General features: G+C 58.1%; 126 protein-coding genes, 1 tRNA gene and 2 pseudogenes. 69 read left to right on the top strand and 60 right to left on the bottom strand.

What is annotated here, in order from left to right:
- The first annotated feature begins 134 nt into the window (after positions 1-134).
- The 12 genes from rpsJ to ABWQ00_RS06575 all read left to right on the top strand — a co-directional run bounded on the left by rpsJ (position 135) and on the right by ABWQ00_RS06575 (position 6105).
- On the top strand, positions 135-449 hold the full coding sequence (gene rpsJ, locus ABWQ00_RS06630; protein ID WP_019426908.1) for a 30S ribosomal protein S10: 315 nt from the start codon (positions 135-137) through the stop codon (positions 447-449).
- Positions 450-632: 183 nt separating this feature from the next.
- Positions 633-1298, top strand: coding sequence for a 50S ribosomal protein L3 (gene rplC, locus ABWQ00_RS06625; RefSeq protein ID WP_353237883.1), 666 nt, complete (start codon positions 633-635; stop codon positions 1296-1298).
- Positions 1298-1918: a 50S ribosomal protein L4 gene (gene rplD, locus ABWQ00_RS06620; protein ID WP_019426906.1), complete on the top strand. Its 621-nt coding sequence runs from the start codon at positions 1298-1300 to the stop codon at positions 1916-1918. Before rplC ends, rplD begins: the two co-directional genes overlap by 1 nt.
- Positions 1915-2229 carry a 50S ribosomal protein L23 gene (gene rplW, locus ABWQ00_RS06615; RefSeq protein WP_019426905.1) on the top strand — a complete coding sequence of 105 codons (315 nt, stop codon included), beginning with the start codon at positions 1915-1917 and terminating at the stop codon, positions 2227-2229. Before rplD ends, rplW begins: the two co-directional genes overlap by 4 nt.
- A gap of 2 nt (positions 2230-2231) precedes the next feature.
- Positions 2232-3056 carry a 50S ribosomal protein L2 gene (rplB, locus tag ABWQ00_RS06610; RefSeq protein WP_019426904.1) on the top strand — a complete coding sequence of 275 codons (825 nt, stop codon included), beginning with the start codon at positions 2232-2234 and terminating at the stop codon, positions 3054-3056.
- Positions 3057-3066: 10 nt separating this feature from the next.
- Positions 3067-3345: a 30S ribosomal protein S19 gene (gene rpsS, locus ABWQ00_RS06605; protein ID WP_007847809.1), complete on the top strand. Its 279-nt coding sequence runs from the start codon at positions 3067-3069 to the stop codon at positions 3343-3345.
- Between the two features lie 9 nt (positions 3346-3354).
- Positions 3355-3684, top strand: a complete 330-nt coding sequence (rplV, locus tag ABWQ00_RS06600; protein WP_019426902.1) for a 50S ribosomal protein L22 — start codon at positions 3355-3357, stop codon at positions 3682-3684.
- A 14-nt stretch (positions 3685-3698) separates the two neighbouring features.
- The gene (gene rpsC / locus ABWQ00_RS06595) at positions 3699-4577 is read left to right on the top strand and encodes a 30S ribosomal protein S3 (RefSeq protein ID WP_353237882.1); all 879 of its coding nucleotides are present in this window, start codon (positions 3699-3701) and stop codon (positions 4575-4577) included.
- 11 nt (positions 4578-4588) lie between these two features.
- Entirely contained in the window at positions 4589-5005 is a 417-nt protein-coding gene (gene rplP / locus ABWQ00_RS06590) for a 50S ribosomal protein L16 (protein ID WP_019426900.1), read from the top strand.
- Positions 5006-5022: 17 nt separating this feature from the next.
- On the top strand, positions 5023-5217 hold the full coding sequence (gene rpmC, locus ABWQ00_RS06585; RefSeq protein WP_353237881.1) for a 50S ribosomal protein L29: 195 nt from the start codon (positions 5023-5025) through the stop codon (positions 5215-5217).
- A 9-nt stretch (positions 5218-5226) separates the two neighbouring features.
- Positions 5227-5496 carry a 30S ribosomal protein S17 gene (gene rpsQ, locus ABWQ00_RS06580; protein WP_019426898.1) on the top strand — a complete coding sequence of 90 codons (270 nt, stop codon included), beginning with the start codon at positions 5227-5229 and terminating at the stop codon, positions 5494-5496.
- Between the two features lie 102 nt (positions 5497-5598).
- On the top strand, positions 5599-6105 hold the full coding sequence (locus ABWQ00_RS06575; RefSeq protein WP_353237880.1) for a peroxiredoxin: 507 nt from the start codon (positions 5599-5601) through the stop codon (positions 6103-6105).
- An 87-nt stretch (positions 6106-6192) separates the two neighbouring features.
- Here the strand turns inward: ABWQ00_RS06575 and ABWQ00_RS06570 are convergent, their stop codons facing one another.
- A complete protein-coding gene (locus ABWQ00_RS06570; protein ID WP_353237879.1) occupies positions 6193-6699 on the bottom strand; it encodes a GNAT family N-acetyltransferase in 507 nt (168 codons plus the stop codon).
- 32 nt (positions 6700-6731) lie between these two features.
- A complete protein-coding gene (locus ABWQ00_RS06565; RefSeq protein ID WP_353237878.1) occupies positions 6732-7391 on the bottom strand; it encodes a cytochrome b/b6 domain-containing protein in 660 nt (219 codons plus the stop codon).
- A 91-nt stretch (positions 7392-7482) separates the two neighbouring features.
- Between ABWQ00_RS06565 and ABWQ00_RS06560 the strand changes: the two genes are divergently transcribed.
- The gene (locus tag ABWQ00_RS06560; RefSeq protein WP_353237877.1) at positions 7483-7935 is read left to right on the top strand and encodes a c-type cytochrome; all 453 of its coding nucleotides are present in this window, start codon (positions 7483-7485) and stop codon (positions 7933-7935) included.
- 90 nt (positions 7936-8025) lie between these two features.
- Here the strand turns inward: ABWQ00_RS06560 and ABWQ00_RS06555 are convergent, their stop codons facing one another.
- From ABWQ00_RS06555 to ABWQ00_RS06545, 3 genes are read right to left on the bottom strand one after another with little or no spacing between them, the layout of a single operon-like run.
- Complete coding sequence (locus ABWQ00_RS06555; RefSeq protein WP_353237876.1) at positions 8026-8553, bottom strand: TlpA disulfide reductase family protein; 528 nt, start codon at positions 8551-8553, stop codon at positions 8026-8028.
- A 31-nt stretch (positions 8554-8584) separates the two neighbouring features.
- Complete coding sequence (locus ABWQ00_RS06550) at positions 8585-9313, bottom strand: alpha/beta hydrolase (RefSeq protein ID WP_353237875.1); 729 nt, start codon at positions 9311-9313, stop codon at positions 8585-8587.
- Positions 9313-10557 (bottom strand): CaiB/BaiF CoA transferase family protein, encoded by a 1245-nt coding sequence (locus ABWQ00_RS06545; RefSeq protein ID WP_353237874.1) that lies wholly within the window; start codon positions 10555-10557, stop codon positions 9313-9315. The genes ABWQ00_RS06550 and ABWQ00_RS06545 overlap by 1 nt, the downstream gene beginning before the upstream one ends.
- A gap of 53 nt (positions 10558-10610) precedes the next feature.
- On the opposite strand from ABWQ00_RS06545, the gene ABWQ00_RS06540 reads away from it, so the two are divergent.
- From ABWQ00_RS06540 to ptsP, 5 genes are read left to right on the top strand one after another with little or no spacing between them, the layout of a single operon-like run.
- Positions 10611-11159, top strand: coding sequence for a hypothetical protein (locus ABWQ00_RS06540; protein WP_353237873.1), 549 nt, complete (start codon positions 10611-10613; stop codon positions 11157-11159).
- Positions 11156-12451, top strand: a complete 1296-nt coding sequence (locus ABWQ00_RS06535) for an MFS transporter (protein WP_353237872.1) — start codon at positions 11156-11158, stop codon at positions 12449-12451. Before ABWQ00_RS06540 ends, ABWQ00_RS06535 begins: the two co-directional genes overlap by 4 nt.
- A complete protein-coding gene (locus ABWQ00_RS06530; protein ID WP_353237871.1) occupies positions 12448-12891 on the top strand; it encodes a PTS sugar transporter subunit IIA in 444 nt (147 codons plus the stop codon). The genes ABWQ00_RS06535 and ABWQ00_RS06530 overlap by 4 nt, the downstream gene beginning before the upstream one ends.
- Positions 12860-13129 carry an HPr family phosphocarrier protein gene (locus ABWQ00_RS06525; protein WP_353237870.1) on the top strand — a complete coding sequence of 90 codons (270 nt, stop codon included), beginning with the start codon at positions 12860-12862 and terminating at the stop codon, positions 13127-13129. The genes ABWQ00_RS06530 and ABWQ00_RS06525 overlap by 32 nt, the downstream gene beginning before the upstream one ends.
- A gap of 3 nt (positions 13130-13132) precedes the next feature.
- Complete coding sequence (gene ptsP / locus ABWQ00_RS06520; RefSeq protein ID WP_353237869.1) at positions 13133-14881, top strand: phosphoenolpyruvate--protein phosphotransferase; 1749 nt, start codon at positions 13133-13135, stop codon at positions 14879-14881.
- A gap of 44 nt (positions 14882-14925) precedes the next feature.
- Here ptsP and yghU read toward each other — a convergent pair whose 3' ends face one another.
- From yghU to ABWQ00_RS06495, 5 genes are read right to left on the bottom strand one after another with little or no spacing between them, the layout of a single operon-like run.
- The gene (yghU, locus tag ABWQ00_RS06515; protein ID WP_353237868.1) at positions 14926-15798 is read right to left on the bottom strand and encodes a glutathione-dependent disulfide-bond oxidoreductase; all 873 of its coding nucleotides are present in this window, start codon (positions 15796-15798) and stop codon (positions 14926-14928) included.
- A 32-nt stretch (positions 15799-15830) separates the two neighbouring features.
- Positions 15831-16844 carry a lipoyl synthase gene (gene lipA, locus ABWQ00_RS06510; protein ID WP_353237867.1) on the bottom strand — a complete coding sequence of 338 codons (1014 nt, stop codon included), beginning with the start codon at positions 16842-16844 and terminating at the stop codon, positions 15831-15833.
- 46 nt (positions 16845-16890) lie between these two features.
- Positions 16891-17553, bottom strand: coding sequence for a lipoyl(octanoyl) transferase LipB (lipB, locus tag ABWQ00_RS06505; protein WP_353237866.1), 663 nt, complete (start codon positions 17551-17553; stop codon positions 16891-16893).
- Positions 17554-17555: 2 nt separating this feature from the next.
- Positions 17556-17855: a DUF493 family protein gene (locus ABWQ00_RS06500; protein WP_353237865.1), complete on the bottom strand. Its 300-nt coding sequence runs from the start codon at positions 17853-17855 to the stop codon at positions 17556-17558.
- Positions 17856-17881: 26 nt separating this feature from the next.
- Positions 17882-18169 (bottom strand): CopD family protein, encoded by a 288-nt coding sequence (locus ABWQ00_RS06495; protein WP_353237864.1) that lies wholly within the window; start codon positions 18167-18169, stop codon positions 17882-17884.
- On the opposite strand from ABWQ00_RS06495, the gene ABWQ00_RS06490 reads away from it, so the two are divergent.
- From ABWQ00_RS06490 to ABWQ00_RS06435, 12 genes are all read left to right on the top strand, one after another.
- Positions 18114-19049, top strand: coding sequence for an ATP synthase subunit I (locus ABWQ00_RS06490; RefSeq protein WP_353237863.1), 936 nt, complete (start codon positions 18114-18116; stop codon positions 19047-19049). The genes ABWQ00_RS06495 and ABWQ00_RS06490 overlap by 56 nt on opposite strands.
- A gap of 3 nt (positions 19050-19052) precedes the next feature.
- A complete protein-coding gene (atpB, locus tag ABWQ00_RS06485; RefSeq protein WP_353237862.1) occupies positions 19053-19931 on the top strand; it encodes a F0F1 ATP synthase subunit A in 879 nt (292 codons plus the stop codon).
- 56 nt (positions 19932-19987) lie between these two features.
- Positions 19988-20233 carry a F0F1 ATP synthase subunit C gene (gene atpE / locus ABWQ00_RS06480; protein WP_353237861.1) on the top strand — a complete coding sequence of 82 codons (246 nt, stop codon included), beginning with the start codon at positions 19988-19990 and terminating at the stop codon, positions 20231-20233.
- A 36-nt stretch (positions 20234-20269) separates the two neighbouring features.
- A complete protein-coding gene (locus ABWQ00_RS06475) occupies positions 20270-20740 on the top strand; it encodes a F0F1 ATP synthase subunit B (protein ID WP_300559375.1) in 471 nt (156 codons plus the stop codon).
- A gap of 22 nt (positions 20741-20762) precedes the next feature.
- Positions 20763-21293, top strand: a complete 531-nt coding sequence (locus ABWQ00_RS06470) for a F0F1 ATP synthase subunit delta (RefSeq protein WP_353237860.1) — start codon at positions 20763-20765, stop codon at positions 21291-21293.
- A 44-nt stretch (positions 21294-21337) separates the two neighbouring features.
- Positions 21338-22891 (top strand): F0F1 ATP synthase subunit alpha, encoded by a 1554-nt coding sequence (atpA, locus tag ABWQ00_RS06465; protein WP_353237859.1) that lies wholly within the window; start codon positions 21338-21340, stop codon positions 22889-22891.
- A gap of 27 nt (positions 22892-22918) precedes the next feature.
- The gene (atpG, locus tag ABWQ00_RS06460) at positions 22919-23803 is read left to right on the top strand and encodes a F0F1 ATP synthase subunit gamma (RefSeq protein WP_353237858.1); all 885 of its coding nucleotides are present in this window, start codon (positions 22919-22921) and stop codon (positions 23801-23803) included.
- A 38-nt stretch (positions 23804-23841) separates the two neighbouring features.
- Positions 23842-25245: a F0F1 ATP synthase subunit beta gene (gene atpD, locus ABWQ00_RS06455; RefSeq protein WP_353237857.1), complete on the top strand. Its 1404-nt coding sequence runs from the start codon at positions 23842-23844 to the stop codon at positions 25243-25245.
- 67 nt (positions 25246-25312) lie between these two features.
- On the top strand, positions 25313-25726 hold the full coding sequence (locus ABWQ00_RS06450) for a F0F1 ATP synthase subunit epsilon (protein ID WP_353237856.1): 414 nt from the start codon (positions 25313-25315) through the stop codon (positions 25724-25726).
- Positions 25727-25842: 116 nt separating this feature from the next.
- Positions 25843-26292, top strand: a complete 450-nt coding sequence (locus ABWQ00_RS06445) for a YybH family protein (RefSeq protein WP_353237855.1) — start codon at positions 25843-25845, stop codon at positions 26290-26292.
- A gap of 4 nt (positions 26293-26296) precedes the next feature.
- The gene (locus ABWQ00_RS06440; RefSeq protein ID WP_353237854.1) at positions 26297-27310 is read left to right on the top strand and encodes a YheT family hydrolase; all 1014 of its coding nucleotides are present in this window, start codon (positions 26297-26299) and stop codon (positions 27308-27310) included.
- Positions 27311-27316: 6 nt separating this feature from the next.
- Positions 27317-27871 (top strand): DUF2946 family protein, encoded by a 555-nt coding sequence (locus tag ABWQ00_RS06435; protein WP_353237853.1) that lies wholly within the window; start codon positions 27317-27319, stop codon positions 27869-27871.
- Positions 27872-27913: 42 nt separating this feature from the next.
- Here the strand turns inward: ABWQ00_RS06435 and ABWQ00_RS06430 are convergent, their stop codons facing one another.
- Positions 27914-28435, bottom strand: a complete 522-nt coding sequence (locus ABWQ00_RS06430) for a c-type cytochrome (RefSeq protein ID WP_353237852.1) — start codon at positions 28433-28435, stop codon at positions 27914-27916.
- Between the two features lie 140 nt (positions 28436-28575).
- Between ABWQ00_RS06430 and ABWQ00_RS06425 the strand changes: the two genes are divergently transcribed.
- Positions 28576-28651 (top strand) — tRNA-Arg (locus ABWQ00_RS06425).
- A gap of 125 nt (positions 28652-28776) precedes the next feature.
- Here ABWQ00_RS06425 and pyrE read toward each other — a convergent pair.
- The gene (gene pyrE / locus ABWQ00_RS06420) at positions 28777-29481 is read right to left on the bottom strand and encodes an orotate phosphoribosyltransferase (protein ID WP_353237851.1); all 705 of its coding nucleotides are present in this window, start codon (positions 29479-29481) and stop codon (positions 28777-28779) included.
- Between pyrE and ABWQ00_RS06415 the strand changes: the two genes are divergently transcribed.
- Positions 29480-30283 carry an exodeoxyribonuclease III gene (locus tag ABWQ00_RS06415; protein WP_353237850.1) on the top strand — a complete coding sequence of 268 codons (804 nt, stop codon included), beginning with the start codon at positions 29480-29482 and terminating at the stop codon, positions 30281-30283. The two genes, pyrE and ABWQ00_RS06415, sit on opposite strands and share 2 nt — an antisense overlap.
- 15 nt (positions 30284-30298) lie before the next feature.
- On the opposite strand, the gene ABWQ00_RS06410 is transcribed toward ABWQ00_RS06415, so the two are convergent.
- Positions 30299-31015, bottom strand: a complete 717-nt coding sequence (locus ABWQ00_RS06410; protein WP_353237849.1) for a class I SAM-dependent methyltransferase — start codon at positions 31013-31015, stop codon at positions 30299-30301.
- Between the two features lie 118 nt (positions 31016-31133).
- On the bottom strand, positions 31134-31448 hold the full coding sequence (locus tag ABWQ00_RS06405) for a BON domain-containing protein (RefSeq protein WP_353237848.1): 315 nt from the start codon (positions 31446-31448) through the stop codon (positions 31134-31136).
- 303 nt (positions 31449-31751) lie between these two features.
- Between ABWQ00_RS06405 and ABWQ00_RS06400 the strand changes: the two genes are divergently transcribed.
- Genes ABWQ00_RS06400 through ABWQ00_RS06390 form a run of 3 tightly spaced genes read left to right on the top strand, consistent with a single transcriptional unit; the run spans position 31752 to position 32532 of the window.
- Entirely contained in the window at positions 31752-32027 is a 276-nt protein-coding gene (locus ABWQ00_RS06400) for a hypothetical protein (protein ID WP_353237847.1), read from the top strand.
- Entirely contained in the window at positions 32027-32410 is a 384-nt protein-coding gene (locus ABWQ00_RS06395; RefSeq protein WP_353237846.1) for a hypothetical protein, read from the top strand. Before ABWQ00_RS06400 ends, ABWQ00_RS06395 begins: the two co-directional genes overlap by 1 nt.
- Positions 32407-32532 (top strand): hypothetical protein, encoded by a 126-nt coding sequence (locus ABWQ00_RS06390; protein ID WP_353237845.1) that lies wholly within the window; start codon positions 32407-32409, stop codon positions 32530-32532. Before ABWQ00_RS06395 ends, ABWQ00_RS06390 begins: the two co-directional genes overlap by 4 nt.
- A gap of 90 nt (positions 32533-32622) precedes the next feature.
- Here the strand turns inward: ABWQ00_RS06390 and ABWQ00_RS06385 are convergent, their stop codons facing one another.
- Positions 32623-32856 (bottom strand): YMGG-like glycine zipper-containing protein, encoded by a 234-nt coding sequence (locus tag ABWQ00_RS06385; RefSeq protein WP_353237844.1) that lies wholly within the window; start codon positions 32854-32856, stop codon positions 32623-32625.
- A 168-nt stretch (positions 32857-33024) separates the two neighbouring features.
- Between ABWQ00_RS06385 and ABWQ00_RS06380 the strand changes: the two genes are divergently transcribed.
- Complete coding sequence (locus ABWQ00_RS06380; RefSeq protein ID WP_353237843.1) at positions 33025-33666, top strand: MBL fold metallo-hydrolase; 642 nt, start codon at positions 33025-33027, stop codon at positions 33664-33666.
- A gap of 15 nt (positions 33667-33681) precedes the next feature.
- Here the strand turns inward: ABWQ00_RS06380 and ABWQ00_RS06375 are convergent, their stop codons facing one another.
- Positions 33682-34554, bottom strand: coding sequence for a M48 family metallopeptidase (locus ABWQ00_RS06375; protein WP_353237888.1), 873 nt, complete (start codon positions 34552-34554; stop codon positions 33682-33684).
- Between the two features lie 85 nt (positions 34555-34639).
- Here ABWQ00_RS06375 and ABWQ00_RS06370 point away from each other — a divergent pair, with 85 nt between their 5' ends.
- From ABWQ00_RS06370 to ABWQ00_RS06355, 4 genes and pseudogenes are all read left to right on the top strand, one after another.
- Positions 34640-36010, top strand: a complete 1371-nt coding sequence (locus tag ABWQ00_RS06370; protein WP_353237842.1) for an AmpG family muropeptide MFS transporter — start codon at positions 34640-34642, stop codon at positions 36008-36010.
- Between the two features lie 185 nt (positions 36011-36195).
- Positions 36196-36841 (top strand): annotated as a pseudogene (locus ABWQ00_RS06365) (sensor histidine kinase); the annotation flags it as partial.
- A 119-nt stretch (positions 36842-36960) separates the two neighbouring features.
- The gene (locus ABWQ00_RS06360) at positions 36961-37572 is read left to right on the top strand and encodes a class I SAM-dependent methyltransferase (RefSeq protein WP_353237841.1); all 612 of its coding nucleotides are present in this window, start codon (positions 36961-36963) and stop codon (positions 37570-37572) included.
- An 8-nt stretch (positions 37573-37580) separates the two neighbouring features.
- Positions 37581-38666, top strand: coding sequence for a hypothetical protein (locus ABWQ00_RS06355; protein ID WP_353237840.1), 1086 nt, complete (start codon positions 37581-37583; stop codon positions 38664-38666).
- On the opposite strand, the gene ABWQ00_RS06350 is transcribed toward ABWQ00_RS06355, so the two are convergent.
- From ABWQ00_RS06350 to ABWQ00_RS06315, 8 genes are all read right to left on the bottom strand, one after another.
- On the bottom strand, positions 38661-39389 hold the full coding sequence (locus ABWQ00_RS06350) for a hypothetical protein (protein WP_353237839.1): 729 nt from the start codon (positions 39387-39389) through the stop codon (positions 38661-38663). The two genes, ABWQ00_RS06355 and ABWQ00_RS06350, sit on opposite strands and share 6 nt — an antisense overlap.
- A 505-nt stretch (positions 39390-39894) precedes the next feature.
- Positions 39895-40680: a glycosyltransferase family 2 protein gene (locus ABWQ00_RS06345; RefSeq protein ID WP_353237838.1), complete on the bottom strand. Its 786-nt coding sequence runs from the start codon at positions 40678-40680 to the stop codon at positions 39895-39897.
- On the bottom strand, positions 40677-41561 hold the full coding sequence (locus ABWQ00_RS06340) for a glycosyltransferase family 2 protein (RefSeq protein ID WP_353237837.1): 885 nt from the start codon (positions 41559-41561) through the stop codon (positions 40677-40679). Before ABWQ00_RS06340 ends, ABWQ00_RS06345 begins: the two co-directional genes overlap by 4 nt.
- 6 nt (positions 41562-41567) lie before the next feature.
- Positions 41568-41774, bottom strand: a complete 207-nt coding sequence (locus ABWQ00_RS06335) for a zinc-finger domain-containing protein (protein WP_353237836.1) — start codon at positions 41772-41774, stop codon at positions 41568-41570.
- Between the two features lie 3 nt (positions 41775-41777).
- Complete coding sequence (locus tag ABWQ00_RS06330; RefSeq protein ID WP_353237835.1) at positions 41778-42728, bottom strand: branched-chain amino acid transaminase; 951 nt, start codon at positions 42726-42728, stop codon at positions 41778-41780.
- A gap of 46 nt (positions 42729-42774) precedes the next feature.
- Positions 42775-43176 carry a glycerate kinase gene (locus ABWQ00_RS06325; RefSeq protein ID WP_353237834.1) on the bottom strand — a complete coding sequence of 134 codons (402 nt, stop codon included), beginning with the start codon at positions 43174-43176 and terminating at the stop codon, positions 42775-42777.
- 45 nt (positions 43177-43221) lie between these two features.
- On the bottom strand, positions 43222-44607 hold the full coding sequence (gene radA, locus ABWQ00_RS06320; protein ID WP_353237833.1) for a DNA repair protein RadA: 1386 nt from the start codon (positions 44605-44607) through the stop codon (positions 43222-43224).
- A gap of 30 nt (positions 44608-44637) precedes the next feature.
- Positions 44638-45681: an NAD(P)H-dependent flavin oxidoreductase gene (locus ABWQ00_RS06315; RefSeq protein WP_353237832.1), complete on the bottom strand. Its 1044-nt coding sequence runs from the start codon at positions 45679-45681 to the stop codon at positions 44638-44640.
- 148 nt (positions 45682-45829) lie between these two features.
- Here ABWQ00_RS06315 and hpaR point away from each other — a divergent pair, with 148 nt between their 5' ends.
- From hpaR to ABWQ00_RS06250, 13 genes are all read left to right on the top strand, one after another.
- Positions 45830-46321, top strand: a complete 492-nt coding sequence (gene hpaR / locus ABWQ00_RS06310) for a homoprotocatechuate degradation operon regulator HpaR (RefSeq protein WP_353237831.1) — start codon at positions 45830-45832, stop codon at positions 46319-46321.
- A gap of 3 nt (positions 46322-46324) precedes the next feature.
- A complete protein-coding gene (locus tag ABWQ00_RS06305) occupies positions 46325-46987 on the top strand; it encodes a fumarylacetoacetate hydrolase family protein (protein WP_353237830.1) in 663 nt (220 codons plus the stop codon).
- Entirely contained in the window at positions 46984-47763 is a 780-nt protein-coding gene (locus tag ABWQ00_RS06300; protein WP_353237829.1) for a fumarylacetoacetate hydrolase family protein, read from the top strand. The genes ABWQ00_RS06305 and ABWQ00_RS06300 overlap by 4 nt, the downstream gene beginning before the upstream one ends.
- 52 nt (positions 47764-47815) lie before the next feature.
- Positions 47816-49285 (top strand): 5-carboxymethyl-2-hydroxymuconate semialdehyde dehydrogenase, encoded by a 1470-nt coding sequence (hpaE, locus tag ABWQ00_RS06295; protein ID WP_353237828.1) that lies wholly within the window; start codon positions 47816-47818, stop codon positions 49283-49285.
- 69 nt (positions 49286-49354) lie between these two features.
- Positions 49355-49630: a YlcI/YnfO family protein gene (locus ABWQ00_RS06290; RefSeq protein ID WP_353237827.1), complete on the top strand. Its 276-nt coding sequence runs from the start codon at positions 49355-49357 to the stop codon at positions 49628-49630.
- Positions 49627-50022 carry a type II toxin-antitoxin system VapC family toxin gene (locus ABWQ00_RS06285; RefSeq protein ID WP_353237826.1) on the top strand — a complete coding sequence of 132 codons (396 nt, stop codon included), beginning with the start codon at positions 49627-49629 and terminating at the stop codon, positions 50020-50022. Before ABWQ00_RS06290 ends, ABWQ00_RS06285 begins: the two co-directional genes overlap by 4 nt.
- 20 nt (positions 50023-50042) lie before the next feature.
- The gene (hpaD, locus tag ABWQ00_RS06280; protein ID WP_353237825.1) at positions 50043-50969 is read left to right on the top strand and encodes a 3,4-dihydroxyphenylacetate 2,3-dioxygenase; all 927 of its coding nucleotides are present in this window, start codon (positions 50043-50045) and stop codon (positions 50967-50969) included.
- Between the two features lie 2 nt (positions 50970-50971).
- Positions 50972-51403: a 5-carboxymethyl-2-hydroxymuconate isomerase gene (locus ABWQ00_RS06275; protein ID WP_353237824.1), complete on the top strand. Its 432-nt coding sequence runs from the start codon at positions 50972-50974 to the stop codon at positions 51401-51403.
- Positions 51404-51406: 3 nt separating this feature from the next.
- On the top strand, positions 51407-52228 hold the full coding sequence (gene hpaH, locus ABWQ00_RS06270; RefSeq protein WP_502908089.1) for a 2-oxo-hept-4-ene-1,7-dioate hydratase: 822 nt from the start codon (positions 51407-51409) through the stop codon (positions 52226-52228).
- Positions 52229-52371: 143 nt separating this feature from the next.
- Entirely contained in the window at positions 52372-53187 is an 816-nt protein-coding gene (locus ABWQ00_RS06265; protein ID WP_353237823.1) for an aldolase/citrate lyase family protein, read from the top strand.
- 44 nt (positions 53188-53231) lie between these two features.
- Positions 53232-54020, top strand: a complete 789-nt coding sequence (locus ABWQ00_RS06260; RefSeq protein WP_353237822.1) for a class II aldolase/adducin family protein — start codon at positions 53232-53234, stop codon at positions 54018-54020.
- Entirely contained in the window at positions 54017-55000 is a 984-nt protein-coding gene (locus ABWQ00_RS06255) for a 2-dehydropantoate 2-reductase (protein WP_353237821.1), read from the top strand. The genes ABWQ00_RS06260 and ABWQ00_RS06255 overlap by 4 nt, the downstream gene beginning before the upstream one ends.
- Before the next feature lie 33 nt (positions 55001-55033).
- Complete coding sequence (locus ABWQ00_RS06250; RefSeq protein WP_353237820.1) at positions 55034-55948, top strand: DMT family transporter; 915 nt, start codon at positions 55034-55036, stop codon at positions 55946-55948.
- Positions 55949-55973: 25 nt separating this feature from the next.
- Here ABWQ00_RS06250 and ABWQ00_RS06245 read toward each other — a convergent pair whose 3' ends face one another.
- A complete protein-coding gene (locus tag ABWQ00_RS06245) occupies positions 55974-56747 on the bottom strand; it encodes a FadR/GntR family transcriptional regulator (protein ID WP_353237819.1) in 774 nt (257 codons plus the stop codon).
- 189 nt (positions 56748-56936) lie between these two features.
- On the opposite strand from ABWQ00_RS06245, the gene ABWQ00_RS06240 reads away from it, so the two are divergent.
- The 3 genes from ABWQ00_RS06240 to ABWQ00_RS06230 are packed head-to-tail and all read left to right on the top strand — an operon-like array spanning position 56937 to position 59438.
- Positions 56937-58622: an FAD-dependent oxidoreductase gene (locus ABWQ00_RS06240; protein WP_353237818.1), complete on the top strand. Its 1686-nt coding sequence runs from the start codon at positions 56937-56939 to the stop codon at positions 58620-58622.
- A 30-nt stretch (positions 58623-58652) separates the two neighbouring features.
- Entirely contained in the window at positions 58653-58883 is a 231-nt protein-coding gene (locus tag ABWQ00_RS06235) for a DUF2783 domain-containing protein (RefSeq protein WP_353237817.1), read from the top strand.
- 18 nt (positions 58884-58901) lie between these two features.
- Entirely contained in the window at positions 58902-59438 is a 537-nt protein-coding gene (locus ABWQ00_RS06230) for a VOC family protein (protein ID WP_353237816.1), read from the top strand.
- Positions 59439-59450: 12 nt separating this feature from the next.
- Here ABWQ00_RS06230 and ABWQ00_RS06225 read toward each other — a convergent pair whose 3' ends face one another.
- Positions 59451-60353 (bottom strand): LysR family transcriptional regulator, encoded by a 903-nt coding sequence (locus tag ABWQ00_RS06225; protein WP_353237815.1) that lies wholly within the window; start codon positions 60351-60353, stop codon positions 59451-59453.
- 103 nt (positions 60354-60456) lie between these two features.
- Here ABWQ00_RS06225 and ABWQ00_RS06220 point away from each other — a divergent pair, with 103 nt between their 5' ends.
- Positions 60457-61623, top strand: coding sequence for a mandelate racemase/muconate lactonizing enzyme family protein (locus ABWQ00_RS06220; protein WP_353237814.1), 1167 nt, complete (start codon positions 60457-60459; stop codon positions 61621-61623).
- A gap of 30 nt (positions 61624-61653) precedes the next feature.
- Here ABWQ00_RS06220 and ABWQ00_RS06215 read toward each other — a convergent pair whose 3' ends face one another.
- From ABWQ00_RS06215 to metX, 3 genes are read right to left on the bottom strand one after another with little or no spacing between them, the layout of a single operon-like run.
- Entirely contained in the window at positions 61654-62853 is a 1200-nt protein-coding gene (locus ABWQ00_RS06215; protein WP_353237813.1) for a Bcr/CflA family efflux MFS transporter, read from the bottom strand.
- Between the two features lies 1 nt (position 62854).
- Complete coding sequence (gene metW / locus ABWQ00_RS06210) at positions 62855-63439, bottom strand: methionine biosynthesis protein MetW (RefSeq protein ID WP_353237812.1); 585 nt, start codon at positions 63437-63439, stop codon at positions 62855-62857.
- Positions 63436-64590 carry a homoserine O-succinyltransferase MetX gene (gene metX / locus ABWQ00_RS06205; protein WP_353237811.1) on the bottom strand — a complete coding sequence of 385 codons (1155 nt, stop codon included), beginning with the start codon at positions 64588-64590 and terminating at the stop codon, positions 63436-63438. The genes metW and metX overlap by 4 nt, the downstream gene beginning before the upstream one ends.
- Positions 64591-64781: 191 nt before the next feature.
- Between metX and ABWQ00_RS06200 the strand changes: the two genes are divergently transcribed.
- A complete protein-coding gene (locus ABWQ00_RS06200; RefSeq protein ID WP_353237810.1) occupies positions 64782-65597 on the top strand; it encodes a formate/nitrite transporter family protein in 816 nt (271 codons plus the stop codon).
- A 99-nt stretch (positions 65598-65696) separates the two neighbouring features.
- On the opposite strand, the gene ABWQ00_RS06195 is transcribed toward ABWQ00_RS06200, so the two are convergent.
- Positions 65697-66263, bottom strand: a complete 567-nt coding sequence (locus ABWQ00_RS06195) for a TMEM165/GDT1 family protein (protein ID WP_353237809.1) — start codon at positions 66261-66263, stop codon at positions 65697-65699.
- Between the two features lie 176 nt (positions 66264-66439).
- Here ABWQ00_RS06195 and ABWQ00_RS06190 point away from each other — a divergent pair, with 176 nt between their 5' ends.
- Both ABWQ00_RS06190 and rbp read left to right on the top strand, forming a co-directional pair.
- Positions 66440-67642, top strand: a complete 1203-nt coding sequence (locus ABWQ00_RS06190) for an ammonium transporter (protein WP_353237808.1) — start codon at positions 66440-66442, stop codon at positions 67640-67642.
- A gap of 229 nt (positions 67643-67871) precedes the next feature.
- On the top strand, positions 67872-68456 hold the full coding sequence (gene rbp / locus ABWQ00_RS06185; RefSeq protein WP_353237807.1) for an RNA-binding regulator: 585 nt from the start codon (positions 67872-67874) through the stop codon (positions 68454-68456).
- Positions 68457-68523: 67 nt separating this feature from the next.
- On the opposite strand, the gene lptC is transcribed toward rbp, so the two are convergent.
- The 3 genes from lptC to ABWQ00_RS06170 are packed head-to-tail and all read right to left on the bottom strand — an operon-like array spanning position 68524 to position 70695.
- Positions 68524-69132 carry an LPS export ABC transporter periplasmic protein LptC gene (lptC, locus tag ABWQ00_RS06180; RefSeq protein WP_353237806.1) on the bottom strand — a complete coding sequence of 203 codons (609 nt, stop codon included), beginning with the start codon at positions 69130-69132 and terminating at the stop codon, positions 68524-68526.
- The gene (locus ABWQ00_RS06175; RefSeq protein WP_353237805.1) at positions 69129-69707 is read right to left on the bottom strand and encodes a KdsC family phosphatase; all 579 of its coding nucleotides are present in this window, start codon (positions 69705-69707) and stop codon (positions 69129-69131) included. Before ABWQ00_RS06175 ends, lptC begins: the two co-directional genes overlap by 4 nt.
- A 1-nt stretch (position 69708) precedes the next feature.
- On the bottom strand, positions 69709-70695 hold the full coding sequence (locus tag ABWQ00_RS06170; protein WP_353237804.1) for a KpsF/GutQ family sugar-phosphate isomerase: 987 nt from the start codon (positions 70693-70695) through the stop codon (positions 69709-69711).
- A 117-nt stretch (positions 70696-70812) separates the two neighbouring features.
- On the opposite strand from ABWQ00_RS06170, the gene ABWQ00_RS06165 reads away from it, so the two are divergent.
- Both ABWQ00_RS06165 and ABWQ00_RS06160 read left to right on the top strand, forming a co-directional pair.
- Positions 70813-71367 (top strand): adenine phosphoribosyltransferase, encoded by a 555-nt coding sequence (locus tag ABWQ00_RS06165; protein WP_353237803.1) that lies wholly within the window; start codon positions 70813-70815, stop codon positions 71365-71367.
- 114 nt (positions 71368-71481) lie between these two features.
- A complete protein-coding gene (locus ABWQ00_RS06160; protein WP_353237802.1) occupies positions 71482-72018 on the top strand; it encodes a 2,4'-dihydroxyacetophenone dioxygenase family protein in 537 nt (178 codons plus the stop codon).
- A gap of 78 nt (positions 72019-72096) precedes the next feature.
- Here the strand turns inward: ABWQ00_RS06160 and ABWQ00_RS06155 are convergent, their stop codons facing one another.
- The 13 genes and pseudogenes from ABWQ00_RS06155 to ABWQ00_RS06095 form a co-directional block, all read right to left on the bottom strand.
- Positions 72097-73056, bottom strand: a complete 960-nt coding sequence (locus ABWQ00_RS06155; RefSeq protein ID WP_353237801.1) for a branched-chain amino acid ABC transporter permease — start codon at positions 73054-73056, stop codon at positions 72097-72099.
- 4 nt (positions 73057-73060) lie between these two features.
- Positions 73061-73945 (bottom strand): branched-chain amino acid ABC transporter permease, encoded by an 885-nt coding sequence (locus tag ABWQ00_RS06150; protein WP_353237800.1) that lies wholly within the window; start codon positions 73943-73945, stop codon positions 73061-73063.
- Between the two features lie 33 nt (positions 73946-73978).
- Positions 73979-75193 (bottom strand): ABC transporter substrate-binding protein, encoded by a 1215-nt coding sequence (locus tag ABWQ00_RS06145; RefSeq protein ID WP_353237799.1) that lies wholly within the window; start codon positions 75191-75193, stop codon positions 73979-73981.
- A 30-nt stretch (positions 75194-75223) separates the two neighbouring features.
- Positions 75224-75934: an ABC transporter ATP-binding protein gene (locus tag ABWQ00_RS06140; protein ID WP_353237798.1), complete on the bottom strand. Its 711-nt coding sequence runs from the start codon at positions 75932-75934 to the stop codon at positions 75224-75226.
- Positions 75927-76703, bottom strand: coding sequence for an ABC transporter ATP-binding protein (locus ABWQ00_RS06135; protein ID WP_353237797.1), 777 nt, complete (start codon positions 76701-76703; stop codon positions 75927-75929). The genes ABWQ00_RS06140 and ABWQ00_RS06135 overlap by 8 nt, the downstream gene beginning before the upstream one ends.
- A 155-nt stretch (positions 76704-76858) precedes the next feature.
- A complete protein-coding gene (locus tag ABWQ00_RS06130; protein WP_353237796.1) occupies positions 76859-77842 on the bottom strand; it encodes a fatty acid desaturase family protein in 984 nt (327 codons plus the stop codon).
- Positions 77829-78407: an amino acid synthesis family protein gene (locus tag ABWQ00_RS06125; RefSeq protein ID WP_353237795.1), complete on the bottom strand. Its 579-nt coding sequence runs from the start codon at positions 78405-78407 to the stop codon at positions 77829-77831. Before ABWQ00_RS06125 ends, ABWQ00_RS06130 begins: the two co-directional genes overlap by 14 nt.
- Before the next feature lie 93 nt (positions 78408-78500).
- Positions 78501-79370, bottom strand: a pseudogene (locus ABWQ00_RS06120) (tripartite tricarboxylate transporter substrate-binding protein).
- Positions 79371-79525: 155 nt separating this feature from the next.
- Positions 79526-80521 (bottom strand): zinc-dependent alcohol dehydrogenase family protein, encoded by a 996-nt coding sequence (locus ABWQ00_RS06115; RefSeq protein ID WP_353237794.1) that lies wholly within the window; start codon positions 80519-80521, stop codon positions 79526-79528.
- 14 nt (positions 80522-80535) lie between these two features.
- On the bottom strand, positions 80536-81402 hold the full coding sequence (locus ABWQ00_RS06110; RefSeq protein ID WP_353237793.1) for a fumarylacetoacetate hydrolase family protein: 867 nt from the start codon (positions 81400-81402) through the stop codon (positions 80536-80538).
- 24 nt (positions 81403-81426) lie between these two features.
- Positions 81427-81966, bottom strand: coding sequence for a VOC family protein (locus ABWQ00_RS06105; protein ID WP_353237792.1), 540 nt, complete (start codon positions 81964-81966; stop codon positions 81427-81429).
- A 30-nt stretch (positions 81967-81996) separates the two neighbouring features.
- Entirely contained in the window at positions 81997-82686 is a 690-nt protein-coding gene (locus ABWQ00_RS06100; protein ID WP_353237791.1) for a GntR family transcriptional regulator, read from the bottom strand.
- A gap of 250 nt (positions 82687-82936) precedes the next feature.
- Positions 82937-83740 carry a metallophosphoesterase gene (locus ABWQ00_RS06095; protein ID WP_353237790.1) on the bottom strand — a complete coding sequence of 268 codons (804 nt, stop codon included), beginning with the start codon at positions 83738-83740 and terminating at the stop codon, positions 82937-82939.
- 132 nt (positions 83741-83872) lie between these two features.
- On the opposite strand from ABWQ00_RS06095, the gene ABWQ00_RS06090 reads away from it, so the two are divergent.
- Both ABWQ00_RS06090 and ABWQ00_RS06085 read left to right on the top strand, forming a co-directional pair.
- Entirely contained in the window at positions 83873-84121 is a 249-nt protein-coding gene (locus ABWQ00_RS06090) for a hypothetical protein (RefSeq protein WP_353237789.1), read from the top strand.
- Positions 84122-84220: 99 nt separating this feature from the next.
- Positions 84221-85144 (top strand): PALP domain-containing protein, encoded by a 924-nt coding sequence (locus tag ABWQ00_RS06085; RefSeq protein ID WP_353237788.1) that lies wholly within the window; start codon positions 84221-84223, stop codon positions 85142-85144.
- A 4-nt stretch (positions 85145-85148) separates the two neighbouring features.
- On the opposite strand, the gene ABWQ00_RS06080 is transcribed toward ABWQ00_RS06085, so the two are convergent.
- The 12 genes from ABWQ00_RS06080 to rpmH all read right to left on the bottom strand — a co-directional run bounded on the left by ABWQ00_RS06080 (position 85149) and on the right by rpmH (position 96450).
- A complete protein-coding gene (locus ABWQ00_RS06080) occupies positions 85149-85400 on the bottom strand; it encodes a helix-turn-helix domain-containing protein (protein WP_502908087.1) in 252 nt (83 codons plus the stop codon).
- A gap of 1161 nt (positions 85401-86561) precedes the next feature.
- Positions 86562-86891 (bottom strand): hypothetical protein, encoded by a 330-nt coding sequence (locus tag ABWQ00_RS06075; protein WP_353237787.1) that lies wholly within the window; start codon positions 86889-86891, stop codon positions 86562-86564.
- Between the two features lie 221 nt (positions 86892-87112).
- Complete coding sequence (locus ABWQ00_RS06070; protein WP_353237786.1) at positions 87113-89536, bottom strand: DUF3987 domain-containing protein; 2424 nt, start codon at positions 89534-89536, stop codon at positions 87113-87115.
- Positions 89529-89849, bottom strand: coding sequence for a hypothetical protein (locus ABWQ00_RS06065; protein ID WP_353237785.1), 321 nt, complete (start codon positions 89847-89849; stop codon positions 89529-89531). The genes ABWQ00_RS06070 and ABWQ00_RS06065 overlap by 8 nt, the downstream gene beginning before the upstream one ends.
- Positions 89827-90063: a helix-turn-helix transcriptional regulator gene (locus ABWQ00_RS06060; protein WP_353237784.1), complete on the bottom strand. Its 237-nt coding sequence runs from the start codon at positions 90061-90063 to the stop codon at positions 89827-89829. Before ABWQ00_RS06060 ends, ABWQ00_RS06065 begins: the two co-directional genes overlap by 23 nt.
- 99 nt (positions 90064-90162) lie before the next feature.
- Entirely contained in the window at positions 90163-90666 is a 504-nt protein-coding gene (locus ABWQ00_RS06055; RefSeq protein ID WP_353237783.1) for a hypothetical protein, read from the bottom strand.
- A 33-nt stretch (positions 90667-90699) separates the two neighbouring features.
- Positions 90700-92028 carry a tyrosine-type recombinase/integrase gene (locus ABWQ00_RS06050; protein WP_353237782.1) on the bottom strand — a complete coding sequence of 443 codons (1329 nt, stop codon included), beginning with the start codon at positions 92026-92028 and terminating at the stop codon, positions 90700-90702.
- A gap of 322 nt (positions 92029-92350) precedes the next feature.
- Positions 92351-93763: a tRNA uridine-5-carboxymethylaminomethyl(34) synthesis GTPase MnmE gene (mnmE, locus tag ABWQ00_RS06045; protein WP_353237781.1), complete on the bottom strand. Its 1413-nt coding sequence runs from the start codon at positions 93761-93763 to the stop codon at positions 92351-92353.
- 63 nt (positions 93764-93826) lie between these two features.
- A complete protein-coding gene (yidC, locus tag ABWQ00_RS06040; RefSeq protein WP_353237780.1) occupies positions 93827-95530 on the bottom strand; it encodes a membrane protein insertase YidC in 1704 nt (567 codons plus the stop codon).
- On the bottom strand, positions 95527-95802 hold the full coding sequence (gene yidD, locus ABWQ00_RS06035; protein ID WP_502908086.1) for a membrane protein insertion efficiency factor YidD: 276 nt from the start codon (positions 95800-95802) through the stop codon (positions 95527-95529). Before yidD ends, yidC begins: the two co-directional genes overlap by 4 nt.
- On the bottom strand, positions 95799-96248 hold the full coding sequence (locus tag ABWQ00_RS06030; RefSeq protein WP_353237884.1) for a ribonuclease P protein component: 450 nt from the start codon (positions 96246-96248) through the stop codon (positions 95799-95801). The genes yidD and ABWQ00_RS06030 overlap by 4 nt, the downstream gene beginning before the upstream one ends.
- 67 nt (positions 96249-96315) lie before the next feature.
- A complete protein-coding gene (rpmH, locus tag ABWQ00_RS06025; protein WP_005798102.1) occupies positions 96316-96450 on the bottom strand; it encodes a 50S ribosomal protein L34 in 135 nt (44 codons plus the stop codon).
- Positions 96451-96702: 252 nt separating this feature from the next.
- On the opposite strand from rpmH, the gene dnaA reads away from it, so the two are divergent.
- The 3 genes from dnaA (at position 96703) to gyrB (ending at position 102041) form a co-directional block, all read left to right on the top strand.
- Complete coding sequence (gene dnaA / locus ABWQ00_RS06020) at positions 96703-98091, top strand: chromosomal replication initiator protein DnaA (RefSeq protein WP_502908085.1); 1389 nt, start codon at positions 96703-96705, stop codon at positions 98089-98091.
- A 151-nt stretch (positions 98092-98242) separates the two neighbouring features.
- Complete coding sequence (gene dnaN / locus ABWQ00_RS06015; protein WP_353237778.1) at positions 98243-99352, top strand: DNA polymerase III subunit beta; 1110 nt, start codon at positions 98243-98245, stop codon at positions 99350-99352.
- Between the two features lie 85 nt (positions 99353-99437).
- Positions 99438-102041: a DNA topoisomerase (ATP-hydrolyzing) subunit B gene (gene gyrB / locus ABWQ00_RS06010; protein WP_353237777.1), complete on the top strand. Its 2604-nt coding sequence runs from the start codon at positions 99438-99440 to the stop codon at positions 102039-102041.
- A 3-nt stretch (positions 102042-102044) separates the two neighbouring features.
- Here gyrB and glpK read toward each other — a convergent pair whose 3' ends face one another.
- Positions 102045-103559, bottom strand: a complete 1515-nt coding sequence (gene glpK / locus ABWQ00_RS06005) for a glycerol kinase GlpK (protein WP_353237776.1) — start codon at positions 103557-103559, stop codon at positions 102045-102047.
- 44 nt (positions 103560-103603) lie between these two features.
- Here glpK and ABWQ00_RS06000 point away from each other — a divergent pair, with 44 nt between their 5' ends.
- Both ABWQ00_RS06000 and fic read left to right on the top strand, forming a co-directional pair.
- Complete coding sequence (locus ABWQ00_RS06000; RefSeq protein ID WP_353237775.1) at positions 103604-105199, top strand: glycerol-3-phosphate dehydrogenase/oxidase; 1596 nt, start codon at positions 103604-103606, stop codon at positions 105197-105199.
- 273 nt (positions 105200-105472) lie between these two features.
- On the top strand, positions 105473-106588 hold the full coding sequence (fic, locus tag ABWQ00_RS05995; RefSeq protein WP_353237774.1) for a protein adenylyltransferase Fic: 1116 nt from the start codon (positions 105473-105475) through the stop codon (positions 106586-106588).
- A gap of 156 nt (positions 106589-106744) precedes the next feature.
- On the opposite strand, the gene ABWQ00_RS05990 is transcribed toward fic, so the two are convergent.
- Positions 106745-108043, bottom strand: a 1299-nt coding sequence (locus ABWQ00_RS05990; protein ID WP_353237773.1) for an IS1182 family transposase, incomplete at its 5' end; no start/stop codon positions are given.

Below are 108043 nucleotides of genomic sequence, written 5' to 3'. Positions count from 1 at the left end.
CCATCCGCGAAGGTGGCCGCACCGTCGGCGCGGGCGTTGTTGCCAAGATCATCGCTTAATTCTTTTGTGGCGCAACAGTGTAGCGGCTTGGCCATTGCACTGCGGCAAGCAGAAAATCACCACAAGGAATTGACATGTCATCCAAGCAAAAAATCCGCATCCGCCTGAAGGCGTTTGACTACAAACTGATCGACCAGTCCGCTGCCGAGATCGTTGACACCGCCAAGCGCACCGGCGCGATTGTCAAGGGCCCCGTGCCCTTGCCAACACGCATGAAGCGTTTTGACATCCTGCGTTCACCGCACGTCAACAAGACCAGCCGTGACCAGCTCGAAATCCGCACGCACCAGCGTTTGATGGACATCGTGGACCCCACAGACAAAACTGTGGACGCCCTGATGAAACTCGATCTTCCCGCTGGCGTGGACGTCGAAATCAAGCTGCAGTAATGCGGTTTGGGGTGGCCGAAAAGCCATCCAAACACTTGAAACAAGGCCTGATTTGCCAGAAATGGCAAGTCGGGCTATAATTTCAGGCTCACCTCATTTTGGGGTGAGATTTATTAACAGTCTTTCACACACCAAACGTGGCTGCCAATTGAAGTGGACACGGTGAAAGTTTTGGAGAAAACAATGAGTCTGAGCAACTCCCTCGGGTTGCTGGGTCGCAAGGTGGGCATGATGCGTCTGTTCACTGATGATGGGGATTCCGTTCCTGTCACAGTGTTGGATGTGTCGAACAACCGTGTATCCCAGGTCAAAACCCAAGAGAACGATGGCTATGTCGCTTTGCAAGTGACATTTGGTGCCCGCAAGGCATCGCGCGTGACCAAGCCGATCGCTGGTCACCTGGCCAAGGCCGGTGTTGAAGCCGGTGAGATCATTCAAGAATTCCGTGTGACCGCCGACACGGCTGCCCAGTACGCCGCTGGTGCTGCTGTACCCGTGGCTTCCGTATTCGCCGTTGGCCAGAAAGTGGACGTGCAAGGCACTTCCATCGGTAAAGGCTTCACCGGTACGATCAAGCGTCACAACTTCAAATCGCAGCGCGCATCGCACGGTAATAGCCGTTCGCACAATGTGCCAGGTTCGATTTCGATGGCCCAGGATCCGGGCCGCGTGTTCCCAGGCAAAAAAATGTCGGGCCACCGCGGTGATGTGACCTGCACTACGCAGAACCTTGCCGTGATCCGCGTTGACGAAGCCCGTGGCCTGTTGATGGTCAAAGGTGCCATTCCTGGCTCAAAGGGTGGCTTTGTGACTGTGCGTCCCGCCATCAAAGTCAAAGGAGCGAACTGATGCAGCTCGAACTCCTGAACGACCAAGGTCAAGCCGCCTCCAAAGTGGATGCGCCCGAGACTGTCTTCGGTCGTGAATACAACGAAGCCCTCATCCACCAAATTGTGGTGGCTTATCAGGCCAATGCCCGTCAAGGCACCCGCGCTCAAAAGGACCGTGAACAAGTTCACCACTCCACCAAGAAACCTTTCAAACAAAAAGGTACTGGTCGCGCACGTGCTGGTATGACTTCTTCGCCTTTGTGGCGTGGCGGTGGTCGGATTTTCCCGAACATGCCCGACGAAAACTTCACACAGAAGATCAACAAGAAGATGTACCGCGCTGGTATGGCTTCGATCTTCTCCCAGTTGGCCCGCGAAGGCCGTTTGGCTGTGGTGGATTCCTTTAAGGTTGAGACCCCCAAGACCAAGCAGCTCGCTGCCAAGTTCAAGGCCATGAGTCTCGACAATGTGCTGGTGATCGCCGACGAAGTCGACGAAAACCTGTACTTGGCATCGCGCAACCTGATCAACATCCTGATTGTTGAGCCACGTTATGCCGATCCCGTGTCTTTGGTGAACTTCAAGAAAGTCCTCGTGACCAAAGGCGCCATGGACAAACTCAAGGAGATGTTTGCATGAGCGCCGTGAAGTTCGACGAAGGTCGTCTGATGTCCGTGTTGGTGGCTCCCATCGTGTCCGAAAAGGCCACCATGGTGGCTGAAAAGTCCAATGCCGTGACATTCAAAGTGCTGCAAGACGCGACCAAGCCTGAAATCAAAGCCGCAGTGGAATTGATGTTCAAGGTTGAGGTCAAAGGCGTCTCTGTAGTGAATACCAAGGGCAAGACCAAGCGTTTTGGCAAAAACATTGGCCGTCGCGACAACATTCGCAAGGCTTATGTCACGCTGCAACCAGGTCAAGAGCTGAACCTGTCTGGGGAGGCCGCGTAATCATGGCTGTCATCAAGATCAAACCGACATCCCCAGGCCGTCGTGGCGTGGTGAAGGTCACGCGTGACCACCTGCACAAAGGTGAAGGCTACGCGCCCTTGCTGGAACCCCAGCACCAAAAATCTGGCCGTAACAACAACGGTCACATCACAACACGCCACAAAGGCGGTGGTCACAAGCACCACTACCGCGTGGTCGACTTCAAGCGCAACAAAGATGCAATCCCGGCAAAAGTCGAGCGCATCGAGTACGACCCCAACCGTACCGCGCACATTGCTTTGCTGTGCTACGCCGATGGCGAGCGCCGTTACATCATTGCCCCCCGTGGCATTGAAGCCGGTGCAACCCTGATGTCGGGTGCAGAAGCGCCGATCCGCGCTGGCAACACTTTGCCCATCCGCAACATCCCCGTGGGTTCGACCATCCATTGCATCGAGCTCAAGCCCGGTGCGGGTGCCCAGATCGCTCGCTCGGCAGGTGCTTCGGCGACCTTGCTGGCTCGCGAAGGCATCTACGCTCAAGTGCGTATGCGCTCCGGTGAAGTTCGCAAGATCCACATCGAGTGCCGTGCAACGATTGGTGAAGTCGCCAACGAAGAGCATAGCCTGCGCCAATTGGGCAAGGCCGGTGTCAAGCGCTGGATGGGTATCCGCCCAACCGTGCGTGGCGTGGCCATGAACCCAGTGGATCACCCGCACGGTGGTGGCGAAGGCCGTACCGGCGAAGGCCGTCATGCAGTAGACCCGTGGGGCAACCTCACCAAGGGCTACCGTACCCGTAACAACAAGCGCACACAGGTCATGATCGTGTCGCGTCGCAAGAAGTAAGGGTTAGACAATGACACGCTCTCTCAAAAAGGGTCCATTCGTTGACCACCACTTGTTGGCCAAGGTTGAAAAAGCCGTTGCCACCAAAGATAAAAAGCCCGTCAAGACATGGTCGCGTCGCTCCATGGTTCTGCCCGACTTCATCGGTCTGACCATCGCCGTTCACAACGGCAAGCAACACGTTCCTGTTTATGTGACCGATCAAATGGTTGGCCACAAATTGGGCGAATTCGCACTGACCCGGACATTCAAGGGTCACCCTGCGGACAAAAAAGTCCAAAAGAAATAAGGAAAGACCATGGAAACACGTGCAGTCCTCCGGGGCGTCCGTTTGTCGGTCGATAAAGGCCGCCTGGTCGCCGATTTGATTCGCGGTAAAAAAGTGGATCAAGCTCTGAACATCTTGACATTCACGCAGAAAAAAGCTGCAGGCATCGTCAAGAAGGTTCTCGAGTCCGCCATCGCCAACGCTGAGCACAACGACGGTGCAGACATCGACGAGTTGAAGGTGAAAACCATCTACGTCGAACAAGGCACCACGCTCAAGCGTTTCACAGCCCGCGCCAAAGGCCGCGGCAACCGTATCAGCAAACCCACATGCCATGTGTATGTGACGGTCGGCAACTAAGCCAGGGAAGAAACATGGGACAAAAAATCCATCCTACCGGCTTCCGTTTGGCCGTCAGCCGTAACTGGTCCAGCCGTTGGTACGCCAGCAACAAAGACTTCGCCGGCATGCTGGCCGAAGACATCAAGGTGCGTGAGTACCTCAAGGCCAAGCTCAAGAACGCAGCGGTTTCCCGCGTCTTGATCGAGCGTCCAGCCAAGAGCGCCCGCATCACCATCTTCTCGGCCCGTCCAGGTGTGGTGATCGGCAAGAAAGGCGAAGACATCGAGTTGCTCAAGAAAGAACTCGCTTCTCGCATGGGCGTGCCTGTTGCGGTCAACATCGAAGAAGTGCGCAAGCCTGAAATCGATGCTCAACTGATCGCTGACAGCATCACTCAACAGCTCGAAAAGCGGATCATGTTCCGCCGTGCCATGAAGCGCGCCATGCAAAACGCCATGCGTCTGGGTGCCCAAGGCATCAAAATCATGTCGGCTGGCCGCTTGAACGGCATCGAAATTGCGCGTACCGAGTGGTACCGTGAAGGGCGTGTGCCATTGCACACCCTGCGTGCTGACATCGACTACGCCACTTCCGAAGCCAAGACCACTTATGGCGTCATCGGCGTCAAGGTCTGGGTCTACAAGGGCGACACTTTGGGCCGCAACGATGCGCCAGCTTTGGCTGAGCCTCGTGCCGAAGAAGAGCGCCGCCCACGTGGCCCACGTCGTGATGCCCGTCCCGGTGAGCGCCCCGCAGGCGATCGTCGTGGTGGTCCACGCCGCCCCGCAGGCACCAACACAGCACCCACCGACGGCAGCGATAAGCCAGCCGGCGCGGGTGGTGATGCCAAACCCGCCGTTAAGCGCGTACGCACAGTCGCCGCGCCAGCTGCAGCAGCTGACGGTCAATAAGGAGTAATTACATGCTGCAACCTGCTCGCAGAAAGTTCCGCAAGGAACAGAAAGGCCGCAACACCGGCGTCGCTACCCGTGGCAACACGGTGGCGTTCGGTGACTTCGGCCTGAAGTCCACAGACCGTGGCCGTTTGACGGCCCGCCAGATCGAAGCCGCACGTCGTGCGATTTCCCGTCATGTCAAGCGTGGCGGCCGCATCTGGATTCGTGTGTTCCCCGACAAGCCGATTTCTACCAAGCCTGCTGAAGTGCGTATGGGTAACGGTAAAGGTAACCCCGAGTACTACGTGGCTGAGATCCAACCCGGCAAGGTGCTCTACGAAATCGTAGGTGTGCCCGAAGAGTTGGCCCGTGAAGCCTTCAAATTGGCTGCTGCCAAGTTGCCCTTGCGCACCACATTTGTGGCCCGCATGATTGGCCAATAATTCAGGAGAAATAAGAAATGAACGCTGCTGAATTGCGCCAAAAAGACGTTGCTGGTGTCAAAGAAGAAATCAAAGCGCTGCAAAAAGCCCACTTTGGCCTTCGTATGCAAAAAGCCACGCAACAACTCGGCAACACTGGAACGATAGGCCAGACTCGCCGTGCCATCGCCCGTGCCAAAACCATTCTTGCCCAAAAGCAAGCCGCCAAGTAAGGAGTGACCATGACGGAAGCTAAAACATCCCTCAAGCGCACCTTGATTGGCAAGGTGGTCAGCGACAAGCGCGCCAAAACCGTGACCGTGCTGGTCGAGCGTCGTGTGAAACACGCGCTCTACGGCAAGATCGTGGCCAAGTCGAGCAAGTACCACGCACACGACGAGACTGGAGAATTCCACCTAGGTGACACCATCGAAATCACGGAAAGCCGTCCAATTTCGAAGACCAAAAACTGGGTAGCGACTCGCCTGGTTCAGAAGGCTGCTGCTGTCTAAGCCCAAAAGCCAGACCTCAGCAAACTTTTAGAAAACGACCCACAATAGTGGGTCGTTTTTTTTACTCGGCCATTTGGCCCATACACCCCTCAGGAGAATCAAATGATCAAAGTTGGAGACAAATTGCCCGCCGTGACGTTGACGGAATTTGTAGAAGTTGAAGGCAATGGTTGCAGCATTGGCCCCAACCCGGTGGACGTGGCCAAAGCTGCTGCCGGCAAAACCATAGCCATTTTTGCCTTGCCTGGCGCATTCACCCCCACTTGCTCTGCCAAGCACGTGCCCGGCTATGTCGAACACCATGATGCATTGAAGGCTGCTGGTGTCAACGAGATCTGGTGCGTCAGCGTGAACGATGCTTTTGTGATGGGTGCTTGGGCTCGCGATCAAAAGACCGGCACCAAGGTGCGCATGTTGGGCGACGGCAGTGCTGATTTCACCAAAGCCACAGGGCTGACCTTGGACCTGACCGCACGCGGCATGGGTTTACGCAGCAACCGCTACTCGATGTTGGTCAAAGACGGAGCCGTCTCCGTGTTGAATGTGGAAGGTCCTGGTAAATTTGAAGTCAGCGACGCAGCCACTTTGTTGGCACAAGCCAAAGGCTGATCGGCCTTGAAACAAAAAAAGGGACCTCGGGTCCCTTTTTTGATGGATGCAAAGAAGCATCAAAATATTGCAGTTTTCAGTGCCCTGTCACTCGATCTCAACTTTGAGGTAATGCGCACCCGCATAGGGGTTGTGATAGTAGGGTGGGATCTCTTGAAATCCAAGGTCTTCATACAGCGCACGGGCTGACTCCATGTCGTCCAAAGTGTCCAACAAAACGCAGCTGTAGTCGGCATGCCGCGCGGCATCCAAAATGGCTTCGGTCAGCAAGCGCCCGAGACCTTGACCTCGAAAAGCAGGGCGAACATACAAGCGTTTCATCTCGGCCGCATTGGCGTAGTCAGAGCTGTCGAGGGGGCGCAACGCACAACAACCCGCCGGCTCACCATCGACAAAAGCCAAAACCAAGGCACCGCGCGGTGCTGTGTACTCGCCAGGCAGTTCAGCCAGTTCTTTCTCAAAATCTTGAAAAGCCAAATCCACTTGGAGAGAGGCGGCATAGTCCATAAAAAGTGCACGGGTCTGTACCCAATCCTGTTGGGACGATGGCGCGCGCAGCAAAATGGAAGGCAAAGCAGAAGGCAAGGGCTTCATCCAAAGTCAAAAATGACAGTGTAAAGCCGAATTCAAGGCCGGATAGTGACCAGAAAATAGACAGCCAAAGCAGACAGCAACAACACAATAAAGGCCAAGAGCCATTGCGCAGCATGGTCTTTCGATGCTGTGACGTGTTCAGGGAGCGACTTGTCACCGTGCAGCATGGCGGGCACCAAGGAGACCTTCTTTTTAAAGCGGTACCACACCAGTGCCGACAGGTGCAAAATCACCAGCGTCATCACCAACGATTGGCCCCAGTCCTTGTGCCAAGAAGTGGCCCATGACACCCAGCGACCAGATGCCAAAAAAGACAATGGCCCGACATTGGCGATTTCATCATCGCTGATCAAACCGGTGGCCACTTGCAAGGCCAGAGCCAGCAACAAAACCACAACGGACCAAGAGCCCAATGGGTTGTGCCCGGCCCAACGCAGCAAAGAACGCCCTTGCACATAAGCCACGACGGACGATGGGCGAAGAGGAAACTGAGCCCAGCGAGACCAATGGCCACCGACCAAGCCCCAAGCCAATCTGAAAAGTAAAAGCGTCAGAACAGCAAAGCCAAAGCGGAAGTGCCAAACCATGGCATTACCGCCCAACTCGGCCGAAACAAACAAACCCAACACACAAAGGGCCAGAGCCCCATGGAAAAGGCGGGTGGGCAAATCCCAAATGCGGACAGTGACCATGGACACTTTCAAAGGTGCAAAGAGGAAAGAATTATGCGAGACTGCATCAGCATAAACCTTATGCAGCCGTTTCAACTGATCGGAGTCAAACATGAAACACACATTGAGCATCATCGGCACATTGCTGGCCATCACCATGGCCGTTCCAGCACAGGCACAGTTCGCCAAGCCTGAAGACGCCATCAAATACCGCAAAGCCAGCTTCAACGTCATGGCGGCACACTTCGGTCGGGTGGGCGCCATGGCCAATGGCAGGATGCCCTACGATGCCAAGCTGGCTCAAGAGAATGCAGAAATCGCGGCTGCGATGGCCAAATTGCCATGGGCGGCATTTGGTGAAGGTACAGACAAAGGCGATACACGCGCCAAGCCTGAAATCTGGAAAGAAGCGGCCAAATACAAAGAGGCCTCAGACAAGATGCAAGCTGAAATGATGAAACTCAATACTGCTGCCAAAGCGGGCAACATCGACGCGCTCAAAGTGGCATTTGGACCAGCAGCTGCATCGTGCAAGGCCTGTCACGACGTATTCCGCAAGGACTGACGGCACTTCAAGGTACGGGTGGGTCTCAAAAAGGCTGAATGAAGTTGCCTTTGCCCCTGAAAGGGGAGACAGAGCCCCTCAAGAACTGCATCAAGATTCGGCCAATAATTTGTCGATGAGCTGATGCAGCTCGACAAAATCGGGTGTTCCGACAAAACGCTTGACGATCTGGCCACGCTTGTTCACCAAAAAGGTGGTCGGCGTGAGCTTCACATCCCCCCATGCGCGCGCAACAGCCCCAGTGTTGTCAATCGCCACTTTGAAGGGCAATTGCCGCGATTGCGCAAAGTTCACCACATAGCTCGGTGGGTCGTAGCTCATGGCCACAGCCACCGTGTCGAAACCTCGGTCTTTGAATTTTTGGTGGGTCGCCATCAGATCAGGCATTTCGGCCACACATGAGGTGCAGCTGGTGGCCCAAAAGTTGATCAAGGCCACTTGACCCTTCAACTGCTGCGAGCTGAGGGTGGAGCCATCGAGTAACACGAAAGAAGACTCAGGGGCTTGTTCTGCGGCACACCCCCAAAGGAGCCAGCTCAGACCCAGTGCACCCACCCCATTGAGCAAGCGATGCCACAAGGTCCGCAGATTCACAAAGGGCAAGCAGTTCGTTTTCATGGCTGAAAGTTTAAACCGTTCGATGGGCGCATCAAACCACCGACAACAGGTGTGCCAAAAGGCCTTCCGGGTCGCTGACCATGGGGTCGTGACCGGTGGCCATGTTCACCACACGTGAGCCCGGCAGCCAGGCACCGTCCCAGAACTTGGGATCAACCATGCGTTGACGGCTGACATCGATGGTCCCTAAAGTGGGTGATGTGCAGTTGATGAAGGTGCGCGGCACGCTGGCCACACGTTGTGGATCAAATTCAAGCACCTGGGTGTAAGGGCCGCCCGGGTGAGGTGTTTGACGTCTTTGCACCCAAGCATGGTCTGCATCGCTCAGGCCAAACACTGAAGGGTCTGGGGCTGGGAATGCGTGCAAAGGATCGACCTGAGCGGCCGCTATGCGGGCATTGCGTGTGGCGCTGGCGTGGGTGCTGCTCCAGCTTTCGCCGGGTTTGGGCAACACCGCATCCAGGTACACCAGATGGCGCAAACGATCAGGCCTGCGATCGGCCACCGCGGTGCCCAACATGCCCGCATAGGAATGCACCACCAAAACCACATCATTCAGCTCTTCGGCGTCCATGGCCGCCATCACGTCTGTGATGTGGGTTTCCAAGTCGATATGGGGGTGCAACAGGTGTGCCCGCTCACCCACTCCGGTCAGGGTGACCGCATGGGCGCGGTGCCCAGCAGCCATCAGGCCGGGCAAGACACGTTGCCAACACCAAGCCCCGTGCCAAGCGCCATGCACCAACAAAAAATGCGCCATCAAATCACCCCTTTGCCGCGCAGCGCACCTTGTCGTTCAGCGTCCCAGCCCAAAACTTCACTCAGCACTTCTGCGGTGTGCTGCCCCAGCATGGGCGGGGGCAAGTCTTGGCGTACAGGGGTCAGGCTCATCTTGATGGGGCTGGCCACCAACTGCAGGTCGGCCTTGACGGGGTGTTGCCATGTTTGCACCATGCCACGCGCCTGGATTTGCGGATCAACAAATACCTCGCCCAAGGTGTTGATGGCACCACAGGGCACTTTGGCCGCTTCCAAAGCGGCCAGCCAATCGGCTTTGGTGCGGGTTTTCATGATGCCCTCAAGCAAGGGCACCAAAACGTGGCGGTTTCGCACACGCTCGGTGTTGAGGGCATAGAGCGGGTCTTTGGCCACATCTGGAACGCCCGCCACCGCGCAAAACTTGGCGAACTGCCCGTCGTTGCCCACCGCCAAGATCAGGTGGTCCCGGGTATCCGGCGCAGCATCGACGGGCGGCATCACTTCAAAAACTTGGTAGGGCACGATGTTTTGGTGTGCATTGCCAGCCCGGCCTGGCACTTTGCCGCTGACCAAGTAGTTAGAACCCAAATTGGCCAACATGGCCACCTGGGTGTCCAGCAAGGCCATGTCCACATATTGGCCTTGGCCTGTGCGCTCGACATGGCGAAGCGCTGCCAAGATGGCCACGGTGGCATACATGCCGGTGAACAAATCGGCCACCGCAACCCCCACCTTTTGGGGACCGCCGCCCAGATCGTCGCGCTCACCCGTGACGCTCATCAAGCCACCGATGCCTTGCACCGCATAGTCGTAACCTGCCCGTTCACTGTAAGGGCCGGTTTGGCCAAACCCGGTCACACTGCAATACACCAGCTTGGGGTTCAGGGCGCTCATGCTGTCATAGTCCAAGCCATACCGGGCCATGTCGCCCACCTTGAAGTTTTCTACAAACACATCGCAATGGCGTACCAGTTCGCGGATCAGCGCTTGGCCTTCGGGCTGGGCGATGTCGCAGGTCACCGAACGCTTGTTGCGGTTGGCGCCCAGGTAATAAGCTGCTTCGGCCGTGTTCTGGCCTTGGGCATCTTTCAAAAATGGAGGGCCCCAGGTGCGGGTGTCGTCGCCCGAGCCGGGTCGCTCGATCTTGATCACATCGGCCCCTAAGTCGGCCAAAGTTTGGGTGCACCAAGGGCCCGCGAGGACGCGGGACAGGTCGAGAACGCGGATGCCATCGAGTGAATTCATGGCTCACATTGTCGCTAAAAGCCGATGCCGACGCTGATCAGGATAATCACCCCATGCGAAAACATTCATCGGCCTGCGCGGCCTCCTTGGTATTGACCTGGATATTGAGCGCCTGCACGCCTGCGCAGAATTGGCGGGACATCGCTTTCGAGGGCAGTGCCCTGAAGGCGCAGCTGCCTTGCAAGCCCGACCGCACGACACGTTCGGTGCCTCTGGGGGGCGTGTCGGTTGACCTGCAAGTTGCCGGCTGCGAAAGCGAGTCCGCCATGGTGGCCGTCATGACCGCTTCCTTACCTACTGGCTCCGATGCCACCGCCGTGTTGTCAGGCTGGCAAAAGGCCACTCTGGACAACGCCCGCGTGCCTTCAACAGGCACAGGCCCCCAGCCACAATCCTGGCACCGCCCGGGTCATTTGCCCCTCGCATCCTCACAACGCGTCCAAGCCATGGGACTCAAAAGCAATGGCGAGCCCGTGGCCATGGATGCCGTGTGGGGCGCTGTGACCGAGGGCGACCGGGTCCGTGTGGTCCACGCCGTGGTGTATGACCGCAAAATCCAGCCCGAGATGGCCAACACCTTGTTTGAAAGCATCAAGCCATGAGCGCTGCCACTTTGACAACACCCCTCATCACCCACCCTGACCATTTGCCTCGCCGTATGGCGGTGGTGGTATTTCTGGCTTTTGCCCTGGCTTACTTTTTTTCGGCCTTGGTGCGGGCCATCACCGCCACCTTGTCGCCCACCCTGACCGCCGAGTTCAGTTTGAGTGCGCAAGACTTGGGCCTGTTGGCGGGTGGTTACTTTCTGGGGTTTTCGTTGACCCAGCTGCCCTTGGGGCGCTGGTTGGACCGGCATGGCCCCAAAAAAGTCATCTTGGCTTTCTTGAGTTTTGCGGTGCTGGGCTGCCTGGCTTTTTCTTGGGCCGACAGCTTTCATGGCTTGTTGGCTGCGCGCGTTTTGTGCGGCATGGGCGTGAGTGCCTGTCTGATGGCGCCATTGACGGGTTACCGTCGCTGGTTTGACGCCAATACCCAGCTGCGTACCAACTCCTGGATGCTGATGACCGGCTCTTTGGGCATGTTGGCCGCCACTTTGCCGGTGCAATGGCTCATGCCCATCTGGGGCTGGCGTGCGCTGTTTGTCATGCTGGGCGTGATGATCGCCATCGCCATGCTGCTGATTGCCCTGCTGGTGCCGGTTTGGCAAAAAGCCACCCCCACGGCCGACATCCCTAAAGCCCCTGCCGATGACGATGGCAGCTACCGCGAAATTTGGCGCAGCGCCTATTTTTGGCGCATGGCGCCCATCGGCTTCTTCAGCTATGGCGGCATGGTGGCCATTCAAACCCTGTGGGCGGGTCCGTGGATGACCCAGGTGGCAGGTTGGAGCGCGAACCAGGCGGCTTCGGGCTTGTTCCTGATCAACTTGGCCATGTTGGTGACTTTTTGGTTATGGGGCCTGATCACGCCGGGCTTGGCACGCCGGGGCATACCGGTTGAACGCTTGATTGCTTGGGGCTTGCCGCTCAGTTTTGTAGTGATTGGCACGCTGGTCTGGATGGGGACCTCCATTGGCGCTGCCGCTGCCGTGGGCATGGCTTTGCTGTGCGTCAGCAGCACCTTTGTGGCCCTGGCGCAGCCAGCGGTGGGCATGGCCTTTCCTTCTCACTTGGCGGGGCGGGCCTTGTCGGCCTACAACCTGGTGATCTTTGCCGGCATCTTTGTGGTGCAGTGGGGCATTGGTTTGTTGGTGGACGCCGGGCGTGCCCTGGGACTGCCCAACGTGCAGGCTTACCAAATGGCCTTGGGCTGCTTTGGCCTCACCTCGATCGCATCCTGGGTGTTTTTCATCCTCAAAAATCCGTCCAAGGTCGATAATCTGTCTCCACCATGATTGGCATCCTCATCATCGCCCACGCCCCGTTGGCCAGCGCTTTGCGCGAATGCGCGCTGCACGTCTTTCCCGATTGTGTGGACGGCGTGCAGGCTCTGGACATCGGTCCCCAAGATCCACCCGAGGACAGTTTGCTGCGCGCCCATGCCGCCATGGCTACATTGGGCACCCCAGAAGTCCTGTTGCTCAGTGACGTCTTTGGCGCTACACCCTGCAATGTGGCCCAACAACTGGGCGATGGCCTAGACACCCGCTTGGTGGCGGGCGTCAATTTGCCCATGCTGCTGCGCAGTGTGTGTTACCGACACGAAAGCCTTGAATCGCTGGCTGCACGCGCGCAAGCGGGTGGCACCCAGGGCGTGATGCCTGTGGGCAGCACCGCACCCCAAAATCAAACTGGACCCAGACATGCCCCAAGCCACCGTGACCATCAGCAATAAATTGGGCTTGCATGCCCGCGCGTCCGCCAAACTCACCAAATTGGCAGGCAGTTTTCCATGCGAGGTTTGGCTCAGCAAAGGCGAGCGCCGCATCAATGCCAAAAGCATCATGGGCGTCATGATGCTGGCTGCCGGCTTGGGCAGCGAGGTGGTGATCGAGACGGTTGGTGAACAAGCTGACGATGCCTTGACCGCCTTGATGGTCTTGATCAACGATAAATTCGGCGAAGGCGAATAAGCCATGACCTTCAGCATCCATGGCTTGGCGGTGGCGCGCGGCATCGCCATTGGCCGCGCGGTTCTGGTGGCCTCTAGCCGGGTCGATGTGGCGCACTATTTTGTGAGCCCCGAGCAAGTGGGTGCAGAAATCATGCGCTTGCGTGTGGCCCGTGATGCGGTGGTCGATGAGCTGCAGCGACTGCAAAAAGGCATGCCCAAAGACGCACCGCACGAACTCGTGGCGCTGCTCGATGTGCATCTGATGCTGCTGCAAGACGAAGAATTGACCTCGGGCGTGGTGCAGTGGATCAAGACGCGCTTCTACAACGCCGAATGGGCGCTGACCAGTCAACTGGAAATCATCGTTCGCCAGTTCGAGGAAATGGAAGACCCCTATCTGCGTGAACGCAAAGCCGACATGGAGCAAGTGGGCGAGCGGGTGCTGCATTGCCTCAAAGGCACAGGCTCCATGGTGGCGCAAGCCAAGCGGCCACAGCGTCCGCAACAAGAACTTCAGTTGGACGACACCGACGTGCCCCTGGTGTTGGTGGCGCATGACCTCTCGCCCGCCGACATGCTCCAGTTCAAGCAAAGTGTCTTCACCGGTTTTGTGACCGATGTGGGTGGCAAAACCTCGCACACCGCCATCGTGGCCCGCAGCTTGGACATCCCAGCGGTGGTGGGTGCGCGCACCGCCAGTCAGCTGGTCAAGCAAGACGATTGGGTCATCATCGATGGGGATGCAGGCGTGGTCATCGTGGACCCCTCCCCCATCATCTTGGCCGATTACGGCTTCAAGCAACGCCAGGGCGATCTGGAGCGCGAGCGCTTGGCGCGCTTGCGACACACCCCCTCGGTCACCTTGGATGGTCAAAAAATCGAGCTCTTGGCCAACATCGAAATGCCCGAAGACACCCAGGCGGCCATCACGGCCGGGGCTGTGGGGGTGGGCTTGTTTCGCAGCGAATTCTTGTTCATGGGGCGACAAGGACGCCTGCCAGACGAGGATGAACAATATTTGGCCTACCGCCGTGCAGTTGATGGCATGAACGGTTTGCCGGTGACCATCCGCACGGTGGATGTCGGTGCCGACAAGCCACTCGATGAGACCCGCCATGATGCGGCGCACCTGAACCCTGCGCTGGGCTTGCGCGCCATCCGCTGGAGTCTGGCCGATCCGGCCATGTTCCTCACCCAGTTGCGCGCCATCTTGCGTGCTGCAGCGCACGGGCAGGTGCACTTGCTGATTCCCATGCTGGCGCATGGCAGCGAGATCCGTCAGACCTTGGCCCTGATCGACCAAGCCCGGCACGAGTTGGACCGTCGTGGCGTAGCCCATGGCCCGGTCAAACTGGGCGCGATGATCGAGATCCCAGCCGCCGCATTGTCCTTGCGCTTGTTCCTCAAATATTTTGACTTTTTGTCCATTGGCACCAACGACCTGATCCAGTACACCCTGGCCATCGATCGGGCTGATGAGTCGGTGGCGCACCTGTATGACCCGCTGCACCCGGCGGTGTTGCGTTTGATCGCAGACACCATCGCCGAATGCCACCGACAAGGCAAAAGCGTGTCGGTGTGCGGTGAGATGGCGGGCGACGTGGCCATGACAAGGCTGCTGCTGGGGCTGGGTCTGCGCAGTTTTTCCATGCACCCCTCCCAGATCCTGTCTGTCAAACAACAGGTGTTGCGCTCGGACGCCACCAAGCTGGCGCTGTGGGCTGAGCAGGTGTTGGACAGCGACGATCCCGCTGTTCACATGAGCGCTTAGCGCAAAAAGAACACCCAGCGAACCGGTCTTGACCTGAGCCGGCCTCAGGTCTGCTTGAGTTTGTCCTGCGTCCGGGTGTCGAAATCACTGGCGTCGTGGCGCTCGTGCAGCTGCGATTCGGGCGCCCCCATGACGCGGTTGACCATGCGGCCGCGTTGCACCGCAGGGCGTTGCGCCAGTTCTTCGGCCCAGCGCTGCACATGGCTGTATTCATTCACCTGTAAAAACTCACCCGCTTCGTAGAGCAGGCCCTTGGCCAGTGCGCCGTACCAAGGCCAGATGGCGATGTCGGCGATGGTGTAGTCATTGCCTGCAATGAAGCGGCTTTGTTCCAAGCGCTGGTTGAGCACGTCCATTTCACGTTTGACTTCCATGGCAAAGCGGTCAATCGCGTATTCGATCTTGATGGGGGCGTACGCATAAAAATGTCCAAAGCCGCCGCCCAGATAAGGCGCGCTGCCCATTTGCCAGAACAGCCATGACAGGCATTCGGCACGTTGGGCTGGCTCAGTGGGCACCAAGGCCGCAAACTTTTCGGCCAGGTACAGCAAGATGGCGCCCGACTCAAAAACGCGCACGGGCTGCTCGCCACTGCAGTCCAGCAAGGCCGGAATTTTGGAGTTGGGGTTGACTTCCACAAAGCCGCTGCCGAACTGCTGCCCTTCGTTGATGCGGATCAGCCAGGCATCGTATTCGGCACCGGTGTGGCCCAATGCCAGCAGCTCTTCGAGCATCACGGTGACTTTGACTCCGTTGGGTGTGCCCAGCGAATACAGCTGCAGCGGGTGTTGGCCGCGTGGCAGTTCCTGCTCGTGCGTGGCCCCCGCTACGGGGCGGTTGATGTTGGCAAAACGCCCGCCGTTGGCTTTGTTCCAGGTCCAGATTTTGGGCGGTGTGTATGGGCTGGAATCGGTCATGTTGGGTTCGTGGTGGGTAGGATGTCAATGCTTTAAGCGCGGCTGTCCGCCAAGTTTTGGCTCGCCGAATGCGCCTGCTGATCAGCGTGGTAGCTTGAGCGCACCATGGCGCCGACAGCCGCGTGCGAAAAGCCCATCTCGTAGGCCTTGGCCTCGAACATCTTGAAGGTGTCGGGATGCACGTAGCGGCGCACTGGCAGGTGGCTGTTGCTGGGGGCCAGGTACTGGCCAATGGTCAGCATCTCGATGTTGTGCGCGCGCATGTCGCGCATGACCTCCAGAATCTCTTCGTCGGTCTCGCCCAAACCGACCATCAGGCCGCTCTTGGTGGGCACGTTGGGGAACAGCGTCTTGAATTTTTTCAGCAGGTTCAACGAGAACTGGTAGTCCGAGCCGGGGCGTGCTTCTTTGTAAAGGCGTGGCACGGTTTCCATGTTGTGGTTCATCACATCCGGAGGTGCGGCCTTCAGGATCTCGAGGGCGCGGTCATCTCGGCCACGGAAGTCGGGCACCAGAACTTCGATTTGGGTGTTGGGCGAGAGTTCGCGTGTTTTGCGGATGCATTCCACAAAGTGGCCCGCGCCGCCGTCACGCAAATCATCGCGGTCCACGCTGGTGATGACCACGTATTGCAGCTTGAGCTGGGCGATGGTCTGGGCCAAGTTGTCGGGCTCGTTCACATCCAGCGGGTCGGGGCGGCCGTGGCCCACGTCGCAAAACGGGCAGCGGCGGGTGCATTTGTCGCCCATGATCATGAAGGTGGCCGTGCCCTTGCCAAAGCATTCGCCGATGTTGGGGCAGCTGGCTTCTTCGCACACCGTGACCAGTTTGTTGCTGCGCAAAATGTCTTTGATTTCGTAAAAGCGGGTGGTGGGCGAGCCGGCCTTGACGCGGATCCAGTCGGGCTTTTTCAGCACTTCGGCTTGTTCGACCTTGACCGGGATGCGCGAGAGTTTGGCGGCGGCTTTTTGCTTGGCCATGGGGTCATAGTTTTCAACGCTTTGCGCTTCGCGAACCACGTTGCGTTCGGTGGGGGTGTTGCTCATTCGGGTCTTTCAGTCGCTGCCGCTGGGTGGGTGCGCAGGCAGGGTTTCATAAACGGGTGGCCAATTGGTGAGCCAGCACGCGCGCAGCTTCGTCCCAGGTGGTTTCTACACCGATTGTAGAAAGGTCCACGGTTTTCAGGCCCGCATAACCACATGGGTTGATGCGTTCAAAGGGTTGAAGGTCCATGGCCACGTTCAGCGCTGCGCCATGGTAGGTGCAGTGGCGGCTGACTTTGATGCCCAAAGCACTGATCTTGCCCAATCCCTTGAATGTCTCGCCCGCCGGGGCCGGGCCGACCAGGGTCGCGTGGCTGAAGGGGTCGTCCAAGCGCACATAAATGCCCGGGGCACCCGCCACCCGGTGCCCTGTCACGCCAAAGTGCGCCAGGGTGCGAATGACGGACTCTTCCAGTTTGAAGACGTATTCTTTGACGTAGTAACCGGCACGCTGCAAGTTGACCAAGGGGTAGGCCATGACTTGGCCGGGACCATGAAAGGTGACTTGGCCGCCCCGGTTGGTCTGCACCACCGGAATGTCGCCGGGCGTCAAGAGGTGCGAGGCCTGGCCCGCCAGCCCTTGGGTAAATACTGGCGGGTGCTCGCAAACCCAGAGTTCATTGGGTGTGTCGGGGGTGCGCTCGGCGGTAAATGCCTGCATCGCTTCGTAGGTGGGCAGGTAGTCCACACGCCCGAGCAGCCGGATGTTCATGCTCAAAGCACGATTTTGACCATCGGGTGCGAGGTCAAGGCGCGGTAAAGGTCGTCCAGTTGCTCACGGCTGGTGGCAGTGATGCTGAGTGTGACGCCCAGGTAGTTGCCCCCTTTGCTGGGGCGCAGTTCGATGGTTCGAGCATCAAAACCGGGGTCAAATTGCAGGGCCACTTGGCACATGGCTTCGGCGAAGCCCTCCACCATGGCGCCCATGACCTTGATGGGAAAGACCGAGGGGTATTCGATCAGGCTGTCTTTGCGGGGGTCGGTGCCAGCGGGTGGTGTGATGGAGGCGCTCATGGGAATATTCCGGTTGAACGCCAAGCTTAACGCCAGACCACCACGGCCAGAACCGCCAGCCAGCCCAAGGTAAAGTTGGTGAGCACCAAGGGGTGAATTTGCCCCAGGGCTTTGCCTGCCGTGGGCCAATCAGAGGCATGCACAGCGGCTTTGAGTTGGCGAAATGGTGCAAACCAGATGTGCGCAAAGATCAGGCACATCAAGAGTCCCAAGCCCGACATGGCGTGCCAGCCCTTGGGGGCCAGTTGCATATCGGTCATGAACAACATCCAAAATCCTGACGCCAAAATCAGGACAATGGACGCCCAGACCATGGCAAAAAAGCGGCTCAAAACAGCCGACATCAAGGCCAAGCGCTCTGGGGGGGCCATCTGGACAATGACCACGGGGCGCAGCGCCAAAATCACCAAGGCCATACCGCCAAGCCAGACGATGCCTGCGCTTAAATGCAAAAATTTAATCCATTCATACATAGGTTTGAACTCAGGGTGGAGTGATGGAGAGATTAGAAAATCCAGAAAATGTGTGAGGGCATCAGAGAATGCACTCAAAACGTACAAATTGCGTGGATTAGAGTCAAAAAGTGGAGGGGCACGGGTTTTTACGTATAGAATCTGGGGCTTTGCAAAGCTTGATGCATGTTTAAACTGGGCGCCAATTGAGATGACTGACATCGCCTCAAATTCGCAAGCGGTCCCAGACAAACTGAAAGCAAGTGCTGTAGATGATGTCACGGAACCTGAATTCAAGCCCCTGACAGCCGATGAGGCGCAAGTTTGGCGGCTGAGAAATCCTGCATTGATGCCTTGGCGCATCGTTGGTTTGCAGGCTGGTGTGGGGAGCTTGATGGTTTTGCTGACATGGCTGTTGACGGACGATCGGCGATTGGCTGCTTCTGTGGCTTGGGGGGTATTGGCGGTGGTGATTCCTGCCATGGTGTTTGTCAGGGCTTTGAGCCGACAAATGCGAGTTGCCCAGCCAAAAGTTGCGCTGGCGGGTTTGTTTGCTTGGGAGCTGGTCAAAATAGTCTTGACCGTGGCGTTGCTTTTGGTGGCGCCTAAAGTGATATCTGATTTGAGCTGGCTTGCCTTGGTGGCAAGCTTCGTGGTGACGATCAAGGTGTACTGGCTGGCTTTGGCGCTGGGCTGGGTGCAAGGAAAATCGAAGCCGACTTTTTGTCGAACTGATTGGTGATTTATGTCTGCTGAAAACGCTGGCGCGCATGCCCCAACGGCTGGAGAGTACATCCAGCACCACCTGCAACACTTGCAAATGAACTTTTCATTCGAAGGTGTGAAGCAAACAAGCATTGTCGACTTCAGTCTGTTCAATCTGGACTCGGTCTTTTTTTCCTTGGTTTTGGGTGTGCTTGGCAGTTTCTTTTTGTGGTCTGCTGCCCGCAAGGCGACTTCAGGTGTTCCTGGTCGCTTCCAGGCAGCGGTCGAGATCTTGTCCGAAATGGTGGAAAACCAGGCCAAGGGCGTGATCCACAACGCCAAGAGTCGCAAATTGATCTCTCCTTTGGCATTGACCGTCTTCGTCTGGATTTTCTTGATGAACGCGATGGACATGTTGCCTGTGGATCTGCTGCCTGCGGCTTGGCACGCCGCTGGCCCAGCATTGGGTTTTAAGGATTACATGCGCGTTGTGCCCACCGCTGATTTGTCCACGACACTGGGCCTTTCGTGCTCCGTCCTGCTCATCTGTCTCTTCTACAACATCAAGATCAAGGGCTTGGGTGGGTGGTCCCATGAATTGGTTGCTGCACCCTTTGGTGATCATTGGATTCTTTATCCGATCAACTTTTTGATGCAGATGATTGAATATCTGGCCAAGACTGTTTCGCATGGCATGCGATTGTTTGGCAACATGTTTGCAGGTGAGTTGGTGTTCATGTTGATCGCCCTGATGGGTGGCGGCTGGGCGTTGTCAACAACGGGTGTGGGCTTGGCCATTGGCCATGTCATCGCCGGTACTGTGTGGACACTGTTCCACATCTTGGTCATCACCTTGCAAGCCTTCATCTTTATGATGTTGACCTTGGTCTACACAGGCCAAGCGCACGATGCACATTGATGACATTTTTTCTCTTTTCCTGTTTCTTTTTTTCCACTAACTTTTAGGAGCTTCTCATGGATAACATTCTCGGCCTAGTGGCATTGGCTTGCGGTTTGATCGTTGGTTTGGGCGCTTTGGGTGCCTCTATTGGCATCGGTATGATGGGTGGCAAATTCCTCGAATCCGGCGCACGTCAGCCTGAATTGATGAACGAGTTGCAGACCAAAATGTTTTTGTTGGCTGGTTTGATCGACGCGGCTTTCTTGATCGGTGTGGCCATTGCTTTGCTCTTCGCCTTCGCCAACCCCTTCGTATCCTGATCCACGTACCTCTTCCAACAGAAGAAGGATTGAACCGTGAACATTAACGCTACTCTGTTCATTCAGATGATCGTTTTTGCGATTCTGGTGTGGTTCACGATGAAATTCGTGTGGCCCCCGATCACAAAAGCGCTCGACGAACGGGCACAGAAAATCGCTGACGGCCTCGCTGCCGCCGACAAAGCCAAAGCCGAGCTCAGCAATGCCAATGCGCGTGTTGAAGCCGAATTGGCCCAGTCGCGTACCGAGACGGCTTCGCGTTTGGCAGATGCCGAGCGCCGTGCAAATGGCATCGTTGACGACGCCAAAGCACGTGCAACCGAAGAAGGCAACAAGATCATCGCCGCTGCAAAAGCTGAAGCCGAGCAGGAAGCTGTCAAAGCTCGTGAAGCTCTGCGTGAGCAGGTTGCAGCTTTGGCCGTGAAAGGCGCCGAGCAGATTCTCCGCAAGGAAGTCAATGCCGGCGTGCACGCTGATCTGCTGAGCCGCCTCAAGACCGAGCTGTAAAAAGCTCCAGCCAGAGAAGACCATGGCAGAACTTGCTACCATCGCCCGCCCTTATGCCGAAGCGCTTTTCAAAGCGCAGGCATCCGATCTTGCTGGCACGGCCGCTTGGCTGGATGAACTGGCCGCTGTTGCGGAAAACGCGCAATTGCAACAGTTTGTCGACAGCCCCAAAGTGTCCGATGAGCAGGCATTCGAGCTGATCTCTGGCGTGCTTAGAACAGCACTGCCTGAGGCTGGTAAGAACTTCCTGCAACTGATGATCGAAAACCGCCGTCTCAGTGCACTGCCTGTCGTCGCGCAGCAGTATCGGGCACTGATGAATGCGCAAGGAGGCACTGCTGATGCAGTTGTTTACAGCGCATTTCCCATCGACGCTTCGGCTTTGGCTGATTTGTCGTCCACGCTCGAAAAACGCTTTGCGCGAAAGCTCAATGTGAGCGTCGAGCTCGATGCTGCCCTGATCGGTGGCATTCGTGTGGTGGTGGGTGACGAGGTGCTTGACACCTCTGTCAAAGCCCGACTGGAACAAATGAAATCGGCCCTCACCGCTTGATGCGGATGGAGACCGGACATATTTAAAGAAAGAAGGAAAGAGTCATGCAACTCAATCCCGCAGAAATTTCTGAACTGATCAAGAGCCGCATTGAAGGGCTGTCCGCCAACGCCGATATCCGCAACCAAGGCACCGTGGTGTCTGTGACCGACGGTATCGTTCGTGTGCACGGTCTGTCCGATGTGATGCAGGGCGAAATGCTCGAATTCCCATCTACGGCCGAAGGTGCAGCCACTTACGGTTTGGCCCTGAACCTCGAGCGTGACTCGGTGGGCGCCGTGATCTTGGGCGAGTACGAGCACATCTCCGAAGGCGACACGGTCAAGTGCACCGGCCGAATCTTGGAAGTGCCCGTTGGTCCCGAACTGATTGGCCGCGTGGTGAACGCCTTGGGTCAGCCGATTGACGGCAAAGGCCCCATCAACGCCAAGATGACCGACGTGATCGAAAAAGTCGCCCCTGGTGTGATCGCACGTAAATCGGTTGACCAACCCATGCAAACCGGCCTGAAGTCCATCGACTCCATGGTGCCCGTGGGTCGTGGCCAGCGCGAACTGATCATTGGTGACCGTCAGACCGGCAAAACTGCCGTCGCGATCGACGCCATCATCAACCAAAAAGGTCAGAACATGACCTGCGTGTATGTCGCGATTGGTCAAAAAGCCTCGTCGATCAAAAACGTGGTGCGCGCTCTGGAACAAGCTGGCGCGATGGAATACACCATTGTCGTGGCTGCTTCCGCCTCTGAATCCGCTGCCATGCAGTATGTGTCGGCTTACTCTGGCTGCACCATGGGCGAATACTTCCGTGACCGTGGCGAAGACGCTTTGATCGTTTATGACGATCTCTCCAAGCAAGCGGTGGCTTACCGTCAAGTTTCTTTGCTTTTGCGCCGCCCACCAGGCCGCGAAGCCTACCCGGGCGATGTGTTTTATCTGCACAGCCGTTTGCTCGAGCGCGCAGCCCGTGTGAATGCCGATTACGTCGAAGCCTTCACCAAAGGCGCCGTCACAGGCAAAACAGGTTCCTTGACTGCATTGCCCATCATCGAAACCCAAGCTGGTGACGTGTCTGCTTTCGTGCCCACCAACGTGATTTCGATCACCGACGGTCAGATCTTCTTGGAAACCTCCTTGTTCAACGCGGGTATCCGTCCTGCGATCAACGCCGGTGTATCGGTGTCTCGCGTGGGTAGCTCGGCTCAAACGAAGATCATCAAAGGACAGTCCGGCGGTATCCGTACCGACCTGGCCCAGTACCGTGAATTGGCGGCTTTCGCTCAGTTCGCTTCCGATCTGGACGAAGCAACACGCAAGCAGCTTGACCGTGGTGCCCGCGTGACCGAATTGCTCAAGCAAGCCCAGTACAGCCCGCTGTCCATCAGCCTGATGGGTGCCAGCTTGTTCGCGGTCAACAAAGGTTATATGGACGACATCGATGTCAAGAAAGTCCTGGCTTTCGAGCACGGTTTGCATGCTTACCTGAAGGACTCGTGCGCCGCATTGCTGGCCAAGATCGAAAGCTCCAAAGCTTTGGACAAAGAGGCCGAAGCCGAATTGACCACTGCTGTTGCAGCGTTCAAGAAGAGCTTTGCTTAACTTCCACCTGATCAAAAGGAGCCTCTGATGGCATCGGGCAAGGAATTACGCACCAAGATCAAATCGGTGGAAAACACCAAGAAGATCACCAAGGCCATGGAGATGATTTCTGTCTCCAAAATGCGCAAAGCGCAGGAGCGTATGCGCACGGCCCGGCCTTACAGCGAGAAGATTCGCAACATTGCGACCCATCTCGGCCAGGCCAACCCTGAGTACGTGCACCCCTTCATGCGGCGCAACGATGGCAAGTCTGTGGGTTTCATTGTGGTCACCACAGACAAGGGTTTGTGTGGCGGTTTGAACACCAACTTGTTGCGTGCAGTGACTGTTCAATTGCGCGAAACGCAGGCGCAGTGCAAAACGCCTGTGGCTGTGGCCATCGGCGGCAAAGGACTTGGTTTTCTGAATCGGGTCAACGCCAAAGTGGTTTCTCACGTGACCCAATTGGGCGATAAACCGCACCTCGACAAGCTGATTGGCCCCGTCAAGGTGTTGCTCGATGCCTACGCTTCCGGCGAAGTGAGTGCTGTTTACCTGTGCTACAACAAGTTTGTCAGCACCATGGCGCAGCAGCCCACCATCGATATGTTGTTGCCTTTGTCATCAGCCGACATGCAGGCTGAAACCAAAGCCACTGGCCACACGCACGCTTGGGACTACATCTACGAACCCGATGCCCAGACGGTCATCGACGAGTTGTTGGTTCGTTATGCTGAAGCTCTGGCCTATCAGGCCGTGGCCGAAAACATGGCTTCCGAGCACGCAGCGCGGATGGTGGCTATGAAGGCCGCAACCGACAACGCAGGCAATGTGATTGGCGAACTCAAGCTCGTCTACAACAAGACCCGTCAAGCGGCCATCACCAAAGAACTGTCGGAAATCGTCTCTGGCGCAGCCGCAATCAGCGGTTGATTCCCAGTTCAGCAAATTCAAATTATTTGGAGCGAAAAATGCAAGCCCAAGGAAAAATTGTTCAGTGTATTGGCGCTGTGGTCGATGTGGAATTCCCACGCAACCAGATGCCCAAGGTTTATGACGCACTCAAAATGGAAGGCTCCGCGCTGACCCTGGAAGTGCAACAGCAACTCGGCGACGGCATTGTGCGCACCATTGCGCTCGGTTCCTCCGACGGTCTGCGTCGTGGCTTGGTCGTGTCCAACACTGGTAAAGCCATCACCGTTCCCGTGGGCAAAGCCACACTGGGCCGAATCATGGACGTGTTGGGTTCGCCCATTGATGAACGTGGTCCTGTGAGCCAGGAGCTCACCGCTTCGATTCACCGTAAAGCACCGGCCTATGATGAATTGAGCCCTTCGCAAGAATTGCTGGAAACCGGCATCAAAGTGATTGACTTGGTCTGCCCCTTCGCCAAAGGCGGTAAGGTGGGCCTGTTCGGTGGTGCCGGTGTGGGCAAGACCGTGAACATGATGGAACTCATCAACAACATCGCCAAAGCGCACAGCGGTTTGTCTGTGTTTGCAGGTGTGGGTGAGCGTACCCGTGAAGGCAACGACTTCTACCATGAGATGGCCGACTCCGGCGTGGTGAATCTCGAGAACCTGCCCGAGTCCAAAGTGGCCATGGTTTACGGTCAGATGAACGAGCCACCAGGCAACCGTCTGCGTGTCGCTTTGACTGGTTTGACCATTGCCGAATCTTTCCGTGACGAAGGCAAAGACGTGTTGTTCTTCGTGGACAACATCTACCGCTACACACTGGCCGGTACCGAAGTGTCCGCCTTGCTGGGCCGTATGCCTTCTGCTGTGGGTTACCAGCCCACACTGGCCGAAGAAATGGGCCGTTTGCAAGAACGTATCACTTCGACCAAAGTCGGTTCGATCACCTCCATCCAGGCCGTTTACGTGCCAGCGGATGACTTGACCGATCCATCGCCTGCCACCACCTTTGCGCACTTGGACTCCACCGTGGTGTTGTCTCGTGACATCGCTTCGCTCGGTATCTACCCTGCTGTGGATCCTTTGGACTCTACCAGCCGTCAGTTGGATCCCTTGGTGGTCGGACAAGACCACTACGAAACTGCCCGTGCCGTGCAAGGCACACTGCAGCGCTACCGCGAACTGCGCGACATCATCGCGATCATGGGCATGGACGACTTGGCACCTGAAGACAAGTTGGCTGTGGCCCGTGCCCGCAAGATCCAGCGTTTCTTGTCGCAGCCATTCCATGTGGCTGAAGTGTTCACTGGCTCGCCAGGTAAGTACGTCACATTGGCCGAAACCATCCGTGGTTTCAAGATGATTGTGTCTGGCGAGTGCGATCACCTGCCAGAGCAAGCCTTCTACATGGTCGGCACCATCGACGAAGCTTTCGAAAAGGCCAAAAAGGCTGCTTAAGCCCGCATGGGGGCTGCTGACAAGCTTCCCCCAAGCCCGCTTGAAAGCGCCTTTTTAAGGAGTAAACATGAACACCATCCACGTTGATGTGGTCAGTGCAGAAGAGACCATCTGGTCGGGTGAGGCCCGCTTTGTGGCCTTGCCAGGTGAGTCTGGCGAATTGGGTATCTACCCACGCCACACCCCCCTGATTACCCGCATCAAAGCCGGCTCGGTTCGCATCGAAAAAGCCGACGGCGGCGAGGAATTCGTTTTCGTGGCCGGTGGCATTTTGGAAGTGCAGCCTGACTGCGTGACCGTGCTGTCCGACACCGCGATCCGCGGCAAAGACCTTGACGAAGAAAAGGCCAACGCAGCCAAGCAATTGGCCGAAGAGGCCCTGCGCAACGCCAAAAGCGAAATCGATCTGGCTGTGGCCCAGTCCGAATTGGCTGTTTTGGCTGCTCAGTTGTCAGCGCTGCGCAAATACCGCAAAAAGTAATTTACGCAATCCCACTGGCCGTCCACTTCGGTACGTCAAAACACACAACCCGGTGCAGCAATGCAACCGGGTTTTTTGTTGGCAAAATGACAACAAATACACGGGCAAATACACAAATGAAACGCGCAAAGATGAACGCCGCATTAATGGGTGGAACACCTGATGACGTCGAGCAGGCTTTTTATGAAGCCCTGCACAACGCCGATCTGGAAAAGCTGATGGCGTGTTGGGCCGAAGAGGACGAGATTGTTTGTGTCCATCCGGGGGGCGGGCGCATGATCGGCGCAGGTGCCATCAGGTCCACATTTGAAAGCATGTTCAACAACGGGAGTGTGCAGGCCTATCCAGAGCGGGTGTACAAAATTGAGTCCTTGGCCTCATCGGTTCATCATCTTGTTGAGCGTGTCGAGGTGATAACACCGCAAGGCGCGAAGCAGGCGTATGTGATTGCCACCAACGTGTATCACAAGACGGCGCAGGGTTGGCGCATGGTGGCCCACCACACCAGCCCGGGAACCGCCAATGACACGGCCGATACTGGGACCAAGCCCACGGTGCTGCACTGACACGATGAACTATGTCGCACCCGTTTGGCTGCCCGGAGGCCATGCCCAAACCATATGGTCTGCTTTGTACGCCAAAAGAAGAGGCCGAGCAGCCTTACCGCTGAAGCGCACGCGCTGGGACACACCGGATGGTGACTTTGTGGATGTGGATTTCCAATTCGCACAATCGGAGAGTAGACCCTTGTTGGTGCTGTTTCATGGCCTCGAGGGCTCCTCTTCCAGCCATTACGCGCAGGCCTTCGCCGATTGGTCTGCCGAGCAGGATGTCCATTTGGCCATGCCGCATTTCCGGGGCTGCAGTGGTCAGATCAACCTGGCACCGCGGGCTTACCATTCAGGCGATCACGTCGAGATCGATTGGGTCATCAAACGCTTGAAACAAGAGCACCAGCGGCGCGGTGGCAGTGTCCTTTTGGCAGCGGGCGTCTCATTGGGTGGCAACGCCTTGATGCGTTGGGCCGCAGAGCATGGACATCAAGCCAGCCAATCTGCCCAAGCCATTGCGGCCATCTGTTCACCCTTGGACCTGGCCCAAAGCGGTGCAGCGATAGGCAAAGGGCTGAACCGCTACATTTACACGCCGATGTTCTTGAAGAGCATGAAACCCAAAGCTTTGGCCAAATGGGCTCAGTTCCCAGGCTTGTTTGATAAAAAAGCGATGTTGAACGCTTCAGATTTGTATGCTTTTGACAATGTCTTTACGGCACCATTGCATGGCTTCAAAGACACCCAAGATTACTGGGCAAAAGCTTCGGCCAAACCGTTGATGCGCGACATTCGGCTGCCCGCATTGGCCTTGAATGCCTGCAACGATCCGTTTGTACCGGCTCACAGCTTGCCTCAAAAGACCGATGTGTCGAGCAGTGTCACTTTGTGGCAACCCCAGCATGGTGGCCACGTGGGGTTCGCCTCAGGGCCATGGCCTGGGCATGTATTGAACATGCCAGAGGCCGTGGGCCGTTGGCTCATGGCGGCAGCAGGACAGGCTGTTTCGGGGCAACAAACGTACAGAGGCTGAACAAAAATGGATGAGATGGTTCGACAAGCCATGGCCAAGTGGCCGAACGTGCCCGATTGCTATGGGTGGCTGGGTCTCGATGCCCGTGGACAGTGGCTGATGCGTGATGATCGGGTTCAGGCTCTGGGGTCATTCCAAGAGGGCCCGAGCTCAGCAAAGGGCTCGGTATTGCAGCACGAGAAACTCATCGCATTCATCGAGCGCAATTACGCACGCAATGAAAAAGGCTGGTGGTTTTTTCAAAATGGACCCCAGCGGGTCTTCATTGAACTGGCAGTGACCCCCTTCATATGGCGCATGAACGACGCATTTGAAGTGCATGCTCACACGGGGGCATTGGCCCATCCCAAAGCGTGTTGGCTCGACGAAACGGGCCGAGCCTATCTGGAAACCGACTTGGGTTTTGGACTGGTGCACACCATGGATGTCTCCAGACTTGCAAACGCCTTGGAGCAGGGTATTTGGGCAACACAGGAATGCCAGTCCTGTGAATTGCCGGAAGTCTTTGGGTACGAGCGCAGCCCCCAGTTGGCGCAAGCCCAAAAAAAGGACAAGGCATAAAAAAACCGACTTCAAAAAGTCGGTTTTTAAAACAGACGGCGATTATTTGGCGGCTTCAGCAGCAGGTGCTTTGGGCACTTCAAATTTACCACCAGCGCTGTTGACCAAATAAACCACGGCACGGGCAATTTCAGTGTCGTTGAAGTCACCGCCCGCTTGTGCTCCCATGGCTCCCTTGCCCTTCAAGGCAGAATTGACCAAACCATCAAGGCCTTGACCTAGGCGACCACTCCAGGCGCTCGCCACAGCAAACTTGGGAGCGCCAGCCGCACCTGCGTCATGGCAAGCGGCACATTGTGCTTTGTAAACCTCGTCACCATTTTTGAGAGGGCGGTTCGCATCACGCACTTCCACAGTGCCCACTTTCTGGATACGCAGGGCAGTTGCCTTCTCAAGGTCCACAGCACCTGCAGCAGGCTTGTTGTCCGAAGTGACATAAAACACCAAGCCGATGATGATGAACACGGGAATAACAAAAGAGGCAAAACTCAGCATCAGCATCTGCATGGGAGTTTTGACGGGACCTGTGTGGGCTTCGTGTTGATCGTGGCTGTTGTCGCTCATGAAATCCTCTTTGGGGGATGGCCGCAAGGGCTGTGGTGGTGATCAAAATCAACCTGCGATTATAGCGGCCCACCCTTCACCGATCTTTCAAAACGGACAAGTCAAGTCACAAGCCGTGTGATAATCGGTCGATCGAAAGTGCGGCTGTAGCTCAGTGGATAGAGTATTGGCCTCCGAAGCCAAGGGTCGTGGGTTCGATCCCCGCCAGCCGCACCAATTGCGATCGACAAGCAGCCCTTGGCTTGACGCCTTTCACCTTCGGATCACCCAAAAGGAACAGGGGCTAAAGAATCGAGTCCATACGCCATCGGGGAAATGGCCTGCCTCATGCGAAAGTCGAATCAAACGCCGTAGCGTTCTCTGTAAGCGCGAACCACAGGCAGGTGCTCACCCCATGCGCTGTCGGCGTGGGAGGCTAAAAAATCAAGCAAATCGGACAATTGGGCAATGGTGCACACCTGCATGCCCAGCGTGTTGCGCACATATTGAACGGCGCTGTGGGGGACATCCTTGATGGAACCATCGACTTGCTTTTCGGTTGCCATTTCTTGGCGGTCGAGTGCAATCGCAATGGCGTGGGGGGTAGCCCCAGCGGCCTGGATCAGGGCAATGGATTCGCGTGCAGCGGTACCAGCGCTCATCACGTCATCCACGATCAGCACACGCCCCTTGAGCGGGGCGCCTACCAGGCTACCGCCCTCGCCGTGGTCTTTGGCTTCTTTGCGGTTGTAGGCAAAAGGCACGTTCTTGCCCAGTCGGGCCAGCTCAACCGCCACCGCTGCGCCCAGCGGGATCCCCTTGTAAGCCGGGCCGAAAATCATGTCGAATTCGATGCCGCTGGCCAACAGCGCTTTTGCATAGAATTGCGCCAGTCGGCTGAGCTTGGCGCCGTCGTCAAACAGACCGGCGTTGAAGAAGTAGGGGCTCATCCGACCGGCTTTGGTCTTGAATTGCCCAAAGCGCAAGACGCCCGAATCGACCGCAAACTGCACAAATTCCTGAGCGAGCGCCTGTGTATCGGCGCTGCTTGCCTGTCCTGTCACCATGGGGAAATCCTTGTTCAAACTCACCAGCCTCAACCTCAACGGCATCCGTTCGGCCACGACCAAAGGGGTCACCGCATGGCTGGCGCAAGAAAAGCCTGATTGTATTTGCGTGCAGGAAGTCAAAGCCCAGGCCCCCGACGTGGCGGGCAAGTTTGAAGAACTGGCCGGTTTGAAGGGGTACTTTCACTTTGCCGAAAAAAAAGGCTACTCGGGCGTGGCCGTTTACACCCGCCACGAACCCAGCGAGGTGGTGGTGGGCTTTGATGGCGGGGAGTTCGATGCCGAAGGCCGCTATGTGGAGCTGCGCTTTGACACACCCACACGCAAGATGTCCATCATCAGCAGCTACTTTCCAAGTGGCTCATCGGGCCCCGAGCGGCAAGAGGCCAAGTTTCGTTTCTTGGACAAGATGTACCCGCACCTGATGGCGCTCAAGGAAGAGCGCGAATTTGTGGTGTGCAGCGACATCAACATTGCCCACCAGCAAGCGGATCTGAAAAACTGGCGCAGCAACCAGAAAAACAGCGGATTCTTGCCCGAAGAGCGCGCCTGGATGACCCGGCTGACCACCGAAGGCGGCGTGGTGGATGTGTACCGCCAACTGCAACCCCACACCACCGACGACTGTTACACCTGGTGGAGCAACCGGGGTCAAGCCTATGCCAAGAACGTGGGCTGGCGGCTGGACTACCACTTGGCGACACCCGCGCTGGCCGAAAAGGCACGCAAGGAGTCCATCTACAAGACCGAGAGGTTTTCGGACCATGCACCGTTCACGGTGGAATACGATTTCAGCCTGTAAGCACGAGCTCAAGCTTCAGGCGCGGGTATAGGTCAGCATGCGGCCTTTGTAGGCGGGTGCATCCACTTGGGCAGGACGGTCCAGTAACTGCTCTTGCAGACTGAAACCCGCCAGCGCCATGTGCTTGTGAAACGCAGCGCGGTTGCCTCGGTTGGGGTCGACCACCCACACCTGCGATTGGACCGCAGCATGTGCATGGATGAAGCTGGCCAATGCGCCTTCGTCGTCCCGCTCGTACAAGATGTCGCTGCCCAAAATCAGATCAAACAGGCCCACAAGCTGTGCATCCTTGGCCGCAGTCAGCACAGGCAATCCGTCCTCGCGCAGCGCCGAACGTCCCCAGAGCCCGTGTCGGTAGCACAAGGGCTGCAGGCCATTGAGGCGGGCGTTTTCGTCCAAAAATGCACGCGCCAAAGGATGGCAGTCGCTGGCCGTGACCAAAGCCCCCCGGCGGTGTGCCACCAAGCTGGCCAAGCCCAGGCCGCAGCCAATTTCCAAAATGCGCTCCCCCGTGACGGGGCGCCGCGCCATGCGTTCCGCCAAGTGCATGCCAGAGGGCCACAGCAGGCCAAACAAGGGCCAATTCGCCGATGAGATGCCCAAATTCAAGGCCTCGTCCAAAGGGTCATGGAACTGGTGTTTGTCGAGCAAGGCGCGGATGACCAAGTCGTCCACGCCTGTAACCGCGACGCTGTCCTGACGGGTCAGGTAGCCGGGTGATGAAGGGTGCAAAAAAACAATCGGTGCAGCGCGCGTGCAGAAAATCAATAGGCGCTGGCTGAGACCACTGTACACCCAGTGATGCCTGCACCGGAGCGGACCATGTGGTCAGCTGCAGGGGCGCCATGCATCAAGGACGCACTGCGATCTCGTTGCGCACAGAGTTGACGCCTTTGACACCGCGAGCGATGGTTTCAGCTTTGTTGCGCTCTATAGTGCTTTTGGCAAAACCGGAAAGCATCACGGTCCTGTTCAGTGTTTCCACGCTGATGGACGAACCCGCCACATCTTTGTCCTCAAAAAAGCGTGACTTCACCAAGGCGGTGATGCCCGCGTCGTCGATGTAAGCGCCTACGGATTCTTGTCCACGCGTGACCGCGCAGCCAGATGCAAGCACCACAATCAGAGAAGCGGCCCATGTGGCCCAAGCCGTTTTTCGAATCATGTTGTTGTCCTATCGTTCAGTTGGTCGAAACAGCCAAGCCAAGGCTTGACTCCACGCTTGAAGCCATACCCCATCGGAATGGCCATGCAAGACCAGTCATCGTGTGCACGAACTGGCGAGGAGACCGTGCGATAGACCACACAAGGTGCGCTTGATTTTCAAAATGCGCCTTTGGTGTGTCAGCCCACAGACATGGCGTGAAGGGTCTCCTACAGTGAATGTCTCTCTTTTTCATTCACTGCAAAGGCCCATATGTCCGATTTAAAAACCGCAACCGAAAAAATGTCTTCGTTTGGCGCCACCATGAACAGCAATGTTGATGAATTGCTCAATGAAGCAAGACCTGTTTTGAGTCGAATGACCGACCGTGTCAAAGACGAGCTGCACGATCTGGGTGAATCTGGCAAAGAAGCCATGTCCGACGTCAAGCACAAGCTGGAAAAAGAAGCCCGGCATGTGCGTGTCAGTACCGAGCACTTCATTCAGCATGAGCCCATGGCTTCGGTGCTGATTGCAGCCGGTACTGGTGCTGCTGCGGCCTTGGCGGTGTCCTGGTTCATCCGATCACGCCAACGCTGATGCTCAAACTGCTGCTGAAAATGATGTTGCTGCCACCGGAGCTGATCAAATCGCATGCCCAAGGTTATGTGGATTTGGCCAGCGAGGTGGGTTCGCGCTACCTGTGCACGCTCAAAAACAGATGGGTGATGTTTGCACTGAGCGCGTTGACCATGGTGCTGGCCTTGATCTTCGGTGGCGTGGCCTTGATGCTGTGGAGCACCGCCTCTCAACTGGACGCATCGCAAGCGGCGGTTTTGTGGGGCTTGCCCAGCACCTTTTTGGTGATCAGTGCGCTGTTGGGGTGGCGCGCAAAAAGCTTGCGTTTGCCGTCCTTGTTGCAAGACATCCAGTCGCAGCTGCAGTTGGACCTCGAAGTCATTCGAACGGCTGACACGCCATGAGTGCCGAGTTGACGCCCCTTCAGCGTCTGGCCATATCACGAGGCCAGTTGGCGCACGCTTTGCGTGATCCTGTTTGGCTGATGCTGCTGCAGCGCTTTTTGAAAGAAAAACCGCTTTCTTAGTTGAGATCGGTTCATGGGTGTGGGCTCAACCCAGCCCAATAACCACAAAAGCACCAGCGCCATCGCCACACTTTCAAGCGCAGCAAGTTCTCACTTTTTGGGTTTGTCAATTTCATGGCCAATGATGCCCCCGACCGCGGCGCCCCCTAATGTCCCAGTGGTACTGCCCCCCGTCAGGATCGAGCCCCCAATGGCCCCCACCCCCGCACCGATGGCGGTGTTTTTCTCTTGTTGGGTCATGCCCGCGCAGGCGGTCAAAGCCAGCGTGGTCATGGCGAGCAGGGAGGTCCCTGCCATGCGAATCAGTGGATGAGCGGTGTGCATAGATGAACTCCTTAAGTAGGGCATACGAAGACTTGACCGCTGTTCGCGCCAACACGGCGCAGGCCGATCAAGCCGTTTCAGCATAAGGAGCGCTTAACGCAACGTCTGTGGCTTGGCGCACACGGGTGGGCATCAGGCGCAAAGGCCCTGCGTTCCTATAATTCCCGGATGCTGCAATACCAAACCATCCCCGTCACGCCCTTTCAGCAAAACTGCTCCCTTGTTTGGGACGACCAAAGCCAACAAGCTGCGGTGGTGGATCCGGGGGGTGACTTGGATTTGATTTTGGCCGCGGTCCATGAACACGGCCTGAAGCTGGAACAGATCTGGATCACGCACGGCCACTTGGACCACGCATCGGGCACGGCCGATCTGGCCGAACAACTGGGCGGCGTGCCCATCATTGGTCCACACCCGGCAGACCAGTTCTGGATCGACGGTTTGCCCCAAGCTGCAGCCGCTTATGGGTTTCCACCTGCAAGGGTGTTCAAGCCCACTCGTTGGCTGGCCGATGGCGACACCGTCACGCTGGGCGCGCACACGTTGCAGGTGAGGCATTGTCCCGGTCATACGCCAGGCCATGTGGTGTTTTATTCGCCAGAGATCAAGCGCGCTTTTGTGGGCGATGTGCTGTTTGCCGGCAGCATTGGGCGCACCGATTTTCCTCAAGGCAACCACGATGATTTGATCGCCAGCATCACTCAGCGTTTGTGGCCCATGGGCAACGACACGGTGTTCATTTCTGGACACGGCCCCGAAAGCACATTTGGGCGTGAGCGGCAAAGCAACCCCTATGTGGGCGGCACCTGAAGCGTGCCCGGCTGCTTAGCCCTTTCGGGCTTGTTCGTACAAGCGCTGGACTTTGGGCAGGTTGGCCTGAAGCTCTTCGATGCGGTTACTGCCGCTGGGGTGCGTGGATAAAAAAGACGGTCCGCCATTGCCGCTGGCCGACTGCATTTTTTGCCAAAGCGTCACACTGGCTTCGGGCTTGTAGCCACCACGCGCTGCAATCTCCAGGCCCACCAAGTCAGATTCGGTTTCGTCATCGCGGCTGTACTTCAGGGTGAGCAGTTGGGTGCCCAGGTTGGCTGCGGCATCGCCCAAGGCGCCTAAGCCCAATAGTTGGGATGCGACTGAGAGGCCAAAGCTGGTGGCCTGGCTTTTGGCCAGACGTGCGCGGGCGTGCTCTCGCAGCGCATGGGCCATCTCATGGCCCATGATCATCGCGGCTTCGTCGTCGGTCAGCTTCAACTGGTCCAGGATGCCAGTGTAAAAAGCGATCTTGCCGCCGGGCATGCACCAAGCGTTGATTTGTTTGCTGCCAATCAAGTTGACTTGCCAGCGCCAGTCGCGTGAACGAGGGTTCCAAGGTGCGCTGTGAGGAATCAGCTTGTTGGCAATGGCTCTCAGGCGCTGCAACTGGGGGTGGTCGTCAGGTGCCAGTGCCCCTTTGGCTCGGGCTTCGGCCAATACTTGCGTGTACTGTTGCTGCGCCGAGTTTTCGAGGGTTTCGGCAGGCACCAATTTGCGCAGGCCAGACGCTGAGCCCACATCCACCTGGGCCAAGGCCCCTGTTGCCCCCGCAGCTGCAGTGGCGCCAGCGGCCAGCAAGAAGGCCCGGCGTGCCTGCCAACGGGGTGACTCCGATGTTGATGGAACAACGGTTGCGGTGGTTTTGAAATCGCAAATAAAGCACATGGTTTGCAAATGATAACGAATGCTTCGGGTTTGCAGCAGCCTAAGGTGCTTTTCGCCATGCTGTGCAGCAGCCGATAATCTGCCCATGTTTGAAACTGCTGCCCCACATCACCCCTCCACGCACGCCACCGTGCGCACTTGGCGCGAGGCGCTGCGTCTGTATTTGCAGCCCGCCAGCTTGCGCATGCTGGCGCTGGGCTTTGCAGCCGGCCTGCCTTTGCTGCTGGTTTTGGGCACGCTCAGTTTCAGGTTGCGCGAGGCGGGCATTGACCGCAGCACGATTGGCTACCTCAGTTGGGTGGGCTTGGCCTATGGCGTGAAATGGATGTGGGCGCCCCTGGTCGACCGCATGCCCATTCCCTGGCTCACGCGGCAGCTGGGGCGCAGGCGCAGCTGGCTGCTGTTGTCGCAAATCGTCATTGCTGGCGGTTTGGTGGGCATGGCGCTCAATGACCCGTCTCAATTGCTCGGCCCCTTGGTGGCCTGCGCTTTGGCGGTGGCCATCGCGTCGGCCACCCAAGACATTGCGTTGGACGCCTACCGCATCGAGTCGGCCGAGGTGAACGCGCAAGCCGCATTGGCCGCCAGTTACCAAACGGGTTACCGCTTGGCCATGATCTGGGCCGGGGCGGGCGTGTTGTGGATCGCCGCCTGGGCGCAAGGCGAACAAACCACGGGCTATGCCCAGTCGGCTTGGCAAGTGGGTTATTTGGTCATGGCGCTCAGCATGTTGCCCGGCATGCTGGTGGTGCTGGGTTCACCCGAACCGGTGCCCGCCCCCTTCAAGCCCGCGCGCAACGTGGCCGAGTGGCTCCAAGGCGCGGTGATCGAGCCCTTTGCCGATTTTTGGCTGCGCTACCGCTGGCAGGCGGTGCTGTTTTTGGCGCTGATTGCGGTCTACCGCATCAGCGATGTGGTCATGGGCATCATGGCCAACCCGTTTTATGTGGACATGGGGTTTACCAAAAGCGAAGTGGCGGGCGTGACCAAGGTGTATGGGGTGATCATGACTTTGGTGGGCGCGTTCGTAGGCGGTTTGCTGTCGGCCCGATTTGGCGTGATGCGTGTGCTCATGTTGGGCGCGGTGCTGAGTGCGGCCAGCAATCTGTTGTTTGTGTGGCTCAGTGGCGTGGGGCACGACGTGCAAGCCCTGGTGTGGGTCATCTCGGCCGACAACCTGGCCAGCGGCATCGCCTCTGCGGCCTTCATCGCCTATTTGTCATCGCTTACCAACATCAGCTATTCGGCCACCCAATACGCGCTGCTCAGCTCCATGATGCTGCTTCTGCCCAAGTTCATCGCGGGCTTTTCAGGTGATTTTGTCGATGCCTACGGTTATGCCCACTTTTTCACCGCCACGGCTTGGTTGGGCGTGCCGGTGTTGGTGTTGGTGGTGTTGGCTGCGCGGGTGCATGCGCGTGTGCCGGAACATGCATCGCCGCGTGCCTCGCGATGACGGCTTTCCCGTCACTGCGAGCGAAGCGACGCGGCTATCCGTGTGGCGTTTAGCAAACTTTACCGTCGGATCACCTGTGACCCAGTGCTGCGAGTGATGATCAGGCCGTGAATCAACGCTTACTGATCGAAGACGCTGCACTCAGCGGCCTGGAACGTTTGCAAACGCCGGCATTGAGTTGGTGATCCTCGCACGAGTTGCGCTCGCCGTTGGCACGCATCCGCATTGGCTGGAATTGTTGAACAACCCTACAGCAGAACCGTTGGCACTAGAGTGATACCGCGCCGAGATCTCTTGCAACATAGCCGAGCTTGATCAGCTGGTTGACGAAGTCCTGTTGGCCAGCCGTTTGGATGCGCGGGAGGCGGACATCGGCACTATCGAGGCGGAGGACCTAGTGGGTCTGTGCGCCGAGGAGAGCGCCCGCGTAAGAGCCCTGCTGGCCGTGCCCGAAGGCATGACCAGCCTTGAGGTGCAGGGCGTGGCCAAACTGCTGCGCCGCATGGTACGCAACCTGCTGGAAAATGCCGTGCGCTACGGCGCTTCGGACGGACACGAAGACGATGTGGTGCTGGGCCTGTCAGGCCAGTGCGGGGCCCCCGAGTTACGCGTTTCCGACCGTGGTCCGGGCGTACCTGTCGCATACAGAGAGCGGATTTTTGAGTCCTTTTTCCGTTTGCTAGGGGCCAGCGAACGCGCTGGAGGCGTTGGCTTGGGTCTGGCGCTGGTCAAGTCGATTGCTGAGCGGCATGGGTGGGGGTGAGATGTGAGGGTCTGAGTGGGGGAGGTGCTTGTTTTGTGATCTTTGGGTTGGACCAACAACGACTCTGACCCTGAACTTGCTGATACCACTGCACTTGTATGATGTAGTCCATCTTTGCGGGCGAGGACAATGTTGATTTTCTTGTGTTTTTAGGCCCGTGCCAGTCACAAGATAAACGAAAGAAACCATGAAAGAAACAGTGCATTTGGACTTGGGCTGCGGCAGTCGCGCCAGAAATCCTTACCGGAGAGAAAAGTTGATTGGCTGTGATTTTGCCGAGCTAGAACAGCTCACACACGTAGACAACTTCGCCTTCGTTGCTGTGGATTTGAGCAAAAACCGGCTTCCCTTCGAGGATGCAACTTTTGATTCGGTCTCAGCGTTCGATTTCATTGAGCATATCCCCAGACAGGCTTACCGGTTCGACGGTACTATCGTTTTTCCTTTTATGGAGTTGATGTCAGAAATCTATCGGGTCTTGAAACCTAATGGACTTTTTCTTGCAAGTACGCCTGCCTATCCAAGACCTGAAGCATTTCAAGATCCTACGCACGTGAATTTCATCACAGAGAAAACACACGAATATTTTTGTGGCGATGCTCCGTATGCAGAGCGTTACGGATTTACCGGCCGTTTCGAAGCGCATAGGATTGTCTGGGAGCCACAAAAAAACACCTACGCAGGCAGCTCCAGAGGGATGCGGGAGTGGTGGCGAAAAAACGTCGAGTTTCGATTCTTCAAAGGAGGATTCAGTCATCTGACATGGGAGCTACAGGCCATCAAACCAGATACACCGTGAGGTTGCTCATGCAGTTGCACAAACTCTTCTTTAAGTCGAACGGTGTTCCCCGACCTTGGCTTAAAAGAATCTTGTTCGACAAATACTTGCAACTCAAAGGGCTCTGGCGGTGGGTTGTGTTGGACTCCAGCGGAGATACCCGTAAGACGTTTTCAGATTGGTACTCGCTGGTATTGCACAACCCGGATCCAGCGATAGCCTCCGGTTGGCCAGCACAGCGTGATGTACTTTTGAAGTCTCGTCCTTTTGGGGAACGCAAAACTATTACTGTTGTGTCGCCCAACGCTACGCTTTATGTTGCGCGCATGCTTAGGTGGCAACTTTCCCGTTTTAAATTGCAGGCTGAGCTGGTCACTGAAATGCCTCAGCACTTCGGTGATGGCTTGTACATAGTGATTTGCCCACAAACTTACAAACGCTTGCCACCCAGAGAGCAAAGAATTGTTTTCCAGATGGAGCAATCGGTGTCTACTCGGTGGTTCACCCAAGAGTACCTCAACGTCCTTTATAACTCTTTAGCAGTGTTTGATTATTCACTTAAGAACATCGCATTTTTAGATTCGCGGCTGCCGGGGCAGTTAAGGCTACACCACGTCCCTGTAGAGCCAGCTCCCTTGGGTGCTTTGTTCCCAGCGCAACTAACGCCTGCTGTTAAGCCCGCAGATCGGCAAGGGATCATTTTTTATGGAGATCCTAAGAGTGCGCGCCGCCAGAAATTCCTCAAGGAATTGAAACAATACTTCGAGATTGATGTCGTGCAGGGACTTTATGGAGAAGCACTCTGGTGCAAATTAATGCAGGCTGAGCTGGTGCTCAACATTCACTACTACGAGGATGCCCTGCTTGAAACTACCCGCATCAGTGAATGCCTTTGCCTGGGATTAACTGTCATCTCTGAAGCTTCAATAGATCAAAGCGTGCATTCGAGCTATGACAGCCGAGTTATTTTTACACCGGTTGGAGACACAGAAGCGATGGTTCAGGCAATTGCTAGGCAATTATCCACCCCCCATAGGCACGAACCATCGAGCCAGAATAATTTTGGGAGCGGTGCGGATTTAAAACAGGCGCTGCAAAGCCTAAAAGTCCTATGAGTTTGATTTTTTTATGGACCTGAAGAGTTCTTTTATCGATTCTTTCCACTGCCTCAATTTTTGATCTTTTATGTCGTTACCACTAACGCTCAGTAGTGCTCCGATGTGGTGGCAAACCCCATTTTCCATATAAGCGCTGTATTTCCCATCTCTTCTGAGGCTTCGAGAAATATGGCGTTCTTTTTTAAATTTAGAAAAACCCCCAACAGATCGCCACGTCTCGATTGCCGCAAGATGTGGGTTGAAGGTGTATCCGTGCCATTGGTCGTGCAGTCCGTCCAGCCGCACACAATTCAAGCCGCTCCTTTGAAAATGCACAATCCGAGCAGTCTCTTCTGTACTAAAAGCGAAATCCTCGATCTTTCTAAAGCAAACTTGAGACAATTCTGGATTTTCTCTTAGCAAATCCATGGCCGATATCAAGTCGATTGAGCTATCGAAATGCCAGTCGTCTTCGCTGTGAAAAACATATGGTGTCTCGATCAAGCTGTAAGCATGATCTACCGCGGCGTGATGCCCCAGTTGCCGATCCAAGGAAACCAGCTGACCTTGGGGGCAAAGTTCGCGAAAAACTGAATTGGTGGCTTCATCACGGAAATCGTTGATGGCAATGACTTTTTCGAAATGTACATGAGCCAACAGACTGGCCAAAGAACTTCTGAGCAGGTCAGGCCGCAGCCCGATTGTTAGGCAAAGTGTGATGTCGCTGGTTTGATTTATCATTTTTGCTTTCAAAGTAAATTTTCAATGATCAATGGCATTTACCTTGTATGGGGGCCGATGTACATCTCCCAACACTCGCGTGAAAAAAAGCCTTTTGAGACCAGCCTCAGTTGCCCCAATAGCCGTCTTGCTTTGAATATCCAACGCACAGAACCAGTCGCCTTGTAATTGCTTTTGATATCATTTTCCTGGGTGTAAGAGTGTGTTTGAAGTTTGACCCTCTGCATATCCCGTGACCAACGCCCCTTGTTGGCCCCGATGTCATAAACTGTCGAAATTGTGAGCCCATTCTTCTGAAGAAGGACCAGAGTTTTTTGGGGTTTGCGACGATTTAACCAGCGATTAAGCCAGCCATCTAAATGGATATTAAATATCATTAAAAACCTAAAAAGAGAAATTGCCAAATTTAATTTTTAAGTCGATAAGGTCTTAACGACGGGTCCTCTGTGGGGAAATTGTTAATCTTATTTCGTGGATGGTGTTCATGATAAATTGATATTTGATATTATCGTGCGGCGGTTTTTTCTAGTAAGTTTTTATCATATTTAATCATTGAATAGCGAAAAAAGCATTCAAGGGCGATAAAAAAGCAGAATAAAAATCCCTCTGCACCACAAAGAAAGCCGCGTCTAAAAATATAGAGCTGGAGAAAGTTAGCAAAAGCAGAGGCAAAGCCACGCAAGATGCCGCCGCGTTTACCGTTTCCTGCACGCTTAAGTGCACCCAGTTGTGCATATTGCGCCAGTTTTTGCAAACTGCCATAGATCGTCTCACGGGAATAGTGCAGCAATCTGCCTTTGAACTTGATGACTGGCGTTGTGGCATTTCGAACAATCGCTCCTTCATGGACAACGCCATCAAAACGGGCCAAGTTGCTAGTAGGAAACATGCGCTGCACGCCACCAGTAGACTTCATTAGGGTTAAAGGTCTTCCGTAAGCCACTTGGTTCCACAAAACTTCCCACGTGGCTTGTTGGCCACTGGAAACTGCAGCCTGTATTTCGACCTGGAGTGCTGGCGTGATGACCTCGTCTGCATCCAAGAAAAAAATATAGTCACAAGAGCAGTATTGGAGCAATCGGTTGCGCTGTTCTGCGAAGCCTTGCCAATCGGCATGAGTATGGACTTGAGCACCTAGGCCTTGAGCTATGGCGACGGTGTCGTCTTTGCTGCCGCTGTCCACCACTACAATTTGGGTTGCAAATTTGGCGCTTTGGATGCATTGCTCAATGCGGCGAGCCTCGTTCATGGTGAGGATGCCTATGCAAAGTGTGGGTTGGGGTTGGTTCATGATGTTTTCCAATCTGTCACGCCTCTGAATCTCCCCCACATACGGGCGAGCAACCTAGGGTTGAAAGCCAAAACTCTCAGGGGTAGCGTCAGTGCGGTTCCCCACAATAGTTTGCTTTGCTGTTGGCGGGCAACATGGAGGCTTTGGTATTTGCGGGTGTAAATCAACTTGGACTGGGCGTGATGGTAACCACGCAAATACTCGCTGCGTAATGGGCTTTTGCCGCGCACGCTGCCGCGCGAGCGGTGGGTGGCTGTGGCAGACGGGTCAATGACCATGGCTTGTCGCTGATTGAACAAGCGTGTGCAAAGGTCATCGTCTTCGTAATACAGGAAAAACTGTTCGTCAAAAAAGCGGCCGCCAAAGGCTGACATGCGCAGCAGCATGGCGGCCCCACAAATGAAACCGACACATGCAGGGCCATCCGTCACTGCGGGGCCTTGACTATGCCAAAGCAAATGCGGCCAGCGGTAATTGACTTCGGGCGCGCCACTGGCTTGCAGCAACTGTGGCGCCACCATGGCGGCATCTGGCCATTGGTGGGCGGTCTGCAGCAATCGGTGGATGGCTTCGGTCGTGATTTCGCAGTCGGGGTTGAGCAGCAACGCAAACGGAGTCTGCACTTGCGCCAAGGCCCGGTTGTTGGCCGCACCAAACCCCAAATTGGTGGGCAGTGCGATCACTTGGGCCTGGGGCAGGTGCTTTAACGCCAGTTGTGCGCAGCCATCGTCACTGCCGTTGTCTACCACGATGATGTGGGGGCAAGCTGCAAGGTGGCGGCCTAGCTCGGGCAAACAATGCGCGCTGTTGAATGTGACGATCACCACCGTCACTTCATTGAGCAGCCCCTGATTGACGGCGCTCGCCGTGCCGTCTGTCATACGGCTTCAGTGGTGGTGCCCCACCACCTCCCCGGCTTTCAGCTTGTACACGGTGCCGCAATACGGGCACTTGGCCTCACCAGTTTTGGCCACGTCTAGGTACACCTTGGGGTGGCTGTTCCAGATTTTCATGTCAGCCTTGGGGCTGGGGCAAAACACACCGCCTTGGGGGTTCAGGTCGGTGGCCAGCAGTTCAACAGATGCGTTGCTCATGGTTCAAACTTTGGTCAGCCAGTGGGCGTACTTGGGGTTGCGGCCGTTGACGATGTCAAAGAACGCAGTCTGGATTTTTTCGGTGATCGGCCCGCGGCTGCCCACGTAACCTTCCTTGCCCAATTCGATGCGGTCGAGTTCGCGGATCGGCGTGACTTCGGCGGCGGTCCCGGTGAAGAAGGCTTCGTCGGCGATGTACACCTCGTCACGGGTGATGCGCTTTTGCACGATCTCCAGGCCCAAGTCTTTGGCGATGTGGAACACCGTGTTGCGGGTGATGCCGTTCAGGGCGCCGGCCGACAAGTCGGGCGTGTAGATCACGCCGTTCTTGACCACAAAAATATTCTCGCCAGCGCCTTCAGACACAAAGCCCGAGGTGTCCAGTAGCAGGGCCTCGTCATAACCCTCATCGGTCACTTCCATGTTGGCCAAAATGCTGTTGGTGTAGTTGCTCACCGCTTTGGCCTGCGTCATGGTGATGTTGACGTGGTGGCGGGTGTAGCTGCTGGTTTTGACGCGGATGCCGCGCTTCATGCCTTCTTCGCCCAAATAGGCGCCCCAAGTCCATGCGGCCACCATCAGGTGGATGGTGTTGCCCTTGGGGCTGACGCCCAGCTTCTTGTCGCCAATCCAAGTCAGGGGGCGGATGTAGCCCGATTCCAAATTGTTCTCGCGCACCACGGCGCGCTGGGCCTCGTTGACCTGCGCTTGGGTGAATGGGATGTTCATGCGCAAGATCTTGGCGCTGTTGAACAGGCGCTCGGTGTGCTCTTGCAGGCGGAAGATGGCGGTGCCTTGTTCGGTTTTGTAGGCGCGCACGCCTTCGAAAGCGCCGCAGCCGTAGTGCAGGGTGTGGCTCAGCACATGGATCTTGGCGTCGCGCCAATCGACCATCTGGCCATCCATCCAGATTTTGCCGTCACGGTCTGACATGGAGGGAATGACAACGCTCATGGAAGTGTCCTTGGAAAAAGGGGCAATGAAAAAGCAAAAACAGATTTTAAGGGCTGACCTGCTCGGGACGCACAAGTGCCCACTCGGTCAGCTTGCCACCCACAAAAGTGCAGGTGACCACCGAATCACTCGAATCGGTCCAGGTGTAAATCTCAGGTTGGGCGTCTTTTTCGGTCAACAGCTTGCCCAAAGAGCGTGTCATGGCGATCACGTGCATCAAATTGACGCCTTTTTTCAGCTTGGCATTGAGCATGACGGCGCTGGCCACATGGCCGATGGGGCGGTCTGCCGCTTTTTTGAGGATGGTGACCATGCGGGTGAAGTGCAGCAGCACCCACATGACCACGCCGCCCAAGGCCAGTGCAATGCCCGCCCATTGAAAGGCCTGCCAGGCTCCGATGGTGAAAACAACAATGGCCAGAGGCGCGATGATTTTGGTGAAATTCATGGGGGCAGATTGTGCCTTGATTGCCAAGCGGATTCTGATACCGAATCAGTCCAATCCCCGCACCACTTGCATGGCTTCTTCGATCCGATCGACCGGGTAAATCTTCAGGCCTTCAAAAGCTTTGTCGTTTTTCTTGGGGGCATTGGCTTTGGGGACCACCGCCACCTTGAAGCCCAGCTTGGTGGCTTCCTTGAGGCGGTCTTGCCCACGCGGCGCAGGGCGCACTTCGCCGGCCAAACCCACCTCGCCAAAAGCGATGAAACCCTTGGGCAAAGCTTTGCCGCGCAAGCTGCTGGTGATGGCCAGCATGACCGCCAAGTCGGCTGCGGGTTCGCTGATGCGCACGCCGCCCACCGCGTTGACAAACACGTCTTGGTCCATGCAGGCCACGCCCGCGTGGCGGTGCAGCACCGCCAGCAGCATGGCCAGACGGTCGCGGTCCAAGCCCACGCTCAAGCGCCGGGGCGATGGGCCGCCGCTGTCCACCAGGGCTTGAATCTCCACCAGCAGTGGGCGGGTGCCTTCCAGCGTCACCATCACGCAGCTGCCGGGCACCGGCTCGGCATGCTGGCTCAAGAAGATGGCGCTGGGGTTGCTCACGCCCTTGAGACCTTTTTCGGTCATGGCAAAGACGCCAATTTCGTTCACGGCACCAAAGCGGTTTTTGATGGCACGGATCAACCTGAAGTTCGAATGCGTGTCGCCCTCAAAGTACAGCACCGTGTCCACCATGTGCTCCAGCACGCGGGGGCCAGCCAGAGCACCTTCTTTGGTGACATGGCCGACCAGCACGATGGTGGTGCCGGTCGATTTGGCGGTGCGCGTGAGGTGCGCTGCGCATTCGCGCACCTGCGCCACCGAGCCAGGTGCGCTGGTGAGTTGGTCCGAATACACCGTCTGGATCGAGTCGATGATGGCAATGCTTGGTTGGCGTGATTGCAGGGTGTGCAGGATCTTTTCAAGCTGGATTTCTGGCAGCACCGGCACCTGCGAGTCGGGCAGGCCCAGGCGGCGCGAGCGCATGGCCACTTGCGCGCCGCTTTCTTCGCCCGTGACATACAGGGTGTTCATGCCGCTGCGCTGCAGCGCGTCCACCGCCTGCAGCAGCAAGGTCGATTTGCCGATGCCCGGGTCACCGCCGATCAGCACCACGCCGCCTTCGACCATGCCGCCGCCCAGGACCCGGTCGAGCTCGTCGATGCCGGTGGGGTGGCGCTCAAAGTCGGCCGCCTCGATCTGGGCCAGGGGCAGCACTTCGGACGTGGGGGCCAGCGAGGCGTGGACCGAACCAAAGCGGTTTTTGCCCGCAGCAGGTTCGGTCGAGCCCTCGATCAAGGTATTCCAGGCGTTGCAGCTGGGGCATTTGCCCATCCAGCGGGCGCTGGTGCCGCCGCATTCGGTGCAGGTGAATATCGATTTGTCTTTGGCCATGGGGCGATTGTGCCTTCGAGGTCTCGCCTCTCAACGCCAGGCCTTGACCATTTCCCGGGTGATGTCGGCCGCGCTCAGGCTGCGTGCGCTGGCGGCGTTTTGGCCCGACCACAGAGGCGTGAAGTCGCTCAAGCCCTGAGCTTCCGCAGCGGCACGCAAAGGGGCAATGCCAGCCGTGGCCAATGGAAACGCCGGGGCAGCCGGGTTCAACGGCCCCAGTTCGCGCATCAGGCGGTTGACGATGCCGCGCGCTGGGCGGCCACTGAACAAACGGGTCAGGGCTGTGTGCTGCCCCTCAGGCGACTGCAAGGCTGCGCGGTGCAGGGCGCTGGTGGTGGCCTCGTGGCTGCACAAATAAGCTGTGCCGACTTGCACACCCGCTGCGCCCAGCGCTTGGGCCGCAGCCACGCCTTGGGCTGAGCCAATCCCGCCCGCAGCGATCACGGGCAACTGCACCGCCTGAACGATTTGGGGTAACAGCGCGAAGGTGCCCATTTGGGAGCTGAGGTCATCGGTCAAAAACATGCCCCGGTGCCCGCCCGCCTCCAGCCCTTGGGCGATTACGGCGTCTGCGCCATGGGCTTGCAGCCACATTGCTTCTTGCACGGTGGTGGCCGATGACAGCACCCAACTGCCCCAGCCTTTGACGCGGGCCAACAAATCGGGCGCTGGCAGGCCAAAGTGAAAGCTGACCACCGCAGGCCGAAAGGCTTCCAGCACATCGGCGCTGTCGTGGCCAAAGGGCACACGGCCTGCGCCGCTGGGCATGCTGTCAGGGTCCAAGCCCATGTTGCGGTAATAGGGCGATAAAGCCTGTTGCCAAGCAGCTTGCTGCACAGGGTCTGCCGCGGGCGGGGTGTGGCAAAAAAAGTTGACGTTGTAGGGCCGATCGGTCGCACTGCACAAGGCTTGCAGCTCTGACTGCAAGCTTTCCGGGGTGAGCATCGCGGCCGCCAATGATCCCAAGCCGCCAGCCTCGCACACGGCGGCTGTCAATCGGTGGTTTTGCACCCCGGCCATGGGGGCCTGGATCACGGGACCGGCAAGATCAGAAAGCAAATCGGCAAAAGACATGGGAGGCTCATTAAAGGGGCTGCAGAAAAACCAAGCTGCATCTTATGAGATGCGTGCGCGCTGGGCCACACCCGGTGACGGTGGGTCGTGCTCAGTCGGTGTAAACCCTCATCGCTGCCTGGAGGAATTCATTTAACATGTTAAATAAATGGCCACCCAAACTTCTTTTGTCCACCGCAACCTGCCCCGGCTTTTGCTCGAAGCCCGTGAGGCGGTGATGCTGCACACCCGCCCCAGCCTGCGCGAGCATGGCTTGTCGGACCAACAGTGGCGCGTGCTGCGTGTGTTGGGTGAGCATGCGCACGAGCGCGGCGGCGTTGAAACCGGCCGTGTGGCCACCGAGGCTTTTTTGCTGGGCCCCAGCCTCTCCGGCGTTTTGACCCGCATGGAGCGGGACGGCCTGATCGAGCGCCAGCGCTGCCCCCAAGATGCCCGTCGCACCGTCGTTCGTGCCACCGCATTGGGCCTGGCCAAGGTGCACGCCTTGTCGCAAACCATCGAGGCGCATTACAGCTGGATGGCCGAGCATTTGGGGTCATCGCAATTGACCGCTTTGTACGACTTGCTGGACCAGTTGATTGCCCTGGAAGTGCCTGGCGGGCAGCCCCAAAAATCCGATAACGCGACGCCAGAGGAATAAGCGATGCCCACGATCCCCCCAAACCCGATGCCCCATCGGCCTTGGCAACCCCAAGGCACGGTGTATGGCACTTTGCTCAACTTTCGCCGCGAGTGGGACCTGTGGGCCCCGCGCATGACGCAAGACCCGCACAAGGCCGCACCCCAAGCGCCGATTCTTTATGTGAAAAGCGCCAACACCTTCAGCCCTGCCGGGCAAGACCTGCTGCTGCAAGACGGCGTGAGCGAAGTCGACATCGGCGCCACGCTGGGTCTGGTGATCGGTGACGATGGCCAAGTGGCGGGTGCCGCGCTGCTGTGTGACTGGTCGGTGCCGCATGCGAGTTACTACCGCCCGCCGGTCAAGTTCCGTTGCCGCGATGGTTTTCTGGCTTTGCCCCAGCAAGTGACGGTGGGCCAGTTGGCGGATTGGGCCGCGTTGCACATCGCGGTGAGCCGCAATGGCGAGCGGGTGCAAACCGTGGTTTTGCGCGAATTGATGCGCGATCTGCCCACGCTGCTGGCCGATGTGGGCGAATTCATGACGCTGCAAGCCGGCGATGTGTTGATGGTGGGCACCGATGGTCTGGCCGATGGTTCGCGTCCACGCGCCAAAGCCGGAGATCGGGTGGAGATTTCCGCACCCGGCTTCTCGTCAGTGTCTGTGCAAGTGGGAGGTGCCGCATGAAGCACGCACGCATCGCCTGGTCCGGCGCCATCCAGCAAGCCGTCGAGTCCGATGGCCAGCTGCTCATCACTCAAGGCCCGCACAAGGGCCAGCGCGTGGGTTTTGACGACGTGGTCTGGTTGCCGCCGCTTGCACCCGTGCCGCAAGCGCGCACCGTGATCGCGCTGGGGCTGAACTACGCCCACCACGCCAAAGAACTCGCCTTCAAGGCGCCCGAAGAGCCGCTGGCCTTCATGAAGGGCGAGGCCTCGCTGATCGGGCACAAGGCCTTCACCCATCGCCCAACCGACGTGAAGTACATGCACTACGAGTGCGAGTTGGCGGTGGTGATCGGCCGGACCGCGCGTCATGTGAAAAAGGCCGACGCCTACGACTTCGTGGGCGGCTACACCGTGGCCAACGACTACGCGATCCGCGACTATTTGGAAAACTGGTACCGCCCCAACCTGAGGGTGAAAAACCGAGACACCTGCACGCCCATCGGCCCCTGGTTGGTCGATGCCGTCGATGTGCATCAACGTCAAGGTGGGCCCATGGCGCTCAAGTTGCAGACCACCGTCAACGGCCAGATCACACAAAGCGGCAACACCGCCGACATGGTGTTCGACGTGCCCACACTGATTGAATATTTCAGCAGTTTCATGACGCTCAACCCCGGCGACCTGATCCTGACCGGCACGCCCGATGGCATCGTGAACGTGAACCCGGGCGATGTGATCGTCACAGAGATCGAAGGCATCGGGGCGCTCACGAACACCATTGTGGGCAGGCCATGACCCTTGTAGGTCGGCGGCTTGAGCCCCGACAAGACAGAAAGAGAGACACCGTTTGAAAATAGACCACCTCATCCATGGCCAAAAGGTCGCAGGCAGCGACTACTTTGAAACCGTCAACCCCGCCACGCAAGAAGTGCTGGCCGAAGTCGCCTCGGGTGGCGAAGCGGAGGTGAATGCCGCCGTGGCTGCCGCCAAGGCTGCTTTCCCCCAATGGGCCGCCACGCCCGCGACCGAGCGCGCCAAGATCATGCGCAAGCTCGGCGACCTGATCACGCAACACGTGCCCGAGATTGCGGACACCGAAACCCGCGACTGTGGCCAGACCATCAGTCAGACCGGCAAGCAATTGGTGCCACGTGCGGCCGACAACTTCCACTACTTCGCCGAGATGTGCACCCGCGTGGACGGCCACACTTACCCCACGCCCACACACCTGAACTACACCTTGTTCCACCCGGTGGGCGTGTGCGCGCTGATCAGCCCTTGGAACGTGCCCTTCATGACCGCCACCTGGAAGGTCGCGCCGTGCCTGGCGTTTGGCAACACCGCCGTGCTCAAGATGAGCGAACTCTCGCCCATGAGCGCCGCCCTCTTAGGCGAGCTGGCGCTGGAAGCGGGTGTGCCCGCCGGCGTGCTTAACTTGGTGCACGGTTACGGCAAGGAAGCGGGTGAGCCGCTGGTCTCACACCGCGATGTGCGTGCCATCAGTTTCACTGGCTCCACCATCACCGGCAACCGCATCGTGCAAAGCGCGGGATTGAAAAAATTTAGCATGGAACTGGGCGGCAAAAGCCCCTTTGTGATTTTTGAAGATGCCGATCTGGACCGTGCGCTGGACGCCGCCATCTTCATGATTTTCAGCAACAACGGCGAACGTTGCACTGCAGGCAGCCGCATCCTGGTGCAGCAAAGCATCTACGCCGACTTTGCGGCCCAATTTGCCGAGCGTGCCAAACGCATCACCGTGGGCGACCCGCTGGATGAAAAAACCACCGTCGGCCCGATGATCTCCAAAGCCCATTTGGCCAAGGTGCGCGGCTACATCGAACTCGGCCCCAAGGAAGGTGCGACGATGCTGTGCGGCGGTCTGAGCCAGCCCGGCTACGCCGCTGACTTACCCGCGCATGTGAAGAACGGCAATTTCGTTTGGCCCACCGTGTTTGCCGACGTCGACAACCGCATGCGCATTGCGCAAGAAGAAATTTTTGGCCCCGTGGCCTGCCTGATCCCATTCAAGGACGAGAGGGATGCCATTGAAAAAGCCAACGACATTGAATACGGTTTGAGCAGTTACGTCTGGACCGAGAACATCGGCCGCGCCCACCGCGTGGCCGCCGCGGTCGAGGCGGGCATGTGCTTTGTGAACAGCCAGAACGTGCGCGATTTGCGCCAGCCCTTTGGTGGCACCAAGGCCAGCGGCACCGGGCGCGAAGGCGGCACCTGGAGCTACGAAGTGTTTTGCGAGCCCAAAAACGTGGCGGTGTCGCTGGGTGGTCACCACATTCCGCATTGGGGTGTATGACAAATTGCCATCATCTGTCATACTTGATGTCATACATTCATATTGAATGCGTATGACAAGGAGTGAGCCATGTTGTCTGTCCGCCTGCCCGAAACCGTTGAACGTGAACTGACCCAGTACTGCGCTGCGCGCAAGCTGAGCAAGTCATACGTCGTGCAAGAAGCCCTTGCCGAGTATTTGGTGGCGGCCAAAACGCCATCCAGCCCGCGCGCTGCGCCCGAGCCCGACTTGTCTTTTCTCGCGCCGGACGACCCGATTCGGCAGTTCATTGGCATCGTGAAGGATGGCCCCAGCACAGACGAATGGATGGCCATTACCCGCGGCGAGGACTGGAACAAGCCATGATCTTGGTCGACACCAACGTCTTGCTCGACATCTACAAGGCCGACCCGATCTGGATGCCCTGGTCTTTGCAGCAACTGCGCAGCGCCAAATCCGGAGAACTGGGCACCAACATGGTGGTCTATGCCGAGCTGGCTGGGCACCCGGGAGAGCCTGCGCATCTGGATACTTTTCTGGACACACTGGGTATCCGCCTGGCAGATCTGTCGCGTCCTGCAGCCAGGCTGGCTGGGCAAGCTTTTCGCCAGTACCGCCGACAAGGTGGCACCAAAACCGGCGTACTGCCCGACTTTTTCATTGGTGCGCATGCACAAGCCGAGGGCTTTCAATTGCTCACCCGCGATGCAGGGCGCTACCGCAGTTACTTTCCAGGCATTGCCCTGATCTGCCCCTAAACGTCACTACAGGACACCCCATGGGCCAACTTGCACTCGCCGCCAAAATCACCCACGTGCCCAGCATGTATTTGAGTGAGATCCCCGGCCCGCGTTTTGGCACGCGGCAAAGCGCCATCGATGGCCACCAGGAAATCAGCCGCCGCTGCCGCGCCATGGGGGTGGATACGCTGGTCGTGTTTGACACGCACTGGCTGGTCAATGCCAGCTACCACATCAACTGCGCGCCGCATTACAAAGGCGTCTACACCAGCAACGAGCTGCCGCACTTCATCAGCAACATGGCCTTTGAGTCACCCGGCAACCCGGCGTTGGGCCACTTGTTGGCCCAGGTGGCCAATGAGTTCGGTGTGGAAACCCTGGCCCACGACGCCACCACCTTGCAGCCTGAATACGGCACGCTGGTGCCGCTGCGCTACATGAACGCCGACCAGCACTTCAAGGTGGTTTCGGTCTCGGCGCTGTGCACCTCGCACTATTTGGCCGACAGCGCCCGCCTGGGCTGGGCCATGCGCCAGGCGGTTGAAAAACACTACGATGGCAATGTGGCGTTTCTCGCCAGCGGCTCGCTCTCACACCGCTTTGCACAAAACGGTCTTGCCCCTGAGTTTGCCCACAAGATCTGGAGTCCGTTTTTGGAGCAGCTCGACAAACAGGTGCTGCAGATGTGGGGCAACCGCGAATGGAAAGCCTTTTGCGAAATGCTGCCCGAGTACGCGAGCAAAGGCCACGGTGAAGGCTTCATGCACGACACGGCCATGCTGATGGGCGCTTTGGGTTGGACTGATTACGACGGCGCGGTGGACATGGTGACTCCGTATTTCGGCGCCAGTGGCACAGGCCAGCTCAACGCCATTTTCGAAGTGACGCCGCAAAAGGGCGAGCACATCCCCGCAGCCGTGGCCAGCAGCGCCGCAGGCTACACCGCTGTGAGCACGAGGTTGTAACCATGCCCCATTTAGTCATTCTCTACACCGGCCAGCTTGACCACGAGGTCAGCATGACCGCGCTGTGCCGCCAGCTGGCCGACGCCATGCTCACCGTCAAAGACGAAGACGCCAAGCAAGTCTTTCCCACAGGCGGCACGCGTGTGCTGGCCTACCCCGCGCCGCACTATGCGGTGGCCGATGGCGGCGCGGCGGGCAAGGCGGCGGGCGGCACGGGCGACTACGCCTTTGTGTACCTGAATGTGCGCATGGGCCGGGGCCGAAGCGAGGCCACGCAGCAAAGTGCAGGGCAAATATTGCTCGAAGTGGTCAAGGCCTTTTTTGCCCCTGTGATGGCCCAGCGCCATATCGGCATCACGCTGCAGATCGACGAAGGCCCCGAAGTGTTTGACGCCAAGCACAGCAACCTCCATCCCCTGTTCAACAAGGCTTGATCCATGTCCGTGTTCACCGAAGGCCAAATCCAGCAGCTCGCGCACGAGCTCAACCAGTCCGAAAAATCCCGCGTGCAGATCGAGCACTTTTCCAAGCGCTTTCCGGGCATGACGATCGAAGACGGTTACCGCATCAACCGCGCCTGGATGCAGCTCAAGTTGGCCGAAGGGCGCTCGATGATTGGCCACAAGATTGGGCTGACCAGCCGCGCCATGCAGGTGTCCAGCCAGATCGATGAGCCCGACTACGGCACGCTGCTGGACGACATGGTGTACACCTGCACGCCTGAACAGGTATTGGACATTCCCTTCACCGATTTCATCGCCCCACGTGTCGAGGTGGAGTTGGCTTTCATCCTCAAAAAAGAACTGCGCGGCCCGAACGTGACGGTGCAACAAGTACTGGAGGCCACCGAGTATGTGACCCCAGCGATTGAGATCATCGATTCGCGCATCGAGCAGTTCGATCGCCACACCAAGGTGATGCGCAAGGTGTACGACACCATCAGCGACAACGCGGCGAATGCCGGCATCGTGCTCGGGGCCAAGCGCGTGGACCCGTTGACCACCGACCTGCCTTGGTGCGGTGCGGTGCTGCGCCAAAACGGCGTGGTCGAAGAAACCGGCTTGGCGGCGGGCGTACAAGGACACCCGGCTGTGGGTATCGCCTGGCTGGCCAACAAACTCGCGCCTTGGGGTGAATACTTGCAGGCGGGAGAAATTGTGTTGGCCGGTTCGTTCACCAAACCGGCTTTGGCCAAAGTGGGCGATGTATTTGAAGCGGATTACGGGCCGTTGGGCAAACTGGAATTCAGATTCACTTAACACCAGGGCGTTTTGAATGTCCACGCTGAGCGGGTCCGGCTGGCCTGGTTGGGCGATGTGGCAAAGCGAAGCGCCTCTGAGCCCGGCCAGGCCAGCCGGATACGCTCAGCATCCCGGTCGAAGGCTTTACCTTAGGAAACTCCATGAACACCCCTGTGAACCTTTTCAAACAAGCCCTGCAAAACAAACGCCCCCAAATCGGCCTGTGGATGGGGCTGGCCAGCGCCTACACCGCGGAAATCTGCGCTCTGGCTGGTTTTGACTGGCTGGTGATCGACGGCGAACACGCGCCCAACGACTTGCGCAGCATCCAGGCGCAGCTGCAGACCCTGGCCGCTTACCCCGCCAGCAACGCGGTGTGCCGTGTGCCCGTTGGCGAGACGGCGCTGATCAAGCAATACCTCGATTTGGGCACGCAAAACATCCTGGTGCCCATGGTGGACACGGCCGAGCAAGCAGCGCAGCTGGTGCAGGCCATGCGCTATCCGCAAGACGACGGGCAGGGCGGCGTGCGCGGCATGGCGGGGGCGCGGGCTTCGCGCTGGGGCCACTACCCGGATTACTTCAAGCGCGCTAACCAAGAAGTCTGCTTGCTGGTGCAAGTTGAATCACGCGAAGCGCTGAAGAACCTGGATGCGATTGCCGCCACGCCCGGTGTGGACGGTGTCTTCATCGGCCCGGCCGATTTGTCGGCCAGCATGGGTCATGTGGGCAATGCCGCGCACCCCGAAGTGCAGGCCGCCATTGAGGACGCCATCGCCCGCATCCTGAAGGCAGGCAAGGCGCCTGGCATCCTCTCGCCCGACCGCCAACTGGCTGCGCATTACCTGTCGCTGGGCGCGCTCTTCGTCGCCGTGGGCCTGGACACCCAACTCTTGATGCGCCACACCACCGAATTGGCAGTGCATTTCAAATCAGCCACCTCTGTTGCCGCACCCACCAAAGGCGCGACTTATTAATTGGTTAATTGGGGTTAGATCCCAATTAAATGAAGGAGACCACGATGTTCCCATCCCCCCAACCGGTGGTGCCCTCGCTGCAAGCGCGGGTGCACCCCGACGAATGGCAAGCGCGATTGCAGCTGGCGGCCAGTTACCGCGTGTTTGCCCTGCTGGGCTGGACCGAGATGATCTACAACCACATCACGCTGCGCCTGCCCGACAGCGTGACGGGGGGCGAGAAACACTTTTTGATCAACCCCTTTGGCCTGCACTACAGTGAGGTCACGGCCAGCAACCTGGTCAAGATCGACGTGCAAGGGCGTGTGCTGGATGGCTCGCCTTACCCTGTCAACCCGGCGGGCTTCACCGTGCATGCTGCTGTACACGAAGGCCTGGCCGGGGCGCATTGCGTGATGCACACCCACACCACGGCAGGGGTGGCCGTGGCCTGTGTGCAAGGCGGTTTGCAGCAGACCAATTTTTACAGCGCCCAGCTGCACAACATGGTGGCTTACCACGACTTTGAAGGCATCACCATCCATGCCGAAGAAGCGCCGCGACTGCTGCGCAGCATCGGTAACAAGCAAGCCGTCATCTTGCGCAACCACGGCCTGCTGGCTTGGGGACATACCTTGCCGCAAACCTTTGCGGTGCTCTGGACTTTGCAGCGCGCCTGCGAAATCCAGTTGGCCACCCTGAGCATGGGCCAGCCCATTGCGGTGCCCGAAGCCGTTGCCAACCAATGCACCCGAGACGCCCTGCAGTTCAACCCGAACCATGGCGCGGGTGAGGACGTGTTTCAATCGCTGGTGCGCCAAGTCGACCGGCAAGACAAAGGGTGGCGCGCATGAAAGTCTGTATCTACGGCGCTGGCGCCATCGGTGGCTGGCTGGGGGTGCATTTGGCGCGCCAAGGCTGCACGCTCAGCGCGGTGGCACGCGGGGCCACCTTGGAGGCTTTGCAGCAAGTGGGCTTGGTGTTGCGCCAAGGCGATCAGGAGATGGTGGTCTCCTTGAAAGCCCGCGCCGATGCGGCCGATCTGGGTGTGCAAGACCTGGTGATCGTGGCCGTGAAGGCTCCCGCCATGGCCGATGTGGCCCGGCGCATCGGGCCACTCATCGGCCCCAACACGGTGGTACTCACAGCCATGAACGGCGTGCCCTGGTGGTTTTTGCAAGGTTTTGGCGGGCCCTTGTCGGGCACCACCTTGCAATCGGTGGACCCGTCCGGCGTGATTGCTCAGCACATCCCGGCCGACCGCGTGATTGGCTGTGTGGTGCATGCCAGCAGCTCGGTCGACATGCCCGGCGTGATCCGTCACCATTTTGGCAACGGCTTGATCTTGGGCGAACCCAGTGGGACCGATACTCCGCGCCTGCGCGAGCTGGTGGCGCTCTTGGGGCAAGCCGGTTTCAACGCCACCGCATCGGCACAAATCCAGAAAGACGTTTGGTACAAGCTCTGGGGCAACATGACCGTCAACCCCATCAGCGCTTTCACCGGGGCCACCACCGATGTGATCCTGGACGATCCGCTGGTGTGCGGTTTTGTGTCGAGCGTCATGCTCGAAGCCAAGGCCATTGGCGAGCACATCGGCATCCCGATCGCGCAAACACCGGAAGACCGCCACGCTGTCACGCGCAAGCTCGGGGCCTTTCGCACCTCGATGCTGCAAGACGTGGACGCGGGCAAACCGGTCGAACTGGATGCATTGGTCTCGGCTGTGCGCGAGCTGGGCGGCTTGACCGGTGTGGCCACGCCCTTCACCGACGCCCTGCTGGGCTTGAGTCGTCTGCATGCGCGGGGCTTGGGGCTTTATCCCCAACCGTGATCACGGCAGACCGACCACAAAGGCCTTGAACTCATGCGCAACCCAGCCTCATCCCGATTGACAGGGGCCGCCTTTGCTACCTTGTTGTTGACTGCCTTCATGATGGGCGCCAACCATGTGGCGGCCCGAACCGCGTTCAACCATGGTTTGGATGTGGTGACGGCGGTCACGGTGCGAAGTCTCCTCACCGCTGGCGTGGTGGCTTTGATTTTGTGGCACCAAAAGGTAGCCTTCAGCGTGCTGCCGCAACAGCGCAAATACCTGGCAGCCGTCGGAGTGCTGATCGCGGTGCAAAGCGTGTGCCTTTACTCGGCGGTGGCGCGTTTGCCGGTGGCGCTGGCTTTGCTGGCTTTCAACACCTACCCACTGACCACCGCTTTGTGGGCCCGAATTTTGTACGGCCACAAGCCTGAACGCGCCCTCTTATGGGCCATGCCGGTGATGATGCTCGGATTGGCCTTGGCATTGGATGTGCTGGGCGCGGCGTCTGGCTTGGGTGCTGCGCGGCATTGGGGTGAAATTGGCGCGGGTGTGGGCTTTGCTTTGATCGCGTCGGTGACTTTTGGTTTGGCCTTGGTGTTGACGCAGCACGAAACGGTGGGTGTAGACGGGCGCTTGCGCACCTTCACTTCGCTGGCCACCGTGGGTGTTCTGGCCGCCTTGGTGGCCAGCACGCATGGTGGATTTCAGTGGCCTCAGGCCGAACCGGGTTGGTGGGGCTTGGCCTGGTTGACTTTCTTGTACGGCACGGCCTTCACCATCATGTTCACCGTGCTGCCCAAGTTGGGTGTGGTGGGCAACTCGGCCATCATGAATGTCGAACCCATCTTTGCGTTGGTGCTGGCCTGGGGCTTGCTGGGTCAGGCGATTGCTCCGATGCAATTGGTGGGTGCGGCCGTGGTGGTGTCCACGGTGATGTGGCTGGGTTTGCGCAAGCCCAAGCCTTGAGCCTGGCTGCGGCTGAGTTCACGCTTCAACTGCCCAGACCCTTGACCAAGGGCTGTGCCAATCGCGTGCCTTCTTGCTCCCAAAACGAAGGATCGGCTTGCTGTATGCGGCCTATGGCGTTGCCCATGTGCACCGCTGCAGCTTGCCTCGCTTGGTCGGCGTTGCCGGCCACAATGGCCGACAAGATGGCCTGGTGTTCAGCCTGCACCTCGGCCGCAAAGTCGAGCCTGCGCGCTTCGTTGGCCCGTGTCACTTGGGTGGCGCCATGGAGGAATTGGCTCAGGTACTGCAGTGTCTGGACCAAAAAGGGGTTGCGTGTGGCCTGCGCAATCGCTCTGTGAAAGTTCACGTCTTCGGCCACCCCATTGCCACCGGCCAAGACGGCCTCATTCAGAGCTATGACCGCTTGCTCAATGTCAAGAATGTCCTGGGAGTTCCGACGTAGTGCGGCCAAAGCGGCCACCTCGGCCTCTAGGGCACGGCGCACCTCCACCATCTGGATCACCGCATCTTGCGAAGCGGCATGCTGAGCTTCGAAATGCAAAGCGGGAAGGGGCAATTCCTGTTTGACAAACACCCCACTGCCTTGGCGCGAATCCACCAAGCCCACCGACTTGAGTCGAGACACCGCCTCTCGGACCACGGTGCGGCTGACCCGAAACTGTTCGGCCAAATTGGCTTCTGTGGGCAACTTGGCGCCCGGTGTCAATCGACCCTGCTCGATCTCGGCCATCAGTTGTGCGGCCACTTGGTCGGAAAGACGTGCGCCGCTGGAGACGGGGGTGAAATGTAGGCTCATGGACTTGTCATACAAAAAACAAGCTCCAGCATACAGAGCTTCACCGCGCGGCGCTGTCCATCCAGCGCCATGGGGCGTTTCCATGGTCCCTACAAACCCAAAAAATTACGTTTAGGTAAACTGATTTAACAATGGTAAATTACGACTTGGCACTGCCAGGTGCTTTTTGACCCTTCTGGAGTTCGTCACATGGGTGCTTACGTCAACCCGATTTATCCCTACAAGTCACCAGCCGACCTGATGGCCACGCCTCCGCTGCGCAAACCATTGATCGTCATTGGCGCAGGGCCGGTGGGTCTGGCCGCCGCCATCGATGCCCGCTTGCAGGGTCTGGACGTCCTGGTGCTCGATGACGACAAGACCGTCTCGGTCGGCTCGCGTGCGGTTTGTTATGCCAAGCGCTCGCTCGAAATTCTGGACCGCCTGGGCATAGCCGATCAGGCCTGCGGCTTGGGCGTGAGCTGGAACATCGGGCGCACTTTTTTGGAAGAAGACGAGGTCTACCAGTTCAACCTGGTGCCCGATGCGGGCCACAAGCGCCCCGGCATGATCAACCTGCAGCAGTACCACGTTGAGGAGATGCTGATTGCACGCGCTCTCGAACTGGGTGCCGACATCCGCTGGCAACACAAGGTGACTGCGGTCTCGCCGCACGACGACCACGCCACGCTCACGGTGGAAACACCCGAAGGCACGTTCGACATCGAGGCCGACTGGCTGGTGGTGGCCGATGGCGCACGCAGCCCGGTCCGACGCCACCTGGGTCTGGACATCGAAGGCCGCGTGTTCCAAGACCGCTTCTTGATCGCCGACGTGATCATGAAAGCCGACTACCCCGCCGAGCGCTGGTTCTGGTTTGACCCGCCGTTTCACCCCAACCAGAGCGTGCTGCTGCACAAGCAAAGCAACAACGTCTGGCGCATTGACTTTCAGCTCGGTTGGGACGCCGACCCTGAGGAAGAAAAGAAGCCCGAAAAAGTCATCCCGCGCCTGAAGGCCATGCTGGGCGACGAGCGGCCGTTTGAGCTGGAGTGGGTCAGCATCTACACTTTTCAGTGTCGGCGCATGACCGATTTCCGCCACGGCTGCGTGCTGTTTGCAGGCGACGCGGCGCACCAGGTCTCACCCTTTGGCGCGCGCGGGGCCAATTCGGGCTTTCAGGACGCGGACGATTTGATGTGGAAGCTGGGTTTGGTGATCAAGGGCCACGCCAGCGAGAAGTTGCTCGACACTTACGCGATGGACCGCCAGTTTGCCGCCGACGAAAACATCATGAACTCGACCCGCTCGACCGACTTCATCACGCCCAAGAGCCGCACGAGCAAAACATTCCGCAACCAGGTGTTGGCGCTGGCCAAGCATTACCCCTTTGCACGCAAGCTGGTCAATTCAGGTCGCCTGTCGGTGCCATCCTTCCTGACCGGTTCGATGCTCAACACGCCCGATGAAGATGCGTTTGAGGGCAATATGGTGCCCGGCGCACCGATGGACGACGCGCCTGTGCAAGTGAACGGTCTGGACGCCTGGCTGCTGGACCAAGTGGGCAAAGGTTTTCAAGTGATGTTGTTTGCCGATGCCCAGCCTTCGCCCGATGTGCTGGCGCAACTCGGATTCTGTAGGAGCGCACCCCTGTGCGCGAATGGGTCCGTCCAAGTCACCCCCCTCATCGTCGCATCCAGCCCCCTCAACATCCCTGGCATCACCGTCATCGTCGACGCCCAAGGCCTGATGGCCAAGCGCTACAACGCCACATCCGGGACCACCTACTTGCTGCGCCCCGACCAGCATGTGGCGGCCCGCTGGCGCACGCTGGACGCTGCCAAGTTGCAAGCCGCCCTGGCCCGCGCCATCGGTGCCCACATCGGCACGGCCTGAACCGCACCCAAGACTGAGATGAGCAAGGACATGCACACCGCCCTCAAAACCGACCCCAACTTCCATGAAGCCGGTCGCCGGTTCTTCCGTGACTTTTCACCGGGCGACGAGTTTTACGAGCACCTGATCGACGCCCACAACGGCCTGAGCGACGAACAAAGCGAAGCGCTCAACGCCCGACTGATTTTGCTGCTGGCCAACCACATTGGCGATTTGCGCGTGTTGCGCGAAGCGTTGCAGGCCGCGCGCCAATCCGATTGAGCCCTCTTGGAGAACCCCATGAAAATCGACCGCATCCACCATGCCGCTTACCGCTGCAAAGACGCCAAAGCCACGGTTGAGTGGTACGTGAAAAACCTGAACATGGATTTCGTGCTGGCCATTGCTGAAGACCTGGTGCCTTCGACCAAAGCCCCCGACCCCTACATGCATGTGTTTCTGGATGCAGGTGGCGGCAACGTGCTGGCTTTTTTTGAACTCCCCAACTCACCCGAAATGGGGCGCGACACCAATACCCCTGAGTGGGTGCAGCACATCGCTTTCAAGGTGGACAGCCTGCAAGCCCTGGAAGAGGCCAAGGTCCGGCTGCAAGCCAACGGCGTGGACGTGTTGGGTCCTACCAACCACACCATCTTCAAGAGCATTTACTTCTTCGATCCCAACGGCCACCGCCTGGAACTGGCCGCCGACGTGGGCACGCCCGAGATGTATGCCAAGCTCGACGCATGCAAATGGGACATGCTCAATGAATGGTCGCAAACCAAACGTGCGCCCAAACACGCGGCTTGGATGCACGAGCCCGAGCTCCACAGCTGAAGCCCTGCGCGTTCACCTTTTTGATTCGGCGGCGCTCCACAAGGCCAGTGGCGCTTGACCGGTCATGTTTTTCTCGCGGTAGAGGCGTATGTCAAGCGGCACGTTCCATTCGCCCTGGCAGGCGCTGACCAGCCTGCCCGCGGCCAGATCTTCCTCGACCAGGGTCTTGGGGAGCCACGCCAGGCCCCTGCCGTCGAGCGCCATGGTGCGCAGAACCGAAGCCAAATGGGCCTTGAACACCACTTGGGTCGGCACCGCTTTGAGTCGCTTGCCCAGGACAGCCTCAAAAATTCGGCCCAGTCCCGATTCATCGGTGTAGCCCAGTACCGAAGTGGGTGACTTGTTGTCAGCTGCTAGGGCATGAAGCGGCTGCCCCCTGTCGTTGGGCCGAGACACGGCCATCAATTCATCCGACCCGATCTTCAGGGTCCCGTAGTTGTCGGTATCCAGTGCGCTGGGTGCGCGGGGGTGCGCATGGGTCAGCACAAAGTGCACTTTGCCTTGCTGCATCAGGATTTCGCAGCGCGACAACACATCTGACAACAACTCCACCCGCTCCATGGCGAACGATGATTCGATTTGGCGCAACCAGCGGGGCAAGAAAACAAAGGAAAGGCCGTGGGTGCTCGCCATCCGGAGGGTGACCGCCTGTGTTTCCGCGACCTGCTTGGCCTCGTCCGGCAGTCGGGCGATTTGGCCCACCAGGTTTTCCGCCACGCCTTTGAACCATTCGCCAGCGGCTGTCAAACGGGCGGGTTGGGAGCTGCGGTCCACCAGGTCGGTACCGATCCACTCTTCAAGCGAACGTATCCTTCTGCTGAAGGCCGGTTGAGAGCTGCACCTGTCTTCGGCGGCACGCGAAAAATGGCCGGTTTGGGCCAGGGCCAAAAAGTCTTCCAGCCAAATGAAATTCATGTGTGGTTCGTCCAGTGCATGGCGCTAGCCAAAACGAGCATTGGCTTTCCTGATTCCCTCGCGGCAACATCACCCCATCTTCAATCCCCACACGAGTCATGACATGAAAATTGTTGAAATCCGCGAAAGAACCCTTCCCATCAGTTCCTCGATCAGGAACGCTTACATCGACTTTAGCAAAATGAACCTCAGCCTGGTGGCGGTGGTCACCGATGTGATCCGCGACGGCAAACCGGTGATTGGGTATGGCTTCAACTCCAATGGTCGCTATGGCCAAGGCACGCTGATGCGTGAGCGGTTCATCCCGCGCATCCTGGAAGCCGCCCCCGCCTCTTTGGTGGACGAAACAGGGAACAACCTGTGCCCGCACAAAATTTGGCAAACCATGTTCACCAACGAAAAGCCAGGGGGCCATGGCGAGCGTTCGGTGGCGATTGGCACCATCGACATGGCCATCTGGGATGCGGTGGCCAAGATCGAAGGCAAGCCACTGTTCCAGCTGTTGGCCGACCGGTACGGCGATGGCCAGCCCAACCGTAAGATTTTTGTGTACGCCGCAGGCGGCTACTACCACCCGGGCCAAGACCATCGCAAGCTGCAAGACGAAATGCGCAGCTACCTGGACCGTGGCTACAGCGTGGTGAAAAAGAAAATCGGTGGCGCTTCTCTGGACGAAGACCTGCGCCGCATCGATGCGGTCATGGAAGTGCTGCAAGATGGCCAAAAATTGTGCGTGGATGCCAATGGGCGCTTTGACCTGGACACCGCGATCCAGTACGCCAAAGCCCTGTCGCAGTACGACCTGTTTTGGTACGAAGAGGCGGGCGATCCGCTGGACTTCGAGTTGCAAGCCACCCTGCGCAATTACTACCAGAACCCCATGGCCACTGGCGAGAACTTGTTCTCCATGCAGGACGCCCGCAACCTGATCCGTTATGGCGGCATGCGCCCCGACCGCGATTACCTGCAATTTGACTGCGCCTTGAGTTATGGCCTGGTGGAATACCTGCGCACGCTGGACATGCTCAAGGAACACGGCTGGTCGGCCAGTCGCTGCGTGCCGCATGGCGGCCACCAGATGTCCTTGAACATCGCGGCAGGCCTGGGTCTGGGGGGCAACGAGTCTTACCCCGACCTGTTCCAGCCTTTTGGCGGTTTCCCTGACGGCGTCAAGGTCGAGAACAGCTTTGTCACCTTACCCGACTTGCCGGGCATTGGCTTTGAAGGCAAGGCCGACCTGTACCGCGAAATGAAGGCCTTGGCGTCTTGAACCGAGGGGCCAACTGTCTGGTGCTTGAGCTCAGCGTTGGCGCAGCGCCCACTGGGCGGCAACGGCCAGCAGCGTGAAGGCCAACATCATCCAGCCCAAATTGACGGCACCCTCGTGCGGCACCAGTCCCACCAAATAGCCGCCCGTGGCGCCGGTCAGTTGCTGCATCAGGCCGGCTACCGCAGCGGCCGATCCGGCCAGCGCAGGCAACACGCTGACAGTGCCCGCCAGCGCAGGTGGGTTGATCAGGCCATGGCCCAGACCCAGCAAAAGCAGTGGCAGCGCAACGGCCAGCGCGGTTTGTACGCCAGCCAAGGCCAGTGCCAGCATGATCAGCAAACCCGCCACCGTGAGGGTTTGGCCCCAGGCCATGACCCGCGATTCCCCCATCTGTTGGATGAGGCGCGAGGTCATGAAGTTGCCCGCAATATATGAAATCGGCACGGCCATGATGAACCAGCCAATGCCGTCTGGGCCGATGCCGTAGCCCTTGAGCACAATGGGCGCGCCCGCAAGGAAGGCATAAAACGTGGCGGTGGTGGCGGCGAGGATGGCGACGTAGAGCAAAAAGCGCGGCTCGCGCAGCAAGCGGGCATAGGCGCTGAGCATGGCGCGCAGCCAATGGCCATCCGCTGGCGCAGGTTTGGCGACACGCGGTAAACCCCACCAAGCGGTCGCCAGCAGCACCGCTGCCAACAACGCCAGCAACACAAAGTTGAACTGCCATCCCCAGCGGACATGCACCTGTCCACCGATCAGTGTGGCCAGAGGCGGGCACATGCCCAGCGCCATGCCAATGTAGGCCATGACCCGCGTGCGCTGCGCACCGGTGAACAGGTCTTGCACCATGGAACGACCGACCACCATGCTGGCGGCGCTGCCCGCGCCTTGCAGCACGCGGGCTGCGGTGAGTGTGGCGATGTCGGTGGCCAGCGCAGCCATGACCGAGGCCAGCCCCGCCACCACCAGACCGATCATCAAGATCGGCTTGCGCCCACGGCGGTCCGACAAGGGGCCGTACACCAGTTGCAAGGCTCCGTAGGCCACCACATAGCCGCTGAAAGTCAGCTGCACATCGGCTTGGCGGGTGTCAAAAATAGCGCCCCATTCCTGCATGGAGGGCAGGCACAAGGTCATGGCCAAAAGGCCAAATGAAATTTGCGCCAACAGGTTGGCAATCAGCCAAGGGCTGTGACCGGCCTGGCTTGGGTTGCCCGGCGCAGCACGCATCTCAGCTGCGCTGCAGTTTGTAAACCGCTGTACCCGCCATCAGGTTGGGCAGGGTGCGCACTTCTTGGCCGCGCTGCAGGCCAAAGGCGTCCACCACCTGCAAATGGTTTTTACGCGCCAGGTCGCCGAAGTCGGCGTAGGTACCCACGCGGATGTTGGGCGTGTCGTACCACTGGTAGGGCAGACGCTTGGTCACCGGCATGCGGCCTTGCAGCACGCTCAGGCGGTTGAACCAGTGCGCAAAGTTGGGAAAGGCCACGATGCCCACCCGGCCTACGCGCACCGTCTCTTGCAGCATGGTCTCGGCGTTGCGCAGGTGTTGCAGGGTGTCGATTTGCAGCACCACGTCAAACGACTGGTCGGCAAACAAGCTCAGGCCTTCGTCCAGGTTCAGCTGCAGCACGTTCACGCCGCGCTGCACGCAGGCGTGCACATTGGCATCGTCCAGCTCTACCCCATAGCCGGTGCAGCCTTTGTGTTGCTGCAGGTGCGCCAGCAGGGCACCATCGCCGCAGCCCAAATCAAGCACGCGCGCGCCTTGCGGCACCAGCCGTGCGATGGCTTGGATTATCAAAGCATCACTCATGCGGCACCGCCTTCGTGCAAAGACTGGGCCATGTTGGCAAAGTAAGAACGCACCACGTTCATGTAACGTGCATCGTCCAGCAAAAAGGCGTCGTGTCCGTGCGGTGCGTCGATTTCGGCGTAGCTCACGTCGCGGTGGTTGTCGAGCAAGGCCTTGACCATTTCGCGGCTGCGGGCGGGCGAGAAACGCCAGTCGGTGCTGAAGCTGACCAGCAAAAATTTGCAGCTGGCGCGGGCCAGCGCTTTGGACAGGTCACCATCAAAGGCGCGGGCCGGATCAAAGTAATCGAGCGCCCGGGTGATCAGCAAATAGGTGTTGGCGTCAAAGTACTCGCTGAACTTGTCGCCCTGGTAACGCAGATAGCTTTCGATTTGGAACTCCACGTCTTGCGTGGAATATTTGTAACCGGTGGCGGTGTGCGTCACGGCTTCGCGCAGCTCGCGGCCAAATTTTTCGTTCATCACGTCGTCGCTCAAATACGTGATGTGGCCGATCATGCGGGCGATGCGCAGGCCGCGCTTGGGCACCACGCCCTGTGCGTAAAAGTGGCCGTCGTTGAAATCCGGGTCGGCCACGATGGCGCGACGCGCCACTTCGTTGAAGGCGATGTTTTCGGCGTTCAGGTTGGGCGCGCTGGCCACCACCACCGCGTGTTTCACGCGCTCGGGGTATTGCAGCGTCCAAGACAGCGCCTGCATGCCACCCAAGCTGCCACCCATCACGGCGGCCAACTGTTCAATGCCCAAAGCGTCGAGCAAGCGGGCCTGAGCGTTGACCCAGTCTTCCACCGTCACCACCGGAAAGTCCGCGCCGTAAACGCGACCGGTGTCGGGGTTCACATGCATCGGGCCGGTGGAGCCAAAGCAAGAGCCCAGGTTGTTCACGCCAATCACAAAGAACTGGTCGGTGTCGAGGGATTTGCCGGGGCCGATCATGTTGTCCCACCAGCCCAGGTTTTTGGGTTGGTCGGCATAGACCCCTGCCACATGGTGCGAGGCATTGAGCGCGTGGCAAATCAGCACCGCGTTGGATTTGTCAGCGTTGAGCGTGCCATAGGTCTCGTAGCTCAATGAATAGCCACGGATGGACGCACCGCTTTGCAAAGGCAAAGGGGCTTCAAACAGCATGCTTTGGGATTGGGCAATCAGCATCGAATGTGTTCAGGTGTGCAAAAAAACAAAACCCGGCTTCGCAGTCAGCTGGGCCGGGTGTCTGTGAGTTGAAACACACGCCATTTAGCTGAATTTCGAAACCATCCTGGTTTCGGCGCCCGCAATCGGGTTCAAATCGGCGCATGTCGCAAGTATAAGTCGAAGCGATTTCACCCTGGTCAGGAGCCCCTATGTCAGATCTTGATGGCTCGGACGCCTACAGCCCCGTTGAAATTGCCCGCCGTGTCGAGGCTGTGGGCGAGGCCAAGGCCCGCATGGCGGCGCTGCCGCTGGCCTTGCTGGGTGTGCTGGCCGGGGCCTTCATTGGTCTGGGGGCCATGCTGTTTGTGCTGGTCAAGTCCGACCCCACTTTGGGCTTTGCAGCCAGCGCATTGCTGGGCGGGCTGGTGTTTTCTTTGGGCTTGTTCATGGTGGTGGTGGCCGGGGCAGAGCTTTTCACCGGCAACAACCTGATCGTGATGGCCTGGGCCGACGGCCGGGTCAGCACAGCGCAGGTGCTGCGCAACTGGGCCATTGTGTGCTTGGCGAACTTCGTGGGGGCCGCAGGACTGGCGTTGCTGGTGTGGGCCAGTGGCCATGCCAGCCTGAACGGCGGCGCGATTGGCCAGAAGGTGGTGCAGATCGCGGTGGCCAAGCAAGAGTTGCCCTTTGTCACCGCCTTGCTGCGCGGCTTGCTGTGCAATGTGCTGGTGTGCATGGCGGTTTGGATGGCCATGGGCGGACGCAGCTTGGTGGACAAGGCGCTGGCCGTGGTGTTCCCGGTCATGGCGTTTGTGGCGGCGGGGTTTGAGCACAGCATTGCCAACATGTACCTGATGCCGCTGGCCATGCTGCTGCAGCACGGTGGCCTGACGGGTGACACCGCCGTCACATGGAGCGGGATCTTGAGCAACTTGCTGCCCGTGATTTTGGGCAATGTGCTGGGCGGCGCGGTTTTGGTGGCCGGGGTTTACCACGTCATTTACAAACGCCAGCCGCCCACTTAAACGCCATCGTGCACAGGGTGCGCTCCTACAAGGGATCGCACTGCCTGTTTGTAGGAGCCCACCCCGTGGGCGATTGGGTGTGGCACGCGCCAGCGTTATTTAAGTGCCCCAGCCTGACAGCGCGATCACGCCGAGCACGGCAAAAATGCCTGCCGAGATCAGGTGCACCAAGCGCAGCGGTACCCGCTTGGTGATGGCGTCACCGAACCACACCACGGGCGCGTTGGCCAGCATCATGCCCAGCGTGGTGCCCGTCACCACCGCGAACCAAGCGTTGTATTGGGCAGCCAGCATCACGGTGGCAATTTGGGTCTTGTCGCCCATTTCGGCCAAAAAGAAAACCACCACGGTGGTCAGGAACACACCCATGCGCGGGGCGCTGTCGCCTTCTTCGTCGTCCAGTTTGTCCGGAATCAGCATCCACACGGCCATGGCGATGAAGGACGCGCCCAGCACCCAGCGCAGCACATCCGGCCCCATCACGGTGGTGACCCAGCTGCCCACGGCGCCAGCCAAGCCATGGTTGGCCAAGGTGGCCACCAAAATGCCCAGCACGATCGGCCAGGGCTTGCGAAAGCGGGCGGCCAACACCAAAGAGAGCAATTGGGTTTTGTCGCCCATTTCAGCCAAAGCGACGATGCCGGTGGAGACGAGGAATGCTTCCATGAAAAACCGGGTTGGTGTCCGTTGAGTCTGAGAAAAGCTTGATCTTAACTGACCTGCTTGGGCACCTTGAGGGCGCTTGGTTCGTTTTGGGTGCGCTTCTTGCTTGGATTTGGTGCGCCGAGGGCTTGAAATCCTCTGTTGCACCAATTAAGGGCAAAAATATTCAAAGGAAGACCGTGGAAGCACTGAAACAGGGCGCGGATGCGCTATTTATTTTGTTGGGCGGCATCATGGTCTTGGCCATGCACGCCGGATTTGCCTTCTTGGAGCTGGGCACTGTTCGCAAAAAAAACCAAGTCAACGCCTTGGTCAAGATCCTGGTGGACTTTTCGGTCTCGACCGTGGTTTATTTTGTGGTCGGTTACAGCGTGGCTTATGGCACCACTTTCTTTGTGGGGGCGGAGCAGCTGGCGGCCAAGAACGGCTATGACCTGGTCAAGTTCTTCTTTTTGCTGACCTTTGCGGCGGCCATTCCTGCCATCATTTCGGGCGGCATCGCCGAGCGGGCCAAGTTTTGGCCCCAGTTGATCGCTACGGCGGTCATTGTGGGCTTTGTCTACCCCTTCTTTGAGGGCATCGCCTGGAACAAGCACTTTGGCGTGCAGGCCTGGATCCAGGCGGTCACGGGCGAGGAGTTCCATGACTTTGCCGGTTCGGTGGTGGTGCATGCCATGGGTGGCTGGATCGCTTTGCCGGCCGTGGTGTTGTTGGGCGCCCGTTACAACCGCTACCGCAAAGATGGCGTGGTGTCGGCGCACCCGCCGTCCAGCATTCCGTTCTTGGCTTTGGGCTCGTGGATTTTGATCGTCGGCTGGTTCGGTTTCAATGTGATGAGTGCTCAGACGCTGGACAAAATGTCAGGCTTGGTGGCGGTCAATTCCTTGATGGCCATGGTGGGCGGGACTTTGGCGGCCTTGGTCTTGGGCAAGAACGACCCGGGCTTTGTGCACAACGGACCTTTGGCCGGTCTGGTGGCGGTGTGTGCCGGCTCTGACTTGATGCACCCGTTTGGTGCATTGGCGGTGGGGGCTGTGGCCGGAGGCCTGTTTGTGGTCATGTTCACCTTGACCCAAAACAAATGGAAAATTGACGACGTGCTGGGTGTGTGGCCACTGCATGGCATTTGCGGCACTTGGGGTGGCATTGCGGCGGGCATTTTTGGTGCGACCAGCTTGGGTGGCTTGGGCGGGGTCAATCTGACGGCCCAGCTGATCGGCACCTTTTTGGGTGTGGCATGGGCTTTGTTGGGTGGGTTGTTGATTTATGGTGTCTTGAAAATCACCATGGGCCTGAAACTCAGCCCAGAGGAGGAATATGACGGTGCCGATTTGAGCATTCACAAAATCAGCGCCAGTCCTGACCGCGAGGTGAGTTGGTAAAACAACAAAAACCAGTGAAAGCCCCGTTTTTAATAGGTATTGGGGGGTTTCCCCCTTGCCTTTTGCTTTGTTTTCACACTCATAATCCGATGACTTTGGGGCATCTTGCCGCAAGGTCTTGTTTGCGGTGACCCCATCAGTTTCGCTTTCCTTACGATGTTTTCAGGTATGTCGAATGCGTTGTCGAAGCTCCATCGCTTTTATCTTTGTGTTTTGAGGAGTCCCTTTCATGGGCAACAAACTTTACGTCGGCAACCTGCCTTATTCGGTTCGTGACAGCGATCTGGAACAAGCCTTCGGTGAATTCGGTGCGGTGACCAGCGCCAAAGTCATGATGGAGCGTGATACCGGCCGATCCAAAGGCTTCGGCTTTGTGGAAATGGGCAGCGACGATGAGGCGCAAGCCGCCATCAACGGCATGAATGGTCAGCCATTGGGTGGCCGCAATGTGGTGGTCAACGAAGCTCGCCCCATGGAAGCACGTCCTCCCCGCACAGGTGGTGGTGGCTTTGGTGGCGGTGGCGGCTACGGCGGCGGTCGTCGTGAAGGTGGTGGCGGTTACGGCGGCCCCCGCGAAGGCGGTGGTGGCTATGGCGGCGCGCGCGAAGGTGGCGGAGGCTACGGCGGTGGCCGTGAAGGTGGCGGCGGCTATGGTGGCGGTGGTCGCCGTGAAGGCGGCGGTTATGGCGGTGGTGGCGAAGGCGGCGGCGGTGGTTTCCGCAGCCCCTATGGCGCAGGCCCTCGGGCTGGCGGTGGTCGCCGTGAAGGCGGCGGTGGTCGTGAAGGTGGCGGCGGCTACGGTGGCGGTTACTGACCTTGGCCTTGGCTGATGCTCAGCCAAGCACCCACAAAAAGCCCTGCTTCGCAGGGCTTTTTTATGTTCAGGGTTTTGAGGAAGGGGCCAAAACCGACTTCACCCGGCCCTGCAGTTCGTACAAGCCATGGCGGGTGTCAAAGTCCATGGTCTGGGCCGTGAACACATCACCGCCACGGACGATTTCAACCGGAACGGAAGAGACCAAGCGCTCTTGGTCCATGAGGGCAGTTAAAGCCTCGGCTTTGAGGGTCATGCGCGGTCCTTGCCGATCAGCGGCTCGGACCGCCAGCACATCACCAGACAGATCCACTTGTTGCTCGATTTCTTTGAACACACCCTGACGCGCTTGTGCTTGCAGGCGTGTGCTCATGTCGTTTTCGGCAAAAATCCGGATGTTCTGGATATGCAATTCTTGTTTGGCAGGAAAGTGCGTCGCGCTTTGCCCGCTGATTTCACGGGTCAAGCGACCCGATGTGTCAAAGGATTTGACGGTGAATTTCTCAAGCCGGTAATCAGGATCCACACGCTGCAGTTTGTCAGTGCTTGGCGGCAGCAATTCGGGCATGCTGCGCACCAACCACCAACTGCCCAGTGCCAACAAGCCGAACAAGATCAATGGCAAGTAAATGGTGAGTCGGTCCAGCGTGCGGCGAAGACGCATCCAGGCACTCATGCAGAGGCACCCTTGTGGTCATTCAGTCCGACTTGGGCCAACAAGCGTGCATAGTGCCCACCTGCGACCAGCAGCAAATCACAAAATGCCCGCGCCGCACCTTCACCACCGCGCTCGACCGTGATGTGGTGGGCCAGTGCTTTGGCTTGGGCATGGCCATTGGCTGGGGCACAGGCAAAGGCCGCCCGTTGCATCACCGGCAGGTCTGGCCAATCGTCGCCGATGGCTGCCGCTTGCGACCAGTTCAGTCCCAGTTGATCCAAAAAGGCTTCGGCGGCTGGTCGCTTGTCCTCGGTGCCAAAGCGGGCGTGGGTGATGCCCAAAGCTTGAAGGCGCAAGCGCAAAGGGGCAGAGTCACGCCCTGTGATGACGACCGGCGTGATGCCCGCCTTTTGCAGCAGCTTCAGGCCCTGACCATCGAGCGTGTTGAAGCGCTTGAGGGTTTCGCCAGATTCTGAAAAATACAGCCCGCCATCGGTCAACACCCCGTCGATGTCAAAAAACGCGGCACGAATTCCCTGCGCTTGCAGCAGCAACTCGGGCGGGTAATGAAGAGCCGGTGTCAGTGCTTGCATGTCAGATCACCTTGGCCCGCATGAGGTCGTTGGAGTTGATGGCGCCGCACAACACACCTTCGGCATCGACCACCAAAATGCTGGTGATGCGGTGCAGCTCCATCATTTCGGCCGCCTCGACGGCCAGGGCGTCGTGCCGGATGGTGCGCGGCTTGGGGTGCATCACCTCGTGCGCCTTCAGGCTGCGCAGGTCCACGCCTTTTTCAATCAGCCGGCGCAAGTCGCCGTCGGTGAACACGCCCAACACTTGACCACCGGTGCCGGTGACCGCGGTAGCGCCCAAACCTTTGTTGCTCATCTCGCGCATCAGGGCGGTGAATTCAGCATCGGGGGCCACCTGTGGCACATCCTTGCCTTTGCGCATGACATCGCCCACATGGGTGAGCAGTTTGCGCCCCAAAGAGCCGCCGGGGTGAGAGCGCGCAAAGTCTTCCGGCTTGAAGCCTCGCGCATCCAACAAGGCCACTGCCAAAGCGTCGCCCATGGCCAGCTGGGCCGTGGTGCTGGCCGTAGGGGCCAGGTTCAATGGGCAGGCCTCTTTGCTCACCGAGCAGTCAATCACCACATCGGCGTGGCGGGCCAAAGAAGACTGCATGCCACCGGTCATGGCAATCAAGGGCACACCCTGCCGCTTGAGCACCGGCAAGATGGCCACCAGTTCGTCGCTTTCACCGCTGTTGGAGATGGCCAAGACCACGTCCACGGTTTTGATCATGCCCAAGTCGCCATGGCTGGCTTCACCGGGGTGCACAAACATGGCCGGTGTCCCGGTGGAGGCCAGCGTGGCGGCGATCTTGCGACCAATGTGGCCGCTTTTGCCCATGCCGGTGACCACCACACGGCCCTGCACCGCCAGCACCATGTTGACCGCTTTGACGAAGCGCTCGTCCAGACGGTCCTTGAGTTGAAGCAGCGCAGCCGCTTCAATGTCGAGGGTCTCGCGGGCGAGTTGCAGGGTGGTGTTGGCGTGGGCAAGCATGCGGGTCATTTTATCGGCTTGAGTGCCTGGTGCCTTGTTAACATCAGGCCCACCGGTCAAGTCGATTGGCAGGCCCGGCAAGTTTCAGGCCGGTTTTTTCAAAGACACCCACTGCGGGCCTAAGACATGGACGATCTGAACCTCAACGATTACCTCAAGAGCCGTATCCGCACCGTGCCGGATTGGCCCGCACCGGGCGTGCAGTTCCGAGACATCACGCCCTTGCTCCAAGACCCCCGGGTGTTCCGGGTTCTGATCGACGCGTTTGTGCACCGCTACATGGCGCCCGATTTGCGCCCCGATGTGGTGGCTGGCTTGGATGCGCGCGGTTTTATCTTGGGCTCGGTGGTGGCTTATGAGTTGGGTTTGGGTTTTGTGCCCATCCGCAAAAAAGGCAAGTTGCCCTTCACCACCGTAGAACAGACTTATGAGCTGGAGTACGGCAGCGCCACCGTCGAACTGCACACCGACGCCGTCAAGCCTGGCCAACGGGTCTTGCTCATCGATGACCTGATCGCCACGGGCGGCACCATGATGGCAGGCAAAAAGTTGCTCGAAAAACTGGGGGCCTCAGTGATCGAAGGCGCGGCCATTGTGGACCTGCCTGAATTGGGTGGGTCGGAGCGCATCAAGGCCACCGGTCTGAAGCTGTTCACCTTGGTGTCTTTTGCCGGGCATTGAAGGCGGCGGCTCTGCTTTTCTTGCGCAGATGAACCTCTGGGCTGTCACACATGGCGCAGGCCAGCGAGGCGCGTCGTTTTAAGCTGTGTGTTTTCACCCGTTCACAGCCTACCCATGAGCACCAAGCACACGCCACCAGCGGCCGCTGACGACCGCGTTCCCTATGCCAAACCCCAGCCATGGGGCATGTCGCCTGACATGGTGGTGCACGATGTGCAAACCGAAGATGAGCGCTTGTGGGCCCCCATCGCCCCGGGCATTTGGTCGCGCCCTTTGCACCTGAATGTGAGCGGTGGTTTTTATGTCCACCTGCTCAAGGTCAAGCGCTCGGGCTTGCTCCAGCGTCACCGCCATTCAGGCATGGTGCATGCGCATGTGTTGCGCGGCAAATGGCTTTACCTGGAGCACGACTGGGTGGCCGAAGAAGGCAGCTATGTGTACGAGCCGCCAGGCGAAACGCACACCTTGGTGGTGCCCGATGATTGCCAGGATATGGTGACGATGTTCACTGTGCACGGGGCCCTGATGTACGTGGACACACAAGGCAATGCCACCGGATATGACGATGTGTTCACCCGCATCGAGAAGTACCGCGCCCACTTCGAGGCTGTGGGTCTGGGTGCGGACCACGTGAAGAATTTCATGCGCTGAGTCGGTCACACCCTAGGGCCATGGCCCACAAAAAAACCGCCCTGAGAGGCGGTTTTTTTGTGGATGTTCAACACCTTGTCACAGGGGCTTCTTGATCCAGTTGGCAATCTCGCCAATGATGCCGCGCCGGAAGGCCAACACACACACCACAAAGATCACACCCTGAATGATGGTGACCCAAGCGCCCAGCTGGGCCAGGTAGTTCTGCATGCTGACGATCACAGCGGCGCCGACCACGGGGCCAAACAAAGTGCCCATGCCGCCCACCAGGGTCATCAGCACGACTTCGCCCGACATTGACCAGTGCACGTCGGTGAGAGATGCCAACTGGAACACCAGCGATTTGGTGGCGCCCGCTGTACCTGCGATGGCACCCGAGATAACGAAAGCCAGCAGTTTGAATTTGTCGGTGTCATAGCCCAAAGACGTTGCACGGTCTTGGTGTTCGCGGATGGCCTTCAGAATTTGCCCGAATGGTGAGTGGATGACGCGCCAGATGAACAAGAAACCGAGGATGAAAATCGAAAACACAAACATGTACATGTTCATGTTGTCGGCCATATCGAACAAGCCAAACAGGTGACCGCGCGGCACGCTTTGGATACCGTCTTCACCACCCGTGAAAGGGGCTTGCAATGCGAAGAAGAAGATCATCTGGGCCAAAGCCAGTGTGATCATCGCAAAGTAAATGCCTTGGCGGCGAATCGCCAAAGAGCCCACCACATAGGCCAAAACGGCAGAGCACAAGGTGCCCAAAAGAATGGCCAGCTCGGGGGTCAAGCCCCAGACCTTGGCCGCATGCGCGGAGGCATAACCGGCACTGCCCAAGAACATGGCGTGGCCAAAAGACAGCAGGCCACCAAAGCCCAGAAGCAAATTGAACGCGCAAGCAAACAGCGCAAAGCACATCACCTTCATCAAGAAGATGGGATAGACCCAGATCGGGGCAATGGCAAAGGCCAGCACCATGATGGCGAACGCCACCCAGTGTGAGCGGGAGGATCCAGAGGTCACAGAGGTCATAGCAGAGTTCGACATGGCATTACTTCTGGGTGCCGAACAGGCCGGCGGGCTTGAGGAGCAGAACGATGGTCATGATCACGAAGATCACGGTGGCCGAAGCCTCGGGGTAGAAGACCTTGGTCAGGCCTTCGACAAGGCCCAAGCCAAATCCAGTGACGATGGCACCCATGATCGAGCCCATGCCGCCAATCACCACCACGGCGAACACCACAATGATGAGGTCGGCGCCCATGGTCGGATTGACTTGGTAAATCGGTGCGGCCATGACGCCGGCCAAAGCGGCCAAGCCCACGCCGAAGCCATAGGTCAGGGTGATCATGCGTGGCACGTTGATGCCAAAGGATTGCACCAGGCTGGGGTTTTCGGTGGCGGCGCGCAAGTAGGCGCCCAGCTTGGTGCGTTCAATCACGTACCAAGTGGCCAGACACACCACCAAAGAGGCGACGATGACCCAAGCCCGGTATTTGGGCAAGAACATGAAACCGGTATCGATCGCGCCCCTGAAGACTTCGGGCACGGGGTAAGGCATACCCGAGGAGCCAAATTCGTGTCGGAACAAGCCCTGAATGATCAGTGCCAATCCGAATGTGAGCAGCAGACCATAAAGGTGGTCCAGCTTGTAGAGTTGCTTGAGCATGGTGCGCTCAATGATCATCCCTGTTGCCCCCACCACAAGCGGTGTGACCACCAGAGCGACCCAGTAATTCATCCCCAGTTTTTGCATGCCCAGGTAGGCCACAAAGGCGCCCAGCATGTACTGGGCGCCGTGGGTGAAGTTGATGATGTTGAGCAGGCCGAAGATCACCGCCAGGCCCAGCGAGAGCAGCGCATAAAACGAACCGTTGATCAGTCCGATCAGCAATTGCCCAAAGAGGGCTTGGGAGGGAATGCCAAAAATTTCCATGGCGGTGACTTTGGTTAGCTCAAAACAGTGGGATTACTTCTTGACGAGCGGGCACTCGCTCTCGGACAAGGGGCGGAATGCCTCGTTGGCCGGGATGGTGGCTGCCAATTTGTAGTAGTCGTAAGGGCCCTTGGACTCCGAAGGCTTCTTGACTTCAAACAAGTAAGCGGGGTGAATCTTGCGGCCATCGGCACGGACAATGCCCTTGCCAAACAAGACGTCGTCAGTGGGCAGCTCTTTCATCTTGGCCGCCACTTTGGTGCCGTCATCGGTCTTGGCGGCTTCAACGGCCTTCAAGTAGTGGATCACGCTGGAATAAACACCCGCTTGCACCATGGAAGGCATCTTGCCGCTGTTGGCGCTTGCAAAGCGGCGTGACCATGCGCGAGTCTGGTCGTTCAGATCCCAGTAGAAGGTCTCGGTCAGCATCAGGCCTTGGGCCACGTTCAGACCCAAGGAGTGCACGTCAGGCAAGAACACCAACAGACCGGCCAAGTTTTGGCCGCCACGAACGATGCCGAATTCGGCAGCTTGCTTGATCGAGTTGGTGGTGTCGCCACCTGCGTTGGCCAAGCCAATGATCTTGGCTTTGGAAGCTTGGGCTTGCAGCAAGAACGAGGAGAAGTCTTGAGTTGGGAAAGGTGTGCGCACTTTGCCGACCACACGTCCGCCGTTCTTGGTCACCACGGCTTCGGTATCGCGCTCCAAGGCGTGGCCGAAAGCATAGTCAGCGGTCAAGAAGAACCAGGTGTTGCCGCCGTTTTTGACAATCGCTTTGCCGGTGCCGTTGGCCAGCATGTAGGTGTCGTAAGCCCAGTGGATGGTGTTGGCATTGCAAGCCTTGCCCGTCAGGTCGGACGTGGCCGATCCGGCGTTGACGTGCAATTTGCCTTTTTCGCGGGCGATCGCGGCCACAGCCAAGCCCACAGAAGACGTGGGCACGTCGGCGATCATGTCGACCTTGTCGGTGTCAAACCACTGGCGGGCAATGTTGGAGCCCACATCGGGCTTGTTTTGGTGGTCGGCACCGATCACTTCAATTTTGAGTTTGGAGCCGGTGGCTTTGACGTAGTCTTCGACCGCCATGCGGGCCGCCAGCAAAGAGCCTGGGCCAGTGATGTCGGAGTACAGGCCGGACATGTCGTTCAAGACGCCGATCTTGACCGTGCCGTCAGAGATCTGGGCTTGGGCGGCACCGCCGAAGGCGCAGGCCGCGGCTGCGGCGATGGTGAGAAGTTTGCGTTTCATGGTGTTGTCTCCTGGTTTAAAAAGAAAAAATCAGACGCCGAGGTACTCGCTGAGCATGCCCATCTTGTTGGGCAACTCGGCGGAGGTGAAGCCTTCGACGATTTGCCCATGTTCCATCACATAAAAACGGTCGGCCAGAGGCGCCGCAAAACGGAAGTTTTGCTCCACCATGATGATGGTGTAGCCCTTGGCCTTGAGAGAACGGATCATGCGGGCCAAGGCCTGCACGATGACCGGGGCCAAGCCCTCTGAGATTTCGTCCAGCAGCAAAAAGCGGGCGCCGGTGCGCAAGATGCGGCCCACTGCGAGCATCTGCTGTTCGCCGCCCGACAGACGTGTGCCGGGGCTGTTTTTGCGCTCCGCCAAGTTGGGGAACATCTCGTAAATCTCATCCAGACCCATGCCACCACTGGCGATCACAGGGGGCAGCATCAGGTTTTCTTCGCAGGTCAGGGAGGCAAAAATGCCACGCTCTTCAGGGCAGTAACCAATGCCCAGTTTGGCAATTTGGTGCGGCGCCATGTTGACCGACTCGGTCCCGTTGATCGTGATCTGGCCGGTGCGTCTTCCCACCAATCCCAGAATCGACTTGATGGTGGTGGTGCGGCCTGCGCCGTTTCGCCCCAGCAGGGTCACCACTTCGCCTTCGTTGACGCTCAGGTTCACCCCATGCAGGATGTGCGACTCGCCATACCAGGCGTGCAGGTCGCTGATGCGCAGGAATTCTTTGGGCTCAGCCATGGGCCCCCTCCAACTGGTTTTCGGCCGTGCCCATGTAGGCCTCGAGCACTTGAGGATTTTGAGAAACCACCGCGTAAGGCCCTTCGGCAATCACTTGGCCGCGCTGCAAAACACTGATGGTGTCCGCGATCTTGGCGACCACGTTCATGTTGTGCTCGACCATCAAAATGGTGCGGTTGGCGCTCACTTTTTTGATCAGCTGCGTGACACGGTCCACGTCTTCGTGGCCCATGCCCTGCGTGGGCTCGTCCAACAGCATGAGCTCGGGCTCCATGGCCAAGGTGGTGGCAATTTCGAGGGCGCGCTTGCGGCCATAAGGCAGTTCGACCGCCATCAAGTGCGACATGTCTTGCAGGTCGACTTCGGCCAGCAGTTGCATGGCGCGGTCGTTCAAGCTGTCCAAGACGCGTTCGGAACGCCAAAACTGCATGGACATGCCAGCTCCGCGTTGCAAGGCGATGCGCACGTTTTCAATCACCGAGAGATTGGGGAAGGTGGCAGAGATTTGGAATGAGCGCACGATGCCGCGACGGGCAATCTGTGCAGAACGTTCGCCGGTGATGTCGCGGCCATTGAACAAGATCTGCCCACGGGTAGGAATCAAGAACTTGGTCAGCAAATTGAAGACCGTGGTCTTGCCGGCACCGTTGGGTCCGATCAGTGCGTGGATCTCTCCGCGACGAACCTTGAGGTTCACGTCGTTGACAGCCACAAACCCTTTGAACTCTTTGATGAGCTCGCGGGTTTCGAGAATGATTTCATCAGCCATTGCGTCTTGCACCAGGACGAAAGAAGAAAAATGTCTTGGCGCATTCTGGAACCCGTTGATCAACGGCGTTACATGGTTATCCCCAATGCATGTCCCTTAAGCGACTTGACTTGCGAGAGGCTGACAAGCGGACGCCATGCCCTGCGCCCACCGATTCAGATCAGTGAAGCGCCCTTGCGCTGTGCCTGTGCGCCGCTGGTATCGCCATGGTCATTTGTTTTGCTGGTGGCCAAGCGCAGCACCTGCAGATAGCCGGTGGCCAGCTCCATGCGCGGCCCCAAGCCTTGCGCCATCAGCATGCGGTGGGCCGCAGGCAACTTCCAGCACGGGGTGAAAACAAACAGGTGATGCTCGAGGTGGTAGTTAACCCAATAAGGCGCCAGCACCATGCGCATGCCCCAGTGGGCCAAAGTGGTGCGCGTGTTGCGCAAGCGGTCATGGTTGTCGCCCACCACCGCATGTTCGGCGATGTTGCGCACCCGGCTGATCACTTGGTACCAGGTCAGCAAGGGCAGCAGCCACAAGGCAAAGTACGCCCACCACACACTGGCTGCGGCGGTGACCGCGAAGATGATCAGGTTGCTGAGAAAGAAGTATTTTTCTGCGGCCATCAATTTTTTCAGGCGCTGCCAAGGGCTCGGATCCTGGCCCATTTCCATGCGAAAAAATGCCATGCGCCGCTGGTAACCGGTGATGCCCAAAATGTCGCGCCGCATCTTGCGCCAAAAGCTTTGACGGGTGATGGGAAAGGGGGCCGACAACATCAAGTCGGGGTCTTCGGCTTGCTGGGTGTGGCGGTGGTGGCTCAGGTGATAGGGCCGGTAAAGCGTGAGGCTGGCCCCCACCGGCCAGCCGCACAAAAACGCCCCCAGCGTGTCATTGAGCCGGGTGTTCTTGAACAAGGCGCGGTGCGCCGCATCGTGCATCAAAATCGCCAAGCCCAGCTGCCTGCCGCCGATGATGACTACGGCGACGATGAAGCTCAAGGGGTTGGGCCAAGCCACAAAAAACGCCATGGCCAGCGCAATCATGCCCCAGGCATGCAGCACCAAATAAGCGCCCATCCAGTCCGAGCGTTCGCGCAAATAAGCGTCTTGCTCGGGGGTCAGGATGGGTTGATGCGCATCAGCGTTGCCCATCGTGTACAGAAACCTGGTCTTTGGTCAGTCCACCCAGTCTGGAATGGACACGACCGCCCGTGCCCATGACCAGCGCAAACAAAATCTCGTTGGGGCGCGGTGCATCCTGAATACCCACTTCCATGCTGTTGAAGTGGCTGCGCACATAGCAAGCGTGGATGTAATGCACGGGCACCATCAGGCGATACCCCGCGCTGGCCACCGCCTTGCTGGCCGGTACGATGGCTTTGGGCTCCCCTAACAAGGAGCGCATGGCCCACCCCCCGGCTTCGTGCCAGACAGCGCCGTGTTCCATTTCACCATTGACGCCCACGATGGCGGCTTTGCTGTAAACCTCGATGTTGTCTTTGCCCAGGGTGTCGATCAACTCTTGTGCCAACAAGGTGCCCAGCGACCTGAGTTCGGCCATGAAAGGCATGAGGTCAGGCGCATAGGTGCCTGCGTAGGGGTTTTGAATGACCGCGCATGCGGCGGCCAGCTTCAAAGGCCGATCGGTGACAGGGCCGCCTTCGTGGTAGGTCGTTTCAATGATGAGGCTGCGTTTGCGGATCTGAATCAATGACATCTTGAGCTTTCAAAAAAGGCGGGCACGGGGCCTTGGGCTGCGCTGACAACAAGGTGCCCGTTGGGGTCAGGCACCCGATACCCGCGAAGGAACTTAGTTTTTCGGTATTTTGGCGTCGTTCACCACTTGAATCCATTTTTGGGTTTGTGCCGCCACCATGTTCCGCATCTCTTCCGAGGTGCTGCCGCGAACCTCGCCACCCATGTCCTCTAGGCGGGTTTTCACAGCGGGCACCAAAAGTGCTTTTTGCAACTCGGCGTTCAGGCGGTCAATGACGGGTTTGGGTGTGCCTGCAGGCGCCATCAAACCGGCCCATGACTGCACGTCGTAACCCGCCACGCCTTGCTCAGACACAGTCGGCACATCGGGCAGACCCTGCCAGCGCTGAGGGCCGGTGGTGGCAATGGCGCGAAGCTTGCCAGATTTGATGTTGGCCATCACCGCCGTGGGCGGGGCAATGATCATCGGGATTTCGCCGCCGAGCAGGGATGTGAGCGAGGCGGAGTCGCCCCGGAATGGCACATGCAGCAATTGGGTTTTGGACATGCTGGCGAGCAACTCACCGGCCAGATGGTGGGTGGAGCCGATGCCCGCGGTGCCGTAGCTCACCTCGGTGGGGTTGGCTCTGGCTGCGGCCAGCAAGGCCGACAGGCTGGCATATTTGCTGTTGGCCGGAACGACCACCAAAAACGGGAAGTAAGTGATGGTGCTGACCATCTCAAAGTCTTGTACCGTGCGGTAAGCCAAGTTGTTTTACAAAGCGCCAGCCACCGCATGCCCGCCCGTGGCCAAGAGCAAGGTATAGCCATCGGGCCTGGACTTGGCGACGGTGGTGGCTGCGATGGTGCCACCTGCGCCGGCCTGAGCTTCGACCACGATGTTTTGGCCCAAACCCTTGCTCATTTCCATCCCTACAGTCCGGGCGATGTTGTCGGCGTTGCCACCGGGGGCAAAGCCTTGCATGACCTTGATGGGGCGGTCCGGATAGGCTTGTGCCAGCGCGATCATTGGCAAAGCCAAGCTGGTGGCAGTCAAAGTGGCGAGAAGTTGTCGGCGAAGCATTGTTGTCTCCTTGGTTATAAAAGTATCACTGTCAATTGCACGGTTTCAGCGGCGCGTCATGGGTGCATGACCAGCTTTCCGCTCACAAGTCCCTGGTCGAGCAAAGCGTGGGTTTTTTGGACCTCGCTGAGCTTGAAAATCTGAGGGGGCGAAAAGTTGACGCGCTGCTGCGCCAACAGCACGATGGCCTCGTTCATCAGTCCGCGTCGTGTGTCTCGGTCTGCATCAAAGGCGTGCATGGAAAAACACCGGATGGCCAGGCTTTTTTCCAGCAATTGACGCATCACTTGGAAAGTGTCTTCCGTGGGCGGCCCCTGCACGATGTTGTAGGACACCAAGGTGCCAAAGGGCGCCAAGCTCTTGAGTCCATCAACCAGACTTTGCCCACCCAAATGGTCGAACACCAGATTCAGCCCTTGGCCCTCGGTGATGTGCGCAAGGCGATCTTTCGGTGTCTCGTGGTCGGTACAAATGACATGGTCAAAACCATGGGCCAGGGCAAACTGCGCTTTGTCACGGCTTCTGCTGGTGCCAATGGTGACAAAGCCCTTGAGTTTGGCCACCTGGCACAACATACCCGCCACGCCGCCTGAGGCGCCGGTGATCAACACTTGTGATGGGGCTGCGCTGGTGGGTCCTGCGATTTGCATGAGGGCCAAAGCCAGCTGCAAATTGGGCAGACTCACCGCATCGTCAAAAGAGACGGTGTCCGGCAATCGGTAAGGAGCATCTTCGGGCACCACGATGGCTTCTGCATAACAGCCGCCTCGTTGGGGCAACTCGCGGGCGCTGACCAGCACACGGTCACCCACTTGCCAATGTGTGACGCCCTCGCCCACCGCGTCCACCACACCCGCCAGCTCCGCCCCTGGAATGGCGGGCAGTGGCGGCATCCATTTGTAGGTGCCTTTGCGCAGCAGCACATCGGGGCGACCCACCCCGATGGTGCTGGCCTTGACGCGAACCTGTCCGCGACCGGCCACCGGCTCTGGAAGGTTCACCTCCAGCAGGTTTTCGGGACCGCCCGTCACATGGACTTGGATCGCTTTCATGTTCAGGCTTGTGCTCAGGCTTGAGCGGCGATGGGGTTGACCAAAGTGCCGATGCCTTCGATCTCCACCTCGCACACATCGCCCGGCTTCATGAACCAGGCGGGCTTGCGGCTCCAGCCCACGCCTGCGGGTGTGCCGGTAGCGATCACATCGCCGGGCACCAAGGTGAAGATGGTGGAGGCGTAGCTGATCAGCTTGGCAATCGGAAAGATCATGTGCCCGGTGTGGCTGGACTGCACCACTTCGCCATTCAAGCGCGTGATCAGCTTCAGTTCTTGGTTGGGGGTGATCTCGTCAGCCGTCACCATCCAGGGGCCAAAGCCGCCGGTGGATTCGAAGTTTTTGCCCGACGCAATTTGCTTGGCGTGGAATTGCCATTCGCGGATGCTGCCATCGTTGTAGCAAGAGTAGCCCGCCACATGGTCAAACGCATCGGCTTCTGAAATGTTACGGCCTTCTTTGCCAATGATCACAGCCAATTCGCCTTCCCAATCGAGCGAACCCGAGACCTTGGGGCAAATGATGGGTTGACCATGCGCGACCTGTGAGCGCCAAACGCGCAGAAAAATGGGAGGCTCTTCTGACAGTTCGCGGTGCATGCCTGCGGCCAGCACTTCTTTGTGGTGGTCCATGTAGTTGCGCACGGCACACACGATTTTTTCCGGCTTAGGGATGACCGGCAAGAAGGTGATGTCGGCCATGGCAATGGACGTCTTTTGTTGGGCCGCGTCATGCTGCGCCTGCAAGTAAGCGCCCGAGGCAATGTAGTCGGTGAGCGTGGCAAATTGCGGCATCGCTTGGCCCAGGTCCACCACGGTGTCTGGGCCTGTCACGGCGCCCCATGTTTCGCGGCCTTGGTGTAAGAAGGAGAGTAGTTTCATGGAAGTTCCTAGGGTGAAATGGAGTTAGATTTTTTGAACGAATTGCGCTTGCCACTGGTCAATGGGCATGAAGCTGGGGTCACTGCGGCAGATCGCTTCGGTCTCGCGCAGGATGGTGGCATCGTCCAGGCTCAGGTCGAGTGGATCCCCGTGAGGCTGCGAAATGTAGAAAGGCATGTCGATGTAGATTTCCACCGTGTTGCCTTCCGGATCTGCAAAGTAAACCGACAGCGCATTGCCATGGTTCATGGGCATGATCTTGGTTGCGCCCAAGGCAATGGCTTTGTCGCGTAAATCGCGCAGCGACTGAATGGACGGCACTGCAAAAGACAGTTGCATCACGGTGCTGAAGGTGGCCTCTGGCGGACGTCCACCCGCGATGACCAACTGATGGTGCTGATCGGGTGTCGAACTCAAAAAAACCAAGGGGGCCTTGAAGGTTTTGCCCACCCCTCGGTCATTAATAACCATGCCAAAAACCGAGGTGTAAAAGTTCACCATTTTGTCGACATCCCAAACATAGATGCCGAAATGAGAAGGGGTGGGTTTGGTAACTTTCAGCATATGGGTTGTGAGTTCAAAAGGTTGATGAAGTTAGACGCGGTTCTTTTGCATCAAGGCAAAAGCGGCCAGCACATTGGTCTGCGTGCTCGCAATGTGTTCGCTGAGCATTTGGGCGGCGGTGGCCGCATCGCGCCGCACCACGGCCTTCATCAGGGCGCGGTGCTCGGCATCTTTCTTTTTGAGCACGGTTCGGTTGCGTGCGGCAAAGTGCCGGTAGCGTTCGGCTTGGTCAAACAGGCTCATGCTCCAGGCCAATTGCCGCTCAGAAGGGCAAGCTGCAATCAGCGACATGTGAAAGTCTCGGTGGCGTTGGCTCCATTCGGCATCCAACACGACGGGCCCTTGTGGCAGGCGGGATTCGATTTTTTCGAGGCGGTGAAAGCTCGCCACAATGTTTGCTTCCCAAACGTCATCACCGCGTTGGATCGATTCGTGCAGCGCGGTCACATCGAGCAGCAGGCGCATTTTGGTGATGTCGGCCAGATCGTCTGGCGATATGGCGGCCACCCTGAAGCCGCGACGCTCGTCCGCCTTGACCAGTCCCTCTTGCACCAAACGGTTCAGGGCTTCGCGCAGCGGGCTGCTGGAAAAACCATATTGCTGCTGCAGGGCATCCACTTTGAGTTTGGTTTCTGGCACATGGCGGCCGGACAAAACGTCCAGGCGCAAAGCCTGGAAGGCTTGCTCAGAGACGGTGGTGCTGGAGGCTATTTCTTGCATGATTTGCAGATTGTGCACAAAAATTACCACGAACGCACCCACACAAACCCTAATCAAATGGGTGGCTGAGTGAACGTTGAAAGCCCAAAGAGGACGTTGTTGCCGAGCGTTACAAGCCCGGGTGGCAACCACCGCAGCGGTTTCGATGCAGAAGCTAGCAAACCGGCGTAACGTCGCTCCGTTGCTGGATTCTTGAATTTCTTTCAGCGCTCATGGGCACACATCTGGGCACACAAGTTTGGAAAACAGCTCAAAGGTCAAAAACAACAACCTCAGGCGCCACCCCCCAACGAACTGGCAGCACAGACGTGCCTACGCCCTTGGACACAAACAGGCGACAGCCTGGCATATCGTAAAAGCCCGTCACGAAACGACCACTGCCCACAGGCCTGAAAGGTGCCCACCCCCAAAAAGCAATCTGGCCACCGTGGGTGTGCCCAGACATGCATAAGTCAAACCGACTTCCTTTCATCCGCTGGCCTACTTCGGCTTTGTCGAAAAAACCTGGTGAGTGTTGAACCAATAGGGTCACATCCGCATCCTCGCGCCGCGAAAGCAGTTGCAGATCCGGGTGGCCAGCGGTGAAGTCGTCCAGACCGACCACCTCCACGACCCGGTCTTGGTGCTTGAATGCCCATTTCCCGTTGAGCAAGAACCGCCCATCTGGCCGTGAATCAAAGAGCTTGCGCAAGCCATCGAAATCCATCTCGCTCCAGTGTTCCCAGTTGCCCGGTACGGCTACGGTGCGCACTGGTCCGAGCGCTGCCAAGAATGCCGCCAGAACTGGCAGGGCATCCTTCTTATCTACCATGTCGCCGGACAGTACCAAGAGGTCAGGTCGCAGTGCCTGTAATTGCTGAATAACCTTTTGTTCATTTGCCCCAATCGATTGCAGATGGAGGTCTGAAAGTTGAACCACCCGCAGACCTGGACGATGCAGATCTGCTCGAAGATCGTATCGATTCACCTCCAGCCTTGCAGGCTCTACAAATGTAGCCATGCCCAGCAAGGTCAGTAATGCAAGAGTCGAGATGATCCAAAAACGAGTGGGCATGAGACTTTGTTCATTCGGTGAAACAGGACGCATTGACGCCCACGATGATGCGGGATACGATACCCAAATATAGAACAGTATCTGCCTCAAAATTTCGGTCAAGCATGAGCGCTGTATGACCCGAAAATTCCCATGAACTTCCATAAAAAGACGCTGCTAGGTTACTTATTGACGAACCTGGTTCTCATTGTTTTCGGGTACCTCCAGCTTTATGCAACGGACACCGCCGCGATGACAGACCAAGACTTGATCACTCATGGCTCGGCCAAAACATTCTGGCCCGTAATTTCTCTTTTCCTGACAGGAATCGTTGCAGTTGCCGTGTACGCCTTGCGTGGCTTGTGGTTGATGAGCGCTTGGCTGTATCGCCGGGTGATGTGAGCAATGGAAGTTCTGCTTCGTCCCGTACCCCACTTGGCCTATGAGCCAGTAGAGACCGACGCCATTTCCTGCACGTACGACATGGATGGCTTCACGCTCATGAACGCGGTACTGATCCAACACGGCCTGGATCGTGAGTACTTCCGAAAGTGTACGCACATGCATTCGGATGGCAAATTTAGGGTGATCTTGCATGGTGACGAAAAACCGTTGGTCATCACCACAACCAAGACCGAACGTTGGAACAGTGAGCCGAGCGCAACGCAGCGGGTCATTGATGCTGCAGATTCCGAGCGTTGCGAATCCCTCTGCATGACCCACTTTGCGTTCATCCTTGGAAATTTTCCAGAAGAGGCATTCACGCAGTGCATACAGCAGATAGTGCTGGCCACACGCTGTACAAACCTGCAGAAGGTCATAGTGGATGTAGATTCACGTCACTTTGACAGAGCAAAAGCTGTTCAAAAGCAAGGATTGCATCGACAAACCCTAGTGGACACCGTCAATCCAAAGCCACCACTCCAGCTGTACCTCATTCTGGGACTCGGTTCATCCGCAAAGGAGTTGATCCAAAGCTATAAGTCAGATTCATCCGGTCACAGTGCGAACCACAATTTTAGGTTTGAGGCCATGGGTGCTAGCGAATACTACCTAGACGGTTTTAATTTTGATCGCCAAGCTCTAAAAGCTCTTGTAGACGACGCTCAGAATGTGCTCTTTGTAGTTCACGCTGACAGTGGGAATGAGGGAGCCACGATGGTGACATTTGCGGCCGAATACGCGGTGAGCCAGAAGATTTCGGTCTATGTACTCCTGAGCAAGCCGTACAGCTGGCAGGGCAGCCGAAGGACGAAGGCGGCAAATGCGTTGGCTGAAAACCTGAGGGCCATCGGAGCGAAAGTCACCGCAGTGGATGCCGACCCACTGGAGACCATTGAATTTAACTCCGCTACGGAAGCATTCGCGGCGCTCGATGCAGCGATGGTGCAGGAATTGAACCGCTGGGCTGCGTCAGCGAAATAGATCGTTAAAGCCCCGCTGCCACCAGCAGGGTTGATGGCTTGACCTGCAGGGCTTCAGATATGCGGCACAGGTTCATCAGCGTCAGGTTGTGCTCGCCGCGCTCAATGCCGCCCATGTAGCTGCGGTCCAACGTGGCATCCGTTGCCTGTGACTCCTGCGACAAACCAGCTTGCTTCCTTGCTTCGCGTATAGCGGCTCCCAAGGACGCGAGTTCCCTGTTTCCGGCGAATTTTGGTGAAGGCTTGGCCATAACCATGATGGTCTGCCGTTGACGCCTTTGATACCACGGGATAAGATACCCAAATATTGGGAATCCCAAATGAGCACTTACACAAAATATATTTTCAGGAAAATTATGCCGACAAGAAAGATAAATAGGCTCTATCTTGTTTTGCTAATAACTTCATTCGTTTTCGGATTTTTCTACAATTCCGCCGAGCACTCCGATACATTTTATTCAAATTTAATCAGATCTCATAAAATAATCGAGGAGCTAAAATCGGGCAAGTGCGATGATTTGAACAATCAAGAATTTCATAAAAAATTAGAATCATCAGGGTTAGAATTTCATTACGAATTGACTGAAAAAAGGGTGGATTGTCGTGAATTCATCAATGCACCTTCGTTTTTGCAGGATCGGTCATTTCCACTGACGGAGATTTTAATAAATGAAGAATTCGAAAAGAAATTTAAATATTTCACACTGAAAAAAAACACCATCACGGGATTATATTTTTTTGCAATCACATTATTTTTGATAATTGCCATAAATTTCATTCGAAAAGTAATCACATGGATCATGAATGGTTCATAAAGCTCATTAGTTAAAGGATTCCAAATCTCCGCGCCAACCCAGTATGCGCACGATTGATGTGATCATTGTGTTCCTCACAAAACCGTTCAAACGTACCCCAGTGCATCCCCTTCGGTTTTTCTCCTAAACCGTTCAGTATCCCTGCTGCCCATCCCAATCTATTCCGCAAGATATCCGCTCTGCGAGCGGCACGGTCATATTCCACCTCCCGTTGGCATCGATACGCTAAGCCTTGACAGTGCCTACACGCATACATCCTGCCGCCGTATAGCACCGCCACGCGCCGCCCACAGCCCACGACAGGACATTGCCACCAAACCCGTTTTCCACCCATGTGACACGCCGTCCAGTCAAAACTCACCGGGTAACACATGTCTTCCCACTCTCTCCCGCGTTCGCGCTGTTTGTACTGAAGCCACACAAGGTCAACTTGCACGGTTAGGTTAATAGATGCAATCGTCACGCCGTTGCTTTGCCATTGCCATCGAAAGGCATTGCCGGGCTTAAGATGTCCACCACGCGCCAAGCATCGGACATCCAAGCGCCACAGCTCATCAGTAGTGGTCTTACCCCACTTACGGCCGCTACCAAAACCGCCCATCGTCAGTTCCCTTGCGCAAAAAGATTTTCCGAAATCATTTGGAAATTTTTTGCTGAAAACGCAGCAACTTTGAAGCCAGCACATCGCTGCATCAATTGCACCAGATCAAATCCAAACCTTTCCCGTGACACGGACGCCAGTAGCCAGTTGCCACATCGCCGGTGGCGAACGCCTTGCAGGTGGGCGCATTCCAGACACAGTCTCCGGTCATCGCCATCACGGTCCCGGATCACGAGAGTATCGGCCAGACGTTCGGCATCGTCATGGCTCAATCCCTTATCGGTGAACTGCGATAGTCGTGCCGTAAAGGTGCCCAGCTCGGTGGCGTTCATTACCTGGGTATACGGCCAACACCAGAGATCAGGGGCGGCCACTAGCGCTGGGGGCACAGGTTCGTTTGCAGTACATGGCATTTCTTGATGCCATGCGACGCTGACAGTTGCGACTCTTGCGACAGTTGAAGTCTTTACCCCCTCATGTGTCGCACCTGTCGCAACGGTCAACGTCGCAACCTCTCGGTTCTGTTTTTTGGCCCTAAGGGTTGCGAGTAGGCTCATGGTGCTGTTGCCTCCAGCAATGCCGGGTTGATTTCCACCAGCTTGCGCTTGCCCTCGGTGCGCTGCCTGATGTGGTGGTGGGCCTGCAACTCCCGCAGCGCAGCGTCCAAACGGTCTTTGCTGCGCACTGGCCCGAGTCGCTGAAGATCACGCGTTGCCAACGTGCCCCCTTGGGTCCGGCCAACCTCCACCGCCCAACGGATCATGCGCATGGCGTCTGCCATTTCAACCGGCACAGCAATTTCCCCAAAGAACCGCCGTGACTCTTGCAGGTGCCACGCGGCCACCATGCACCCGGCTTCCATCGCCTCCAGACCAATGGCACCGCCACCGCCATATTCAAAGATGTGGAACAGTGCCGCCAGCCGTGCCGCGTTGTCTGCCGACTTAGAAGCGACGTCCCGCACGTCCGCATAATCGCCCCCCGCGGCCAGCTGGATTTCCACTTCGTCGTGGTACACAACCCACATCGCCTTAGCCTCGGCACTCAGCGGGATCAGGCTCGGGGTCAGTGCGCCGCCGTCATCCATCGGTGTCGGCACGCTCAGAATTCGCTCGATCCGCTGGTGGTACGCGGCCAGCTTGGGCCACTGGTCTGGGGCATCCTTGAACAGGCGTTTGCCCTGGGTCGATTGCGGCCACGCCACCAGAAACCGAGCCAGAAACCCAGTGCCACGTGCCAGCCCCGCCGACTTGTCAAAGAACGATCGCAAGGTGGATTCTTGCACCTGCAACCCCACGGTCAACCGGGCACCACGCGCCACCCACGATTCGGACGTCCGACGGTCGGAACTGATTTCCTGCCCGCTCCACAGATCGTTCAGCCGAGCCATGTTGCGCATGGCACTGTCGCCGGTCATGCTGTGCCCGCCCAAAACTGTGCCGCCCTCGCTGGTCGTGATCGCAGCCGACGGCCACCGCTTCGCCAGCTGGTAGCCCAATTCCTCCGGGGTGATGTCGGAATAGATCAGCCGGGGCACCCGAGGTGGTTCAGGCTTTTCGGCTTGCAGGTCAACCAGATCGCGCTTGAGTGCGTCCGTCGGTTTGCCGTTTTTGCTCAGCTCCTTGATCTTCGCCACGACGCCTTCACGCTCGGCGTTCCAGGCGTCCATTGCGGCTTCATGGCTCTCGACCTGGGGACGCATCGCTTCCTCTTGTCCGCGCTGCCACTGCCGGATCGCAGGCATAAAGAAATCGTCGCAGGTGGTCTTACGCTCCCCGGAATCGGCCAGCACCAGGGTGAACAGACCAATCGGTCCGGTAAGTTTTTCGGCACGCTTGACGTCGTGCAGGGCTTGCGCGGCCATGCTCAAAGCAGACAGTGCCGAAGTAGCCACCATTGCCATAGGTGCCTGGGCAAACCCCTGCACTTCCAGAACCGCTTCGCGCATTGCGGTGGGCAACGCATCCAGCGGGTACGGCTCGGAGGTGATGCTGTCTATCAGAGGCAACGGCTCGGGCCATTGGTCGCCCACCGGATCGACCCCATCGGGGAAGGCCGGGAATGTCTCAGCCGTCTCGGGTTGCGCCCCATCTATGCACGCTCTCACCGCGTCCAATCCGGCCAACTGGTGCAGGTCGTTAAAGTCGGTCGCCTTCACGGGTCGATCAGCCGGGAACGTGGGCACAGCCACCCACCCGCCCACCGCCCGCGCCGCTTGCGTGGCCTTGGTCATACCGGGGTTGCCTGGGGTTTTCCAATCGTCATCAGCGGCCAGGATCAACCGCAGGGCCGGGTATTTTTGGTGCAGGGCCAGGGCAACCGATTCCAGGTTGCCCGCGTTGAAGGCCACCGCTACCGCGTACCCCGTGGCCTCATGGATGCTTGCGCCCGTGGCGTACCCCTCGCACACGATCAGCACGCCCTCAGGCTTGCCAATGGCGTGATAACAGCCCTTGATGCGCCCGCCCGGTTGAAAGCGTTTGCCGCCCTCAGGGTCGATCACTTGCAGACTGTGCAAGGTGCCCGCCGTGTCCCGCATGGAGATCAGCAGGGCCTCGCCTTCAAGCTTCACGCCGTGGTCTTGCACACCCTTGGCGGTTAGGTAAGGGTGTTCGGTTGCTGGGGTTGCGGCCTGCCAGCGTTGCAGCGCAAACTGCCCCGCTTGTTGTTGACATTGGGTCTTGTCAGCCTCACGTTGCTGGCGCATGGCTTCCACCTTTTGCCGGTGGGCTTCGCGCTCAACCGGTGTCATGGCCTCCGGGGTCTTGCTGCACCAATGTTGTGTCAGCCCCTCACGCCAGCAACCGAACGCGCCAGCCGGTACGCCGTCGGTGTGCACTACGTACCAGCCGGAATCATCACCGCGCCTCTCACTGCTGGGGAAACGGTGCAGCTTGCCATCGGCGTGAATTTCATCAGGCGGGGTCAGGCCAGCGGCCAGGATAGCTGCCCGAAATTGTTCGTTGGGGTCAGTCATCACGATCACAGCCCCCCCCGATCTGCGCCAAGAACAGCGCCGCATCGTGCAGGGTGGGCAGGTGCCGCACCAGCCTCCAATGTTCGGCCCAATACGTCACCTGCCCGTCTGCTGGATCGGTTCGGTGCAGTGTGTGTCCGCGCATAGCAAAAGCGGCCCGCAGGATTTCAAACGCTTTTCCTGGTCGCGATTCGGTGAGAAAATTAAGGTCGTTGATCGCGCCTGCCGTGGGATTGCCGTCCCCGGCGGGCTTTTCTTTTGGGGTAGTGTTGATCGACAAATCCCACCCCTCAAGCCTTGCGGCTTTTTTCAACTTGGGCGGTTAACCAAGCATCAATCTCTGCCTCAATCCAACCAACGGCTTTCGCACCAACAGATACCGGTTTCGGGAAGGTCGGATCGAAATCGCCAGGTCTCTTCGGATTCTTTCGCAGACGGGCATATATGCTTGAACGTGAAAGCCCAATGCGGGCTTCTACTTGCTTGCGCCGAATGATCGTCAGCGCAGATCGGTTGTGTGTGGCCATGTTCGCTACTCCGTAGCTTGAACCGGAAAATACCGGCATGGTCACGAACATTAAACACATCTTTCCCCTAAAACATGGGGTAGAGTTACTAAAGTTATTTCACCCCCATTTTCGAGCGCATTTCTTGTAAGCTGTAACCACTACATCAAGACTGCAACCTTCCGCTCGACTGACTAATTCCGCTGCTGTAATCTGTTTCGACAACTCATTGTTTGAGTAATGCTGCAAGCCAAAGGCTTTTGCTACTTCTTGGGTTGCTCGCCACATTTTGTAATCACGCTCCCAATTTCCGAATTCCTGCGGCCCGCGTTTGGTGGGACGTTTGCGCTTGCCCAGCAGTACATCAGCAGCAAATTTTGCAAGCCATTCGGGCATCCTTTCGTTTCGCGACAAAGCATCAGCAGCATGCGATAAAAGCACATCAAATTCCATTGCATTCGGTTTTTTTGAGGCTGCCTCCAGGGCGTTACCAATTCTCAAAAAATCCTGCTCTTGGGGGTTCGATGCTTGAATGTCATCTCTGAGGATGTTGCCACTCAAAAACCTCTTTGCGAACTCCAGCGCGGCTTCATTTGTTTTCGTCATATGTGATTCGCCCATCATTGACTGTGCTTTTACCTGCGGCCTCGGGGCTTATCACGATGCCGCGTAGGCTTTGCCAAATGGCCCGATGATCACTTTGCCGCGCCCGTTTTGAATCTGACCGTCCACAAAGTCGGCCCACCATTGCAACATCTCCCTCCGTTGGCCGGCATATTGCGCTCGGTTATAGACGCCCCGGATGCCCTTTGTTTCATGCGCGAGACACTTCTCAATCCAGTCTGAATTGAAGCCCGCTTCATGCAGGTGAGTTGATGCCGTACGCCGGAAATCGTGAATCACAAAGTCCCGTACGTCGACCGCCAGAGCCCGCACCGCAACATTCAGAGTGCTTTTGGCGATTGGCTGCTTCAGGCTGTGTGAACTGGGGAATACCCACTCAGAATCACTGGCCAGCGCTTTCAATTCCTCGAACATGGCCACTGCTTGCCGGGACAGTGAAACAAGGTGCGGCTTGTCCTTCTTCATGCGCTCACCTGGAATGGCCCACTCACCTTTTTCAAGATCAAGCTCTTCCCATTTGGCCTCGATCAGTTCCGACTTGCGCACCATGCACAGGATCAGTAGGTGCAATGCCAGCTTGTGCGCACGCTTCATGCTCGACTGGTAGATGGCACGCAACAGTTTGCCGACTTCCTCCGGGGGCAAGGCTACATCCCTGCTCCTGGCTTGGGCGATGAACTTCGCCTCAATGGCGGCAGCCGGGTTGAACTGGGTTTTCTCCCGCGCTATGGCATAGGCAAACAGCCGTTTCAGCACGTTTCGGGTTTGCAGCGCCATTTGGTCGGCCCCGCGATTCTTGATCTTGTCAGTAATTGCCAGAATGTCGGTCACGGTCACGTCGGTAATTTGCCTCGCGCCGATTGCCGGGATTACGTCCTTGTCGAGAATGCGCTTGATGTTGCGAGGATTGCTGTTTGCGGGTTCGACAATCTCGGCATACCAACGCAGGGTAAAGGCCTCCACCGTGTCGGCTTCCCTCGATGCATCCTCTTTGGCTTTTACCTTGGCCATGGCCTTCATGCACCAATTGCGGATGAAGAATTGAGCCAATTCTTTCGCCGCCGGGGGCAAATCCTTGGGTATGGAGTCGCCGCGCTTCAAGGCCATCGGGGAGAGTCCACGCCCGGCCAGTGCCTTGCAATCGTCCCGCCAGGTGCGGGCATCGACCAGTGAATAGGCTGGGTAGTTGCCAAGCGTAACCTTTTCTTGCTTGGTTCCACGCCCGCCGTTACGGTAGCGCATCCGCCAAACCTTCGCCCCGCCGGGCAGGACTTCTATGAACAGCCCGCCGTCGTCGGCTTCCTGATATGCCTTGCCCGCAGGTTTCAGGTTCCGCAGTTTCGTATCCGATAGCGCCATCATTCACCCCCTCGCAGTAGCGTATGCCCATGAAAACGGCTTGACCATGGGCACACGACCTGAAACGCTTATCGGCGAGGTATTCAAGCGACTTGCCCACCATGTGCTCCCAAGAAGAACGTGATTTCTCCACCACTTCAGAAGGGGTTTAGGGCACACACAGGCATCGCCATGGGCACACCGCAGTTCATCATGGGCACACATCTGGGCTCACATTCTTGCGGATTGCTGCGGAACATGCAAGACCAGAGTGGGACAAAAAACCTGCAGTGACGCAGGTTTACTAAAGTTTTGCGGAAGTCGGCGGATCGATCAGGAAGCCTTGCTATTTGCCGATGCAAAAGCTCGAAAAGATCACGCCCAGCAAATCATCGGCGCTGAACTCGCCCGTGATCTCGTTGAGCGCGTTTTGGCCCAAGCGCAGTTCTTCGGCCAACAGATCGAGGTTTTGCGCTTGCGCAGCCAAATGGGCATCGGCCACTTCCAGGTGTTCGCGTACGCGGTGCAGCGCCTGCACATGGCGTTCCCGGGCGATGAACAGGCCTTCGCTGGCTTGTTGCCAACCGGCTTGCTGTAGCAGTTGCTGGCGCAGGGCCTCTAGGCCTTCGCCAGTGCGGGCCGAGAGCGTCAAGCCTGTGCGAACTTGTTCAACGCTGGCCGCATCGGCTTTGTTCCAAACATCGATCACCGTCACGCTGGCAGGCAAGCGACTTTGCAGGGCGGTGGCAATGTCGGCATCGGCCATGTCGTAATCGGCTTGGCCCACTCGCGTCAGATCGTGCAAAAACAGCACCGCGTCGGCGTTGTCGATCTGACCCCAGGCGCGGGCAATGCCGATTTGCTCGACCTCGTCTACGCCTTCACCTTCGCGCAGCCCGGCGGTGTCGATCACATGCAGTGGCACGCCTTCGATTTGAATGGTTTGCTGCACCACATCGCGCGTGGTGCCCGCTATGGGCGTGACGATGGCCAGCTCGGCCCCGGCCAGCGCGTTGAGCAGCGAACTCTTGCCCGCATTGGGCTGGCCTGCAATCACCACCTTGATGCCTTCACGCAACAAGGCACCTTGTCGGGCTTTGCCCAGCACCGTGTCCAAGGCCGCTTGCAGACGGTTCAGCTGGCCCTGTGCATCGGCCTTTTGCAAAAAGTCGATCTCTTCTTCCGGGAAGTCCAGCGTGGCCTCGACCAACATGCGCAGGTGAATCAGCGCATCGCGCAGCAGATGGATCTCTTTGGAGAAATCACCCGCCAAAGAACGGCTGGCGCTGCGAGCCGCAGCTTCGGTGCTGGCATCGATCAGGTCGGCAATCGCTTCAGCCTGAGCCAAGTCGATCTTGTCGTTCAGAAATGCACGTTCGGAAAACTCGCCCGGTTGCGCCACGCGCAAACCTGCCAAGTGCGGCTGGCCTGTGGCGGGGTCCACCTTGGCCGCCGCTTGCAGGCAGCGCGCCACCAGCAGCTGCAAAACCACCGGACCACCGTGTGCCTGCAACTCCAGCACGTCTTCGCCTGTGAACGAGTGCGGGGCCACAAAATGCAGCGCTAAGCCGTGGTCGATCGGGCTGCCATCGGCATCGACAAAGGGCAAATACGTGGCCTCGCGCGGCTTGAGCGCGCGGCCGCACAGCGCGTGAATCAGTGACGCCAAATTGCGGCCCGAGACTCGCACAATGCCCACCGCACCGCGACCGGGTGCGGTGGCGATGGCGACGATGGGTTCTTGGTGTCTGGCGAGCATGGCGGTCTTGGACGGGGTGAAGCAAAAAAAGGCCGCTTGCGCGGCCCTTGGGGTGGGGTGGTTTTACTTGAACTTTGGCAAGTTGAACTGCGGCGGTACGCCCATGCGGGTGTTGATCATCCACTGCTGTGCAATCGACAAGATGTTGTTCGTGATCCAGTAGAGCACCAAGCCGGACGGGAAGAAGAAGAACATCACCGAGAAAATCAGCGGCATCATCCACATCAATTTGGCTTGCATCGGATCGGGTGGCGCGGGGTTCAATGCCGTTTGCAGCAAAGTCGTCAGCGTCATGATCAGCGGCAAGATGTAGTAAGGATCGGGCGCTGCCAAGTCCTGAATCCAGCCCAGCCATGGGGCATTGCGCATCTCCACGCTGGACAACAGCACCCAGTACAGCGCAATGAAAACAGGGATCTGAACCATGATCGGGAAGCAGCCGCCCATGGGGTTGACCTTCTCTTCACGGTAAATCTTCATCATCTCCTGCTGCATTTGCTGCGGGTTGTTTTTCAGGCGCTCACGCATTTCCATGATCTTGGGGTTGATGGCTTTCATCTTGGCCATGCTGGAGTAGGCCTTGGCGTTGAGCCAATAGAAAGCGATCTTGATCAACAGCACCAAGGCGACGATGGCCCAGCCCCAGTTTTGCAGCACGCTGTGCAGTTGGTCCAGCAGCCAGTACAAAGGCTTGGACAGCATGGCCAACCAGCCATAGTCTTTCACCAAGTCCAGGCCTGGCGACAGGGCTTCGAGCACTTTTTCTTCTTGTGGACCGCTGAACAGATGGTTGCTGAGGCTGCGGGTCTGGCCAGGGGCCAGCTCTGCAAACGGCGTGATCATGCCCACGGCGTACAGGTTGGTGTCGACCTTGCGGGCAAAGTTTTCGCGCTGAATGCCTTCAGGCAACAGCCAAGCGCTGGCAAAGTAGTGCTGCACCATGGCCACATAACCATTGGGAGAGGATTTTTCGAACTCGGTCTTGTTCTTTTCGATGTCGGAAAACTCCAACTTTTGGTATTTCTTGGCTTCGGTGTAAACAGCCGGTCCGGTGAAGGTGAAGTAAAACGCCGACTCGCCCTCAGGCTTGTTGCCGTCACGCACCAGCTGCATGTACAGCTGTGGCGACACCGGCACGCTGCCTTTGTTCACCACGTCGTGCTTGACGTTGATGACGTGGCTGCCGCGTTTGAAGGTGTAGGTTTTGACGAGCTGAACGCCGTTGATCTCGGCCGATTCAAAACGAACCGTCAATTCATCCAGGCCATCTTTGAGTTTGCGATCGCCACTGAAACTCATGGGGGTCTTGTGGGTTGGGAAGTCCCCGCCGATCAAACCGGTTTGCGCCATGTAAACGCGGTTGCTGCTTTGGTCCAGCAACACCATGTTCTTATGGGGGTCAACCAAGTCGCGGTGCTTGGTGAATTCGCTGCGCACCAAAGAGCCGCCTTCCGAATCAAAGCTCAGCTTGAGCACATCGGTTTCGATCTCGATTTTTTCACGCGCTGTGGCTGTAGCGCCAGATGCTGAAGTGGGCACCTGACCAGGCGATGCCGTCACGGCTGTCGTGGCCGTTGGCAATGCGTTGGCACCGTTGGTGGCCGAGGCGGGCGCGGAGCCTGCAGCGGGCGCAGGGGCTGGTGCGGCTATTTCAGGCTTGGGGAAAAATGTGGCTTTATTCCCATTGTGAAGCTGCCATTGGTCCCACAGCAGAACCAGGGAAAAACCAAAAATCACCCAAAGGATGGTGCGACGGATATCGTTCATGGGGTCTTCTTTGACGACGTAGGGGAAAACAAATCAGAGAACAAGCGGGGTGCTTGTGCGGGAACAGGGTCATGGCCACCCTTGCACCAAGGGCTGCAACGCACCAACCGGTGCATGGTCAGGTAACTGCCAGCCGCAGCGCCATGTGCCGACAAAGCGTCCAAAGCATAGGCGGAACACGTGGGCTCGAATCTGCACGAGGAGCCGAGCCAGGGGCTGAGCAGCAAGCGGTAGCCACGCACCACACCCATCAAAACGCGCTGAATGATCATGCTGCGGCCTTAGGGTGAAGAGGTTCTAGGGCGGCGCGTTCAAAAAGCTGTTCCAGCTCAAGGCGCACGGCCAACTTGAGTTGGTCAGAGCTGGCGCTGATGAACAGTTTGCGATCAAACGTGGTGCGCAGACGCACCACGTGCGCGGCTACAGGCAGTCGTTCGCCAAAGCGTTCACTCACGTTGTAGATCTGCCGTTTGATGGCGTTGCGGGTCACCGCTCGACGCGCCCAGCGCTTGGGCACCATGGCGCCCAGCCAAACGCCCGACAAGTCAAAAAGGGCCTGCTCCGGTGAGGGTGCAGGCCCGATATGTTCGGCGGGGGCCGATGGGTGGTCTGAGGGCTTGGGCAGGTTCAGGCGATGCAACGCGAAATGCGCTGTCCGCGAGACCGTACCACCCGCTAGGGCAGCCTGAAACTGTGGGCGTGTTTTTAAACGCTGCACGATGGCCATGCCCCGATTGCAACCGCCCGAAGTGGCGATGGGCCACGAGCAGACGGCTGAACAGTCATTAGACAGCCAGGCGCTTGCGGCCCTTGGCGCGGCGTGCATTGATCACAGCGCGGCCGCCACGGGTTTTCATGCGAACTAGAAAGCCGTGGGTACGGGCGCGACGTGTCTTAGATGGTTGGTAGGTGCGTTTCATAACTCTTCCTTTGTGCCCAATGCCATGGATCAGCTTTGGGCGAAACCCAAGATTATCGCAAACTTTCAGATCCACGGCAAACAAACTGTATTTTTGTCCATCAGGGTGTGTCCGGAGTGTTCAAGCTTGGATGTGGTTTATGATCCCCTTTCTTTTCGATTCAGCATGTGGATAAGCTCTTGATAAAGCCCGTCGTTCCGTGCATCCCGACCACTTCTGTCCACAATAAAAAAGTACGCAATGACCGAGGGAATGACCCCAGAATTTCAGGCCGATCCCAGCCCATCTTTGTGGCAAGCCTGCGTCGACGATTTGGCGCGTGAGTTGCCAGAGCAGCAATTCAACACCTGGATCAAACCCCTCTCGGCACAGGTATCCAAAGACCATCAGACGGTCACCATATATGTGGCCAACCGTTTCAAGCTGGACTGGATTCGTGCCCAATACGCGGGTCGTTTGTCCGCCTTGTTAGAAAGCCTGCAAGGCCATCCAGTCAAACTTGAGTTGGCGATCACTCAGCGCGAAAGCGGCGTCAGATCTGCGAAGGCTTCAACGCCTTCCTCTATGGACATGCCGGTGACTTTGACTGCAGTGGCCGACGAATCGGCCGCCAACCCCTTTCGCAGTCGCCTCAACAGCGCCTTGAATTTTGATAACTTGGTCGAAGGCACTGCCAACCGCATGGCACGTGCCGCGGCCATGCATGTCTCGGGCTCGCCGGGTCATCTGTACAACCCCTTGTTCATCTATGGCGGCGTGGGTTTGGGCAAGACCCACCTGATGCACGCCATCGGCAACAAACTGCTCGCAGACCGCCCCGAAGCCAAAGTTTTGTACATCCATGCTGAACAGTTTGTGTCGGATGTGGTTAAAGCCTACCAGCGCAAGACTTTTGATGAGTTCAAACACCACTACCACTCACTCGATTTGCTGCTGATCGACGACGTCCAGTTCTTTGCCAACAAAGACCGCACGCAAGAAGAGTTTTTCAACGCTTTCGAGGCCCTGTTGGCCAAAAAGTCGCACATCGTGATGACCAGCGACACCTACCCCAAGGGCCTGGCCGACATCCATGAGCGCTTGGTGTCGCGCTTTGACTCGGGCCTGACGGTGGCCATGGAGCCGCCCGAGCTGGAGATGCGCGTGGCGATTTTGATCAACAAAGCCATCAGCGAAGGCAGCGAGATGCCCGAAGAGGTGGCGTTTTTTGTGGCCAAAAATGTGCGCTCCAACGTGCGTGAGCTGGAGGGCGCGCTGCGCAAAATCCTGGCCTATTCGCGTTTCAACCAAAAAGACATCTCGATCCAGTTGGCCCGTGACGCCTTGCGCGATTTGCTGTCGATTCAAAACCGCCAGATCAGCGTGGAAAACATCCAGAAAACCGTGGCCGACTATTACAAGATCAAGGTCGCCGACATGTACAGCAAGAAGCGCCCGGCCAGCATCGCCCGCCCGCGCCAGATCGCCATGTACCTTGCCAAAGAAATGACCCAAAAAAGCCTGCCCGAGATCGGCGAGCTGTTTGGCGGGCGCGACCACACCACGGTGTTGCACGCTGTGCGCAAAATTGGTGCTGAACGTCAGCAAATGACCGAGTTGAACCAGCAACTTCACGTTTTGGAGCAGACCCTCAAGGGTTAAACCGCCATGACCCCGCTCCTCTGGCTTGTTTTCGGTGATTTGACCCCTTTGAAGCCCGTTTTCTGGGCAAAAAGCGGCGAAAATGCACCCTGTAGCGAAAATTTCGTCCAGATTTGAACTGCGACGATAAAAAACCACCAAAGGTAGACAAATGATCGTCCTGAAGGCCACCCAAGACAAATTGCTGTCGGTCCTGCAATCCGTGTCCGGCATTGTTGAGCGCCGTCACACATTGCCTGTACTGGCCAACGTGCTGATCCGCAAAACCGGTCACGCACTGCAACTGACCACCAGTGACCTCGAAATCCAGATCCGCACCACGGCAGAGATGGAAGGTGATCCAGGCGACTTCACCACCACCGTGGGCGCGCGCAAACTGATCGACATCTTGCGCACCATGCCTGCCGACCAGACCGTGAGCCTGGAATCGTCACAAGCCAAGCTGATCTTGAAGGGCGGCAAGTCCAAGTTCACCTTGCAGACTTTGCCGGCCGAAGACTTTCCGCTGGTGCAAGAAGCCGCCAGCTTTGGCCCCGTGTTCAGCGTGCCACAAAAGACCCTCAAGCAACTGCTGGGACAGGTCTCGTTTGCCATGGCCGTGCACGACATCCGTTACTACCTGAACGGCATTTTGTTTGTGGCCGAAGGCAACCGCCTGAGCCTGGTGGCCACCGACGGCCACCGCTTGGCGTTCACCGCCGCCACGCTCGACGTGGAAGTGCCCACCAAACAAGAAGTGATCTTGCCGCGCAAGACCGTGATCGAACTGCAGCGCCTGCTGTCAGACGCCGATGGCGCGATCGAAATGCAGTTTGCCAACAACCAAGCCAAGTTCAGTTTTGACGGCATGGAGTTTGTGACCAAGCTGGTCGAAGGCAAGTTCCCCGACTACAACCGTGTGATTCCCAAAGGCCACCGCAACAACCTGACGCTGGGCCGCCAAGCGCTCCTGTCTTGCTTGCAGCGAACCGCCATCTTGACCAGCGACAAGTTCAAAGGCGTGCGTTTGAATCTCGAGCCCGGTACCTTGCGTGTGGCTTCGACCAACGCCGAACAAGAAGAAGCCGTGGACGAACTCGACATCGATTACGGCGGCGACGCCATCGAAATTGGCTTCAACGTCACCTACATCATCGACGTGTTGGCCAACATGGGCCAGGACATGGTCCGCATCGATCTGGCCGACGGCAACAGCTCGGCGCTGATCACGATCCCCGAGAACGACAACTTCAAATACGTGGTGATGCCCATGCGCATTTAAGGCCCGCGCCCTACGCCCATAGACCTTATCGAAACCCGCGACCCTTCGCGGGTTTCGGCCATTCAAGCGACAGAGAAAATTGAACATGACCGACGACATCAACCCCAGCGAAGACGCTTTCACCACCGCGCAACCCAAGATCGACGCCCACCAAGCGGGCGCATCCGAAGGCTACGGCGAAGGCTCCATCCAGATTCTGGAAGGCCTGGAAGCCGTGCGCAAACGCCCCGGCATGTACATCGGCGACACGTCCGATGGCACCGGCTTGCACCATTTGGTGTTCGAGGTCGTCGACAACTCGATTGACGAAGCGCTGGCTGGCCACTGCGACGACATCGTGGTCACCATCCACTCCGACAACTCGATTTCCGTCACCGACAACGGCCGCGGCATCCCCACGGGCGTGAAGATGGACGACAAGCACGAGCCCAAGCGCAGTGCTTCCGAAATCGCTTTGACTGAGTTGCACGCAGGCGGCAAGTTCAACCAAAACAGCTACAAGGTCTCCGGCGGTTTACACGGCGTGGGTGTGTCTTGCGTGAATGCTTTGAGCAAATGGCTGCGCCTGACGGTGCGCCGCGAAGGCAAAGTGCACCAGATCGACTTTGCCAAAGGCTTTGTCCAAAACCGTTTGCTCGAAACCGTGGACGGCGTGGAAGTCTCGCCCATGCGCGTGACAGGTGCCACCGACAAGCGCGGCACCGAAGTGCACTTCTTGCCCGACGTGGAAATCTTCACGCAGAACACCGATTTCCATTACGAAATTTTGGCCAAGCGTTTGCGCGAACTGTCCTTCCTGAACAACGGCGTGCGCATTCGCCTCAAAGACGAGCGCAGCGGCAAAGAAGACGACTTCTCCGGCGCTGGTGGCGTCAAAGGCTTTGTCGACTTCATCAACGCCAACAAAAAGGTGCTGCACCCCAACGCTTTCCACGCCATGGGCGAGCGTCCTGCTGACAGTTACGGCGGCATCCCCGGCACCAGCATCGGTGTCGAAGTGGCCATGCAGTGGAACGACGGCTACAACGAGAACGTGCTGTGCTTCACCAACAACATCCCACAACGTGACGGCGGCACACACCTGACGGGCCTGCGTGCTGCGATGACCCGCGTGATTGCCAAGTACATCGAGAAAAACGAGATCGCCAAAAAGCAAAAAGTTGAAGTCAGCGGTGACGACATGCGCGAAGGCCTGTGCTGCGTGCTGAGCGTCAAAGTGCCCGAGCCCAAGTTCTCCAGCCAGACCAAAGACAAGCTGGTGTCGAGCGAGGTGCGCGCCCCGGTGGAAGACATCGTGGCCAAGGCCTTGACCGACTTTTTGGAAGAGCGCCCGAACGACGCCAAGATCATCTGCGGCAAGATTGTGGAAGCCGCCCGCGCCCGCGAAGCCGCCCGCAAAGCCCGCGAGATGACACGCCGCAAAGGCGTGCTCGACGGCATGGGCTTGCCCGGCAAACTGGCCGACTGCCAAGAAAAAGACCCGGCCCTGTGCGAAATCTACATCGTCGAGGGAGATTCGGCCGGCGGCTCGGCCAAGCAAGGCCGCGACCGTAAGTTCCAGGCCATCTTGCCCCTGCGCGGCAAGATCTTGAACGTGGAGAAAGCCCGCTACGAAAAGCTGCTCACCAGCAACGAAATCGTCACGCTCATCACGGCGCTTGGCACCGGCATTGGCAAAGCCAGCGCCGAATCGGGCAAGAGTGGCACCGACGACTTCAACGTCGACAAACTGCGCTACCACCGCATCATCATCATGACCGACGCCGACGTGGACGGCGCGCACATCCGCACATTGCTGCTCACCTTCTTCTACCGTCAAATGCCTGATTTGGTGGAGCGTGGCCACATCTACATTGCCCAGCCACCGCTCTACAAAGTCAAGGCCGGCAAAGAAGAGCTGTACCTCAAAGACGGCCCGGCGCTCGACGGTTTCTTGCTGCGCATCGCGCTCAAAGACGCCAGCATCAGCACCGGCGGCGCTGCGCCCCAAGTGCTGACGGGCGAAACCCTAGAAGCACTGGCCCGCAAACACCAAGTGGCCGAACAAGTCATCGCCCGCCTGTCCAATTTCATGGACGCCGAAGCCCTGCGCGCCATGGCCGATGGCGTGTCGCTCAACCTCGACAACATGGAGTTAGCCGCCGCCTGCGCCCCCGCGCTGCAAGCCAAGCTGCGTGAACTCAACACCACCGGCATCCCTGCCGAAGTGAGCGCCGAATTTGACGTGCGCACCGACAAACCCATTCTGCGCATCAGCCGCCGCCACCACGGCAACATCAAGAGCAGCATCATCACCCAAGACTTTGTGCACGGTGCCGACTATGGCGCGCTGGCCGAAGCGGCCGAGACCTTCCGCGGCTTGCTGGGCGAAGGTGCCAAAGCCAGCCGCGGTGAAGGCGAGCGTCAGAAAGAAGAAAAAGTGGGCGACTTCCGCCAGGCCATGCATTGGCTCATCAGCGAAGCCGAACGCACCACCAGCCGCCAGCGCTACAAAGGCTTGGGCGAAATGAACCCCGCTCAGCTGTGGGAAACCACCATGGACCCCACCGTGCGCCGCCTGCTGCGCGTGCAGATCGACGACGCCATCGAAGCCGACCGCGTGTTCACCATGCTCATGGGCGACGAGGTGGAGCCACGCCGCCACTTCATCGAGAGCAACGCGCTGCGGGCGGGGAACATCGATATTTGAGCCTCAAAGCACCGTCTTGCGCACCGCGTGTTCCCACAGCGCCATTTGTTTGGCGGCGAAGTCGGGCAGGCGCTGCGGGCTGAAGCGCCGTTCCACGCGCCACTGCGCGCTCAACTCTTCGGTGCTGGCGTACACGCCCGTCGATAAGCCCGCCAAATAAGCCGCGCCCAGAGCGGTGGTCTCGGTCACTTCGGGGCGCACCACATCCAGGCCCAGCAAGTCGGCCTGAAACTGCATGAGCAGGTTGTTGACGCACGCGCCGCCGTCCACGCGCAACTCTTGCACCGGGGCCACGCCCGCCTGCGCCAAATCGCGGCCCATGGCTTGCAACAAAGCCGCGCTTTGAAAGGCGATGCTCTCCAGGGCCGCACGCGCAATGTGCGCCACAGTGCTACCACGCGTCAGGCCCGTGATGGAGCCGCGTGCATCCGGCCTCCAATAGGGCGCACCCAGCCCGGTGAAGGCAGGCACCACCATCACGCCGCCCGAATCGGGCACGCTTTCGGCCAAGGCTTGCACCTCGCTGCTGTGGCGAATGGCGCCCAGGCCATCGCGCAGCCACTGCACCACGGCACCGCCCACAAACACGCTGCCCTCCAAAGCAAACTGCGGCGCGCTCTTGGGTTGTGCCGTCACCTTTACCGCCACTTGTGCCGCGCTGGTGGTGATCAAACCATTTTGCGAATGCATGGCCGTGTGGCCCGTGTGCATGAGCATGAAGCAGCCAGTGCCATAAGTGTTTTTGGCCATGCCCGCGCCAAAGCAAGCTTGGCCAAACAGGGCGCTTTGTTGGTCGCCCGCCACCCCGCCGATCGTGATGGCATGGCCCAGCAGCTCGGGGCGCATCTGGCCATACACCGCGCTAGAGGCGTGCACCGTGGGCATCATGGCGTGCGGGATGCGCAAGGCCGCCAGCAACTCGGTGTCCCATTGGTGGGTGTGGATGTTGAAGAGCATCGTGCGCGAGGCGTTGCTCACATCGGTGGCGTGCACCGCGCCACCGCTCAGCTGCCACATCAGCCAGCTGTCCACCGTGCCAAACAGCAATTCGCCGCGCTCGGCTTGGGCGCGGGCGTTGGGCACGTTGTCCAACAGCCATTGCAGTTTGGTGCCAGAAAAATACGCGTCCACCAGCAAGCCGGTTTTGGCCTGGATCGTGTCCGCCAGCCCTTGTTCACGCAGGGCCGCGCAAGCCGGCTCGGTGCGGCGGTCTTGCCACACGATGGCGTTGTGAATCGGCTGGCCCGAGCCTTTGCGCCACACCACCGTGGTTTCGCGTTGGTTGGTGATGCCCAGCGCCGACACTTGGGCTGCGCTGATGCCGCTCTTGGCCAGCGCCTCAACGGCCGTGGCCAGCTGGGTTTGCCAAATCTGCATCGGGTCGTGCTCCACCCAGCCGGGCTGGGGGTAGATCTGCGTGATCTCTTGCTGCGCCATGGCCATGATCTGACCCTGAGCGTTGAACACGATGCTGCGCGAACTGGACGTGCCTTGGTCGAGGGCGAGAAGGTAAGTCATGGGCGTATCGAACCATAATCTGTGGGATCCAGCCACTTTAATCCATGCAGACCCCACCCCCACTTGCACCACCCCTGCCCACCCGCCGAGCTGACCTCGTGGCGCAGTTGCAGGCTGACACCGTCTATGACCTGGCCGTTGTGGGTGGTGGCGCCACGGGCTTGGGTTTGGCCTTGGATGCGGCCTCGCGCGGTTACCGCGTGGTCTTGGTGGAATCCGATGACTTTGCCAAAGGCACCTCGTCGCGGTCGACCAAGTTGGTGCACGGTGGCGTGCGCTATTTGGCCCAAGGCCAGCTCGACCTGGTGCGCGAAGCCCTGCACGAGCGCAGCACCTTGCTGCGCAACGCCCCGCACCTGGCCCAAGCGCTGCCCTTTGTCATGCCCACCTATGCGTGGTGGGAAAAGCCGTTCTACGGCATCGGCCTCAAGGTGTACGACGCCTTGGCCGGCGCATCCGGCTTGGGGCGCACCGAGTTTTTGTCGCGCCAAGACACGCTGGCCTGCTTGCCAACGGTGCAAGCTGCGGGATTGCGTGGTGGCGTGAAGTATTGGGACGGGCAGTTCAACGATGCCAAGCTGGCGCTGGCGCTGGCGCGCAGCGCAGCGAGCCAAGGGGCCTTGCTGCTCAACCGCATGCGGGCCGAACGCCTGCTCTACACCGAAGGCCAAGTGACTGGCTTGCAATGCACCGACACCCTCACCAGCCAAACACACGAAATTCAGGCGCGTTGCGTGGTCAATGCCACGGGCGTGTGGGTGGATGCGCTGCGCGAGCAAGACGGCAGCACGCAAGCCATGGTGGCCCCCAGTCAGGGCGTGCACCTGGTAGTGGACAAAAGTTTTTGGCCCAACCCAGAGGCCCTGATGGTGCCCAAAACCGCCGATGGCCGCGTGCTGTTTGCCGTGCCTTGGTTGGGCCAAGTGATCTTGGGCACCACCGACACACCGCGTGACGATTTGGCCCGCGAGCCGTTGGCTTTTGAAGCCGAAATCGACTTCATCTTGCAAGAGTCTGCGCGCTATTTGAAGCGCGCACCGGGGCGCCCAGATGTCAAAAGCATTTGGGTCGGTTTGCGTCCCTTGGTCAAACCGCCGCAAAGCGATGGCGACAACACCAAAGCCCTGAGCCGCGAACACACCGTGGTCGTCAGCCGTTCGGGCCTGGTCACGGTGACCGGCGGCAAATGGACCACCTACCGCGCGATGGCCGAAGACGTGCTGCAAAAGTGTGTGGACCACGCACGCCTGCTGCCACGCGGACCGGCACAAACCGCGCACCTGCCTTTGTTCGGTGCGGTGGGGGCGGTGGGGGCGGAGGCTGGCCCCGCGGTCTCCTTGGGCGAGGCCGAAGGTGCACACAGCTATGGCAACGAACAAACCTGGCTGGCCCAACTGCCCGGCGCCAACCACTGGTTGACCCCGAGCCTGAGCGAAGCCATGGTGCGCTTTGCGGCCCGCTACGAATACGCACTGAGCGTGGAAGACGTGTTGGCCCGCCGATCCCGATTGCTGTTTTTAGATGCCCGACTGGCCGCGCAAACAGCGCCTGCCGTGGGCGATATTTTGCAGTCCGAAACCGGACTCGACCCCGATGTGCAGGGCTTTTTGAAGCTGGCTGCGCAATACCGCTTGGACTGAATCAACCGAAACTACGCCCTAGAAATCAAAGCGCACCGCCAGCCTTCATGGAGGGCAACGCGCTGCGGGCGGGCAATATCGATATTTGATCGATCCGAAACCACATGTCGTCAAAACCCTATTTTGGCGACATGATAGGGGTGACGTGTACTCGCCAAGAACATGAGGCTACTCTCATGTTTGAAAAATTGAATTATTGCGACACGTTTGCTTGACGTGTCGCTCATGAGAACATATTCTTCGAACATGTTTCAATAATTTAATTTCAAGTACATGTACGACATCGAAACCGTTTGGCGGCCAGACCGGGCGCACAACCACTTACCGACACTGCCTCCGGGGCACGACCTGGAAAGCAAAGCAGTGCTGCGTGCCTGCATTACGGCCCGCGCTGCATTGGCCGAGCTGAAACAAGCCGCCGAGCTGATCCCCAACCAGACCATGCTTATCAACACGATTCCGCTATTGGAGGCCAAAGACAGCTCGGAAATCGAAAATATCGTCACCACCACCGACCAGCTGTTTCAACACGTTGATGGTGATGGGCAAGCCGATCACGCCACCAAAGAAGCCTTGCGTTACCGAACCGCACTGCACCATGGCTATCGGTCACTCCAATCCAGGCCACTGTGCACGGCCACGGCGGTTGAAGTGTGTCGCACCCTCAAAGGTGCAGACATGGATATCCGGCGTACACCCGGTACCCAACTGGCCAACGACCGAACGGGCGAAGTGATCTACACACCGCCGGAAGGGGAAGACCGGTTGCGAACCCTGCTGGCCAACTGGGAACGCTTTCTGCACAACGAAACCGAACTGGACCCATTGATACGAATGGCTGTTGGGCATTACCAATTTGAAGCCATTCACCCCTTCACGGACGGCAACGGACGCACAGGCCGTGTCATCAACATCCTCTTTCTGATCCAGCAAGAGTTGTTGAACCTGCCCATCCTCTATTTGAGTCGGCACATCATCGCGAACAAAGCCGACTATTACCGCCTTTTGCTGGAAGTCACGCGGGACCAAGCTTGGGAGCCTTGGGTCTTGTTCATGCTCAAAGCGGTGGAAGAAACATCGCGATGGACCACAGGAAAGATTGCGGCAATCCGGCAATTGGCTGAACACACCACCGAACACATTCGCCTGAGCTTGCCCAAAATCTACAGCCGCGAGCTGGTGGATGTGATCTTTGAACAGCCCTACTGCCGAATTGGCAACCTCGTGGACAAGAAGATTGGGCAACGGCAAGCCGCATCGCGGTATTTGAAAGAGCTCGTGGCCTTGGGTGTGCTGCGCGAAATGACCTATGGGAAAGAAAAGCTCTTCATCCACCCCAAACTGATGCAATTGCTCAGCCGGGACAGCAACGAGTTTCAAGCGTACTAGGAGCCTGGGCGGCAGAAGGTTTTGATCTGTCGCGCAAAGTGATGTGTTGCGATCGGCCTGCTTAATATTTCAGCAAAACACCCCAGCGAGCCGCAAGAGGACGTCACGGCCCTTTGTTTGGGCTGCTTTTAGCGCTATCTGAGCCCGTTTTGCCCCTCATGCCATCCTCATGGCGCCCATTCTTCGCAGATTGAGCGCCATGCACACGAGCTTGAACTCGGCCTTTGCCTTTTCCAGTCCCCGCATGCTGAATTGTCTGAAGCCCAGCACGCTCTTGATCCACCCGTTGGGCGGCTCGGCGATCCACTTGCGCTTGCGATACGCCGCTTTGCCTTGCTCAGTTTGGAGCTTGGCTCGCATGGCCAGCGTGTGCGGGTAGCGCTGTGCATCAGCCGGTTGGGTTTGCTGCTTGCCTTCGCGCCCCAAAGCGATGACCAATTCGGTCTGCGGCAGCGTTTTCGAAAGTTCTGCCATGACGGCTTCGCTGCGGTAGCCCGCATCGGCCAGAACCTGCTTGGCCTGTTGCCCAGTATGAGCCTTGAGCGCATCGAGCACTTTGGGCAATTGATGCACGTCCGAGCTGGTGTTGACCACTTCGGCGGCAACGATGATGTGAGCAGTCTCATCGACTGCAGTCTGGGCGTTAAAGCAGTAGTCAAACCCGCCGCCTGCGCGCTTCATGATGCGTGACTGAGGATCGGTAAAGTTGTCCTGGGCTTTGGCTGGGGGCACGCCGAAATCGCGCTGGTAAGGCCCGCCCCCCTTGGGCTTGCCATCTGGGCCCCTCGGGCGGCGATCATCATCTTGACTGCGGCCGCGCTGCGTATCGGCCTGGCGCTGACGCTCTTCAAGCCGTGCCTTGGCCGCCTCAATGGCTGCCAGACGCGCTTGGCGCCGTTCAATCTCAGCCGGTATGTCCAGCTCGGGCTCATCGCGCTCGGCCTGATCCGCAGCAGCGGCCCTCTTCATGAGATCGGCAATCTGCGCCTTGAGTTCGACCTCAGCGATCTGCATGCGCCCATAGCTCATGGCCTTGTGACGGCTGGCATTGGCCTTGATCTTCGTGCCGTCAATGGCCACGGTACCGAGCTTGACCAGCCCCATCTCACGGGCCAGGCGCACCACCTGCGTAAACAGTTCGGTGAACTCGGCCAGGTGCAGCGCACGAAAGTCCCGGATCGTGCGATGCGCCGGAAAGTTATCGGCCGCCAGGACCCGAAAGGCAATGTCCTCGTGCAGCTTCTTGGCAATCTTGCGCGAGCTGAACACGCCCGTGGCGTAGGCGTAGACCAGCACCTTGACCATCATGGCCGGATGAAACGGCTGGTTGCGTGAGCCACCACCTGCATAGCGGGCATGGAAGGCCTTCAGCTCGAGGCTGTCGACCGTGTCACTGATGAAGTACGCCAGATGACCGGCCGGCAGCCACTCCTGCAAGGCACAGGGCAAGAGCTG

The sequence above is a fragment of the Limnohabitans sp. genome (genome assembly GCF_040400975.1).
GTDB lineage: Bacteria > Pseudomonadota > Gammaproteobacteria > Burkholderiales > Burkholderiaceae_C > Limnohabitans_A.
Note: the sequence above shows the minus strand (reverse complement) of the source record. Positions and strands in the feature narration are given on the sequence as shown.

Coding starts and splice junctions, on each gene's coding strand:
- yghU (WP_353237868.1), bottom strand. CDS start 15,798: ATGACCGATTCCAGCCCATACACACCGCCCAAAATCTGGACCTGGAAC.
- ABWQ00_RS06490 (WP_353237863.1), top strand. CDS start 18,114: ATGAACAACATCCAAAATCCTGACGCCAAAATCAGGACAATGGACGCC.
- rpmH (WP_005798102.1), bottom strand. CDS start 96,450: ATGAAACGCACCTACCAACCATCTAAGACACGTCGCGCCCGTACCCAC.
- ABWQ00_RS06075 (WP_353237787.1), bottom strand. CDS start 86,891: ATGAACGCCACCGAGCTGGGCACCTTTACGGCACGACTATCGCAGTTC.
- ABWQ00_RS06375 (WP_353237888.1), bottom strand. CDS start 34,554: ATGTGCTTTATTTGCGATTTCAAAACCACCGCAACCGTTGTTCCATCA.
- ABWQ00_RS06395 (WP_353237846.1), top strand. CDS start 32,027: ATGCTCAAACTGCTGCTGAAAATGATGTTGCTGCCACCGGAGCTGATC.
- hpaR (WP_353237831.1), top strand. CDS start 45,830: ATGGCCACCCAAACTTCTTTTGTCCACCGCAACCTGCCCCGGCTTTTG.
- ABWQ00_RS06445 (WP_353237855.1), top strand. CDS start 25,843: ATGAAACGCGCAAAGATGAACGCCGCATTAATGGGTGGAACACCTGAT.
- radA (WP_353237833.1), bottom strand. CDS start 44,607: ATGGCCAAAGACAAATCGATATTCACCTGCACCGAATGCGGCGGCACC.
- glpK (WP_353237776.1), bottom strand. CDS start 103,559: ATGACTTACCTTCTCGCCCTCGACCAAGGCACGTCCAGTTCGCGCAGC.
- ABWQ00_RS06405 (WP_353237848.1), bottom strand. CDS start 31,448: ATGATTCGAAAAACGGCTTGGGCCACATGGGCCGCTTCTCTGATTGTG.
- ABWQ00_RS06000 (WP_353237775.1), top strand. CDS start 103,604: ATGCAGACCCCACCCCCACTTGCACCACCCCTGCCCACCCGCCGAGCT.
- metW (WP_353237812.1), bottom strand. CDS start 63,439: ATGAGTGATGCTTTGATAATCCAAGCCATCGCACGGCTGGTGCCGCAA.
- ABWQ00_RS06570 (WP_353237879.1), bottom strand. CDS start 6,699: ATGAAGCCCTTGCCTTCTGCTTTGCCTTCCATTTTGCTGCGCGCGCCA.
- ABWQ00_RS06290 (WP_353237827.1), top strand. CDS start 49,355: ATGTTGTCTGTCCGCCTGCCCGAAACCGTTGAACGTGAACTGACCCAG.
- gyrB (WP_353237777.1), top strand. CDS start 99,438: ATGACCGACGACATCAACCCCAGCGAAGACGCTTTCACCACCGCGCAA.
- ABWQ00_RS06195 (WP_353237809.1), bottom strand. CDS start 66,263: ATGGAAGCATTCCTCGTCTCCACCGGCATCGTCGCTTTGGCTGAAATG.
- ABWQ00_RS06550 (WP_353237875.1), bottom strand. CDS start 9,313: ATGGCGCATTTTTTGTTGGTGCATGGCGCTTGGCACGGGGCTTGGTGT.
- rplW (WP_019426905.1), top strand. CDS start 1,915: ATGAGCGCCGTGAAGTTCGACGAAGGTCGTCTGATGTCCGTGTTGGTG.
- atpG (WP_353237858.1), top strand. CDS start 22,919: ATGGCATCGGGCAAGGAATTACGCACCAAGATCAAATCGGTGGAAAAC.
- dnaA (WP_502908085.1), top strand. CDS start 96,703: ATGACCCCAGAATTTCAGGCCGATCCCAGCCCATCTTTGTGGCAAGCC.
- rplP (WP_019426900.1), top strand. CDS start 4,589: ATGCTGCAACCTGCTCGCAGAAAGTTCCGCAAGGAACAGAAAGGCCGC.
- ABWQ00_RS06125 (WP_353237795.1), bottom strand. CDS start 78,407: ATGTCATTGATTCAGATCCGCAAACGCAGCCTCATCATTGAAACGACC.
- ABWQ00_RS06565 (WP_353237878.1), bottom strand. CDS start 7,391: ATGGTCACTGTCCGCATTTGGGATTTGCCCACCCGCCTTTTCCATGGG.
- ABWQ00_RS06135 (WP_353237797.1), bottom strand. CDS start 76,703: ATGGCTGATGAAATCATTCTCGAAACCCGCGAGCTCATCAAAGAGTTC.
- rpsQ (WP_019426898.1), top strand. CDS start 5,227: ATGACGGAAGCTAAAACATCCCTCAAGCGCACCTTGATTGGCAAGGTG.
- ABWQ00_RS06545 (WP_353237874.1), bottom strand. CDS start 10,557: ATGAATTCACTCGATGGCATCCGCGTTCTCGACCTGTCCCGCGTCCTC.
- yidD (WP_502908086.1), bottom strand. CDS start 95,802: ATGATCATTCAGCGCGTTTTGATGGGTGTGGTGCGTGGCTACCGCTTG.
- mnmE (WP_353237781.1), bottom strand. CDS start 93,763: ATGCTCGCCAGACACCAAGAACCCATCGTCGCCATCGCCACCGCACCC.
- dnaN (WP_353237778.1), top strand. CDS start 98,243: ATGATCGTCCTGAAGGCCACCCAAGACAAATTGCTGTCGGTCCTGCAA.
- ABWQ00_RS06105 (WP_353237792.1), bottom strand. CDS start 81,966: ATGCTGAAAGTTACCAAACCCACCCCTTCTCATTTCGGCATCTATGTT.
- ABWQ00_RS06275 (WP_353237824.1), top strand. CDS start 50,972: ATGCCCCATTTAGTCATTCTCTACACCGGCCAGCTTGACCACGAGGTC.
- ABWQ00_RS06150 (WP_353237800.1), bottom strand. CDS start 73,945: ATGGAAATTTTTGGCATTCCCTCCCAAGCCCTCTTTGGGCAATTGCTG.
- ABWQ00_RS06415 (WP_353237850.1), top strand. CDS start 29,480: ATGGGGAAATCCTTGTTCAAACTCACCAGCCTCAACCTCAACGGCATC.
- ABWQ00_RS06335 (WP_353237836.1), bottom strand. CDS start 41,774: ATGAGCAACGCATCTGTTGAACTGCTGGCCACCGACCTGAACCCCCAA.
- ABWQ00_RS06085 (WP_353237788.1), top strand. CDS start 84,221: ATGAACGCGGTACTGATCCAACACGGCCTGGATCGTGAGTACTTCCGA.
- pyrE (WP_353237851.1), bottom strand. CDS start 29,481: ATGGTGACAGGACAGGCAAGCAGCGCCGATACACAGGCGCTCGCTCAG.
- ABWQ00_RS06440 (WP_353237854.1), top strand. CDS start 26,297: ATGAACTATGTCGCACCCGTTTGGCTGCCCGGAGGCCATGCCCAAACC.
- ABWQ00_RS06305 (WP_353237830.1), top strand. CDS start 46,325: ATGCCCACGATCCCCCCAAACCCGATGCCCCATCGGCCTTGGCAACCC.
- rplD (WP_019426906.1), top strand. CDS start 1,298: ATGCAGCTCGAACTCCTGAACGACCAAGGTCAAGCCGCCTCCAAAGTG.
- ABWQ00_RS06155 (WP_353237801.1), bottom strand. CDS start 73,056: ATGTCGAACTCTGCTATGACCTCTGTGACCTCTGGATCCTCCCGCTCA.
- atpB (WP_353237862.1), top strand. CDS start 19,053: ATGTCTGCTGAAAACGCTGGCGCGCATGCCCCAACGGCTGGAGAGTAC.
- lipA (WP_353237867.1), bottom strand. CDS start 16,844: ATGAGCAACACCCCCACCGAACGCAACGTGGTTCGCGAAGCGCAAAGC.
- metX (WP_353237811.1), bottom strand. CDS start 64,590: ATGCTGATTGCCCAATCCCAAAGCATGCTGTTTGAAGCCCCTTTGCCT.
- ABWQ00_RS06200 (WP_353237810.1), top strand. CDS start 64,782: ATGTCAGATCTTGATGGCTCGGACGCCTACAGCCCCGTTGAAATTGCC.
- ABWQ00_RS06220 (WP_353237814.1), top strand. CDS start 60,457: ATGAAAATTGTTGAAATCCGCGAAAGAACCCTTCCCATCAGTTCCTCG.
- ABWQ00_RS06350 (WP_353237839.1), bottom strand. CDS start 39,389: ATGATAAATCAAACCAGCGACATCACACTTTGCCTAACAATCGGGCTG.
- ABWQ00_RS06215 (WP_353237813.1), bottom strand. CDS start 62,853: ATGCGTGCTGCGCCGGGCAACCCAAGCCAGGCCGGTCACAGCCCTTGG.
- rpsS (WP_007847809.1), top strand. CDS start 3,067: ATGACACGCTCTCTCAAAAAGGGTCCATTCGTTGACCACCACTTGTTG.
- ptsP (WP_353237869.1), top strand. CDS start 13,133: ATGACCTTCAGCATCCATGGCTTGGCGGTGGCGCGCGGCATCGCCATT.
- ABWQ00_RS06345 (WP_353237838.1), bottom strand. CDS start 40,680: ATGAACCAACCCCAACCCACACTTTGCATAGGCATCCTCACCATGAAC.
- rpsJ (WP_019426908.1), top strand. CDS start 135: ATGTCATCCAAGCAAAAAATCCGCATCCGCCTGAAGGCGTTTGACTAC.
- ABWQ00_RS06430 (WP_353237852.1), bottom strand. CDS start 28,435: ATGAGCGACAACAGCCACGATCAACACGAAGCCCACACAGGTCCCGTC.
- ABWQ00_RS06080 (WP_502908087.1), bottom strand. CDS start 85,400: ATGGTTATGGCCAAGCCTTCACCAAAATTCGCCGGAAACAGGGAACTC.
- ABWQ00_RS06560 (WP_353237877.1), top strand. CDS start 7,483: ATGAAACACACATTGAGCATCATCGGCACATTGCTGGCCATCACCATG.
- rplB (WP_019426904.1), top strand. CDS start 2,232: ATGGCTGTCATCAAGATCAAACCGACATCCCCAGGCCGTCGTGGCGTG.
- lipB (WP_353237866.1), bottom strand. CDS start 17,553: ATGAACATCCGGCTGCTCGGGCGTGTGGACTACCTGCCCACCTACGAA.
- fic (WP_353237774.1), top strand. CDS start 105,473: ATGTACGACATCGAAACCGTTTGGCGGCCAGACCGGGCGCACAACCAC.
- ABWQ00_RS06255 (WP_353237821.1), top strand. CDS start 54,017: ATGAAAGTCTGTATCTACGGCGCTGGCGCCATCGGTGGCTGGCTGGGG.
- lptC (WP_353237806.1), bottom strand. CDS start 69,132: ATGAGTGCCTGGATGCGTCTTCGCCGCACGCTGGACCGACTCACCATT.
- ABWQ00_RS06535 (WP_353237872.1), top strand. CDS start 11,156: ATGAGCGCTGCCACTTTGACAACACCCCTCATCACCCACCCTGACCAT.
- ABWQ00_RS06100 (WP_353237791.1), bottom strand. CDS start 82,686: ATGCAAGAAATAGCCTCCAGCACCACCGTCTCTGAGCAAGCCTTCCAG.
- ABWQ00_RS06525 (WP_353237870.1), top strand. CDS start 12,860: ATGCCCCAAGCCACCGTGACCATCAGCAATAAATTGGGCTTGCATGCC.
- rplV (WP_019426902.1), top strand. CDS start 3,355: ATGGAAACACGTGCAGTCCTCCGGGGCGTCCGTTTGTCGGTCGATAAA.
- ABWQ00_RS06175 (WP_353237805.1), bottom strand. CDS start 69,707: ATGCAAGCACTGACACCGGCTCTTCATTACCCGCCCGAGTTGCTGCTG.
- ABWQ00_RS06285 (WP_353237826.1), top strand. CDS start 49,627: ATGATCTTGGTCGACACCAACGTCTTGCTCGACATCTACAAGGCCGAC.
- ABWQ00_RS06225 (WP_353237815.1), bottom strand. CDS start 60,353: ATGAATTTCATTTGGCTGGAAGACTTTTTGGCCCTGGCCCAAACCGGC.
- ABWQ00_RS06450 (WP_353237856.1), top strand. CDS start 25,313: ATGAACACCATCCACGTTGATGTGGTCAGTGCAGAAGAGACCATCTGG.
- ABWQ00_RS06115 (WP_353237794.1), bottom strand. CDS start 80,521: ATGAAAGCGATCCAAGTCCATGTGACGGGCGGTCCCGAAAACCTGCTG.
- ABWQ00_RS06435 (WP_353237853.1), top strand. CDS start 27,317: ATGGATGAGATGGTTCGACAAGCCATGGCCAAGTGGCCGAACGTGCCC.
- ABWQ00_RS06340 (WP_353237837.1), bottom strand. CDS start 41,561: ATGACAGACGGCACGGCGAGCGCCGTCAATCAGGGGCTGCTCAATGAA.
- ABWQ00_RS06315 (WP_353237832.1), bottom strand. CDS start 45,681: ATGTCTTTTGCCGATTTGCTTTCTGATCTTGCCGGTCCCGTGATCCAG.
- ABWQ00_RS06055 (WP_353237783.1), bottom strand. CDS start 90,666: ATGATGGGCGAATCACATATGACGAAAACAAATGAAGCCGCGCTGGAG.
- rbp (WP_353237807.1), top strand. CDS start 67,872: ATGGGCAACAAACTTTACGTCGGCAACCTGCCTTATTCGGTTCGTGAC.
- ABWQ00_RS06230 (WP_353237816.1), top strand. CDS start 58,902: ATGAAAATCGACCGCATCCACCATGCCGCTTACCGCTGCAAAGACGCC.
- ABWQ00_RS06235 (WP_353237817.1), top strand. CDS start 58,653: ATGCACACCGCCCTCAAAACCGACCCCAACTTCCATGAAGCCGGTCGC.
- ABWQ00_RS06385 (WP_353237844.1), bottom strand. CDS start 32,856: ATGCACACCGCTCATCCACTGATTCGCATGGCAGGGACCTCCCTGCTC.
- ABWQ00_RS06130 (WP_353237796.1), bottom strand. CDS start 77,842: ATGGGCAACGCTGATGCGCATCAACCCATCCTGACCCCCGAGCAAGAC.
- ABWQ00_RS06140 (WP_353237798.1), bottom strand. CDS start 75,934: ATGGCTGAGCCCAAAGAATTCCTGCGCATCAGCGACCTGCACGCCTGG.
- rplC (WP_353237883.1), top strand. CDS start 633: ATGAGTCTGAGCAACTCCCTCGGGTTGCTGGGTCGCAAGGTGGGCATG.
- ABWQ00_RS06530 (WP_353237871.1), top strand. CDS start 12,448: ATGATTGGCATCCTCATCATCGCCCACGCCCCGTTGGCCAGCGCTTTG.
- ABWQ00_RS06160 (WP_353237802.1), top strand. CDS start 71,482: ATGAGCACCAAGCACACGCCACCAGCGGCCGCTGACGACCGCGTTCCC.
- ABWQ00_RS06250 (WP_353237820.1), top strand. CDS start 55,034: ATGCGCAACCCAGCCTCATCCCGATTGACAGGGGCCGCCTTTGCTACC.
- rpsC (WP_353237882.1), top strand. CDS start 3,699: ATGGGACAAAAAATCCATCCTACCGGCTTCCGTTTGGCCGTCAGCCGT.
- ABWQ00_RS06330 (WP_353237835.1), bottom strand. CDS start 42,728: ATGAGCGTTGTCATTCCCTCCATGTCAGACCGTGACGGCAAAATCTGG.
- ABWQ00_RS06145 (WP_353237799.1), bottom strand. CDS start 75,193: ATGAAACGCAAACTTCTCACCATCGCCGCAGCCGCGGCCTGCGCCTTC.
- ABWQ00_RS06325 (WP_353237834.1), bottom strand. CDS start 43,176: ATGAATTTCACCAAAATCATCGCGCCTCTGGCCATTGTTGTTTTCACC.
- ABWQ00_RS06500 (WP_353237865.1), bottom strand. CDS start 17,855: ATGAGCGCCTCCATCACACCACCCGCTGGCACCGACCCCCGCAAAGAC.
- ABWQ00_RS06390 (WP_353237845.1), top strand. CDS start 32,407: ATGAGTGCCGAGTTGACGCCCCTTCAGCGTCTGGCCATATCACGAGGC.
- ABWQ00_RS06370 (WP_353237842.1), top strand. CDS start 34,640: ATGTTTGAAACTGCTGCCCCACATCACCCCTCCACGCACGCCACCGTG.
- ABWQ00_RS06355 (WP_353237840.1), top strand. CDS start 37,581: ATGCAGTTGCACAAACTCTTCTTTAAGTCGAACGGTGTTCCCCGACCT.
- ABWQ00_RS06400 (WP_353237847.1), top strand. CDS start 31,752: ATGAACAGCAATGTTGATGAATTGCTCAATGAAGCAAGACCTGTTTTG.
- hpaH (WP_502908089.1), top strand. CDS start 51,407: ATGTCCGTGTTCACCGAAGGCCAAATCCAGCAGCTCGCGCACGAGCTC.
- hpaD (WP_353237825.1), top strand. CDS start 50,043: ATGGGCCAACTTGCACTCGCCGCCAAAATCACCCACGTGCCCAGCATG.
- atpE (WP_353237861.1), top strand. CDS start 19,988: ATGGATAACATTCTCGGCCTAGTGGCATTGGCTTGCGGTTTGATCGTT.
- atpD (WP_353237857.1), top strand. CDS start 23,842: ATGCAAGCCCAAGGAAAAATTGTTCAGTGTATTGGCGCTGTGGTCGAT.
- ABWQ00_RS06495 (WP_353237864.1), bottom strand. CDS start 18,169: ATGGTCTGGGCGTCCATTGTCCTGATTTTGGCGTCAGGATTTTGGATG.
- ABWQ00_RS06575 (WP_353237880.1), top strand. CDS start 5,599: ATGATCAAAGTTGGAGACAAATTGCCCGCCGTGACGTTGACGGAATTT.
- ABWQ00_RS06540 (WP_353237873.1), top strand. CDS start 10,611: ATGCGAAAACATTCATCGGCCTGCGCGGCCTCCTTGGTATTGACCTGG.
- ABWQ00_RS06110 (WP_353237793.1), bottom strand. CDS start 81,402: ATGAAACTACTCTCCTTCTTACACCAAGGCCGCGAAACATGGGGCGCC.
- ABWQ00_RS06050 (WP_353237782.1), bottom strand. CDS start 92,028: ATGATGGCGCTATCGGATACGAAACTGCGGAACCTGAAACCTGCGGGC.
- ABWQ00_RS06470 (WP_353237860.1), top strand. CDS start 20,763: ATGGCAGAACTTGCTACCATCGCCCGCCCTTATGCCGAAGCGCTTTTC.
- ABWQ00_RS06300 (WP_353237829.1), top strand. CDS start 46,984: ATGAAGCACGCACGCATCGCCTGGTCCGGCGCCATCCAGCAAGCCGTC.
- ABWQ00_RS06555 (WP_353237876.1), bottom strand. CDS start 8,553: ATGAAAACGAACTGCTTGCCCTTTGTGAATCTGCGGACCTTGTGGCAT.
- yidC (WP_353237780.1), bottom strand. CDS start 95,530: ATGAACGATATCCGTCGCACCATCCTTTGGGTGATTTTTGGTTTTTCC.
- ABWQ00_RS06060 (WP_353237784.1), bottom strand. CDS start 90,063: ATGGCCACACACAACCGATCTGCGCTGACGATCATTCGGCGCAAGCAA.
- ABWQ00_RS06170 (WP_353237804.1), bottom strand. CDS start 70,695: ATGACCCGCATGCTTGCCCACGCCAACACCACCCTGCAACTCGCCCGC.
- ABWQ00_RS06070 (WP_353237786.1), bottom strand. CDS start 89,536: ATGACTGACCCCAACGAACAATTTCGGGCAGCTATCCTGGCCGCTGGC.
- ABWQ00_RS06360 (WP_353237841.1), top strand. CDS start 36,961: ATGAAAGAAACAGTGCATTTGGACTTGGGCTGCGGCAGTCGCGCCAGA.
- ABWQ00_RS06245 (WP_353237819.1), bottom strand. CDS start 56,747: ATGAGCCTACATTTCACCCCCGTCTCCAGCGGCGCACGTCTTTCCGAC.
- ABWQ00_RS06380 (WP_353237843.1), top strand. CDS start 33,025: ATGCTGCAATACCAAACCATCCCCGTCACGCCCTTTCAGCAAAACTGC.
- rpmC (WP_353237881.1), top strand. CDS start 5,023: ATGAACGCTGCTGAATTGCGCCAAAAAGACGTTGCTGGTGTCAAAGAA.
- ABWQ00_RS06265 (WP_353237823.1), top strand. CDS start 52,372: ATGAACACCCCTGTGAACCTTTTCAAACAAGCCCTGCAAAACAAACGC.
- ABWQ00_RS06260 (WP_353237822.1), top strand. CDS start 53,232: ATGTTCCCATCCCCCCAACCGGTGGTGCCCTCGCTGCAAGCGCGGGTG.
- ABWQ00_RS06095 (WP_353237790.1), bottom strand. CDS start 83,740: ATGCCCACTCGTTTTTGGATCATCTCGACTCTTGCATTACTGACCTTG.
- ABWQ00_RS06165 (WP_353237803.1), top strand. CDS start 70,813: ATGGACGATCTGAACCTCAACGATTACCTCAAGAGCCGTATCCGCACC.
- ABWQ00_RS06240 (WP_353237818.1), top strand. CDS start 56,937: ATGGGTGCTTACGTCAACCCGATTTATCCCTACAAGTCACCAGCCGAC.
- ABWQ00_RS06090 (WP_353237789.1), top strand. CDS start 83,873: ATGAACTTCCATAAAAAGACGCTGCTAGGTTACTTATTGACGAACCTG.
- atpA (WP_353237859.1), top strand. CDS start 21,338: ATGCAACTCAATCCCGCAGAAATTTCTGAACTGATCAAGAGCCGCATT.